The 112,014-nt window shown below is 73.7% G+C and carries 96 protein-coding genes and 2 pseudogenes (2 of these 98 running past the window's edge); 41 read left to right on the forward strand and 57 right to left on the reverse strand.

The window, feature by feature from the left end; translation table 11 throughout:
- Positions 1-295, reverse strand: partial view of a carboxylesterase/lipase family protein gene (locus tag ACFP1Z_RS22240; RefSeq protein ID WP_390318675.1) — the beginning only. The gene continues 1,337 nt to the left of window position 1, outside the view; the window shows 295 of its 1,632 coding nt (coding positions 1-295); its start codon is at positions 293-295; its stop codon lies beyond the left edge, outside the window.
- A 295-nt stretch (positions 296-590) separates the two neighbouring features.
- Between ACFP1Z_RS22240 and ACFP1Z_RS22245 the strand changes: the two genes are divergently transcribed.
- Entirely contained in the window at positions 591-1,118 is a 528-nt protein-coding gene (locus ACFP1Z_RS22245) for a hypothetical protein (protein WP_390318677.1), read from the forward strand.
- Positions 1,119-1,185: 67 nt separating this feature from the next.
- Here the strand turns inward: ACFP1Z_RS22245 and ACFP1Z_RS22250 are convergent, their stop codons facing one another.
- The 3 genes from ACFP1Z_RS22250 to ACFP1Z_RS22260 form a co-directional block, all read right to left on the reverse strand.
- On the reverse strand, positions 1,186-2,757 hold the full coding sequence (locus ACFP1Z_RS22250; RefSeq protein ID WP_390318679.1) for a N,N-dimethylformamidase beta subunit family domain-containing protein: 1,572 nt from the start codon (positions 2,755-2,757) through the stop codon (positions 1,186-1,188).
- A gap of 103 nt (positions 2,758-2,860) precedes the next feature.
- Positions 2,861-3,376, reverse strand: a complete 516-nt coding sequence (locus tag ACFP1Z_RS22255; protein WP_390318681.1) for a hypothetical protein — start codon at positions 3,374-3,376, stop codon at positions 2,861-2,863.
- 264 nt (positions 3,377-3,640) lie between these two features.
- Positions 3,641-4,519, reverse strand: a complete 879-nt coding sequence (locus ACFP1Z_RS22260) for an isocitrate lyase/PEP mutase family protein (protein WP_390318683.1) — start codon at positions 4,517-4,519, stop codon at positions 3,641-3,643.
- Positions 4,520-5,078: 559 nt separating this feature from the next.
- Here ACFP1Z_RS22260 and ACFP1Z_RS22265 point away from each other — a divergent pair.
- The gene (locus tag ACFP1Z_RS22265; protein WP_390318685.1) at positions 5,079-5,588 is read left to right on the forward strand and encodes an O-acetyl-ADP-ribose deacetylase; all 510 of its coding nucleotides are present in this window, start codon (positions 5,079-5,081) and stop codon (positions 5,586-5,588) included.
- An 82-nt stretch (positions 5,589-5,670) separates the two neighbouring features.
- Here ACFP1Z_RS22265 and ACFP1Z_RS22270 read toward each other — a convergent pair whose 3' ends face one another.
- Positions 5,671-7,341 carry a glycosyltransferase family 2 protein gene (locus tag ACFP1Z_RS22270; RefSeq protein ID WP_390318686.1) on the reverse strand — a complete coding sequence of 557 codons (1,671 nt, stop codon included), beginning with the start codon at positions 7,339-7,341 and terminating at the stop codon, positions 5,671-5,673.
- A gap of 841 nt (positions 7,342-8,182) precedes the next feature.
- On the opposite strand from ACFP1Z_RS22270, the gene ACFP1Z_RS22275 reads away from it, so the two are divergent.
- Complete coding sequence (locus ACFP1Z_RS22275) at positions 8,183-8,512, forward strand: putative quinol monooxygenase (RefSeq protein ID WP_390318688.1); 330 nt, start codon at positions 8,183-8,185, stop codon at positions 8,510-8,512.
- Between the two features lie 35 nt (positions 8,513-8,547).
- Here ACFP1Z_RS22275 and ACFP1Z_RS22280 read toward each other — a convergent pair whose 3' ends face one another.
- Positions 8,548-8,958: a MerR family transcriptional regulator gene (locus tag ACFP1Z_RS22280; protein WP_390318690.1), complete on the reverse strand. Its 411-nt coding sequence runs from the start codon at positions 8,956-8,958 to the stop codon at positions 8,548-8,550.
- A 173-nt stretch (positions 8,959-9,131) separates the two neighbouring features.
- On the opposite strand from ACFP1Z_RS22280, the gene ACFP1Z_RS22285 reads away from it, so the two are divergent.
- Entirely contained in the window at positions 9,132-9,818 is a 687-nt protein-coding gene (locus ACFP1Z_RS22285; RefSeq protein ID WP_390318691.1) for a L,D-transpeptidase family protein, read from the forward strand.
- A 77-nt stretch (positions 9,819-9,895) separates the two neighbouring features.
- On the opposite strand, the gene ACFP1Z_RS22290 is transcribed toward ACFP1Z_RS22285, so the two are convergent.
- The 3 genes from ACFP1Z_RS22290 to ACFP1Z_RS22300 form a co-directional block, all read right to left on the reverse strand.
- On the reverse strand, positions 9,896-10,657 hold the full coding sequence (locus ACFP1Z_RS22290; protein WP_390318693.1) for an SDR family NAD(P)-dependent oxidoreductase: 762 nt from the start codon (positions 10,655-10,657) through the stop codon (positions 9,896-9,898).
- A gap of 62 nt (positions 10,658-10,719) precedes the next feature.
- On the reverse strand, positions 10,720-12,414 hold the full coding sequence (locus ACFP1Z_RS22295; protein ID WP_390318696.1) for an FAD-binding oxidoreductase: 1,695 nt from the start codon (positions 12,412-12,414) through the stop codon (positions 10,720-10,722).
- A gap of 112 nt (positions 12,415-12,526) precedes the next feature.
- Positions 12,527-13,072 (reverse strand): cupin domain-containing protein, encoded by a 546-nt coding sequence (locus ACFP1Z_RS22300; protein WP_390318698.1) that lies wholly within the window; start codon positions 13,070-13,072, stop codon positions 12,527-12,529.
- A 312-nt stretch (positions 13,073-13,384) separates the two neighbouring features.
- On the opposite strand from ACFP1Z_RS22300, the gene ACFP1Z_RS22305 reads away from it, so the two are divergent.
- A complete protein-coding gene (locus ACFP1Z_RS22305) occupies positions 13,385-14,206 on the forward strand; it encodes a class I SAM-dependent methyltransferase (RefSeq protein WP_390318870.1) in 822 nt (273 codons plus the stop codon).
- A 27-nt stretch (positions 14,207-14,233) separates the two neighbouring features.
- On the opposite strand, the gene ACFP1Z_RS22310 is transcribed toward ACFP1Z_RS22305, so the two are convergent.
- From ACFP1Z_RS22310 to ACFP1Z_RS22320, 3 genes are read right to left on the reverse strand one after another with little or no spacing between them, the layout of a single operon-like run.
- Positions 14,234-16,024, reverse strand: a complete 1,791-nt coding sequence (locus tag ACFP1Z_RS22310) for a thiamine pyrophosphate-requiring protein (RefSeq protein ID WP_390318700.1) — start codon at positions 16,022-16,024, stop codon at positions 14,234-14,236.
- A gap of 48 nt (positions 16,025-16,072) precedes the next feature.
- Positions 16,073-17,029: a TIGR03557 family F420-dependent LLM class oxidoreductase gene (locus ACFP1Z_RS22315; RefSeq protein ID WP_390318702.1), complete on the reverse strand. Its 957-nt coding sequence runs from the start codon at positions 17,027-17,029 to the stop codon at positions 16,073-16,075.
- 22 nt (positions 17,030-17,051) lie between these two features.
- Complete coding sequence (locus ACFP1Z_RS22320; RefSeq protein WP_390318703.1) at positions 17,052-17,504, reverse strand: hypothetical protein; 453 nt, start codon at positions 17,502-17,504, stop codon at positions 17,052-17,054.
- 331 nt (positions 17,505-17,835) lie between these two features.
- Between ACFP1Z_RS22320 and ACFP1Z_RS22325 the strand changes: the two genes are divergently transcribed.
- Positions 17,836-18,798 carry a hypothetical protein gene (locus ACFP1Z_RS22325; protein WP_390318705.1) on the forward strand — a complete coding sequence of 321 codons (963 nt, stop codon included), beginning with the start codon at positions 17,836-17,838 and terminating at the stop codon, positions 18,796-18,798.
- Between the two features lie 34 nt (positions 18,799-18,832).
- Positions 18,833-19,147, forward strand: coding sequence for a putative quinol monooxygenase (locus ACFP1Z_RS22330; protein ID WP_390318707.1), 315 nt, complete (start codon positions 18,833-18,835; stop codon positions 19,145-19,147).
- A 34-nt stretch (positions 19,148-19,181) separates the two neighbouring features.
- Here ACFP1Z_RS22330 and ACFP1Z_RS22335 read toward each other — a convergent pair whose 3' ends face one another.
- From ACFP1Z_RS22335 to ACFP1Z_RS22355, 5 genes are all read right to left on the reverse strand, one after another.
- Positions 19,182-20,786: an LCP family protein gene (locus tag ACFP1Z_RS22335; RefSeq protein ID WP_390318708.1), complete on the reverse strand. Its 1,605-nt coding sequence runs from the start codon at positions 20,784-20,786 to the stop codon at positions 19,182-19,184.
- Positions 20,779-21,327 carry a DUF6542 domain-containing protein gene (locus ACFP1Z_RS22340; protein WP_390318709.1) on the reverse strand — a complete coding sequence of 183 codons (549 nt, stop codon included), beginning with the start codon at positions 21,325-21,327 and terminating at the stop codon, positions 20,779-20,781. The genes ACFP1Z_RS22335 and ACFP1Z_RS22340 overlap by 8 nt, the downstream gene beginning before the upstream one ends.
- Before the next feature lie 425 nt (positions 21,328-21,752).
- The gene (locus ACFP1Z_RS22345; protein WP_390318711.1) at positions 21,753-22,334 is read right to left on the reverse strand and encodes a TerD family protein; all 582 of its coding nucleotides are present in this window, start codon (positions 22,332-22,334) and stop codon (positions 21,753-21,755) included.
- Positions 22,335-22,373: 39 nt separating this feature from the next.
- A complete protein-coding gene (gene tatA, locus ACFP1Z_RS22350) occupies positions 22,374-22,673 on the reverse strand; it encodes a Sec-independent protein translocase subunit TatA (protein ID WP_390318713.1) in 300 nt (99 codons plus the stop codon).
- Between the two features lie 207 nt (positions 22,674-22,880).
- A complete protein-coding gene (locus ACFP1Z_RS22355; protein ID WP_390318714.1) occupies positions 22,881-23,156 on the reverse strand; it encodes a hypothetical protein in 276 nt (91 codons plus the stop codon).
- 153 nt (positions 23,157-23,309) lie between these two features.
- Between ACFP1Z_RS22355 and rodA the strand changes: the two genes are divergently transcribed.
- Positions 23,310-24,506 carry a rod shape-determining protein RodA gene (rodA, locus tag ACFP1Z_RS22360; protein ID WP_390318715.1) on the forward strand — a complete coding sequence of 399 codons (1,197 nt, stop codon included), beginning with the start codon at positions 23,310-23,312 and terminating at the stop codon, positions 24,504-24,506.
- A 181-nt stretch (positions 24,507-24,687) separates the two neighbouring features.
- Positions 24,688-25,692, forward strand: a pseudogene (locus ACFP1Z_RS22365) (chitinase); the annotation flags it as partial.
- Between the two features lie 19 nt (positions 25,693-25,711).
- On the opposite strand, the gene ACFP1Z_RS22370 reads toward ACFP1Z_RS22365, so the two are convergent.
- Positions 25,712-26,551, reverse strand: a complete 840-nt coding sequence (locus tag ACFP1Z_RS22370) for a DUF2127 domain-containing protein (RefSeq protein WP_390318716.1) — start codon at positions 26,549-26,551, stop codon at positions 25,712-25,714.
- A 178-nt stretch (positions 26,552-26,729) separates the two neighbouring features.
- Complete coding sequence (locus ACFP1Z_RS22375; RefSeq protein ID WP_390318717.1) at positions 26,730-27,248, reverse strand: hypothetical protein; 519 nt, start codon at positions 27,246-27,248, stop codon at positions 26,730-26,732.
- 165 nt (positions 27,249-27,413) lie between these two features.
- Here ACFP1Z_RS22375 and ACFP1Z_RS22380 point away from each other — a divergent pair, with 165 nt between their 5' ends.
- From ACFP1Z_RS22380 to ACFP1Z_RS22405, 6 genes are all read left to right on the forward strand, one after another.
- Entirely contained in the window at positions 27,414-28,157 is a 744-nt protein-coding gene (locus ACFP1Z_RS22380; RefSeq protein ID WP_390318718.1) for an HAD family hydrolase, read from the forward strand.
- Positions 28,154-30,538: a glycoside hydrolase family 65 protein gene (locus ACFP1Z_RS22385; RefSeq protein ID WP_390318719.1), complete on the forward strand. Its 2,385-nt coding sequence runs from the start codon at positions 28,154-28,156 to the stop codon at positions 30,536-30,538. The genes ACFP1Z_RS22380 and ACFP1Z_RS22385 overlap by 4 nt, the downstream gene beginning before the upstream one ends.
- Positions 30,539-30,767: 229 nt before the next feature.
- The gene (locus tag ACFP1Z_RS22390) at positions 30,768-31,967 is read left to right on the forward strand and encodes a MalY/PatB family protein (RefSeq protein WP_390318720.1); all 1,200 of its coding nucleotides are present in this window, start codon (positions 30,768-30,770) and stop codon (positions 31,965-31,967) included.
- A 72-nt stretch (positions 31,968-32,039) separates the two neighbouring features.
- Positions 32,040-32,291, forward strand: coding sequence for a DUF6372 family protein (locus ACFP1Z_RS22395; RefSeq protein ID WP_390318721.1), 252 nt, complete (start codon positions 32,040-32,042; stop codon positions 32,289-32,291).
- A 76-nt stretch (positions 32,292-32,367) separates the two neighbouring features.
- The gene (locus ACFP1Z_RS22400) at positions 32,368-32,616 is read left to right on the forward strand and encodes a helix-turn-helix transcriptional regulator (RefSeq protein WP_390318723.1); all 249 of its coding nucleotides are present in this window, start codon (positions 32,368-32,370) and stop codon (positions 32,614-32,616) included.
- A complete protein-coding gene (locus ACFP1Z_RS22405; RefSeq protein ID WP_390318726.1) occupies positions 32,613-33,158 on the forward strand; it encodes a hypothetical protein in 546 nt (181 codons plus the stop codon). The genes ACFP1Z_RS22400 and ACFP1Z_RS22405 overlap by 4 nt, the downstream gene beginning before the upstream one ends.
- 116 nt (positions 33,159-33,274) lie before the next feature.
- Here ACFP1Z_RS22405 and ACFP1Z_RS22410 read toward each other — a convergent pair whose 3' ends face one another.
- Positions 33,275-33,817, reverse strand: a complete 543-nt coding sequence (locus ACFP1Z_RS22410; protein ID WP_390318728.1) for a COG1361 family protein — start codon at positions 33,815-33,817, stop codon at positions 33,275-33,277.
- A gap of 368 nt (positions 33,818-34,185) precedes the next feature.
- Between ACFP1Z_RS22410 and ACFP1Z_RS22415 the strand changes: the two genes are divergently transcribed.
- The 3 genes from ACFP1Z_RS22415 to ACFP1Z_RS22425 all read left to right on the forward strand — a co-directional run bounded on the left by ACFP1Z_RS22415 (position 34,186) and on the right by ACFP1Z_RS22425 (position 36,875).
- On the forward strand, positions 34,186-35,271 hold the full coding sequence (locus ACFP1Z_RS22415) for an S-(hydroxymethyl)mycothiol dehydrogenase (RefSeq protein ID WP_390318730.1): 1,086 nt from the start codon (positions 34,186-34,188) through the stop codon (positions 35,269-35,271).
- Positions 35,272-35,420: 149 nt separating this feature from the next.
- On the forward strand, positions 35,421-35,807 hold the full coding sequence (locus ACFP1Z_RS22420) for a VOC family protein (RefSeq protein WP_390318872.1): 387 nt from the start codon (positions 35,421-35,423) through the stop codon (positions 35,805-35,807).
- Positions 35,808-36,002: 195 nt separating this feature from the next.
- Complete coding sequence (locus ACFP1Z_RS22425; RefSeq protein WP_390318732.1) at positions 36,003-36,875, forward strand: hypothetical protein; 873 nt, start codon at positions 36,003-36,005, stop codon at positions 36,873-36,875.
- A gap of 6 nt (positions 36,876-36,881) precedes the next feature.
- On the opposite strand, the gene ACFP1Z_RS22430 is transcribed toward ACFP1Z_RS22425, so the two are convergent.
- From ACFP1Z_RS22430 to ACFP1Z_RS22450, 5 genes are all read right to left on the reverse strand, one after another.
- The gene (locus ACFP1Z_RS22430) at positions 36,882-37,928 is read right to left on the reverse strand and encodes a cytochrome c oxidase assembly protein (RefSeq protein ID WP_390318875.1); all 1,047 of its coding nucleotides are present in this window, start codon (positions 37,926-37,928) and stop codon (positions 36,882-36,884) included.
- Positions 37,929-38,135: 207 nt separating this feature from the next.
- Positions 38,136-39,989: an asparagine synthase (glutamine-hydrolyzing) gene (asnB, locus tag ACFP1Z_RS22435; RefSeq protein WP_390318733.1), complete on the reverse strand. Its 1,854-nt coding sequence runs from the start codon at positions 39,987-39,989 to the stop codon at positions 38,136-38,138.
- A 120-nt stretch (positions 39,990-40,109) separates the two neighbouring features.
- Positions 40,110-41,606 (reverse strand): MFS transporter, encoded by a 1,497-nt coding sequence (locus ACFP1Z_RS22440; RefSeq protein WP_390318735.1) that lies wholly within the window; start codon positions 41,604-41,606, stop codon positions 40,110-40,112.
- 160 nt (positions 41,607-41,766) lie between these two features.
- Complete coding sequence (locus tag ACFP1Z_RS22445) at positions 41,767-42,258, reverse strand: hotdog fold thioesterase (protein ID WP_390318736.1); 492 nt, start codon at positions 42,256-42,258, stop codon at positions 41,767-41,769.
- Positions 42,255-44,000, reverse strand: coding sequence for a class I adenylate-forming enzyme family protein (locus ACFP1Z_RS22450; protein WP_390318738.1), 1,746 nt, complete (start codon positions 43,998-44,000; stop codon positions 42,255-42,257). The genes ACFP1Z_RS22445 and ACFP1Z_RS22450 overlap by 4 nt, the downstream gene beginning before the upstream one ends.
- A gap of 494 nt (positions 44,001-44,494) precedes the next feature.
- On the opposite strand from ACFP1Z_RS22450, the gene ACFP1Z_RS22455 reads away from it, so the two are divergent.
- The 8 genes from ACFP1Z_RS22455 (at position 44,495) to ACFP1Z_RS22490 (ending at position 54,942) form a co-directional block, all read left to right on the forward strand.
- Complete coding sequence (locus ACFP1Z_RS22455; protein WP_390318740.1) at positions 44,495-46,405, forward strand: AMP-binding protein; 1,911 nt, start codon at positions 44,495-44,497, stop codon at positions 46,403-46,405.
- Positions 46,402-47,535, forward strand: a complete 1,134-nt coding sequence (locus tag ACFP1Z_RS22460; protein WP_390318742.1) for a beta-ketoacyl synthase N-terminal-like domain-containing protein — start codon at positions 46,402-46,404, stop codon at positions 47,533-47,535. Before ACFP1Z_RS22455 ends, ACFP1Z_RS22460 begins: the two co-directional genes overlap by 4 nt.
- Positions 47,532-48,506 carry a beta-ketoacyl synthase N-terminal-like domain-containing protein gene (locus ACFP1Z_RS22465; RefSeq protein ID WP_390318744.1) on the forward strand — a complete coding sequence of 325 codons (975 nt, stop codon included), beginning with the start codon at positions 47,532-47,534 and terminating at the stop codon, positions 48,504-48,506. Before ACFP1Z_RS22460 ends, ACFP1Z_RS22465 begins: the two co-directional genes overlap by 4 nt.
- A gap of 87 nt (positions 48,507-48,593) precedes the next feature.
- Complete coding sequence (locus ACFP1Z_RS22470; RefSeq protein ID WP_390318746.1) at positions 48,594-48,860, forward strand: acyl carrier protein; 267 nt, start codon at positions 48,594-48,596, stop codon at positions 48,858-48,860.
- A complete protein-coding gene (fabG, locus tag ACFP1Z_RS22475; RefSeq protein ID WP_390318747.1) occupies positions 48,857-49,636 on the forward strand; it encodes a 3-oxoacyl-[acyl-carrier-protein] reductase in 780 nt (259 codons plus the stop codon). Before ACFP1Z_RS22470 ends, fabG begins: the two co-directional genes overlap by 4 nt.
- A gap of 755 nt (positions 49,637-50,391) precedes the next feature.
- Complete coding sequence (locus ACFP1Z_RS22480; protein WP_390318749.1) at positions 50,392-51,468, forward strand: S1 family peptidase; 1,077 nt, start codon at positions 50,392-50,394, stop codon at positions 51,466-51,468.
- Positions 51,469-51,764: 296 nt separating this feature from the next.
- Entirely contained in the window at positions 51,765-53,519 is a 1,755-nt protein-coding gene (locus tag ACFP1Z_RS22485) for an ABC transporter permease (RefSeq protein ID WP_390318751.1), read from the forward strand.
- A gap of 46 nt (positions 53,520-53,565) precedes the next feature.
- Positions 53,566-54,942, forward strand: a complete 1,377-nt coding sequence (locus ACFP1Z_RS22490) for an ABC transporter ATP-binding protein (RefSeq protein WP_390318754.1) — start codon at positions 53,566-53,568, stop codon at positions 54,940-54,942.
- Positions 54,943-55,009: 67 nt separating this feature from the next.
- Here the strand turns inward: ACFP1Z_RS22490 and ACFP1Z_RS22495 are convergent, their stop codons facing one another.
- Together ACFP1Z_RS22495 and ACFP1Z_RS22500 are read right to left on the reverse strand one after the other, a co-directional pair.
- Entirely contained in the window at positions 55,010-55,423 is a 414-nt protein-coding gene (locus ACFP1Z_RS22495; protein ID WP_390318756.1) for an ArsR/SmtB family transcription factor, read from the reverse strand.
- A 46-nt stretch (positions 55,424-55,469) separates the two neighbouring features.
- Positions 55,470-56,129: a rhomboid-like protein gene (locus ACFP1Z_RS22500; RefSeq protein WP_390318758.1), complete on the reverse strand. Its 660-nt coding sequence runs from the start codon at positions 56,127-56,129 to the stop codon at positions 55,470-55,472.
- A 361-nt stretch (positions 56,130-56,490) separates the two neighbouring features.
- Between ACFP1Z_RS22500 and ACFP1Z_RS22505 the strand changes: the two genes are divergently transcribed.
- Positions 56,491-57,573 carry a carboxylate-amine ligase gene (locus tag ACFP1Z_RS22505; RefSeq protein WP_390318760.1) on the forward strand — a complete coding sequence of 361 codons (1,083 nt, stop codon included), beginning with the start codon at positions 56,491-56,493 and terminating at the stop codon, positions 57,571-57,573.
- Between the two features lie 17 nt (positions 57,574-57,590).
- Here the strand turns inward: ACFP1Z_RS22505 and ACFP1Z_RS22510 are convergent, their stop codons facing one another.
- The gene (locus tag ACFP1Z_RS22510) at positions 57,591-58,862 is read right to left on the reverse strand and encodes a hypothetical protein (protein ID WP_390318761.1); all 1,272 of its coding nucleotides are present in this window, start codon (positions 58,860-58,862) and stop codon (positions 57,591-57,593) included.
- 291 nt (positions 58,863-59,153) lie between these two features.
- Here ACFP1Z_RS22510 and ACFP1Z_RS22515 point away from each other — a divergent pair, with 291 nt between their 5' ends.
- Both ACFP1Z_RS22515 and ACFP1Z_RS22520 read left to right on the forward strand, forming a co-directional pair.
- Entirely contained in the window at positions 59,154-59,966 is an 813-nt protein-coding gene (locus ACFP1Z_RS22515; RefSeq protein ID WP_390318763.1) for an MmyB family transcriptional regulator, read from the forward strand.
- 69 nt (positions 59,967-60,035) lie between these two features.
- A complete protein-coding gene (locus ACFP1Z_RS22520) occupies positions 60,036-61,535 on the forward strand; it encodes an FAD/NAD(P)-binding protein (RefSeq protein WP_390318765.1) in 1,500 nt (499 codons plus the stop codon).
- Between the two features lie 33 nt (positions 61,536-61,568).
- Here ACFP1Z_RS22520 and ACFP1Z_RS22525 read toward each other — a convergent pair whose 3' ends face one another.
- From ACFP1Z_RS22525 to ACFP1Z_RS22545, 5 genes are all read right to left on the reverse strand, one after another.
- Complete coding sequence (locus ACFP1Z_RS22525) at positions 61,569-62,621, reverse strand: cation diffusion facilitator family transporter (protein WP_390318767.1); 1,053 nt, start codon at positions 62,619-62,621, stop codon at positions 61,569-61,571.
- 194 nt (positions 62,622-62,815) lie between these two features.
- Positions 62,816-63,223, reverse strand: a complete 408-nt coding sequence (locus ACFP1Z_RS22530; protein WP_390318769.1) for a peptidase inhibitor family I36 protein — start codon at positions 63,221-63,223, stop codon at positions 62,816-62,818.
- 184 nt (positions 63,224-63,407) lie between these two features.
- Entirely contained in the window at positions 63,408-64,907 is a 1,500-nt protein-coding gene (locus tag ACFP1Z_RS22535; protein ID WP_390318771.1) for a glycoside hydrolase family 47 protein, read from the reverse strand.
- Between the two features lie 347 nt (positions 64,908-65,254).
- Positions 65,255-66,022: a polysaccharide deacetylase family protein gene (locus ACFP1Z_RS22540; RefSeq protein WP_390318773.1), complete on the reverse strand. Its 768-nt coding sequence runs from the start codon at positions 66,020-66,022 to the stop codon at positions 65,255-65,257.
- A gap of 102 nt (positions 66,023-66,124) precedes the next feature.
- Positions 66,125-69,184: an AfsR/SARP family transcriptional regulator gene (locus ACFP1Z_RS22545; protein ID WP_390318775.1), complete on the reverse strand. Its 3,060-nt coding sequence runs from the start codon at positions 69,182-69,184 to the stop codon at positions 66,125-66,127.
- A 101-nt stretch (positions 69,185-69,285) separates the two neighbouring features.
- Here ACFP1Z_RS22545 and ACFP1Z_RS22550 point away from each other — a divergent pair, with 101 nt between their 5' ends.
- A complete protein-coding gene (locus ACFP1Z_RS22550) occupies positions 69,286-69,684 on the forward strand; it encodes a YchJ family protein (RefSeq protein ID WP_390318777.1) in 399 nt (132 codons plus the stop codon).
- A gap of 70 nt (positions 69,685-69,754) precedes the next feature.
- On the opposite strand, the gene ACFP1Z_RS22555 is transcribed toward ACFP1Z_RS22550, so the two are convergent.
- The 8 genes from ACFP1Z_RS22555 to ACFP1Z_RS22590 all read right to left on the reverse strand — a co-directional run bounded on the left by ACFP1Z_RS22555 (position 69,755) and on the right by ACFP1Z_RS22590 (position 79,307).
- A complete protein-coding gene (locus tag ACFP1Z_RS22555) occupies positions 69,755-70,669 on the reverse strand; it encodes an endo alpha-1,4 polygalactosaminidase (RefSeq protein WP_390318779.1) in 915 nt (304 codons plus the stop codon).
- Positions 70,666-71,322, reverse strand: coding sequence for a spherulation-specific family 4 protein (locus ACFP1Z_RS22560; RefSeq protein ID WP_390318781.1), 657 nt, complete (start codon positions 71,320-71,322; stop codon positions 70,666-70,668). The genes ACFP1Z_RS22555 and ACFP1Z_RS22560 overlap by 4 nt, the downstream gene beginning before the upstream one ends.
- The gene (locus tag ACFP1Z_RS22565; protein WP_390318783.1) at positions 71,319-72,227 is read right to left on the reverse strand and encodes an NAD-dependent epimerase/dehydratase family protein; all 909 of its coding nucleotides are present in this window, start codon (positions 72,225-72,227) and stop codon (positions 71,319-71,321) included. The genes ACFP1Z_RS22560 and ACFP1Z_RS22565 overlap by 4 nt, the downstream gene beginning before the upstream one ends.
- A gap of 10 nt (positions 72,228-72,237) precedes the next feature.
- Positions 72,238-72,951 carry a nucleotidyltransferase family protein gene (locus ACFP1Z_RS22570; protein WP_390318785.1) on the reverse strand — a complete coding sequence of 238 codons (714 nt, stop codon included), beginning with the start codon at positions 72,949-72,951 and terminating at the stop codon, positions 72,238-72,240.
- 75 nt (positions 72,952-73,026) lie between these two features.
- Complete coding sequence (locus ACFP1Z_RS22575) at positions 73,027-74,028, reverse strand: SDR family NAD(P)-dependent oxidoreductase (protein ID WP_390318787.1); 1,002 nt, start codon at positions 74,026-74,028, stop codon at positions 73,027-73,029.
- 70 nt (positions 74,029-74,098) lie between these two features.
- A complete protein-coding gene (locus ACFP1Z_RS22580; protein WP_390318789.1) occupies positions 74,099-75,553 on the reverse strand; it encodes a hypothetical protein in 1,455 nt (484 codons plus the stop codon).
- Positions 75,550-77,073, reverse strand: a complete 1,524-nt coding sequence (pelF, locus tag ACFP1Z_RS22585) for a GT4 family glycosyltransferase PelF (protein ID WP_390318791.1) — start codon at positions 77,071-77,073, stop codon at positions 75,550-75,552. The genes ACFP1Z_RS22580 and pelF overlap by 4 nt, the downstream gene beginning before the upstream one ends.
- A 65-nt stretch (positions 77,074-77,138) precedes the next feature.
- Positions 77,139-79,307 (reverse strand): hypothetical protein, encoded by a 2,169-nt coding sequence (locus ACFP1Z_RS22590; RefSeq protein WP_390318792.1) that lies wholly within the window; start codon positions 79,305-79,307, stop codon positions 77,139-77,141.
- Between the two features lie 897 nt (positions 79,308-80,204).
- Between ACFP1Z_RS22590 and ACFP1Z_RS22595 the strand changes: the two genes are divergently transcribed.
- The 3 genes from ACFP1Z_RS22595 to ACFP1Z_RS22605 all read left to right on the forward strand — a co-directional run bounded on the left by ACFP1Z_RS22595 (position 80,205) and on the right by ACFP1Z_RS22605 (position 82,685).
- The gene (locus ACFP1Z_RS22595) at positions 80,205-81,326 is read left to right on the forward strand and encodes an alpha/beta hydrolase (RefSeq protein WP_390318794.1); all 1,122 of its coding nucleotides are present in this window, start codon (positions 80,205-80,207) and stop codon (positions 81,324-81,326) included.
- 237 nt (positions 81,327-81,563) lie between these two features.
- A complete protein-coding gene (locus ACFP1Z_RS22600) occupies positions 81,564-82,073 on the forward strand; it encodes a hypothetical protein (protein ID WP_390318795.1) in 510 nt (169 codons plus the stop codon).
- A 183-nt stretch (positions 82,074-82,256) separates the two neighbouring features.
- Complete coding sequence (locus tag ACFP1Z_RS22605; protein ID WP_390318796.1) at positions 82,257-82,685, forward strand: hypothetical protein; 429 nt, start codon at positions 82,257-82,259, stop codon at positions 82,683-82,685.
- Between the two features lie 103 nt (positions 82,686-82,788).
- Here the strand turns inward: ACFP1Z_RS22605 and ACFP1Z_RS22610 are convergent, their stop codons facing one another.
- The 3 genes from ACFP1Z_RS22610 to ACFP1Z_RS22620 form a co-directional block, all read right to left on the reverse strand.
- Positions 82,789-82,995, reverse strand: coding sequence for a DUF5302 domain-containing protein (locus ACFP1Z_RS22610; protein WP_390318797.1), 207 nt, complete (start codon positions 82,993-82,995; stop codon positions 82,789-82,791).
- A gap of 101 nt (positions 82,996-83,096) precedes the next feature.
- Positions 83,097-83,663 carry a hypothetical protein gene (locus ACFP1Z_RS22615; protein ID WP_390318799.1) on the reverse strand — a complete coding sequence of 189 codons (567 nt, stop codon included), beginning with the start codon at positions 83,661-83,663 and terminating at the stop codon, positions 83,097-83,099.
- A complete protein-coding gene (locus ACFP1Z_RS22620) occupies positions 83,660-85,087 on the reverse strand; it encodes a HEAT repeat domain-containing protein (RefSeq protein ID WP_390318800.1) in 1,428 nt (475 codons plus the stop codon). Before ACFP1Z_RS22620 ends, ACFP1Z_RS22615 begins: the two co-directional genes overlap by 4 nt.
- Before the next feature lie 366 nt (positions 85,088-85,453).
- Here ACFP1Z_RS22620 and ACFP1Z_RS22625 point away from each other — a divergent pair, with 366 nt between their 5' ends.
- Complete coding sequence (locus ACFP1Z_RS22625; RefSeq protein ID WP_390318802.1) at positions 85,454-86,941, forward strand: PP2C family protein-serine/threonine phosphatase; 1,488 nt, start codon at positions 85,454-85,456, stop codon at positions 86,939-86,941.
- Positions 86,942-86,947: 6 nt separating this feature from the next.
- On the opposite strand, the gene ACFP1Z_RS22630 is transcribed toward ACFP1Z_RS22625, so the two are convergent.
- Positions 86,948-88,450, reverse strand: a complete 1,503-nt coding sequence (locus ACFP1Z_RS22630) for a DNA-binding protein NsdB (RefSeq protein WP_390318803.1) — start codon at positions 88,448-88,450, stop codon at positions 86,948-86,950.
- A gap of 234 nt (positions 88,451-88,684) precedes the next feature.
- Between ACFP1Z_RS22630 and ACFP1Z_RS22635 the strand changes: the two genes are divergently transcribed.
- Together ACFP1Z_RS22635 and ACFP1Z_RS22640 are read left to right on the forward strand one after the other, a co-directional pair.
- Complete coding sequence (locus ACFP1Z_RS22635) at positions 88,685-89,794, forward strand: aminoglycoside phosphotransferase family protein (RefSeq protein WP_390318805.1); 1,110 nt, start codon at positions 88,685-88,687, stop codon at positions 89,792-89,794.
- 263 nt (positions 89,795-90,057) lie between these two features.
- Positions 90,058-92,097, forward strand: a complete 2,040-nt coding sequence (locus ACFP1Z_RS22640; RefSeq protein WP_390318806.1) for an N-acetylmuramoyl-L-alanine amidase — start codon at positions 90,058-90,060, stop codon at positions 92,095-92,097.
- Positions 92,098-92,189: 92 nt separating this feature from the next.
- On the opposite strand, the gene ACFP1Z_RS22645 is transcribed toward ACFP1Z_RS22640, so the two are convergent.
- The gene (locus ACFP1Z_RS22645) at positions 92,190-92,687 is read right to left on the reverse strand and encodes a hypothetical protein (RefSeq protein WP_390318808.1); all 498 of its coding nucleotides are present in this window, start codon (positions 92,685-92,687) and stop codon (positions 92,190-92,192) included.
- A gap of 217 nt (positions 92,688-92,904) precedes the next feature.
- On the opposite strand from ACFP1Z_RS22645, the gene ACFP1Z_RS22650 reads away from it, so the two are divergent.
- The 3 genes from ACFP1Z_RS22650 to ACFP1Z_RS22660 all read left to right on the forward strand — a co-directional run bounded on the left by ACFP1Z_RS22650 (position 92,905) and on the right by ACFP1Z_RS22660 (position 94,813).
- Entirely contained in the window at positions 92,905-93,351 is a 447-nt protein-coding gene (locus ACFP1Z_RS22650; RefSeq protein WP_390318810.1) for a rodlin, read from the forward strand.
- Between the two features lie 109 nt (positions 93,352-93,460).
- Positions 93,461-93,613: a putative leader peptide gene (locus tag ACFP1Z_RS22655; RefSeq protein WP_390318811.1), complete on the forward strand. Its 153-nt coding sequence runs from the start codon at positions 93,461-93,463 to the stop codon at positions 93,611-93,613.
- A 198-nt stretch (positions 93,614-93,811) separates the two neighbouring features.
- A complete protein-coding gene (locus ACFP1Z_RS22660; protein WP_390318813.1) occupies positions 93,812-94,813 on the forward strand; it encodes an isopenicillin N synthase family dioxygenase in 1,002 nt (333 codons plus the stop codon).
- A 7-nt stretch (positions 94,814-94,820) separates the two neighbouring features.
- Here the strand turns inward: ACFP1Z_RS22660 and ACFP1Z_RS22665 are convergent, their stop codons facing one another.
- The 5 genes from ACFP1Z_RS22665 to ACFP1Z_RS22685 form a co-directional block, all read right to left on the reverse strand.
- Positions 94,821-95,057 (reverse strand): DUF397 domain-containing protein, encoded by a 237-nt coding sequence (locus ACFP1Z_RS22665; protein ID WP_390318814.1) that lies wholly within the window; start codon positions 95,055-95,057, stop codon positions 94,821-94,823.
- A 98-nt stretch (positions 95,058-95,155) separates the two neighbouring features.
- Positions 95,156-96,349: a thiolase domain-containing protein gene (locus ACFP1Z_RS22670; RefSeq protein WP_390318815.1), complete on the reverse strand. Its 1,194-nt coding sequence runs from the start codon at positions 96,347-96,349 to the stop codon at positions 95,156-95,158.
- Positions 96,346-97,416 carry a lipid-transfer protein gene (locus tag ACFP1Z_RS22675; RefSeq protein WP_390318817.1) on the reverse strand — a complete coding sequence of 357 codons (1,071 nt, stop codon included), beginning with the start codon at positions 97,414-97,416 and terminating at the stop codon, positions 96,346-96,348. Before ACFP1Z_RS22675 ends, ACFP1Z_RS22670 begins: the two co-directional genes overlap by 4 nt.
- A complete protein-coding gene (locus ACFP1Z_RS22680; protein ID WP_390318877.1) occupies positions 97,413-98,363 on the reverse strand; it encodes a Zn-ribbon domain-containing OB-fold protein in 951 nt (316 codons plus the stop codon). The genes ACFP1Z_RS22675 and ACFP1Z_RS22680 overlap by 4 nt, the downstream gene beginning before the upstream one ends.
- Before the next feature lie 95 nt (positions 98,364-98,458).
- Positions 98,459-99,307, reverse strand: a complete 849-nt coding sequence (locus ACFP1Z_RS22685) for a crotonase/enoyl-CoA hydratase family protein (RefSeq protein WP_390318819.1) — start codon at positions 99,305-99,307, stop codon at positions 98,459-98,461.
- A 209-nt stretch (positions 99,308-99,516) separates the two neighbouring features.
- Between ACFP1Z_RS22685 and ACFP1Z_RS22690 the strand changes: the two genes are divergently transcribed.
- Positions 99,517-101,166, forward strand: a complete 1,650-nt coding sequence (locus ACFP1Z_RS22690; protein WP_390318821.1) for an acyl-CoA synthetase — start codon at positions 99,517-99,519, stop codon at positions 101,164-101,166.
- 207 nt (positions 101,167-101,373) lie between these two features.
- Positions 101,374-102,714 carry a phenylacetate--CoA ligase PaaK gene (gene paaK, locus ACFP1Z_RS22695; protein ID WP_390318823.1) on the forward strand — a complete coding sequence of 447 codons (1,341 nt, stop codon included), beginning with the start codon at positions 101,374-101,376 and terminating at the stop codon, positions 102,712-102,714.
- Positions 102,715-102,765: 51 nt separating this feature from the next.
- Here paaK and ACFP1Z_RS22700 read toward each other — a convergent pair whose 3' ends face one another.
- From ACFP1Z_RS22700 to ACFP1Z_RS22725, 6 genes and pseudogenes are all read right to left on the reverse strand, one after another.
- Complete coding sequence (locus ACFP1Z_RS22700) at positions 102,766-104,316, reverse strand: acyl-CoA synthetase (RefSeq protein WP_390318825.1); 1,551 nt, start codon at positions 104,314-104,316, stop codon at positions 102,766-102,768.
- A gap of 669 nt (positions 104,317-104,985) precedes the next feature.
- A pseudogene (locus ACFP1Z_RS22705) lies at positions 104,986-106,077 on the reverse strand (NAD(P)H-dependent flavin oxidoreductase); the annotation flags it as partial.
- A 65-nt stretch (positions 106,078-106,142) separates the two neighbouring features.
- Positions 106,143-108,371 carry a serine/threonine-protein kinase gene (locus ACFP1Z_RS22710; RefSeq protein WP_390318827.1) on the reverse strand — a complete coding sequence of 743 codons (2,229 nt, stop codon included), beginning with the start codon at positions 108,369-108,371 and terminating at the stop codon, positions 106,143-106,145.
- A gap of 137 nt (positions 108,372-108,508) precedes the next feature.
- Positions 108,509-109,696 carry an acyl-CoA dehydrogenase family protein gene (locus ACFP1Z_RS22715; protein WP_390318829.1) on the reverse strand — a complete coding sequence of 396 codons (1,188 nt, stop codon included), beginning with the start codon at positions 109,694-109,696 and terminating at the stop codon, positions 108,509-108,511.
- A 157-nt stretch (positions 109,697-109,853) separates the two neighbouring features.
- Positions 109,854-110,681 (reverse strand): phosphatase PAP2 family protein, encoded by an 828-nt coding sequence (locus ACFP1Z_RS22720; protein WP_390318831.1) that lies wholly within the window; start codon positions 110,679-110,681, stop codon positions 109,854-109,856.
- 250 nt (positions 110,682-110,931) lie between these two features.
- A protein-coding gene (locus ACFP1Z_RS22725; RefSeq protein ID WP_390318833.1) for a salicylate synthase crosses the window boundary here: on the reverse strand, positions 110,932-112,014 show its 3' portion. Its footprint extends 240 nt past the window's final position; 1,083 of the gene's 1,323 nt are visible here — the last part of the coding sequence; the start codon falls outside the window, past its right edge; it ends in the stop codon at positions 110,932-110,934.

A 112,014-nucleotide genomic window follows, 5' to 3' on the forward strand; every position in this document is an offset into this window, starting at 1 on the left:
TGCCGGCCTGCAGAACGCCGCCCCACGGGGCGGCCGGTGCGGGCGGGCGGAAGCGCCGGTCGCCGACGGGCGGTGCCGCGTACGGAAGGCCGAAGTAGGAGCACGTGCGCCCCTGCGCCGCCCCCTGCACCCGGCCCAGCGACGTCGCCGCCCGGCACTCGGCGCCCTCCCGGGCGGCAGCCGTCGGCGCACCGCTCACACCGCCGAGCACCAGCGCGGCCACGACTGCCGCGACAGCGCCGCGCAGCCCCCTGCGCCGTCTGATCCCTGAGAACACACCGATCCGTGCGAACACGCGGATTCCCCCCTCTTGGCATCCTGCCGACCCGCTCTTCGAACCCTTGGACCCAGGATCACGCCCTCGGCTGCCCCACCGCCATCACCCACGCGAGGGTTTTCGTCACTCTCCGTGTTGTCGCCGACGCCTCCGCCGCACCCCCGGCAAGGAATATCCGCATCCGGCCAAGGAGACGTGAAGGTCATCTGTTGTTCACCGCACGCTTCTACCCGCATAGACGACGAGGTGGTGTCATGCCATCAACAACCCGGCACATGCCGGGACTTCAACCCCCCACGTCCCAGGAGTCGCCATGCGACCGTTCATACGCAGCTCCGCGGCCTGTGCCGCGGCCCTCGCGCTCGCCGCCGGCGGGCTCGCCCTCACCACCGGCACCGCCCGCGCCGCGACAGCCTGTTCGCAGTCGCGCCTGCCGCTGCCCGACTCCTCCTGCCAGCCCGGGGCCTACAACCCGGACGTCACGCAGGACACGATCGGCTCAACGATCTGCACCCCCGGCTGGACCAAGACGGTGCGGCCTCCGGCGAGTTACACCAACGCGCTGAAGGTCCGGCAGATCCACGAGTACGGCTACAGCGACACCGACACCGCCGACTACGAGGAGGACCACCTCGTGCCGCTCGAACTCGGCGGTGCGCCCCGCGATCCGAAGAACCTGTGGCCCGAGCCGCGCTACGGCTCGCAGCCGGCCGAGGACAAGGACACCGTCGAGAACCGGCTCAAGCGGGCCGTCTGCGACGGTGACGCGAAGCTGGACGACGCCCGCAGCGCGATCGCCACGGACTGGACCACGGCCCTGGACAAGCTGGGCCTCGGCTGACCTCCCCGCCCGCCGCGCCGCCCTCGCGTCCGCGCAGCCCGTACGTCCGCGCGCGGCGGGCTCCGGCTCACCACAGGTCGCGCCGGGACTGGATGGGATCGCCGTCGTAGGGGTGGCAGGAGTCGAGGTTGTCCTCGGCCGGGTGCGCGCGTCCGGCCGGTCCGGCGGCAAAGGCGCGCAGGAGGTTCGCGGTGACGGTGCCCGTGAAGCGCGCGGTGACCGGCGGTATCCCGTGACTCCCGTCCCCGGTGAGGGACTCCACCCAGCGCATCGTCCCGGTGCTGAAGACCCCGGCCCCGCTCGCCGTGCTGTAGTACGCGGAGTCCGCGAAACTGCGCACGCCCCGGCACACGAGCGGGGAGTGGGCAATGACCTGTATGGGACGCGGTGTGGCGGGGGCGGAGGTGACGCGGTCGTACTCGGTGCCCACCAGATGCGCGAAGGCGGTGCCCCGGCCGGCGCCGGTGCCTGCCAGGAGCCAGTGGCCGGGGTCGGTGACCACGTAGTCCGCCGAGGCGGGGTTCGACTCGTACAGGGTGCCGGTCAGCGCGTTCTCCGGGGCCGCGGCCGGGGGTTCGCGCCAGTCCGTGGTCACGGCCGCGTCGTCCTTGCCGCGCATCGGGTCGTGTGCCCAGTCGGTCTTGTAGCAGACGACCAGGCGGCGGTCACCGGTGTCCGCGGGCTCCAGGCGGATACGGCGGAAGCAGGCGTTGGCGCCCAGGAACGCCACGTTGGTGCCCGCGTCGCGGGCGGCCGTGACGCGGGCGCGCATCGCGGGTGTCCAGTACTCGTCGTGGCCGAGGGAGACCACGCCGTGGGCCCCGTGCAACAGTTGCGGGTCGCTGTCGAGGTCCATGGAGGTGACGTAGGCCAGCGGCAGTCCCAGCCGTTCGGCGAGGGCCACGGCGGGCTGCTCGTAGGTCGTGAACAGCGGCGCGCCGTCGTCGTCGTACGGGCGGTCGCAGGTGACCGCGAGCGAGCGGCCCGCGTAGTCGCCCTTGCCGCCGGGGCCGTGGTAGAGGCTGTGGCCGCCCCAGGTGTTGTACGCCTGCCACGTCGCGACGGCGTGGACGAGCACGAGCCGGCCGCGCGTGCTCGCCGAGCGGACGACCAGGGGGACGTAGCGCTGCTCGCCGGAGTCGGCGGTGAGCCGGATCAGATACGCGCCCTCCGGCCAGCCCCGCGTGGGGACTTCGAGCGAGGGCCGCCACGCGGGCAGGACGGTGCGCGTGGCGCCGGCGGCGGACGGTACGGGCTGGACGGTGCCGGGCAGCCGCTGCGACGTCCACACGCGCCGGGCCTGCGCGCCGCCGTACCAGCCCATGCGGAAGGCCTCGGCGCGAAAGCCCGCGGCCGTGGTGGAGACGTGCAGGCGCAGGGTCTGTCCGGGCAGGACGCTCGCGCGGTCGGCGTACCCCTCGACGGCCCGGTCGGGCCCGCGCCTGCGCAGGCCCCAGTCGTGGTCGCCGGGCCGCCGGTTCTCGGCGGCGACGTCCAGCGCCCCCGCCGCGCCCGTACGGGCCTGCTCGTCGCGGCCCGGGACGCACCCCGCGGCGAGGGCTCCGGCACCCGCCGCCGCGGTCGCGCCGAGGAAGTCGCGGCGGTTCCACGACGGGCGGTTCGCTGACTGCCTGGACATGTCCGTCCCATTGGGCACGGACGCTCCCGGCGCCGCAACCGCTGCCCGGCCGGTCCGGATGCCGCTGCGGGGCGAGCGGCGCGGTGGATCCGGCCGTGCGGTCCTACGCCATCCGGACGAAGGAGGCGCAGCGGCAGGCGGGCCGCCGCCGTTGCTCGGCGGGACGTGCCGACGGCCTGGCGGTGGGCATGCGCGCCGAGAACCGGTCCGCCCAGGAGGGCTGCGCCATACGGTCCGCCGGTGTGCGCCGCAGGGACTTGGTCCACGCGCCCATCCCGCCCCGGGGGACGAGCCGGGCGTCGTCCCCCGGGGCGCAGCCCGCGCCGTCGGGGCGGCTTCCGGGATACGGTCCGGGGGACGCGTTCCAGGCGGCCCCGTCGGTACCGGGGAACGGCCGGGCGTCGTGGTCACGTTCCGGCTCGCCCGTCCGCGCGCCGTCGGTGGTGTGCTGCCCTGCCGGGCACAGCGGGGAGTGACCGGCCGCCTGGTCGGCGGGGTCGGTGGACGTCTGCTGGACGACGGGGGGTTGGGCTGCCGCCGCGCCGCCGGCGGTGGTGAGGGCGGTGGCCGGGAGCACGGCGGCAGCGGCCAGGGCGAGAGCGACCGACACGAGCTTCATGGGATGCCTTCCAGGAGTCGGGTGCACGCCCGCGACGCCCGTACGGGAGCTGCCGGTTCTCCCGTGCCGACGACGCGCGAGTCCATCCTGGGAGGAACAAGGCGATAAAGCACCATGAATGCTGGGAGATCCCGTAAATGGGCGAATCCCCCGAGAATTTCCGGCAATTGCGGTGGATCTATGCTGACGCCCGGCTCCCGCGAGCCCTGCCGGATCCGCGGATACGTTTCAGCAGGGCCCCGGGACGTGTCCGGCGTACGGACCTCAGCGGAGGGCCGCGGCGGTCTCCCGCGGCCGGGCCGAACGGCCGTGGTGGCGGCTGATGTTGCGCTCCAGGAGCGACAGGCACTCGGCGACGCCCACGCTGGAGGGGGTGTGCACGGGCAGCCTGCCGTCCTCCTCCTTGAGGGCGGCCAGCGCGGTGTCCATCGCGGTCTGGGCGGCGAACAGGCACGGTGTGCTGTAGATGGCCACGTCCACGCCGAGCGCGTCCAGTTCCGACAGCGACAGGCGCGGGGACTTGCCGCCGGCGATCTGGTTGAACAGCAGTGGTTTGTCGCCGATGACGTCGCGGACCTTGCGGATCCAGTCGACGCTGCGCACTCCGTCGACCAGCAGGACATCGGCGTCCGTGGCCGCGAGCGCCTTGGCGCGGCGCAGGATCTCGGCCTCCTCGGTGGCGTCGGTACGCGCCACGACCACCAGGTCGCGGCGCGAGGCGAGGACCATGTCGAGCTTGTCCAGGTATTCCTGGAGGGGCAGGATCCGCTTGCCGTCGACGTGGCCGCAGCGGCGGGGGCGCTGCTGGTCCTCCAGGATCACCCCGGAGGCGCCTGCCGCCTCCAGCTGCTGCACGGTGTGGCAGGCGGTCTCGGGGTCGACGTAGCCGTCGTCGATGTCGACGAGCAGGTGCTGTGCGGGGAAGGCCAGTCGCAGCCGCTGGACGAAGGCGACGATGTCGGGCCAGGCGATGAAGCCGATGTCCGGCAGGCCGTAGTGGGACGCGGCGAAGCCGAATCCCGAGACGAACAGGCCGTCGTAGTGCTGGGCCGCGACGGAGGCGGAGAACATGTCGAAGACACCTATGAGGGGTGTCGTGCCGTCCGCGGCGATGGCGCTGCGTAGCCGATCCGGGTGGTTCACAAGTACCCTCCGAAGAACTGGTTGCGTCGATGCCGCCGTACCGGCTCGCTACTGCCACAGCACATCGCCGGTACGGGAGGTTCACGGGCCGGGCGGCCCGGGGCACGAGGTGTCCCGGGCCCTTTCGTTGCTGGTTTCGGATGCTTGACTCGGTACTGCCGCGCGACCGAAGCCTGTCGAACACCGGCGACCGCTGTTCGCACTCGCAGTGAACACTGGACGACAGTCGCCTGAAACAGGCGTTGACCTTTGCTTCTTCCACGATCGTCGGCGCCAGGCGGCCGTACACGGAGGGGATTTGACCCTCCGGTGTCCGGCCACCGACCCCAAAACATAGTCAAGCAATGGTCATGCAGCAATATATGTCAGGTAAACATGGCTACTCGTGCGACGTTTTCGAGCCACTCGGATTCACCAACGCACACGGCGTCACTCCCCTCTATCCGCCGTCGGCGCACCAGTGCGGCTCCCGGACGACCACGGCCGCCCCTCCCGGAACGCGACTCAACTGCATAGGCCACGGAAGGACTTCCGGCCTTCCGTGCCCGACAATGACCCCATGACCACCATCACCCTCGTCCGTGGGGACATCACCCGGCAGCAGGTCGACGCCGTGGTCAACGCGGCGAACTCCTCCCTCCTCGGCGGCGGGGGTGTCGACGGCGCGATCCACCGCGCCGGAGGCCCCGAGATCCTGGCGGAGTGCCGGGCACTGCGCGCCTCGCACTGGGGCAAGGGGCTGCCCACCGGGCAGGCCGTGGCCACGACCGCGGGCCGGATGCCCGCGCGGTGGGTCATCCACACGGTCGGCCCGGTGTGGTCCGCCACGGAGGATCGGTCCGGCCTGCTCGCCTCCTGCCATCGCGAATCCCTGCGCGTCGCCGACGAGTTGGGCGCCCGTACCGTCGCCTTCCCCGCGATCTCCACCGGCGTCTACCGCTGGCCGCTCGACGACGCGGCACGCATCGCCATGGAAGCGGTCCGCACCACGGACACGGCCGTCACGGAGGTGCGCTTCGTCCTCTTCGGCGAGGACGCCTACACGGCCTTCGCCGCGCAGCAGCGCTGACGGCGAAGCGGCGGCGGTGCCGCTGTGCCGTCCTTCGCCGCACCGGTGCGCCGGCCCGTCCGACTTCGGACGGACGCCTGGGTCACGGCAGTTGCTCGCCTCCGCTGCGGCCGCGCTGCCCCAGGGGACGCGAGACCCCCTCCCCGGCCACCACGCCTCCGCCCAGCCACTCCAGGCCGTTGCCCACCGCCTCCCTCGCGCCGCTCGTCCGCCACCACTCCCGCATCCGTCCCATTCCCCACACGGTCACCGGGACCAGCGCCGTCACCAGCGCCACCGTGCCCCACACCCGCATCACCGCGACTCCGCGGCCCCACACCCACGACGCCGCCAGGCACCCGGCGAAGAGCAGGCACCACCCCAGGTGGCAGCGGAAGGTCCGCACGCCGTCGGGCGAGGCCGAGTCCCCCTTCGGGGTGACCACGAAACCGGGGCGCCGCCGCAGCAGCGCCTGCCCCAACGCCCGCGCGTACAGCGGGCCCGCCAGCGCCGACATCACCATCCCCACCACGCCCCACGACCCCAGGCGTTCGTGCGGCGAGACATTGTGCCGGCGGTTGACCACATACAGCGCCACCTGGAGGACGACCGCGTCGCCGTACCACATCAGCCACACCTGCCAGGGCACCGCCAGTCCGGCCCCGCCCAGGACGAGGAAGCACACGCACGCGACCCCGCCCAGCACCCAGGTCAGCGCGGCCATCGGATAGAAGGACATCAGCAGCAGGTAGTTCCACAGCCTTCCCGGGGACAGCGACCACACCACCCGGAAGAACTGCCCGAAGAGCGTCTCGAACGTCCCTCGCGACCACCGCAGTTGCTGCGAGAAGAAGTCCGTCCACGACGAGGGCCCCTCCCCCACCGCGAGCACGTCCGGCGTGTACACCGCGCGCCACCGGCGCCCCGTCAGGGGGTTGCGCCGCCGGTGGATCTCCAGCCCCGTCGCCAGGTCCTCGGTGATGGAGTCGTACAGCCCGCCCACCTGCCGCAGCACGCCCACCCGCACGCAGTTCGAGGTGCCCACGAGCATCGGCACCCCGTAGCGGTTCCCCGCCCGCTGCACCAGGGCGTGGAAGACGAACTGCTGCGACTCGGCCCCCCGGGCCACGCCGCCCACCGCGTTCCCGTACACCTGCGGCCCCACCACGAAGGCCACGTCGGGGTCCTGGAAATAGCCCAGCATCCGCTCCAGGAAGCACGGCAGGGGAACGTGGTCGGTGTCCACGCAGGCCACGAAGTCGTAGTCGTCGCCGTGCTCGTCGAGCCAGGCGTTGTAGTTCCCGTGCTTCGTCCGCGCCCGGAACCGCCCCGAGCCGCAGTTCCATCGCGCCACCCCCTTGCGCGAGAAGTGCCGTACCCCCAGCCGCGCGCACAGCGCCCGGGCCTCCGCGTCGTCGCCCTCGTCGAGCAGCCAGACGTCCACCACCCCGCCCTCGTACCCCACCCCCACCGCCCCCCGCAGCGTCGCCTCCACCATCGACAGGGGTTCCTTGCCCGGCACGAAGCTCGTGCACAGCGCCACCCGGCCGCCCGGCGCCGCCGCCACCGGCACCGGGTCGCACGCCGCCCACGACGCGTGCGCCACCGACACCACCCCCACCAGCCGGAACACCTCCACCAGCCCCACGCACACCAGCACCGCCCCGTCCACCCAGCCCACCCACCCGCCGCGCACCACCCAGTGCTCCGGCCAGAACAGCCAGGCCAGCAGCGCCGACGACACCAGCGGCGACAGACAGGCCAGCGCCCCCACCCCCCACCGCGCCCGCCCGCACCCGCTCCACAGCCGCCGGAAACCCACCCGGTACCGCCGCCCCGCCGGCACCCCGCCCAAGGCCCCCGCGAGCCGGCTGAAACCCTCGTAGTCGAAACGGGACGTGTCCGGCGCCGCCGCATCCGATGTTCCGTCACGCGCCTTTACCGGCAGGAGGGTTGAGGATGTCGTCGCCGCCTCTTGTTGGTCACCGCCGTCCGTCCCGGCCGGGCCCCCCACGTCCGTACCGCCCGCTACACGACACCCCGACAAGCGCACATCAACCTCACAGGGCAAATCTCTGCATCAGCCCTCCATAGGTAACAATCCGGACTACCGATCATCAGACGATCGCACCCAACACACCACCGCGATCACCCGTGCGGCCCGAAGCGAGGAGCGGCGTCAGCCGATCGGCGGACAAGCGGGCATCGGGTGCGCGGCGCGCGGGCGGCAGCGGCGGCGATCACGGCCGCCGGACCGTCCCACCTGCGCCTGCGGCGGGCGGGAGGCGCCCGGTGGTCCCGGTGGCCCGCCCGTCGTCCGGCGGCCGGGCCGTGGGCGGCCTGCCGGGGCCGCCGGGCCGGGCGCCGCCGACGGAGGTAGAAGAGGGCTGTGGGACCGAACCTCACACGAGGCCCGTACGCCGTCGCCCGTGCCCCCACCACGACCGGCCCGGGACGCGGCGGATTCCGGCAGGGGCGGAAAGGCGCGCGTACCGGCTTCGTCCGCCGCCCCCCGATCGACCACCGTGGACCGCGGCACGGGCCCGGGGCCCGCCGCCGCCGGCGCCGTTCAGCGCGGCTCCGGCTCCTCCACCGACACCGCAGGGAGACCTTCGATGATCTTCATCGTCGTCAAGATGACCGTCAAGCCGGAGCGCACCGAGGACTGGCTCGCGCTCGTCGACGACTTCACCCAGGCCACCCGCAACGAGCCGGGCAACCTCTTCTTCGAGTGGTCCAAGAGCGTCGACAACCCCCACCAGTTCGTGCTCGTCGAGGGTTTCGCCTCCCGCGAGGCGGGCGACGCCCACGTCAACTCGGCGCACTTCAAGGAGGCCATGGAGACGATGGCCGACGCCATCGCCACCACGCCGCAGATCATCAGCACCGAGGCGCCGGGCAACGGCTGGTCGGCGATGGCGGAGCTCACCCCCCGCCACGTCTAGTCCGCACCGCGGCGCGCGGGCGGACCGTCCGGCGGCTACGCGGCGTGTGCGGCGGGCACGGCGGGTACGGCCTCGTGGCGCTCCTCGGCGAGCAGGTGCGGGGCCGCGGTGATCACGTCGTCGAGGATGCCGCGGGAGGTCTCCAGCTCCGCGATCGCGGCGGTGATGCGCTCGCGTTCCCGGCGCAGTTCGGCCACCAGGTCGGGGCAGGTGGGCACGAGGCGGTCGCCGTCGGAGCGGACGCAGGGCAGCACCCGGGCGATCAGGGCCGTCGGCAGCCCGGCGGTGAGCAGACAGCGGATGCGGCGCACGGTCTCGACGTCGGCCTCGCTGTAGACGCGGTAGCCGCTGGACAGCCGTCGCGGGGCGAGCAGCCCTTGCTGCTCGTAGTAGCGCAGCAGCCTCTCGTGGACCCCGGTGCGCCGCACCATCTCCTTCATGCGCATGGTCGTGCCTCTCCCCCCGGCGGACTTCCGGCTCGGTGCCGTGCCGGAGTCTACCGGGCGCGATCACGGCCCTCCGGGGGCGGGACGACGCTTCGGGGCGTTCCTCCTGCAACCCCTGAGCAGGGTGACCGGTCTTACTCGTCATGGGTACGAGAGGGAGAAAGAAGCAGAGGATGCACAGCGTCGCAGCGCGCCGACTCGGCGTGTTCCTGGGGGCGTTGGGGCTGAGCGCGCCGCTGACGGTGGCCCTGGACGGTACGGCGCAGGCCGCCGCTTCGGGGTGCACGACGCGAACCGGGCCGTACCAGAAGGAAGTCGAGAGCTTCCTGGGCAGGCCGGCCGACGGACGTCAGTCCCCGGCCGACTGCGAGGCGATCCGGGCCTTCCAGCACCACCACCGCATCAGCCCGGAGATCGGCTACGCGGGCCCGGTCACCTGGGGCCTGATGAAGCGTGAGCTCCGGCGCGACCCGGACGCGGACGGCAAGTGCCCTGTGAACAAGGGGCGTATCGCGTGCGTGGACCTCACGCGGCAGCTGAGCTGGATCCAGGACGGCGGGAAGGTGGTCCACGGTCCGGTGCACGTGCGCACCGGGCGCGAGGGCTACGGGACACGGACCGGAGTCCGGAAGATCTACTGGCGTTCGCTGGACCACTTCTCGACGCTCTACAAGGTGCCGATGCCCTATGCCCAGTTCTTCGACGGCGGGCAGGCGTTCCACGCGATCGACGGCAGCGTCTGGTCGGCACCGGGCTCCCACGGCTGCGTGAACATGCGGCCCGAGGACGCGCGGGCGTACTGGTCCCTGCTCCGTGACGGCGACACCGTCTTCGTCTACGGCCGCAAGCCCGGCACCTGAGAGCGGTTCCGCGCGGTACGGGGTGCGCATCCGGCCGGCTCCGGATGCGCACCCGGATCGCTCGTCGCGACGACGGTTCAGGCGGTCATGCCTCCGTCGGCGACCAGGTCGTGGCCGACGACGAAGCTCGCCGCGTCCGAGGCCAGCCACAGTACGGCCGCGACGATCTCCTCGGTCTCGGCGACCCGGCCGATGGGCACCGTGGCCGCCAGCCGGCGGGCGCGGTCGTCCTCGTTCTCGCCCGGGCGGAAGGACATCGCGGTGTTGGAGGCCCCGGGGCTCACGGCGTTGATGCGGACGCCGTCCTTGATGTGGTCGAGGGCGGCGACCTTCGTCAGCGCGCTGACGGCGGCCTTGGAGGCGACGTAGGAGGCCATGCCGGGACGGCGTCCGTGGAAGCCGATGTTGGAGGAGGCGTTGACGATCACGCCTCCGCCGTGGGCGCGCATGTGGGCGATCTCGTGCTTCATGCACAGCATGACGCCGGTCAGGTTGACGCCCAACACGGTGTCCCAGGTGGTGGGTTCGAGGTCGGCCAGCGGTGTCGGACGGGGGAAGACGCCGGCGTTGTTGTGCGCGATGTGCAGTCCGCCGTGGCGGGCGACGACGGTGGCGACCATCCGCTCGACGTCCTCGGGGCGGGTGACGTCGGCCACCACCGCGTCGGCCTTGCCGCCTTCCGCCCCGATCAGGTGGACGGTCTCCTCCAGGGACCGCGGCTCGTTGCCGACGACCGCCACGGTGGCGCCGTGGCGCGCGAAGGCGAGGGCACTGGCCCGGCCGATCCCGGAGCCGGCGCCCGTGACGAGGGCGACCTTGCCCGCGAACTGTGGGCTCATCGAGTTCTCCTCCTTCTCACGCTGTATGTCCTCCATGTCCTTCCCGTGTCCGCTGCCGTCGGCTACTTCTCCGGCAGCCTGATCGACTGCGAGTGGCGGAAGAAGTCGCGTGGGTCGTAGGCGGCCTTGACGCGCTGCAGGCGTGGGTAGTTGTCCTTGTAGTAGAGCGTGTACCAGGGGACGCCGGACTTGTTCTGGTCCGGGTCGGTGATGTCGCTGTCGGGGTAGTTGATGTAGCAGCCGTCGGTGGCGGGGCCGGGTACCGGGTAGCCGCCGCCGGAGGCGAAGACGTCGGTGTAGACCTCGCGGGTCCAGGCCAGGTTGCGGTCGTCCTCGCGCCGGTCGGGCCAGAAGCTCTGGAAGAGGCCCTTGAAGAGGGAGTCGCGCTGGGCGGAGGCGGTGTCACCGGGGCGGACCGTGTTGATCCTGCCGCCGTAGGAGAGCAGCACGATCATCGAGTTGGGGTTGGCCAGGTCGGTGCGCGTCAGATGCTTGTACATGGCGGCGATCTGCGCGTCGTCGAAACCCTTGCGCAGGTAGGCGGACTTGTGGATGCCGCGCAGGGTGGGATTGGCGAGGGTGGGGTTGTTGGTGCCCAGGAAGCGCACGGAGGCGAGCCAGGGCATCCGCTGGGGGGTGAAGAAGTCGGGCATGGGGCCCTGTTCGCCCACGGGCGTGTCCAGGGGCCGGGCCTCGACGCCGATCCCCTTGGTGAGGTCGGCGAGGAAGGATTCGATGAGCCGCTCGGCGCCGGGCACGGTGCCGTCCATCTGGGTCAGCACGCCGACACTGTTGTTGGCGCGGTGGTTCATCATCAGGAAGCTGCACAGCCCGGCGTAGGGCGAGTCGGGGCTGCCGTTGCGCTCGTGCCAGGAGCCGAAGTTGGCGACGAGCCGCGCGTAGCCCTGCTTGTCGAGCTTGTCCCAGGGCAGTGAAATGGCGCTGATGTACACCTCTTTGGGCGGGCGCATCAGCTGCTGGGCCGGGTCGTTGCCGTGCGCGTCCGGCGAGCGCAGCCAATAGCGCGTGATCACACCGAAGTTGCCCCCGCCCCCGCCGGTGTGCGCCCACCACAGATCCCGGTGGGGGTCGTCGGGTTCGCGGGTGGCCACGACGGCCCGCGCGGTGCCGTTCTTGTCCACGACGACGACCTCGACGGCGTAGAGGTGGTCGCTGCTCAGCCCGTGCCGGCGCGAGAGCATGCCGTAGCCGCCGCCGCTGATGTGCCCGCCGACGCCCACGGAGTAGCACATGCCGCCGGGCAGGGCCACGCCCCAGCCCTTGTACAGGGATTCGTAGGCGTGCATGAGGGTGGCGCCGCCCTCCACGGCGAACGCCTTGCGCCGCTCGTCGTAGTACACGCGGTCCATGGTGGTCATGTCGATGACCGTCTGGACCTCGGGGTTGTAGACGAAGTCCGCGTAGCAGTGGCCGCCGCCGCGTACGGAGACCCGCTTCTTGTCGCGCACCGCCTCCTGCACCGTGTCCACGACCTGCTCGGTGGTGCGCACGAGCCGCACGGACTCGGGCCTGCCCACCCAGCGCGTGTTGTTGCCGACGGTCAGATCGGCGTAGCGCGGGTCGCCGGGCAGGACCACGACGGCGCGGCCGGCCGGACCGGAGCCGTCCCCGGACTCCGGCGGCCGTGAGCCGCCCCCCGTGCCGGCGGGGTCCGAGGGGTCGGCGGCGGCCGGTCCCGCGCCGAGGGCGGTCGCCACCACCGCGGCGCCCGCCAGGATGGATCGTCTTTTCAGCATGCCTGTTGCTTCTCCCCCATGAATGGTGCAATTCCGTGTGCTCGTACCGCTTCCAGCATGTGTCGTACGGCGTGCGTCGTGTGTCGTGCGTCAGCGATACGTCAGCCTGCGGTCAGTCCTGCCAGAGGATCCCGAGGCCGAGTTTCTCCGCGATTTCCTTCGTACGGTCCACCGACCAGCGGTTTCCCACGGGCGCGGCCTCGCCCAGCTCCACCGGGTAGCCGCCGTGCAGAAAGAACCTCTCGAATCCGCCGGGGCAGGTGAGCACATACAGTTCGGCCGAATCGCTCTCCACCTCGTAGGAGTGCGGAATTCCACGCGGCAGGAACAGCACGCTGCCGCCTTCGAGGAGTTCGGTCCGCTCACCGACGGTGGCCCGCACCCCACCACTCCTGATCATGAAGATCTCGTCTTCGAGCGTATGGATGTGGCTCGGCGACCGCTCCCCGAATTCCGCCGTGAAGTGTGTCATTCCCAGGGCGCCGCGGGTCTGTTCCGCGGTCAGTTTGACCGTTACCAGAGAGCCTTTTCCCCACAGCCGCTGTTCGCCGTCCGTCGGCCGCAGCACGGCCGGCAGTATGTCGTCGTCGGCCATGGGAAGTTTACGTCCGCGCGGCGCTGTCGTCATTTTCGCCTCCCCCTCGATGAAGCGCAGCACACCCCGACAGGATCCGAGGATCCCGCACCGGGGGCGGCTGTTGCAATGTCTTCGGGAAACTTCCGTCAACTGCCCAGCACAACACGGCGATGCCGATACGGAATCGGCCGCTCTGCCTGCGGAACCGGGCCGTCCGCGAACTGTTTTGAGTAAGTGATCGACTGCGGCCCGTCGCGAATTTCCCGGAAGGCGGGTGCGGAAAGCGGGGGCGCGGGTAGGAACGCCCGTATGACACAGGAAGATCAGCGAAAGGGCCGGGGCGGCACGCCCTCGACAGACGTCCCCTCGACAGATGTGCCCTCGACGGAGGAGATGCTGCACGCCAACGAACGCAACTGGGACGCCCGCACCCCCGTCCACGCGGCCAGCGCGTTCTACGGGCTGGACGGCTCCCGGTCCGCCGAGGACTGGTTCGCGCCCTTCGAATGGGACGATCTCGGACCGCTGCACGGGCGGGAGGTGCTGCATCTTCAGTGCCATCTGGGCACCGAGACCCAGGCGTTCGCCGCCCGCGGCGCGGCCCGCACCGTCGGCCTGGACTTCTCCGCCGCCGCCGTCGGCCGGGCGCGCCGGCTCGCGGCCGCGGCGGGCAGCGCCGTGGAGTTCGTACGGGCCGATGTGCACGACGCCGTGGCGGCGCTCGGCGGGCGGCGGTTCGACGTGGTGTACACCGGCAAGGGCGCGCTGTGCTATCTGCCGGACCTGCCGCGCTGGGCGGAGGTGGTGGGCGCGCTGCTGCGGCCGGGCGGCAGGCTGTACGTGGTGGAGTTCCACCCGCTGCTCAACGCGCTCGGCCCGGTGGCCCGGCCCGGCGAGGAGGAACTGCTGCTGCGCCACGACTACTTGGGCGGCCGTGGCCCGCTGCGCACCGACAATCCGTACACCTACACCGACGGCCCGCCGCTGCGGGGCGCGACGACGAGCTACGAGTGGCGGCACGGCCTCGGTGACGTGGTCGGCGCGGTGCTCGGCGCGGGCCTGCGTGTCGAACTCCTGCGGGAGACAGACCTGTTGCCGTGGCAGCGGCTGGGGTCGATGGTGCGCGCGGAGGGCGGCTGGTGGCGGCTGCCGGACGAGGCGCCCCGCGTCCCGCACCTGTTCGCTCTGCGCGCGGCGCGACCGGGGCAGCCCTGAAAACGGACCGGCCCGCCAACGGCCTGATCAGCGAGCGGGCCTGCCGGTGCCGCCCGGAAGGAACTCCTGCACCTTCGCCTTGAGTCCGTGCCGCTGTCCGGCCGCGCGGGCTCCGCCGCCTCCGGTCCCGGCGTCGGCCGGCCGGTCCGGGTCGGCGTACGGCGGGAGCGGTGTGACCGCCGGGTCGGTGAGGAACTCGACGACGGCGGGCCCCTCGGCGGCGAGCGCCTGCCGCCAGGCGCCCTCGACGTGCTCGGGTCTCTCCACCCGGATCCCGGTCAGGCCGATGGTGCGGCCGAAGGCCGCGTAGGAGACGTCGGGCAGTTCCTGCGAGGGCAGGAACTGCGGGGAGCCGCTCATCGCCCGCATCTCCCAGTTCACCTGGGCCAGGTCGTGGTTGTTCCACACCCCGACGACGAGCCGCGGATCGTCCCACTGCGTGTGGTACTTGGCGGCGGTGATGAGCTCGGCCATGCCGTTCATCTGCATCGCCCCGTCGCCGACGAGTGCCACGACCGGACGGTTGGGGTGCGCGAACTTCGCGCCGATCGCGTACGGTACCGCGCAGCCCATCGTGGCGAGCGTGCCCGACAGCGAGCCGCGCATGGTGCCACGCATGCGGATGTGGCGGGCGTACCAGGTGGCGACCGAGCCGGAGTCGGAGGTGAGGATCGCGTTGTCGGGCAGCAGCGGGGACAGCGCCCGGGCGACGTGCTCGGGGTTGATGGGGTCGGCGGGCTCGGCCGCCCGGCGGGCCATCGTCTCCTCCCAGCGCTCGGCGTCCGCCGCGATCCGCTCCTGCCAGTCGCGCCGCTCCTTGCGGTGCAGCAGGGGCAGCAGCCGTTGCAGGGTGGCGCGCGCGTCGCCGGTGAGGTTGACCTCGTACGGGTAGCGCATGCCGAGCATCTGCGGGTCGATGTCGATCTGCACGGCCCGCGCCTGGCCGAAGTCCGGCAGGAACCGGGTGTAGGGGAAGTTCGAGCCGATGGTCAGCAGGGTGTCGCAGTCGCGCATGAGCTCGTGGGCGGGGTGGGTGCCGAGCGCTCCCAGCACTCCGGTGACGTAGGGGAGTTCGTCGCCGACGGCGTCCTTGCCGAGCAGGGACTTGGCGATCCCGGCGCCCAGGACGTGGGCGAGTTCCTCGGTCTCGGCCCGGGCCCCGGCCGCTCCCTGGCCGACGAGGACCGCCACCCGCTCCCCGGCGTTGAGCACCTCCGCCGCCCTGGCCAGCGCCTCGTCGGAGGGCACCGCCTGCCAGCCGCTGCGGTCGATGCTGGAGGGGACCATCCGCGCCTCGTGCGTGGGCGGGGTGTAGGGCAGGTCCTGCACGTCGCCGGGCACGATCACGGCGGTGGGCGCGCGGCGCGCGTAGGCGATGCGTACCGCCCGGTCGAGGACGTTGGGCAGCTGCTCGGGGACGGTCACGGTCTGCAAATAGGCGGCGACGTCCTTGAACAGCGTGTGCAGGTCGACCTCCTGCTGGTACGAGCCGCCCATGGCCGACCGGTGGGTCTGGCCGACGATGGCGACCACGGGCACGTGGTCGAGGCAGGCGTCGTACAGGCCGTTGAGCAGGTGGATCGCGCCGGGGCCGGAGGTCGCGGCGCACACCCCGAGCCGGCCGCTGAACTTGGCGTAGCCGACGGCCTCGAACGCCGACATCTCCTCGTGCCGGGACTGGATGAACCTCGGCCGGTTGCCGGCCCGCTCCCAGGCGGCCAGCAGGGCGTTGATCCCGTCGCCGGGGTAGCCGAAGACCTGCTCGACGCCCCAGTCGCGCAGCCGGGCCAGGACGACGTCGGACACCTTCTGGCTCATGGTCGGCTCTCCGCCCTGTCGGGTCCTGTCGGGTCCTGTCGCGTCGGTTCACTCGGCGAGTTCGGGCAGCACCTTGGTGCGGTAGAAGTCGAAGAAGCCGCGCTGTTCGGGGCCGATCTGGCCGACGTGGACGCGGTCGAAGCCGGCGTCGGCGAAGGCGCGCAGGGCGGCGATGTGCTCGTCGGGGTCGGTGCCGCAGGTGACACCGGCCGCGACGCGGTCGGGCGGGACGAGCGCGGCCGTCTGCTCGACGTGCTCGGGGGTCGGCAGGACGCGCGGGAGCTCGTCCGGCAGCTGGTCGACCGCCCACAGCCGGTGGGCGACGCGCACGGCCTCGTCCCGGTCCGGGCCCCAGCACACGCGGACGCCGCCGAGCGCGAGCTTCGTGGCGCCGCCGCTGCGCCGGAACCGGGCGACCGCGTCGGCGTCGGGCACCATCGTCAGGAAGCCGTCGCCGATGCGGCCGGCGACCTCGGTCGCCGCCGGCCCGAACGCGGCGACGTCGATGGGCACGGGCTCGTCGGGGACGGTGTACAGCCGGGCGTCCTCGACGGTGTAGTGCTTGCCGTGGTGGCTGACCTGGCCGCCCTCGAAGAGCAGCCGCATCACCTGCACGGCCTCCTCCAGCATCTCCAGCCGGACGGACTCGTGCGGCCAGGGGTCGCCGAGGATGTGCTCGTCGATGGCCTTGCCGCTGCCCACCCCGAGCCGGAAGCCGCCGTCGAGGAGGACCGCGCAGGTGGCGGCGGCCTGCGCGGTGAGCACCGGGTTCAGCCGTACGGCCGGGCAGGTCACCGCGGTCTGCACGGGCAGTGAGGTGGCTTCGGAGATCGCTCCGATGACGGACCAGACGAACGGCGCCTGTCCCTGGGCGGGGGTCCAGGGGTGGAAGCGGTCGGAGATCCACAGCGAGGTGAAGCCGGCCTGTTCCGCCATTCTGGCCTGCTCGACGAGGTCGGCCGGGCGGTGCTCCTCGCAGGAGAGGAAGTATCCGAACTCTGTCATCGCGCGGCCGCCTCGGCGCGGTTCAGCGCAGGCTCACGGGCTGTTCCTCCGCCGGGGCGAGGGGATCCTCCGGTCCCGCCACTCCCGCGACGGCGGCGCGCAGGTGCGGGTCGGTGATGACGCTCGGGGGGTACAGGGCGCGGGTGACGGTGCCGGGTTCGGCGTAGGCGGCGACGAGCTGGCGGACGGTCGCCGGGTCGGCGTTGACGGGGGTGCGGCGGGGGTCGCTCTCGGGGTCCTCGCCGCTGTAGTCGGGGTCGGGGTCGGAGAGGGTGGACCACATGTCCTCGGCGGCGCTGATGAGTTGGTCGAGTTCGTCGCGCACGCCGTGCCACGCGCCCTCGCGCACGGCTTCGTCGATGCGGGAGACGGTGCCGAGGAGGCTGGCGTAGTCCTCGGCCAGCTGGTCCTCCTGGGGGGACGGCTGGAGTCTGTCGGCGACTGGCTCGGTGGTGTACACGGCACCTCCACGCAAGGGGAAAGGGTAGGGCTGGGGCCGGGACGTGACGAACCCCCGCCCGGGCATCGTCGCGCGCCCCGGGTGCGGCCGCCGCCGTTCTGCGTCAGCGTGCGGCGATATATCACTCGCACGGCCGAGCACGCGCGGCCGCGGCCGCCGCCGTGGACGCGGGGCCGCCCGCGTCGGTCCAGGCAGGCGGCGCGGCGGGCTGCCGGACGGCGTCAACTCCCGTCCGCCGCCGCCCGTGCCGGGTGGCGCAGCGCCGGGTGCGCGGGCCCGGGCCGGGCGGGAGACTCGGAGCGCGGCCGCACCCGGCCGCGGTGCCCCGCCGTGCGAAGGAGGGAGCGTGCCCCACGATCCGTACCGCGCGGCCGGCCCCGGCCGGCGGGCCTTCGCCCTCGGCGCGGCCGGACTGCTGACGGCCGCCTGCTCGGGCGGCGGTGGCCGTACGTCGCCCGCCGCGCCGTCCCCCTCCGGGCTGCCGCGTACGTCCGTGTGGCGGCCGGATCCCTCCGATGTGCGGCCCGCGGTGAAGGAGCGGGCCGTGCGGCTGGTCGAGGCGCTCGGCGCCTGGCGTCCGGGCGGGGGCGGTGCGGCGGGGGCCCGGGAGCGGGTGGCGGCGCTGGGGCTGGGGCCGGCGCTGGTGGCGCAGGCCGGGGGCCTGCTGCCGGGGGCGGAGGAGGCCGCGCTGCAGGTCGACATCGCGCAGTACGGGGGCATCCTGGCCGATGCCGCCAGCGTGCTGGTGGTGTGCCGGCAGTGGACGCGCGGTGCCGGCGGCCCGGTGGCGGCGGGCGGCACCACCGTGGACGTACGGCTCGAACGGGCCGCGCCCGACTGGTCGGTGAGCGCGCTGCGTCCGGCCGCGCCGGGTCCCGCCGCCGCCTCGCTGCCCGAGGACGCCCGCAAGGTGCTCGCCGATCCCCGGATCCGGCTGCCGGTGGCCGCCGCGGCGGACGTCCGCAGCGGGGCGGTGCACGCCGGTGTGCTGCGGGCGATGCTGCGGCTCGCGGAGCGCTACCGCATGGACGTCAGCGTCGTGCGGTCCGGGCATCCGCTCGACGTGTTCGGTACGGACCGGCCCAGTGACCATCCACGCGGGCGGGCCTTCGACGTGTGGCGGATCGACGGCGCGGCGGTCGTCGACCGGGCCACGCCGCGTCCGCTGATCGAGCGGTTCATACGGGACGCGGCGGCCGCGGGCTCGTACAACGTCGGCGGGCCGGTCCTCCTTGAGGGCGGGGCGGCGGGGCAGTTCTTCTCCGACGACACCCACCACGACCATGTGCACCTCGGCTTCACGGCCTGACGCGGGCACCGCCCGCCCTTGAACGGAGGACCCTGTGACCGTCGAGTACGTCCGTTACCGCATCACCGATCCCGAGCGGCGCGCCGCCTTCGAGAAGGCGTACGCGGCCGCCGTCACCCACCTCTACGCCGCCCCGCAGTGCGTGGGCTACGAGCTCTCGCGCGGAGTGGAGGATCCGCAGCGCTACGTGCTGCGGATCGAGTGGACCTCGGTGGCCGACCACGAGCACGGCTTCCGTGCCGGACCGCACTTCCCGCCCTTCCGTGACGGGACCGCGCCCTTCGCGGACGACATCGAGGAGATGCGGCACTACGAGAGGACCCTGGTGGTCCACAAGGGCCGGCTCTGACGGCGCGCGGTGGCCGCCGTCGGAGCCGGGAGGTTCAGTCGACGCAGGGCACGCCGCCCATCTTCACGGACGGGCCCTGGAAGTCCTCCGAGGAGGCCGGGGCGGGATCGCTCGGCTTGGCGCTGTCCGGGGTGCCGGGCTTGTCCGACGGCTTCGGCTCGGGCGCGGACTGCGTGTGGTAGCCCACGCCCAGGGTGACGAGCACGTGCCCGGCCGGGACGGCGGGGTCGGGGGCCGCGCTCACCCCGAACCGTGAGGCGATCTGCTGGGCGGCCGCCTGGGAACCGCTGCCGTAGCGGACCGAAGTGGTGTGCGAGGTGGGGGCGTTGGCGATCTGGCCCGCCGTGTAGCCCAGTGAGGCCAGCGCCTTGGACTCGGCGGCGGCGCCGCCCCGGGAGCCGGAGGCGTTGTGCACGTCGACCGTGGTCCCGGCGGCGTCCGGGGGGACGGCCGGGGCGGAGGAGGACGAGTCGCCGGAGGACTGCGGCGCGGAGTCGCCCTTCTGCTTCTGCCCGATCATCGACTGCACGAGGGAGCGCACCTTCTCCACGTCGACGAGGTTGACGTCCTCGCCCTTGCGCTTGGCGAACCCGGCGATCGGCAGGGTGTGGAACTCGGCCTTGCCGCCGGTGAGGTTGGGCGCCTGCTGGGCGAAGTCCAGGATGTTCCACCGGTTGTCGAGGACGATGTCCTTCTTGACGACGTCGAACAGGCCCTGGAGCTTGCCCAGGTCGCTCCACACCCCCTCGTCCTTGAGCTTGTGCGTGACGGAGGAGAGGAACGCCTGCTGGCGGTGGGTGCGGTCGAGGTCGCCGTTGGTCAGGCCGTGCCGCTGGCGTACGAAGGCCAGTGCCTGGCGGGCGTTGAGCTCCTGCGGACCGGCCGGGAAGTCGGCGCCGGAGTAGCGGTCCTTGACGGGCTTCCTCAGACAGACCTGGACGGGCTGGACGACCTTGGCGATGTCGTAGAAGCCGAGCAGGTTGACCTCGGCGAAGTGGTCGATGGGCACGCCGAGGAAGTTCTGCACCGTGGCCAGGGTGGCCTCGCGGCCCGCCTCGCGGCTGCGGTGCTCCAGTTCGGCGCCCTTGACGCCCTGGGCGGCCAGCTTGTCCTCGGCCTCCGCCTTGGCGATGCCGTACGCCTCCTTGATCTTGTGCTCGCCGCGGCCGCCCGCGATCTCGACGTAGTCGTCGCGCGGGATCGAGAAGGCGGTGACCTTGCCGCCGTCCGCCGGGATGTGCATCAGGATCAGGGTGTTGGTGTTGTAGCCGCCGATCTCGCTGGATCCGGCGTGCAGTTCCTGCTGGACGAACTCCTTGGGCAGGTCGTTGCCGTCCATGTCCTTGCGGGAATCGAGGCCGATCAGCAGGAGGTTGACCGAGTCGTCCAGTTTGGGGGGTGCGCCCTTGCGCAGGGCGTCGAGGGCGCTGGAGGTGATCAGCCCGTTGTTGACCCAGTGGTAGGCGAACCAGCCCACGCCGCTGGTGACCATCACGGCCGCGGAGGCGAGGCAGACCGCGATCCGGGCGACGGACGCGGCGCGGTCGGGGCGCCCGGAGCGCCGGGGGGCGGGCCGCCGTCCGGCGGGCCTGCGGCCGGCCGCGCCGCGGCCGGGGGTGTCGCGGTAGGCGTCACGCATGGCCGCCCCTCCCGCCCCGCCCGGCCACCGCGCGCAGCGTCACGACGACGAGCACCGCGACCTCGGCGGCGGCCATGGCGGGGAAGCTGTCGATGGCCCAGTGCACGCCCACGGCCATCGCGCTGCCCCGGCCGTGGGCGGAGGAGCCCGCCAGCAGCTGGGCGGCGACGGCGACGACGGCGATCGCCAGGGGGGGTGCGGCGAAGGCCCACCAGGTCCTGGTCCGGGGGCAGGCCAGGGCGGCCGTCAGGGCGGCGGCGGCCGCGGCGAGGGCGAAGATCCAGCCCAGTCCGTCGCCGCTGCTCTCGTCGGCCACGGCTCCGGCCACCAGCAGCACCGCCGCCGTGAGGATCCTGGCCCCGGAGTGCGGTACCCGCTCGCGTGCGGCGGCGCGCCGTGCCGGGGTCCGGTGGGTCTCGGCGGACGGGCGCCGACCGGCTCTCTGGCCCGGTACCCGGGCCGAAGCACGCGTCGCCGGCCGGGGCTGTGCGCCCCGTCCCCACGCCTGCTCCCCCAGGGTCTCGGTCCGCCGTCCACCCATGCGCGCTCCCCATCCGTCGGGGCGGCCGCGTGCCGCGACCACCGCCTGTTGCTCAGTTGCGCAATATAGCAAGTATTACCTGAGGCTCATCCTCGCCCACGCTGCCCCCTCTTCCGGCCGCCGGGAACTCCCGTGCAATACAGGCCCGTAGACGTTTCCCCACAGAAAGGGGAACGAGCGGCAGGCCGTGAGGATCCGGGGCGGCGGAAGCCGAACTCTCGAAATCCGTTTGCCCGTCGGCGCCCCGAGGGGCACGCGGGAAACAGCGACGGCCATGGGGCGCCGCACCGTCACCGGGTGAAGTGCCCGGTGACGTCGGGCGGTTGCGGGGACTCATGGCACGTGAGGATATTCACGCGCTTTTCACGGCCGCGCACCGCGGGAGGGGAAGCCGGCGGAGCGCACGCCCGTACCGTGCGCGCAGGTCAGCTGACGTTGACGCCGAAATCGAGGGCGATGCCGCGCAGTCCGGAGGCATAACCCTGGCCGACGGCACGGAACTTCCATTCGCCACCGCGCCGGTAGAGCTCCCCGAAAATCATGGCGGTCTCGGTCGAGGCGTCCTCGGTGAGGTCGTAGCGGGCCAGTTCCCGGCCGTCGGCCCGGTCGGCCACCCGGATATAGGCGTCGCGGACCTGCCCGAAGGTCTGCCCGCGGCTCTCGGCCTCGTAGATGGAGACCGGGAAGACGATCCTTGCGACCTCGGCGGGGACCTGCGTCAGGTCGACGTGGATCGTCTCGTCGTCGCCCGCCCCGGTGCCGCCGACGAGCTCGTCACCGGTGTGCTGGACGGAGCCGTCGGGGCTGGCGAGGTTGTTGAAGAAGACGAAGTGCCGGTCGGAGAGGACCTTGCCCGAGGCCCCGCACAGCAGGGCACTGGCGTCCAGGTCGTAGTCGGCGCCCGTGGTGGTGCGCGCCTGCCAGCCCAGGCCCACCGAGACGGCCGTGAGGCCGGGCGCCTCCTTGCTCAGCGAGACGTTGCCGCCCTTGGCCAGGGTCACACTCATCGCGTTGTCTCCGTCGAGGTCGTACGCGTCACAAGGGGGTCAGTGCGCGGCCGGGCCGCCGGGGGCGGTGCTGTTCTCCTGCGCCGGGCGGGAGGAGGCCGCATCACCGGGGGCCGCCTGGATGCGGTGCACCGCCGGCGTCTCACGGGCGGGCTCCTGGCCGGTCTGCGCCGTGCTCGCGCCCTCGTCCTTCATCGCCCGGGTCTCGCTCTTGAGGATCCGCAGGGACTTGCCCAGGGCACGGGCCGTGTCCGGCAGCCGCTTGGAGCCGAAGACCACGAGCACCACGAGCGCCAGGACGAGCAGGTGCCAGGGCTCCAAACCGTTTCGCAGCCACATCGCCGACACACCTCATTCCGCTTGGATTCGCCGCGACCGCTGCCCGGCGAGGTCAGTAGCCGCCACTATACTTGCCGGATTGCGCAATCATGCGATTGTTTACCGTCTATTCGCCGTCCGCTGCGCTTCAACGGCTCCGCACGGGATGAATACCGCGCCGCGAAGGCAGCGAACAGGAACGAAGAGGACGGCGCGATCCGATGCCGCTCAGGGGCTCACCGGGTCGTATCCGTAGCGCAGCGGCTCCCCCGGCTCACGCCGGTAGACGTACAGCGCCTGCACCAGTACACCATCCGGGGCATCCTCGGCGGGACACGGGCGCACCACCTGCAGCACCATCGGCTGGCCGGCCACCCGCACCCGCAGCCCGTCCTCGGGCCCCCCGGCGAGCACCGCCGTCTCCCACCCCGCCACCGCACCCTCCCGTACGCGTCGTGCGCGCCCCGCGCCCGGCGCCTGCGAGGCGGCGCGCACGGGCAGCATGCATCAGGACGAACGAAGTGGGGCGACGCAGTAGTCATTTCAGCTATTGCGCAACTGAATAACTGTAGTGTGCCACAGCGTGACCGTTCGGAGCACCAGACAGCGTGCGGGGCTTGCACGGTACCGTGCCCGCGAGCCCCGGTACGGGAGGGCATGACCGTGGAAACCTCGCTCGTGCGCACTCCGGCCCGCGGCCCCGCGAGGCGGGCGTTCGGCCGCTCCTCGCCGCTGTGGCGGCTGGACTGGGTGCTGCTGGGCGCCGCGCTGGCGCTCGGCGGCGTCGGAGGGCTGCTGACCTGGTCGGCCACCACTCAGCGGCAGGAGGCCGTGGGCGCCGACCCCAACCTCTATCTCAAGCGGCATCTGCTCAATCTGTGCATCGGCCTCGTGCTGTGCGTGGCGATGAGCGTCGTCGACTACCGCCGGCTGCGCGGATACGCCCCCTTCATCTACGGGGCCGCGCTGCTGCTGCTCACCACGGTGATGACGCCGCTGGCGAGCACCGTCAATGGCGCGCACTCCTGGATCGTCCTCGGGGGTGGTTTCTCCCTCCAGCCCTCGGAGTTCGTCAAGCCGGCGCTGGTGATCATGCTGGCGGCGCTGCTGGCCGAGGCGCGCGACACGCACACCGCGGCCACGCCCACGTCGCGTCAGATGATGGCGGTGCTCGGTCTGTTCGCCGTGCCCGCCCTGGTGATCATCGTCAGCCACGAGCTGGGCACGAGTCTGGTGCTGGGCGCCATCACCGCCGGGCTGCTGTTCGCCTCCGGGCTGCCGGGCCGTACGCTCGCGGTCCTCGCCGCCGTGGCGGCGGTGGCCGTGGCCGCGGTCTTCTCGCTGCACCTGCTCTCCACCTACCAGCTCAACCGCTTCGCCGCGTTCGCCGATCCCCGGCTCGACCCGTCGGGCATCGGCTACAACACGCACCAGGCGCGCATCGCGATCGGTTCGGGAGGGCTGCTGGGGCAGGGGCTGTTCCAGGGCTTTCAGACCAACGGGGGGTTCGTGCCCGAGCAGCAGACCGACTTCGTCTTCACGGTGGCCGGCGAGGAGCTGGGGTTCCTCGGCGCGGGCACGCTGATCGCGCTGCTGGGTGTGGTGCTGTGGCGGGCGCTGGGCATCGCCCGGCGCGCGGGCGACATGTTCGCGACGCTGCTGGCCATCGGGATCGTGTGCTGGCTGGCCTTCCAGTCGTTCGAGAACATCGGGATGACGCTCGGCATCATGCCGGTCGCGGGTATTCCGCTGCCGTTCGTCTCCTACGGGGGGTCGTCGATGTTCGCGGTGTGCATCGCGGTCGGCATGCTCCAGTCCATTCGGATCGACTCCCGCCGCCCGCGCAGCGGTTGACCGGCTGTCGGCCTTCCGGGCGGCGGCCCGCCCGGAAGGCAGGCGCGTGAGGGCTTGACGCAACTCTGGTCCAGTCCAAGCATGTTCAGCGCTCACTCACCCCTCACGCGTATCCGAGCCTCCGGGAGTTTCCGTGCGACGAACCGGGCTTTTCCGTGCCGCGCTGACCGCCTTCGCCACCATGGCCGCCTCCGCCGGGCTGACAGCCGGCGGGGCGGGCACGGCGCGGGCCGCCGCTCCGCTGCCCCCGAGGGTCTTCGCCCCCTACTTCGAGACCTACGGCAAGGACAGCCCGGCGGCGCTGGCCGCGCGGTCGGGCGCGAAGCACCTGTCCCTGGCCTTCGTGCAGACCGAGGCGAGGGGTTCCTGCACGCCGTACTGGAACGGCGACACGGGCAAGCCCGTCTCCCCGTCCGTCTTCGGCGAGGACATCGCCGCCATCAGGGCGGGCGGCGGGGACGTCATCCCCTCCCTCGGCGGGTACGCCGCGGACCACGGCGGCACCGAACTCGCCGACAGCTGCCCGGACGTCGACCGGCTCGCGGCGGCGTACGAGAACATCGTCACGACCTACGACGTGCCCCGCCTGGACATGGACATCGAGGACAACTCCCTGACCAACAGCGAGGGGGTCGACCGCCGCAACAAGGCGATGAAGAAGGTGCAGGACTGGGCGGCGAGCACCGGCCGCAGTCTGCAGTTCTCCTACACCCTGCCGACGACGCCGCACGGCCTGGCGGACTCCGGGCTCGCGGTCCTGCGCAACGCCGCGGGCAACGGCACCCGCGTCGACGTCGTCAACATCATGACGTTCGACTACTACGACGGTGCCACGCACGACATGGCCGCCGACACCGTCGGTGCCGCCGAGGGGCTGGTCTCCCAGCTGGCACAGCTGTATCCGGCGAAGTCACCGGCCGAGTTGTGGGCCATGACCGGGGTCACCGAGATGCCGGGACTCGACGACTACGGCCCGGCGGAGACCTTCACCACCCAGGACGCGGTCAAGGTCCGCGACTGGGCGCTCGGCCGGGGCATCAACACGCTGTCGTTCTGGGCGCTGCAGCGCGACAACGGCGGCTGCCCGGGCACCAAGGGCTCCGACACCTGCTCCGGCATCCCGCAGGACACCTGGTACTTCACGCACACCTTCGCGCCGTTCACGGGCGGGAACGCGTACGGACCCGCCGGGAGCTGACGGTTCATCAGCGGCCGGGGTGGACGCGTTCCAGCGCCTCCCAGCCGCTGTCGCGCTCCCGCTCGGCGGCCTCCGCCCGGCCGCCGCCGCGCAGCCCGAACAGCCGCTTGGCGACGAGCAGATAGACCACGACGGCCAGGTTGACGACCAGGGTGAGGATCTTCGTGACGGTGATGTGGCCGGTGAGCTCGTAGATCTCGGGGACGAGCAGGACCGCGGTGGCCACGAAGGTGAGGTACTCCGCCCAGCGCCTGGCCCGCCACAGTCCGACCGCCTCGACGCCTTCGAGCAGCGCGTACGCCGCGAGCACCAGGCCGATCACCCACAGCGTGGAGGTGTGCGCGGAGAACGCCTTCTCCAGCTCGCCGAGCAGTCCGCGCCCGGAGCGGCCGCTGGGTCCGCCGACGCCGTTCTGCAGCGCGTCGACGACCCGGTAGAAGGGATCGTGCAGACGGCGCCGCTCGCCCGCGAAGACGAGGACGGCGACGGCCAGGATGCCGAGGACCACGAAGTGCACCAGGCGGTCGAGGGCGATCAGGCGCAGCACGTAGCGGTCGCGCAGCGGCCGGCCGCGCAGCGGCAGCGCGATCTCCGCGCGGCCGGGCGGGAACTCGCGTCCCGCCGCCTCGGGCGGCGGCAGGACGAGCCAGGCGTCGCAGCGCAGACAGCGGTGCCAGCGCAGCCCGTCCCACTCCCTGACGACGAGGGCGTCGGCGGGACGGACGCGGCCGGCGTCGGTGCCGACGAGCCGGTGCCCGTGCAGGCCGCACTCGATCAGCTCGTACCACACCCGGCGCCGCCGGTGCCGCACGCCGGGCGCGGGCCGGGGACCCGACTCCTCGCTCATCCGCCCTCCTCGTCCGCCGCCGGGCCCGCCGGGGGCCCCGGCCGTGCGCCCGTGAACACACCGACGTTACTGTGCGTGACCCGGGTTCCGGCGGCTTCCCGGCGGAAAAACCCTTCGCTTGAGCGGTCGTTGAGACGTACTTGACCCTGGGCGCGGGGCGGGGGCGGCGGCCCGCGGTTCAGGCCTGCTGCTCCTGCGGGGTGTGCCAGGCACCGGTCACGGCCGCGACGACGACGGAGCCGATGACGATCAGCCGGTGGGTGGCCGCGTCCAGTTGCTGGCGCTGCGCCTCCGGCAGGTGCCACTCCTCCCACCAGCCGACCTGCTCCGCCGTCTGCGGGGCGGGCTGCTCGGCCTCCCAGGCCTCGCGCAGCTGCGCCGAGAGCGGCAGCACCGCGCGCGCCTGGTCGGCGTAGGCGGTCACCAGGGCCGTCATATGGCTGACGGGCAGATACGGCTGCCACTGCTGGAGCAGGCCGTCGGTGACGGCGGCCACGTCCTCCAGCCACAGCACGTGCTGGGTCACCCAGCCCTGGGGATCGGGGTTGCGGGGCATGCCCGGGAGCAGCCGCGGTTCCACGGCGTCCCGGTGGGCGAGGAAGGTCTGCCCGAGGGTCACTTCCTGGTCGTGGGGGATCCAGGTGCGTTCCCCGAGCGCGACGGCAGCGGCTTCGACGACATCAACGGCATGGGTCATTTGATCACTTTACGGGTCCTGCCGGGGAGGACGGGAACCGGCCGGTGCTCCGCTGCCCGCTCGCGGGCAGCGGTACGCCGGCGGGCCGGGCGCCGCGCGGGCGCATGCGGGTGTATTCCGCCGGTGCCGGGCGCGGGCGCGCCGGGGGCTGGGCATCATCACCCCGTGACGAGCCTCGGCCTTCCCGACTCCATCCGTGCCTGTCTGTTCGACCTCGACGGTGTGCTCACGCGGACGGCGACCGTCCACGCGGCCGCGTGGAAGGAGATGTTCGACGGCTTCCTGCGCTCGCGGGAGGGGCCCGGTTTCCGGCCCTTCGACCCGGTCGCCGACTACGACCGCTATGTGGACGGGCTGCCCCGGGCCGACGGGGTGCGTTCCTTCCTCGCCTCGCGGGGCATCGAGCTGCCCGAGGGCGAGCCCGGCGACCCGCCGGAGAAGGACACGGTGAACGGGCTCGGCACCCGCAAGAACGAGCTGGTGCTGCGCAGGATCCGGGAGCAGGGCGTCGAGGCGTACGAGGGCTCGGTGCGCTACGTACGGGCCGCTCGCGAGGCGGGGCTGCGCCGGGCCGTGGTCTCCTCCAGCGCGAACTGCCGTGACGTGCTCGTCGCGGCGGGGATCGAGGACCTCTTCGAGGTGCGGATCGACGGCGTGGTGGCCGCCGAGCGGAAGCTGCCGGGCAAGCCGCGTCCGGACACCTTCCTGGCCGCCGCCCACGACCTGGGGGTCGACGCGGGGAGTGCGGCCGTCTTCGAGGACGCGCTGGCCGGGATGGAGGCGGGCCGGGCGGGCTCCTTCGGGTACGTGGTGGGGGTCGACCGGGTGGGCCAGGCCGAGGAGTTGCGCGCGCACGGCGCCGATGTCGTGGTCACCGGTCTGGAGCGGCTGCTGGAGGGCACGGCGTGATCACGCATCCGGCGTACGCGGTCGAGCCGTGGCTGCTGCGCGAGACCGAGCTCAATCTGGACGTGCTGCCGCAGAGCGAGTCGGTCTTCGCGCTCGCCAACGGGCACATCGGCTGGCGCGGCAATCTCGACGAGGGGGAGCCGCACGGGCTGCCCGGCTCGTACCTCAACGGCGTCTACGAGCTGCGGCCGCTGCCCTACGCCGAGGCCGGCTACGGCTATCCGGAGTCCGGGCAGACCGTCATCGACGTCACCAACGGCAAGATCATCCGGCTGCTCGTGGACGACGAGCCCTTCGACCTGCGCCACGGGCGGCTGCTGAGCCACGAGCGGGTGCTGGACTTCCGCTCCGGGGTGCTGCACCGCAGTGTGGAGTGGACGTCGCCGGCGGGGCGCACGGTCAGGGTGCGCTCGACTCGGCTGGTGTCCTTCACCCAGCGGGCGGTCGCGGCGATCGCCTTCGAAGTGGAGCCGGTCGACGCCGATGTGCGGATCGTGCTGCAGTCGGAGCTGGTCGCCAACGAGCAGTTGCCGAGGGCGGGCGGGGATCCTCGGGTCGCGGCGGTGCTGCAGAACCCGCTGGTGTCCGAGGAGCACCTCTCGCAGGAGGAAAGGCTGCTGCTGGTGCACCGCACCGAGCGCAGCGGGCTGCGGGTCGCGGTGGGCGCGGACCACCGGGTCGAGGGTGGCCGGGGTACGCGGACATACACCAAGTCCAGCGCGGATGTCGGCCGCTTCACCGTCACCTCGGAGCTGGCGCCGGGAGAGCGGCTGCGGCTGGAGAAGACGGTCTGCTACGGGTGGTCGGCGGTGCGGTCGCTGCCGGCGATGCACGATCAGGTGGACGCGGGGCTGGCCTCGGCCGCGAGCAGCGGCTGGGAGGGGCTGTGCGCCGAACAGCGCCGTTTCCTGGACGACTTCTGGGACCGGGCCGATGTGGAGGTGGACGGCGACGCGGAGATCCAGCAGGCGGTGCGGTTCGCGCTCTTCCACGTGCTGCAGGCGGGGGCCCGCGCGGAGTGCCGGCCGATCGCGGCGAAGGGCCTGACGGGGCCGGGGTACGACGGGCACTGCTTCTGGGACACCGAGATGTACGTGCTGCCCGTGCTGACGTGCACGGCGCCGGCGGCGGCCGCGCAGGCGCTGCGCTGGCGGCACGCGACGCTGCCCGCCGCCGTGCAGCGCGCCGAGCAACTGGGGCTGAAGGGGGCGGCGTTCCCCTGGCGCACCCTCAACGGCGAGGAGTGCTCGGCCTATTGGCCGGCGGGCACGGCCGCCTTCCACATCAACGCCGACATCGCGCACGCCGTGACCAACTACCTCCAGACGACCGGGGACTCGGTCTTCGAGGAGGAGGTGGGCCTGGAGCTGCTGGTCCACACGGCCCGGCTGTGGCGCTCGCTGGGCCACCACGACCATCAGGGGCGGTTCCATATCGACGGGGTGACGGGCCCGGACGAGTACAGCGCGGTCGCGGACGACAACGTCTACACCAATCTGATGGCGCAGCGGAATCTGCGGGCGGCCGCGGGCGCCGCCGAGCGCCACCGGGAGCTGGCGGCCTCGTTCGGCGTGGACGACGAGGAGACCGCGGCGTGGCGGGACGCGGCGGAGCGGATGACGCTGCCGTACGACGCGACGCTGGGGGTGCACGAGCAGTCGGCGGGCTTCACCGGGCACCAGCTGTGGGACTTCGCGGGGACGCGGGCGGAGCAGTATCCGCTGTTGCTGCACTTCCCGTACTTCGACATCTACCGCAAGCAGGTGGTCAAGCAGGCGGACCTGGTGCTGGCCATGTCGGTGCGCGGCGATGTGTTCACCGACGAGGAGAAGGCCCGGAACTTCGCCTACTACGAGCCGTTGACGGTGCGGGACTCCTCGCTGTCGGCCTGCGTGCAGGCGGTGATGGCGGCGGAGGTGGGTCATCTGCGGCTGGCCTACGACTACTTGGGCGAGGCCGCGATGATGGACCTGTCGGACCTGGAGAGCAATACGCGCGACGGGCTGCACATCGCTTCCCTCGCGGGGACCTGGATCGCGCTCGTCAACGGGTTCGGCGGGATGCGGCACGGTGACCGCAGCGTGGCGTTCGCGCCCCGGCTGCCCGAGCAGCTGGGGCGGCTGGCCTTCACGGTGCAGGTGCGCAAGCGGCTGCTGCGGGTGGAGATCACGGCGGGGACGGTGACATACACCCTGCGGGAGGGCGAGACGTTCCGGCTGGAGCACTGCGGGGAGGAGCTGACACTGGAGCCGGGTTCCCCGGTGAGCCGGCCGGTGCCGGAGCTGCCCGAGCGTCCGGAGCCCACGCAGCCGGCGGGACGACGCCCGGCGCACCGCGGCTGGACGTCACAGCGCCCGGAGCCGGAGGGGACAGGGGACTGAGGTTCTGCCGACTGCGGTCGGCGCGGCCCGGGTTCGGGCCGATCCCGGAGGGGGCGGTGCCGCACAGCACGACGGGTCGCCGACCGGGGTTGGTGCGCGCCGGATTCGGGCCGGTCCCGGACGCTGCGGGGGGCGGGTGCAGCACGGTAGGCCAGCAACTGTGGTCCGTGTGCGCCGGGTTCGCGTTCCGGGCGCGGACGGGGCGGTGCGGGCGCAGCACAATGGGGCCATGGCCGATTTCCCGATGTCCCCCGCCGCGGAGGCCGGCGCGTCCGGCCCTGGAGGCAATCCGTTGCGTGCCCTGACCCTCGATCAGCTGCGGCGGCGCACGAGCAGCAAGTGGCGCGCGTACCCGCCGGACGTCCTGCCGCTGTGGGTGGCGGAGATGGACGTGCCGCTGCCCGGTCCGGTGGTGCGGGCGCTGACCGAGGCGATCGCGCTCGGTGACACGGGTTATGCGACGGGAGAGGAGTACACGCGGGCGCTGGGCGGTTTCGCGCGGCGCCGGTGGGGCTGGGACGGGGTCGTCCCCGGGCGCACGGCACTCGTACCGGACGTGATGCACGGCGTGGTGGAGATGCTGCGGCTGGTGACGGACCCGGGGGACGCGGTCGTGGTCAACCCGCCGGTGTATCCGCCGTTCTTCGGCGCTCTCCGGCACGCGGGGCGGCGGATCGTCGAGGCACCGCTGAACGCGGCGGGCCGGATCGATCCGACGGCCGTGGAGGGCGCGTTCGCGAAGGCGGTGGCGGGCGGGCGGCGGGCCGCCTGTCTGCTGTGCAGCCCGCACAATCCGACGGGGGCGGTGCACAGCCGTGCCGAGCTGGCGGCGGTGGCGGAGCCGGCGGCCGCGTACGGGGTGCGGATGGTCGTCGACGAGATCCACGCCCCGCTCGTGCGGCCCGGGACGCGGTTCGTGCCGTATCTGTCGGTGCCGGGCACGGAGGGCGCCTTCGCCCTGCTCTCGGCGTCCAAGGCGTGGCATCTGGCCGGGGCGAAGGCGGCGCTGGCCGTCGCCGGTGCCGGGGCGGCGGACGAACTGGCGCGGCTGCCCTCGATGGTGGGCGAGGGGGCGAGTCATCTGGGGGTGATCGCGCACGTCGCGGCGCTGCGGCACGGCGAGCCCTGGCTGGACGCGCTCCTCGCGGGGATCGACGGGAACAGGAGGCTGCTGGGCGAGCTGCTGGACCGGTATCTGCCGGACGTGCGGTACGTGCCGCCGGAGGGCACCTACCTGGCGTGGCTGGACTGCCGGGCACTGGGCCTGGGCGACGACCCGGCCGCTGTCTTCCTGGAGCGCGGCCGGGTCGCGCTCAGCAGCGGCATCCCTTTCGGTACGGGCGGGGCCGGGCACGTGCGGCTGAACCTGGCGGCCTCACCGGAGGTGATCACGGAGGCGGTGCGCAGGATGGCGAAGGCGGTGGGCTGACGCGGGCTCCCGGCGAGGCGAGGGCGCCGCGGCCCGCCCGCGCCGCCCGGCAGTCGGGCGTAAAATCACGGTATGCCCATTTTTGGGAGTCTACGGCACGTTCCGTCGCCGGCCGTCGCGTCGATGGAGCAGATCGAGCCGTGCCACTGCATGTGCGCGGTGGTCCACCACGGGGTGCACGTGTGCGGTGAAGAGGCCTACCCCGGGCTGGAGTTGTCGGTGCACCTGCCCGCGAGGGGCGAGGTCCGCTTCCCGGTCTGCGAGGCGTGCCACGAGGCGGCACCCGCCCGCTGGCACCGTCACGAGCACTCCGCGACGGCCTGAGACCGCTCACGGCCGCACTGTCCTCGAACTCCTTCAAGCGTTGCGCCACTGCTCTCCGATGTAGTACTTCTTATACATGAGCGAGCAGGTGCACAACAGACTGGCGATAGTGCGGGCAGAACGGAAGGTGTCCCGCAAGCGCCTGGCCGAGGCGGTCGGCGCGCACTACCAGACGATCGGCTACATCGAGCGCGGGGACTACAACCCGAGTCTCGATCTGGCCCTGCGGATCGCCAGGTTCTTCGGGCTCCCGGTCGAGGCGCTGTTCTCGCTGGAGCCGTTCCGGCCGCTCACGGACGAGGTGTACGGGAGGACGACGTCATGACCATCAAGCAGCTTGAGCGGGCCGGCCGCTACGACCGGCGCATGTTCGAGATCATGAACCAGGGGACCGCCCGGCCGCTGTACGCGACGCGCGGACGGCGCAGGGCACTGGTCGCCGTCCACGCCACCCTGACCGCGGCCGTATTGGCGGCCGAGATCTTCTGTATCGCGGACGACCGGCCGTGGCTGCTGCTCGCCGCCACCGTGGTCCTGGTGCCGCTGTGGTGCGTGGCGATGGGCGGGATCAACGCCGCCACGCGCGGGCTGCTGGAGCTGCGCGCCCGGGTGCTGGACGAGTGGCAGATCGCCCAGCGGCAGCGCGTGCTCGCCCGCGCGCACCGCATCAGCGTGGCGGCGCTGCTCGGCGGGGTCGTGGCCCTGCTCGTGGCGGGCCGGGTGCGGGGCGCGGCGGTCTCGCTGCCGCTGCTGCCGGTCGCGGTCGTCACGCTGGTGACGTTCTGGCTGATGCCGGCCTGGACGGCGTGTCTGATGGTGCGTGACGAGGTGCCGGACGAGGAGGAGTTCGAAGCGCAGGCGGCCTGAGGGGACATGCCGCTGCCCATGCCGTGACCCGGCCGGTGGAGTCACCGGCCGGGCCTGTCCTCGTGTCACGGGCTGTCAGCGGGCCCGGACGGAGGCCATGCGCACGGAACGGTGTGTCACTTGTGGGCGGCCGCTGCCGGGTTGCCGCCCGTACACGTGACGGCGGTGCCCACCGGGTAGACGCCGTCCTTCTTCTGCTGCCCGGCCTGGTACTCGTAGTAGAGGTACGAGTAGAAGTCGATGCGCCTGCTGGGGCCGCATGCCGAGTCGGCGGCGATCTGGTAGCTGAGCTTGACGGTGCGGGTGGCGCCGGGGGTGACCGGCACGTTGTAGCGCATCGATCCGCTCTGCTTGGCGGCCACGTCGCAGGCGGAGACGTCGCCGGTGCACGAGGTGAAGGCGTACTTCAGCCCGACGTCCTGCGAGGTGTCGTAGGACGGCTGGATCGACTGGTACACGAACTGCACGTTCGTGGACTCGGTGTTGGTGAAGGTCAGTGTGAGGTTGACGGTGGATCCCGGGGTCGCCGTCTGCTTGTCGACGGTGACGGTCATGGGGACGGGGGCAGCGGCGGAGGCGGGCTGGGCGAAGCCGAGGAGCCCGGCACCGAGGGCCAGCGTCGCGGAGAGAGCGGCCCGTCTGAGTGTTGTTCTGCGCATGGCGAGGGAGCGTAGAGGGCGGGTGCGGATCCTGGCTGCAACGCGGATCAAACTCCGGCCACCTGGAGGGGGCGTGCTGTGACCTGCGTCGCTGGTGTGGGCAGGGATGCGGCTCTGGCGCACGTGAAGGAATGGCCGGGAAGTTTCGGTGATGCTCCCGTGATGCCTCTGCGAAGAACGGAAGAAACGGGGCGAACGATGCGTTCCGGTACGGTGTCCGGCTTCCCGCACCCGTCCGACGGACCGTCATCCGGGGGCGGGGCGCGGCCCGTCGGGAAGCGGGATGAGATGTTGGACCTGTTCCCGGTCCCCGCCCACGCGGGGGCCGGGCCCGTCAGCGAGCCGTCCGGCAAGAAAGGCAGCACCCCATGGCGCAACAGGTACGCGGTGTCATCGCGCGAGGCAAGGGCGAGCCCGTCCGGGTCGAGACGGTCCTGGTGCCGGACCCCGGTCCGGGCGAGGCCGTGGTCAGGGTCCAGGCGTGCGGGGTGTGCCACACCGATCTGCACTACCGGGAGGGCGGCATCAGCGACGAGTTCCCCTTCCTGCTCGGGCACGAGGCCGCGGGCGTCGTGGAGTCGGTGGGCGCCGGGGTGAGCGAGGTGGCGCCGGGCGACTTCGTGATCCTCAACTGGCGTGCGGTGTGCGGCCAGTGCCGGGCCTGCCGGCGCGGCCGCCCCTGGTACTGCTTCGCCACGCACAACGCCCGGCAGAGGATGACCCTTCAGGACGGCACCGAGCTCTCCCCCGCGCTGGGCATCGGGGCCTTCGCGGAGAAGACGCTCGTGGCCGCCGGGCAGTGCACCAAGGTCGACCCCGCCGCCGCCCCGGCGGCGGCCGGTCTGCTGGGCTGCGGCGTGATGGCCGGGCTGGGCGCCGCCCTCAACACCGGCGCGGTGGGGCGCGGCGACACCGTCGCGGTCATCGGCTGCGGCGGCGTGGGCTGCGCGGCCGTCGCGGGCGCGCGTCTCGCCGGCGCCTCGAAGATCATCGCGGTGGACCTCGCGGCGTCCAAGCTCGACCGGGCACGCGCGCTGGGGGCCACGCACACCGTCGACTCGGGCGCCACGGACGCGGTCGAGGCGATCCGCGAGGCGACCGGGGGCTTCGGCGCGGACGTCGTGATCGACGCCGTCGGCCGGCCGGAGACCTACCGGCAGGCCTTCTACGCGCGCGACCTGGCCGGCACCGTGGTCCTGGTGGGCGTGCCCACCCCGGAGATGAAGCTGGAGCTGCCGCTGCTGGACGTCTTCGGGCGCGGTGGCGCGCTCAAGTCCTCCTGGTACGGCGACTGTCTGCCGTCCCGCGACTTCCCCCTGCTCATCGACCTGTATCTGCAGGGCCGGCTCGACCTGGACGCGTTCGTCAGCGAGACCGTCGCCCTGGACGGGGTCGAGGAGGCGTTCCACCGCATGGAGCGGGGCGAGGTCCTGCGGTCGGTGGTCCTGCTGTGACGGTGCGCCCCGGCCTGCCCGGTACCGCCGAACAGGCCCGTGACAGAAGGGACATGACGGCTTAAGATCGTTTACGGCGGTTTTCGTCGCCCACCATCCGGGTGCGGTGCGCCGGGGCCGCCGGAACTGCCCTGGGAGGCATGCACAGCATGGCAGTCGAGTTGAACCACACCATCGTCCACGCCCGGGACAAGCAGGCGTCCGCCGAATTCCTGGCGAACATCATGGGCCTTGAGGTCGGCCCCCCGATGGGTCCGTTCGTCCCCGTGCAGACGGCGAACGGGGTCACCCTGGACTTCGCCACCACCGACCAGGAGAAGATCACCCCGCAGCACTACGCCTTCCTCGTCTCCGAGGAGGACTTCGACGCGATCTTCGGCCGGGTCAAGGAAGCGGGGCTGGCGTACTGCGCGGACCCGTACGGCAAGCAGCCGGGCGAGATCAACCACAACCACGGCGGGCGCGGGGTGTACTTCCCGGATCCGGACGGGCACTACCTGGAGATCCTCACCAGCCCGTACGGCAGCGGTTCCTAGCCGCGCCCCGTTCCCTCACGGACGAGAGCCCCGGGCCGCACTGCGGCGGTCCGGGGCTCCTCGCGTGCCGCCGGGCGGCCGCCCGGCACGGCAAATGGCTGGATTCGCCGGTGGACTCCCTTGCTCCCGGGCCTTCGGAGGCAGTGATTGCTGCGAGGAGGCCGGGCGCCGCCCGGGGCGAGAGGAGCGCGTGCCATGACCCACCCGCCGGCCGGGCCCGGACGGGAACCGGGGACGACCCGGTTCGACGCGATCTACGACTGCCCGGACCCCCGGCCCTACTTCACGGCGCTGCGCCCCCTTGAGTACCGCACGCCCCACCACGCGCAGGGCCTGTTCCGCCGCCTGGCCGCCCGGCTGCGGACCCTGGACGGCAGGCCGCCCGTGGTGCTGGACGTGTGCTGCTCGTACGGCGTCAACGCCGCCCTGATCAACCACGAGGTGACGCTCGACGAGCTGTACGAGCGCTACACCGGGCCCGCCACCGCCGCCCTGAGCAGCGCGGAACTCGTCGCGGCGGACCGGCGGTGGTTCGCGGACCGGCGCCGCCCCGACGCGGTGCCGGTGACCGGGCTGGACGTGGCCGCCCGCGCCGTGGCTTACGCGCGTGCGGCCGGGCTGCTGGACGCGGCGTTCGCGGAGAACCTGGAGACCGGCGCGCCCGGCCCCGGCCTGCTGCGCGCGGCGCGGCGCGCCCGGCTGATCACCGTGACGGGCGGGACGAGCTTCCTGACGGCGCGGACGCTCGCGGCACTGGTCGCCGCCGCCGGGGAGCCGCCGTGGGTGGCCGCGTTCTGGCTGCGGACCCTGCCCTACGAGCCGATCGCGCGGGCGCTGGCCGCGCACGGGCTGCGCACGGAGACCGTCGCCGCGCGTACGTACCCGCAGCGCCGGTTCACGGACGCCGAGGAGCGCGACTGGGCGCTGGCCGCCGTGGCGGCGGCGGGCGCGGACCCGCGGGGCAGGGAGTCGGAGGGCTACTACCACGCGGCGCTGCACGTGTCGCGTCCCGCGCGGGACGTGGCGGCCGTCCCCCTGGCGGAGCTGCTGGAGGACGGCTCCGGCTGACCGTGCTCAGCCCTCGCCGCGGCTGCGCCGCCAGCGCTCCCCCACGACGCCCTGGTCGGTCTCCCACCAGGGCCGGGTCAGCTCGGGTGCGGGGCGGGCGGGTTCCTCCGCCGCCGCTTGCCGCTCCGTCTGAACGGGCGCGGGAACGGTGAGCAGTTCGTGGTCCAGGGCGCGGTCGAGCGCGGCGGTCCGGGCGCGGTCGGCCCGCAGCCAGGCGACGAACACGGCGATCAGGAAGGGCAGGCCGACGAGTTCGGCGATCGAGAGCATCAGCCCGCCGCCGAGCATCTGGTCCCGCTCGGGAGCGGGACCCCAGGCGCGGTCCTGGGCGGTGTACCAGTCGCCGGCGACGAGGGTGCCGCTGGTCATCACGACGATGCCGGGCACCGCGTCGACGAGCCCGTCGACGAAGACGAGCAGGGCCCGTACGGGGTGGCTGCACCAGCGGGGCAGCAGTTCCTCGCCGGTGAGCATCGGCAGGACGAACAGGCTGCCCGCCGCGAGGAGATGGAGGTACATCAGCCGGTGCACGGTGCCGTCGCGCAGCGCGGCCGGGAAGTAGGGGGTGAAGTAGACGCACAGCTCGGTCGCGAGCACGAGCACGGTGCTGACCAGGGGGTAGGTCAGGGCGCGGACCAGGGGGCCGCGCAGGGCGCGGGCGAGGCGGTCGGCGCCGCGGGCGGGCAGGGCGCGGCGGGCCAGGGCGAGCGGGTCGCCGAGGGCGAGGCCGAGGGGGGCGATGAGGTCGAGGAGGACGTTCTGCACGGCGGCGGGCCAGAACAGGACGCGGCAGTAGACCGCGAGGAAGGACAGGGTCGCGGCCGCGACGGCCCCGAGCCCGAGGAGCGCGAACGCGGCCGTACGGGCGGCGGACCAGCGCTCCCCGCGGCGGACGAGCCGCAGCACGCCCCACGCGTACAGTCCGCCGAGGACGAGCAGCAGGGCGATGCCGAACGGGTCGGCCTGCCAGGTGCCGAGCGCGCGGGCCGGGGTCAGCGGCGGGAGCGGGTCCGGGGAGGCGAGCGGGTGGGCCGTGACGAGGTGGTGCGTGATGAGGTGGTGCGTGTCTGCCACGGCGGACGAGCGTAGGCCCTGCCCGTAGTGGATCTACGGGCAGGGCCGGGGAGTTGGGGATTCCATGGCATTGACGGGCCTGGCGTCAAAGGAGGCCCGCGTACCGGCCAACGATGCCCCATGGGCAGGCAAAGTCGCGGGGGCGAGAGAGCGCCGCCGGACCCGGGTGGCCCGCGGCGCAAGAGGTCAGAACTCCAGGGCCACGTCGTGGGTGCGCAGCCAGTGGTCGAGGGCGAGGACGAGTTCGGTGCCGGTGCGGTAGCCGGGGGCGGGGCTCTCGGCGGTGGCGGCGGCGAGCGCGGAGCCGTCGAGCAGGGCGCGGACCGGCGCGTCGGGGCCCTCGGTGGCCCGCCTGAGGGCGGTGCGCAGACCGGCCAGGTAGGACGGATCGTGGGTGGTCGGGTAGGGGGCCTTGACGCGGTCGGCGATCTCGGCGGGGAGTACGTCGCGGGTGGCGGCGCGCAGCAGGGACTTCTCGCGGCCGTCGAAGGTCTTCATCGACCAGGGGGTGTTGAAGACGTACTCCACGAGACGGTGGTCGCAGAAGGGGACGCGCACTTCCAGGCCGACGGCCATGCTGGCGCGGTCCTTGCGGTCGAGCATCCACTGCACGAAGCGCGTCAGGTGCAGATAGCCGATCTCGCGCATGCGCCGCTCGACGGGCGGGGCGCCCTCGATGTGCGGGACCTCGGCGAGCGCGTCGCGGTAGCGCTGGGCGCGGTAGCCGCGCAGGTCGATCTTCTCCAGCAGGCCGCGGTCGAGCAGGGCCTCGGTGGGGCCGCTGCCGGGGCCGGAGATGCCGGAGCCGAAGGGCGGGGCGAGCCAGGGGAAGGTGTCGGCGGCCACGGAGTCGGGGTGGTGGAACCAGCGGTAGCCGCCGAAGACCTCGTCGGCGGACTCCCCCGACAGGGCCACCGTGCAGTGCTCGCGCACGGCCTTGAACAGCAGGTACAGGGAGGTGTCGCCGTCGCCGAGGTCGAAGGGCAGGTCGCGGGCGGTCATGACCGCCCTGCGGGCGGCGGGGTCGAGGAGCGCGTCGGGCGGCAGGGTGACGACGCGGTGGTCGGAGCCCGCGTGCCGGGCGAGGGCCTCGGCGAAGGGGGTGTCGGGGGTGCCGCGCCAGTCGTTCGCCTCGAAGTGCTCGGCGTGGCGGGCGAAGTCCAGGGCGAAGGACTTCACCGGCTCGGCGCCGGCGGCGGCGCGTTCGCGGGCGGCGAGGGCGGTGATGACGGAGGAGTCCAGACCGCCGGAGAGCAGGGTGCCGACGGGCACGTCGGCGACGAGCTGCCGGGCGATGATGTCCTCCAGCAGGTCCCGCACGTGCTCGATGGTGGTGTCGAGGTCGTCGGTGTGCTCGCGGGCCTCAAGGGCCCAGTAGCGGTGCAGCCGGCTGCCGCCCGCGCGCACGCGCAGGGTGTGGCCGGGGGGCAGCTCGCGCATGCCCTTGTAGACGGCGTGGCCGGGGGTCTTGGTGAAGCCGATGAGCTCGGCGAGGCCCTCGGCGTCGAGGGCGGGGCGCACGGCGGGGTTGGCGAGGATCGCCTTGGGCTCGGAGCCGAAGAGCACGCCGTCGGGGGTGGGGTAGTAGTAGAGCGGCTTGATGCCCATCCGGTCGCGCACCAGCAGCAGTTCCTCGGTACGGGCGTCCCACACGGCGAACGCGTACATGCCGTTGAGGCGCTCGGTGAACGCCTCGCCCCACTCCAGGTAGGCGTGCAGGACGACCTCGGTGTCGCTGTGGGTGCGGAAGACGTGGCCGAGGTCGGTCAGCTCGCGGCGCAGCTCGCGGAAGTTGAAGACCTCGCCGCTGTAGGTGAGGGCGGCGACGGTCCGGCCGCCGTGCTCGAAGGTCATCGGCTGCTTGCCGCCGTCGGGGTCGATGACGGCGAGCCGGCGGTGGCCGAGGGCGACGTACCGGTCCAGCCACAGGCCGTGGGCGTCCGGACCCCGGCAGGCCATCGTCTCCGTCATCGCGTCGGCGGTGGCCCGGGTGACGGGGCGGGCGGGATCGAAGGAGACCCAGCCGGCGATTCCACACATACGTGCTTCTCCGTTCGCTGTACCTGGTGGGGGATTTCGCTGTGCCTGGTGGGGGATGGGGAACGGGGTGCGGCCCTTCCGTGGGGGAGAGGCCGCACCCCGGGCGATGCGGTGCGTGGCTCAGACGTGCGCGGCGGCGGCCGTCGCGTCGCTCTGGTTCTGGCTCTGCTGCGCCGTTCCGGCGAACTTCTTGAAGGTCCAGGTCATCCACATCACGACGAGGACCATGACGGCGCTGACGACGGTGGACCAGCCCATGGCCTGGGCCCAGTCCGCGTCGGCGGGCTTGTTGCCGGCGACGGCGAAGAACACCGCGCCGATCACGGCGACACCGGCGGCGCTCGCGAACTGCTGCGAGGTGGTGAGGATGCCGGAGGCGATGCCCGCGTCCTGCGGGCGGACCCGCATCAGCGCGGCGCCGAACAGGGCCGGCAGGACCACGCCGTTGCCGGCGCCGATCAGGCACAGGCACAGCACGATGTACGGCAGGCCGGTGTCGGGCCCGGCCATCCACAGCCGGACCGCGAGCATCACCAGGCCGAGGATGATCACGCCGCTGCAGAAGGAGAGGGCGCCCATCCCCCACCGGTTGGTGAGCTTCCGGCCGATCATGGAGGTGGCGGTGAAGAGGATGCCCATCGGGGAGAACAGCAGGCCCGCCTGGAAGGGGCCCTGGTGCAGGCCGGACTGCAGCAGCAGGGTCAGGGTGAACATGAAGCTGCCGAAGTAGACCATGAACGCGATGCTCGCGATCACGCCGCCGCGGTAGGAGGGGGTGCGGAAGAGCGGGAAGACGAGCACGGGGTCGCCGCCGCCGCGGCCGATCCTCTTCTCCCACAGCACGGTCACGACCGCGACCGGCACGGCGACGGCCATGCTGACCCAGGTCCACACCGGCCAGTTGGAGGTGTGGCCCATGGTGAGCGGCACGAGCAGCAGCGCGAGCGCGAGAGCGACGCCGAAGGCGCCGACCGGGTCGAGCCCGACCTTGCGGGTGTGCGTCCTGGCGGGCAGCACGCGCATCGCGGCGGCCGCGATGACGATGCAGAACGGGACGTTGATGAAGAAGATGTTGCGCCAGCCCAGACCCGCGAAGTCGGCGGCGATGAGCGCGCCGCCGAGCACCTGGCCCGCGATGGAGCCCAGGCCCGCCGCGGCGCCGTACCAGGCCATGGCGCGCGGCTTCTTCTCGTCGGGGAACTCGGCGGTGATGGTCGCGAGGACCTGCGGCACCATCATCGAGCCCGCCAGTCCCTGGGCGAGCCGGGCGATCGTCAGCTGGGTGGGGTCCTGGGCCAGGCCGCACAGCAGCGAGGTGATGCCGAAGGCGATGGTGCCGATGACGAACAGCCGGCGGTAGCCGTACTTGTCGCCGAGCCGGCCGCCGGTGATCATGCCCGCCGCGTAGGCGAACGCGTAGCCGCCCACGACGAGTTCGAGGGCGGCCGGTCCCGCGTGGATGCCCTCCTCCAGCGACGGCGCGGCGACGTTCACCACGAAGAAGTCGAACTGGGCGAAGAACATGGCCGACAGCAGGACCCACAGGGTCGGTCCGGTGCGCAGGGACGGTTTTGTCGTGCCCGAGGCCACGGTGGGCGGGGCGAGTTGATCGGTCATGGGGCTCCTTTGCACCGGTGCGCGTACGGCGCGGCCGGTGCGGTGGCGGACCGGGCATCGGTCCGCGGGACGGACATGGACGGGGCGACCGGTCGCCGGGCGGGGCCGGCGGCCGGCGGTCCGGGTGCGCGCCCCGGTGCGGGCGGCGCACCCGGGCGCCTCATGTGCGCTTGCGCCTCGCGTGGATGGTGCAGGTGATGCGGGAGGTGCACAGTCGGCGTCCGCTCTCGTCGGAGACGACGACCTCGTAGGTCGCCGTCGTCCGGCCGAGATACAGCGCGGTCGCGACCCCGGTGACGGTCCCGCCGCGCGCGGCTTGGTGGTGGGTGGCGTTGATGTCGACGCCGACGGCGATATGGCCGTCGCCGGCGTGCAGGACGGCGCCGATGGAGCCGAGCGACTCGGCGAGCACGACGGAGGCGCCGCCGTGCAGCATCCGGTACAGCTGGGTGTTGCCGGCCACCGGCATGGTGGCCACCAGCCGCTCGGCGGAGGCTTCGAGGAAGGTGATGCCCATGCGTCCGGGGAGGGTGTCGGCGCCCACCTCGTTGATCCAGGCGACGGTGTCCTCGGGGATCCCGTCCGGCAACGCCCCGCTCGCGGTGGGGTGTTGCCCCGACGGTGCGGGGGTCCTCGGCGCTGTGGTGGTCATCGGGTGCCCGCCGACTGGGCGTGCGCCGCGTCTTCGCGGGTGTCCTCGCCGCGGAGGTCCTCGGCGCGGGCGACGGAGGCGGGGTCGGCGGGCGCGTAGGTGTGCACGGCGACGTACTTCTCGCGCAGCTGCCGCTTGAGGACCTTGCCGGTGGGGCCGAGGGGGATGTCGCCCGCCGAGGCGGCGATCTCCAGCATGGCCAGCCGGGGCTGGCCGATCCCGTCGAGGACGGCGTTGGCGCGCCGCAGCAGATCGGCCGCGTCGCCATGGCCGTCGTAGAGCCGTACGAGCGCGACGGGCACGGTCCGCTCGTGGTCGTGTCCGGCGACGACGGCGCAGTCCGCGATCTCCTTGAGGTTCAGCAGCAGTTCCTCCTCCATCAGGGCGGAGTAGCCGTCGCCGTCGTCGGTGCGGATCCGGTCCACGAGGCGGTCGACGTGGAAGAAGTCGCCGTCCTCGGTGCGGGAGACGAGGTCGCCGGAGAGCCAGTAGCCGCCGAGCATCGAGCGGTAGGTGGTGTCGGAGTCGTTCCAGTAGCCGCGGGCGATGGCGTCGCCGCGCACACCGAGCAGGCCGACCTCGTCGGGCCCGGCGTGGGTGCCGTCCTCGCGCAGCACGGCGACCTCGGTGATCGGGACGCGGCGGCCCAGGTGGCGGGCGCGGGGCGGGCTGTCGGGGGTGATCTCCCGGCGCAGCGCCGCCCAGCCGAGTTCGGAGGAGCCCAGTCCGTCGTCGATCATCGAGCCGGGGACGGTGCCGCCCTGCTCGGTGCGGGTGTGGCCGAGCTCCATGAGCCTGCGCAGGTGGGCGTCGTGGCCGCAGTCGCCGAGGTTGACCCACATCTGCACGGACGTGAAGTCGGCGGGGTCGGGGTTGCGGGTGGCCAGGTGGGCCAGGGCCTCGTTGAAGGCGATGACGACGGCCGGCCGGTAGGTGGCGCAGCCGCGGGCGAGGCCGGGCCCGCTGGGGTCGGACCAGGCGACGGTGGGCACGCCGCCGAGCAGCGAGTAGAAGGTGAAGGCGATGGCGCTGGAGTGGGACTGCGGATAGGCGGCGAGCACCAGGGAGGTCTCCTGCGCCGGCTGGTGGGTCAGCCGGTACAGGGCGCCCGTGACGGACTGCCGGTGGGTCCACACCACGGGCTTGGGGTTGCCGGTGGTGCCGGAGGAGTGGCAGATGACGACCGGGTCCTCGGGGCCGTGCCGGTACTCGGCGACGTGCGGCAGCTTCGCGTCGCCGAGGATACCCACGTCCTCGCGGGTCACCGTCCAGCGCACGACGGGCAGTTCGCGCTCGCGGCCGGCGAACAGCGACAGCCGGGGGGCGTCGGTGTAGATGCCGACGGGCGCGGTGCGGCGGATCAGGCCGAGGGCGAGCTCGGGCTTCATCCGGCCGTTGATGAGCACCGCGATGGCCCCGATGCGGGCGAGGGCGGCGAGTTGCAGATGGTTCTCGAAGGAGTCGGCGATGTAGATCGCGACGCGGTCGCGGGCGCGCACACCCCGGTCGTGGTACCAGGCGGCCCAGGCTTCGGCGAGGGCGTCGAGCTGCCGCAGGCTGAACTCGGACTGCTGCCAGCCCTCGGTGTTGAGCAGCGGTATGTCGGCGGCTATCAGGGGCTGGTCGGCGGCCGGGTTCAGCTCGGCGGCGACGCGCCAGGCGTTCCCGCCGCCGAGGCCGTCGAGTTCGACGAGGCGCCGGCGGGGCTCGTCGGTCAGCAGCGTGTGTGAGGAGAGCGGCATCATTCACCTGGCTTCGGTCTGGGTGCGCGGCCGCGGGGAGCTGTCGCGGCGCGCGGGCGACGAACATCGGCAAACTCGGGGCGAGCAAGGGGCTTTCGGCGGACAAAAGGACTGCCGGGGCCTCCCCTCCACGCTGCCGCGGGTTCTTTCGACAACCCGGCGGTCCGCCGGCGGGGCCCGCCGACATGCGAAGCTATACGGGGGGCCGGAGCCGGGGCCAGCTCGCGCGCGATACCCCGTCAAGTCGCCTGTGGACAAGCCCCGGCAGGGCCGGGGACGCGCCCTGGATGCGGAACGCCGGCAGCCAATTCCGTTTCCTTTACCGGTTTTTCGCGGCCGGCCGGTCCTTTGGCGCATGACCTGACGTACTCCCCCGTCGCCCCCTGGGCGGTGGAATGCGCTTCGCTACCGTCTTCAAAGTCCACCGGAGAGCCCAGGATTGGCGTCGCGACCGGTATCCCTCCCATGCCGATAAGGAGTACACAGTGCCACCTGTGCGGAAATCCGATGCCGGTGCACGGCTTCGGGAAATAGTGGCTTTCGTCCTTGAAATCGATGTGGAGGACGTTCGGTCCGATGCCTCCTTCCACCAGGAGCTCAAGGTCGACTCCCTGGAGAAGGTCGAGATCGCCGCGCGCATGGAGCAGACCTTCAAGGTCGCGTTCTCCGACGACGAGACGGCGGCGGTCGACAGCGTCGACGAGGCGCTCGCGCTGCTGCTGGCCAAGACGGCCGGCGCCGCCGGCGCGCCGCACCTCCCCCCGGAGCCCAGTGGCACGCCCGCCGCCGGCCCCTCCTCCCCGGCCGGTACGGACTCCTCGGCGGCGCCGCGCCCTTCCTCCCCCGCGGCGGCCGCGCCCGGACCCGATCTGCTGCGGCGCCTGCTCGGCGCGCACCTGGCGGCGGGGCGCGGCGGACGCACCGCCTACGTGGACCCGGACGCCGGTGAGATCTCCTACGGGCAGCTCCAGGAAGCGGCGCGCGGCTACGCGCAGGCACTGACCGAGCTGGGCATCGAGCCCGGCGCGCGCGGGCTGATCGTCGCGGAGGACTCGGTGGCCACCGCGGTGGCCGTGCTCGGCCTGTGGTGGCACGGGAGCGTCCCGGTGCCGGTCACGCCGATGCTCGGCGAGGCCGATCTGCGCTATGTCGCCGAGGACTGCGAGGCGGCCCTGGTCCACCTCGATCTCGCCCCGGCCGGTCAGCGGGCGCTCGAAGAGGCGTTCGCGGACCTCCCCCAGCTGACGGGTGATCAGGTCCGGGAGGCGCTGGCGACCGGCGCGGCCACGCCCGCCTACCGCGCCGACGGCCCGCCACCCGCGCCGGCCCCGCCCGCCGGGCGGGAGACGCTCATCCAGTACACCTCCGGCAGCACCGGCCGCCCCAAGGGCGTACGGCACGCGGCCGACGGCATCGCGGCCATGCTCGACGGCTTCGGCCGGGTGATGGGCCTCCGGCCCGAGGACCGGGTGCTCTCCACCGCCCGGATGTCCTTCGGCTACGGCTTCGGCAGCTCGGTGCTGTGCACGCTGGACGCCGGCGCGAGCGCGGTGCTGGTGCGCGGCGCCGTCGAACCGCACGCGATCAGCGCCGCGTTGCGCCGGCACCGGCCGACCGTGCTGTGCTCGGTGCCCCGCCTGTACGTGGGGCTCCTGGAGGCCTTCGCCCGCCACGACGGGGAAGCGGGCGAGCGTCCCTTCCCGTCGCTGCGGCTGTGCCTGACGGCCGGCGAGAACTGCCCGGCGGCACTGAGCCGGCGTATCGAGGAGGGCTTCGGCGTCACGGTCATGAACTGCCTGGGTGCCACCGAGGTCATGCACGTCGCCATCGCCACGCCGCCGGCGCGCTCGATGCACGGCCGCTCGGGCGTCGCGGTCCCGGGCGTGACCGTGACGGTCCGCGACGACGAGGGCGTGCCGGTGCCCGACGGCGCCGACGGCCGGCTGCACATCTCCGGCCCGCAGGTCTCGCTGGGCTATCTCAACCGGGCCGACGCGGACCGGGCGACCTTCGGCGCGGGCGGCGCGTACACCGGCGACGTCGTGCGCAAGCACCCCGACGGCAGCGTCGAGTACCTGTGCCGCGCCGACGACATCCTCAACCTGGGCGGCTACAAGGTGGTCCCGAGCGAGATCGAGGACGTGGTCCGCTCGACCGAGGGCGTACGGGACTGCGTGGTCCTCGGCAGCGCCGACGCCAACGGGCTGGAGCGTTCGGTCGCCTTCACCGTGATCGAGGAGGGCTTCGAGGCGGACGCGGTCCGCCGCGCCATCCGCGGCTCCGTACGCGCCCGGCTGGCGCCCTACAAACGCCCGAGCCGCTTCGAGTTCGTCGACGTCCTGCCGGCCACGGCCACCGGAAAGCTGGCCGCCTACAAGCTCCGCGAGCGGATGGGACAGTCATGACCTGGGACATCGTCGGGATGGGCGCCGTCGCCGGCAACGGCGGCAGCCCGCAGGAGATCTACGACGCGCTGTGCGCGGGCCGTGGCGCGCTCGCCGGGCTGCGGGTCTTCGACACCGGCAAGTACCGGGCGAAGTACGCGTACGAGATCGACGACCGGGCCGAGCCCGGCGTCGACGAGCCGGGCCGCGCCACCCGCTGGCTGACCCAGGCCGTCGGCCAGGCGCTGGCCGACGCCGGGCACGACGGCGACCTCACGGACGTGCCCGTCCTGGTGGGCACGACGCTGCAGGAGCAGCGCAGCGCCGAGCTGTGGTGGAAAGAGGGCGCCGAACTCTCCCCGGACGCCCTGCACTTCGGCACCGCCCTGCGCGAGACCTTCGGCGCCACACGCACGTACACCTTCGCCAACGCCTGCGCGGCGTCCCTGTACGCGCTGGCCATGGCCACCGACCTGATCGAGATGGGCATGGCCGACACCGTGGTGGTGGCCGGGACCGACGCGATCGGCGAGAGCGCCTTCGGCACCCTGGACCGGGTGCAGAACGACGTGCCCGACGCGCTGCGCCCCTTCGACGTCACCCACAAGGGCATGCTCATGGGCGAGGGCGCGGTGGCGGTCGTCGTGCGGAAGGCGGCGGCCGAAGGCCAGTACGTGCACGCCCGGCTGCGGGCCGTCGGCGTCAACTGCGACGCCCACCACCCCACGGCCCCCGACCCGGTCGGCATCACCCGCGTGGTGCGCGACGCCCACGCCCGCGCCGGGATCGGCCCCGAGGACATCGACCTGGTGATGCTGCACGGCAGCGGCACCCCGAAGAACGACTCCACCGAAGCGGCCGTGCTCGCGAAGATCTTCCCGCCGGGGACGGGCCCGCTGATGACCGCGATCAAGTCGATGACGGGCCACACCCTCGGCGGCTCCGGGCTGCTGAGCCTGGTGATCGCGGCGCTCGCCCTGCGGCACCGCCGGGTGCCGCCGGTGCTCGGGCTGACCGAGCCGGTCACGGAGGCGGCGGGACTGCGGCTCGTGCGGAGCGAGGCACAGTCGGCGGACCTCGGCCTCGCGCAGGTCGACGCGTTCGGCTTCGGCGGGATCAACGCCGCGGCGATTCTGGAGGCCACATCATGAGCAAGCCGACCACCACAGCGCGGCCCGGCCGCGACGTCGTCGTCACCGGAGTGGGGCTGGCCGTGCCCGGTCTGACGCTGGCCGACGAGCTGCTCGGCGGCAGCCGCGAGGGCGGGTTCGACCCGCACACGGGCCTGACGGGCCGCGAGATGCGGCACAAGGACCGGGCCTCCCGGCTCGCCCTGCGCTGCGTCGAACCGGCGCTGCGGGACGCGGGGCTGTACGCGCAGGACGCCTTCAGCGGCACCGGCGACGACACGGCCGTCCTGGTCAGCTCCAACTTCGGCATCCTGGACAGCGTCTGCGCGTTCACCGACATCATCGCCCGGGACACGGTCACGGGGCTGAGCCCGCTGGGGCTGCCGCAGACCTCCAGCAATGTCATCGCCGGCTCGGTGTCGATGCGGCACGGGCTGCGCGGCCCCAACATGACCCTGTGCAACGGGCCGACGAGCGGTCTCGACGCCCTGTTCTGGGCCCGCTCGCTGATCGCGGCCGGGCGCGCGGAGGCGGCCGTCGTCATCGGGGTGGAGCCCTCCGGCGACGCCGTGACCAAGATGCTGGGCGAGCCGGTCCTCGACGGCGGTGCCGCCCTCGTCCTGGAGACCCGCGAGGCCGCGCGGGCGCGCGGCGCCCGTGTCCGGGCGGCGGTGGCCGGTTACGCGCGCGGCGCGGACCGGCTGCGTACGGTCGCGGAAGCGGCCGGGAGCGTCACGGGCCCGCTGGGGCTGTGGCTCACCGCGCCGGGCGCGGAGGCCGAGCCCGCCGTCCTGCCCGGCGGCAGGCCGGCCGCGCGGACGCTGGACCTGACGGCCCGGTTCGGGGAGTGCTCGGGCGCGCTCGGGGTGCTGCAGTGCGCGGCCGCCGTGGCGCACCTCGACGCCCGCCCGGACGAGGCCGTGCTGGCCACCACCGGGCTGCCCGGCGACGACGCCGTCGCGGCCCTGCTGCTGACCGGGCCGGAGCACTGACCCGCCTTCCCCCCTGGCCGTCACCGGCCGTCCGCCGTCACCGCACAGCCCTGACAAACGCACAGCCCTGACAAAGGAGTTCCTGCCATGACCACGCCCCAGACCGCCCTCGACACCGAAGAGCTGCGTGCCGTCGTCGCCGGCGCGCTGGAACTGCCCGTCGAGGAGGTCACCGACGACGCCCGGTTCAAGGAGGACCTGGAGGTCGACTCGCTGATCTCGCTGGAGATCGCCGTACGGATCGAGGAGCGCTACGGCATCAAGATCGACGACGCCCAGCTCGCCGAGCTCGGCACGTTCCGGCTCGTGAGCGAACTGGTCCGCGGTCAGCTCGACGGTGGGGCCGCCGCGTGAGCGCAGCGACCGCTTCCGTGGGGGGCGGGCCGCAGGGGCCCGCCCCGGCGCGGCCGGTGGCGCTGGTGACCGGCGGCTCGCGCGGTATCGGGCGCGCGGTGGTCGCCCGGCTCGCCGCCGACGGCTTCGACGTCGCCTTCTGCTACCGCTCGCACTCCGGTGCCGCGGACGCCGCCGCCGAGGAGGCGCGGGCGGCCGGGGCCCGGGTGCACGCCCGGCAGGTCGACGTCGCCGACGCCGCGCAGGCCAAGGACTTCGTCGCCTCGGCGGCCGAGGAGCTCGGCCCGCTGTCGGCCGTGGTCACCTCGGCGGGCATCACCCGGGACCGGCCCCTGGCGCTGATGACCGAGCAGGAGTGGCGGGAGGTGCTGGAGACCAACCTCTCCGGCACGTACAACATCTGCCGCGCCGCGGTCTTCCCGATGATGAAGCAGCGCGGCGGGGCGGTGGTGACGCTCTCCTCCATCGCGGGGGTCAACGGCAATGCCACGCAGACGAACTACGCGGCGTCGAAGGCGGGCATCATCGGCTTCACCCTGTCGCTGGCCAAGGAGGTCGGCAGGTACGGGATCCGGGCCAATGTGGTCGCCCCCGGCCTGATCACGACCGACATGACGGCCGAACTCCCCGAGGCGGTCACCAAACAGCTCGTCGAGAGCATTCCCCTCGGCCGGGCCGGGACGCCCGAGGAGGTCGCGGACCTCGTCTCGTTCCTGGTCTCGGACCGCGCGGCGTACCTCACCGGGCAGGTCGTGGAGATCAACGGCGGTCTCTGAGGCCGCGCCACCTCCCCTCACCGGGGAGCACGACGTCCGCGCCGGGTGCTGCCGGACAGGGGCACCGGCAGCTGCGCGGGGCAGCCCGGCGCGGATCCCCTCGGGCGTGGCGGTGTTCGTCCGCCGGTGTCTGACGGCGCCGCCGCGTCCCCTTCGGCCCGCGTGCCGGTTGGCATCGACCGGCACGCGGGCCGTCGCCGTGGCCGGTCCCGGCCTGCCGCACCCGGGACAGTCGGCCAAAATCCCACAAGAAGAAGCCCAGTTGTCCACAGAATCGCAGAGAGTCCGAACGTCCGCGGCCCGGACCTCCCGCACCGCTGTTCCGGCCGCTCCGCAACCGCCGTCACCTGCGGGCCTCTTCGCTCCGGACCGCACCGTACCCCGACCGCTCGGGGGTACGCGGGGAGCGATTACCGGACAGGGGCCGCGGCCCGCTCTCCGCTCACCGGTCCCCGGACTCCGCTGCCGGTCACGGGCGTTGACCAGTGAGGACTTCCGGTGTCCCTGAGCGGTGAGGGACCCGGCCGCACGGCCGGAGTCGACCGATTGTCGCCCTTGAACGTCGACGCGCCCCGCCGGGATACTCACCGCACTTGACATGAACGCGCCTTATCGTCGGCGGCGCGGTCCCTCTGTCGAGTCCTGCTCGTCCGCGCGCGTCCACGCGCCGGTTCCCGGCCGTCCCCCGGCGGGACGGCCCGCCCCACGACACCTCCGTGCCCGGTCCCCGGGCACACCCCCCACAGGAGGCATGAGTGAATCGTTCAGGCACCTTCACGCGCCGTGCGGTGACCGCCGGCGCGGGCGTCGCCGCGCTGGCGGCCGCGACACTGATCCTGCCCAGCGCCCACGCGCAGCCCGCCCCCGGCCCGGCCGCGCTCTCGCCCGCGCAGGCGGCGCAGCTCGCGCAGCGCCTGACCGCCGACACGCAGGCGGCCACGGCCGGTTCGTACTACGAGCCCCAGGAGCGCAAGCTGGTCGTCGACGTCGTCGACCAGCGGGCCGCGGGCGCGGTACGGGCGGCGGGCGCCGAGGCCCGGCTCGTCGCGCACTCGTCCGACGAACTCGCCGCCGCCAGAGGCGTCCTGGAGGCGAAGGCCACGATCCCCGGCACCGCCTGGTCCGTCGACCCCAGAACGAACAAGGTCTCCGTGACCGCCGACAGCACGGTCACCGGCGAGAAGCTCCAGCGCCTCGAATCGGTGGTCGCCTCGCTCGGCGACAAGGCCGTCCTCAAGCACACCTCCGGGACGTTCAAGCCGTTCATCGCGGGCGGCGACGCGATCTGGGGCAGCGGAGTGCGCTGCTCGCTCGGCTTCAACGTCACCACCGGGGACGGGCAGCCGGGCTTCCTGACCGCCGGGCACTGCGGCAACGCCTCGCAGACCTGGTCCGACAGCCAGGGCGGCGGCCAGATCGCCACCACCACCAAGTCCGTCTTCCCCGGCCACGACTACGCGCTGGCGACCTACACCTCCAATACCGACCACCCCAGCGCGGTGGACCTCTACAACGGCAGCCAGCAGAACATCACGCGCGCCGCCGAGGCCACGGTCGGCGAACAGGTCCAGCGCAGCGGCAGCACCACCCAGGTCCACGACGGCAAGGTCACCGCGCTCAACGCCACCGTCAACTACGCGGAGGGCACGGTCAACGGCCTGATCGACACCACCGTGTGCGCCGAGCCCGGCGACAGCGGCGGCGCCCTGTTCGACAAGGACACCGCCCTCGGCCTGACCTCCGGCGGCAGCGGCGACTGCTCGGGCGGCGGGGAGACCTTCTTCCAGCCGGTGCCCGACGCCCTCAACGGCACGGGCGCGAAACTGCCCTGACCCGCCGGCACCCCGTGCGGCCCCCGCGACGCCCCTGCGGCGTGCGGGGGCCGCTCCATGCTGTTCACGGGTTGTCCATGGGTTTTTGATGGGTCTTGACGGAACCTTGACCACGTTTGCGTCCCGCCGCAAGTGAGGGCAGACTTCCGACGCCGGAGCACACGTTCTCTCCGTATTGCTCTCGGTATCGGGCGAACCGTCCGCCATCCGCCGTCGCCCTGCCGCCCGGCCCGTCGGCGCGCCTGCGACGAACGGGCGGTGAGGCGTGCCCACTTTTGTGGTCGGAGGTTCTTGTGATGTCGTTCCGGACGGACCCCGCCGCCGCGCGGGCGTCGATCCCCGCACGGGTGGCGGCCCGGGTGAACCGTACGACCTGGGTGGACGTCGCGGTCGCCGCGGCCGTCCTGGTCCTGCTGTACATCACGCTGCGCGTCGGGCAGGGCACCACGGTCCGCTTCTCCACCAGCCGCTCCCTGCACATCGACACCGATCCCGCCCGGCTGCCCTACGACGCGGCGCGCAGCCTGCTGCGGATGTTCCTCGCGCTGGCCGCCTCGACCGTCTTCACCTTCTGCTACGCCTGCGCCGCCGCCCGCAGCCGACGGCTGGAGCGCATCCTGATCCCCGCGCTGGACATCCTGCAGTCGGTGCCGGTGCTCGGCTTCCTGACCGTGGCGGTCACCGGCTTCATCGCCCTCTTCCCCGGCTCGATGCTGGGCCTGGAGTGCGCGTCGATCTTCGCGATCTTCACCTCGCAGGCCTGGAACATGGCCTTCGGCTTCTACTACTCCCTCACCTCGCTCCCCCGCGAACTCGACGAGCTCTCCCGCTCGTTCCGCTTCACGCGCTGGATGCGTTTCTGGAAGGTCGAGCTGCCCTCGGGGGCCATCGGGCTGGTCTGGAACGGCATGATGAGCTTCGGCGGCGGCTGGTTCTTCCTCGTCGCCTCCGAGGCCATCAGCGTCAACCGGCGCAACTACGCGCTGCCGGGCATCGGTTCGTACGCGGGCGCGGCCATCGCCGCCGGTGACCTGGGGAAGATCGGCCTGGCGATCCTGACCATGGCCGTCATGGTCATCGGGGTCAACTTCCTCTTCTGGCGCCCGCTGACGGCCCGGGCCGAGCGCTTCCGCAACGAGCAGTCCGAGGCCACCGAGGTCCAGCGCAGCTACGTGCTGGACTTCCTGCGCCGCTCCTCCTGGCCGCGGCTGCTGGGCCGGCTGCTGCGGCCCGTCGGGCACGCGCTGTCCCGGGCCGGGCGGATCCTCGGCGTCGACGACCGGCCGCTGCTCGTCGACCCGGTGCGCCGCCGCACCGGCGACCTCGTCTTCGCGGCCGTCGCCGGCGGACTGATCCTGTGGGGGCTGGTCGACCTCGCCGGCTATCTGCGGCACCACACCGGCTTCGGCGTCTTCGGCGAGCCGCTGCTGCTGGGGCTGGCCACCCTCGCCCGGGTCGTGGTCGTGGTCGTCGCCGCCACCGTGATCTGGGTGCCCGTCGGGGTGCGGATCGGCTTCTCCCCGCGGCTGACCCGGATCGCCCAGCCGCTCGTGCAGATCCTCGCGAGCTTCCCCGCCAACTTCCTCTTCCCGCTGGCCGTCTGGTTCTTCCTGAGGACCGGGCTGTCCCTGGACGTCGGCGGCGTCCTGCTGATGGCGCTGGGCGCCCAGTGGTACATCCTCTTCAACACCATCGCGGGAGCCATGTCCATCCCCAGCGATCTGCGGGAGGCCATGGACGACATGGGGGTGCGCGGGTGGCAGCGCTGGCAGCGGCTGATCCTGCCGGGCATCTTCCCCTCCTACGTCACCGGCGGCATCACCGCCTCCGGCGGCGCCTGGAACGCCTCGATCGTCTCCGAGGTGGTGCCCTTCGCCGGCACCACGCTGACCGCCACCGGGCTCGGCGCCTACATCGCCGAGTCCACCGCCCGCGGCGACTTCCCGCACCTGATCGCCGGTGTGGCCGTGATGAGCCTGTACGTCGTGGGCCTCAACCGGCTCTTCTGGCGCAGGCTCTACCGGCTCGCCGAGACCCGTTACGCCCCCTGACGAACGCCGTGACGCCGCCTGTCCGCCCGCAACAGCTGGAGCCCCCATGGTCCTTGGCCTCTTCCGCAACCGGCGTGCCGCGCACGCCCCCGCGCCCGGCGCGGACCGCCCGGCCGACGGGGACGTCCTGCTCACCGCCGACGGACTGACGAAGTCCTACGCGGGCGCCGACGGCGAACTGCCCGTCCTGACCGGCATCGACCTGAAGATCCGCGCCGGGGAGATCGTCGCCCTGCTCGGGCGCTCCGGCTCCGGCAAGTCCACCCTGCTGCGCTGCCTCGCGGGACTCATCCCGCCCAGCTCCGGCTCGGTGGGCTACCGGGGCAGGCGGCTGACCGGCGCCAACCCGGGCACCGCCATGGTCTTCCAGACCTTCGCGCTGCTGCCGTGGCTGACCGTGCAGCAGAACGTCGAGATCGGCCTGGAGGCGCGCGGGGTGCCGCCGGGCCGGCGGGCCGAGGCCGCGCTGCAGGCCATCGACCTCATCGGGCTGGACGGTTTCGAGAACGCCTATCCCAAGGAGCTCTCCGGCGGAATGCGGCAGCGCGTGGGCTTCGCCCGCGCCCTGGTCGTCGAGCCGGACGTGCTGATGATGGACGAGCCGTTCTCCGCCCTGGACGTGCTGACGGCCGAGAACCTGCGCGGCGAGCTGCTGGAGCTGTGGGAGTCGGGCCAGTTCCCCACCCGGGCCGTGGTGCTGGTGACCCACAACATCGAGGAGGCGGTGCTGATGGCCGACCGGATCGTGGTCCTCGGCTCCCGCCCCGGCACCGTCCGCGAGACCTTCGAGGTCGCCCTGGAGCGGCCCCGGGACCGGCAGTCCGCCGCCTTCGAGGAGCTCATCGACCGGGTCTACCGCACCATGACCGGCCGCCCCAAGGAGGGCCGGATCCCCGGCCGCGCCGGGCCGGTGGAGGCCGCGCGCCGCACCCCGGCCAACACCCCGCTGCCCACGGCCAGCGTCGACGGGCTCTCGGGACTCGCCGAGATGGTCGTCCACCGGGGCGGCCGCTGCGATCTGGCGGACCTCGCCGACGACCTCGGGCTGGAGATCGACGACGTGCTGCCGCTCGTCGACGCCCTGGACGTCCTGGGCTTCGGCGCCATCAGCGAGGACGACCTGGTGCTCAGCGAACGCGGCACCGCCTTCGCCAAGGCCGATGTGCAGGAGTCCAAGAGGATCTTCGCCGCCTCGGCGCTGGAGGTGCCGCTGGTCCGGCTGATCACCACGAGTCTGCGGCAGAGCCCCGAACAGACGCTGCGCGCGGGCTTCTTCCGGGATCTGCTCGCCCACCACTACACGAGCGAGCAGGTCGACCAGCAGCTGGAGACCGCGACCGACTGGGGCCGCTACGCCGAGCTGTACTCCTTCGACGCGGACCCGCAGGAGTACCGCCTCGACGAGGGCGGGGCCGCCGGCTGACGGCCTGTCCGGTGCATCCGGTCCGTTCGGTCCGATCGGTCCGATCGGCCTGATCGGCCTGATCGGTCTATTCGGTGACCGGGCGGCGGGCGGGAGCGGCCGCGTGGGCCCGGACCGGCGCGGTGCGCGCGACGGCCGCCGCTCCGGCACTCTCCTGCGGCGCGGGAGCGCCCGCGGCGGGGGCGGCCGCCGCGAGCGCGGCCTCCTCCAGCAGCCCGCGCACGTGCGGGCCGGCGGTGCGGTAGTAGATACGGGTGCCCTCGCGGCGGGAGACCACGAGCCCCGCGGTCCGCAGTTTGGCCAGGTGCTGGGAGACGGCGGCGACGTGGGCGCCCATCATCTCGGCGAGGCCGCCGACGGGGAGTTCACTGTGGCTCAGTGCCCACAGCAGCCGGTACCGGGTCGGGTCGGCCACGGCCTTCAGCAGGGCCACCGCCCGTTCGGCACCCGCCGCATCCCATGCCTCTCCTTGCGCTCCCATGCAGGCATGGTAACGGGCGGTAGGCGCCGGGGGCCTGGCACGGCGGTCACCGGCCGTGCCGTACGGGCGCACCGGTACGCTCCGTGGCGGGCGCGGCGTGCCGCAGGGAGCGCAGCCAGCGGGTGCGCGAGCCGAGCACGCCCAGGCCCAGGGCCACCAGGTGGCCCGCGTCGGCGAGTTCCTGGTCGACGGCGCAGGCGAGGACGAGCGCGAGGGTCAGCGCGGGCAGGGCCCAGGCACGCAGCCGCCGGCCGCCGAGGGCGAGCAGACAGGCGCCGGTGGCCACCAGTCCGTAGCTGATGCCGACGTCGCGGGCGCGGGGGACGGCCCCGGGCAGATGCGCCAGGTGCGCGAGCCACAGAGCGCCCTCGGTGAGCAGGGTGGCCACGAGGTGCCCGGCGAGGAAGACCCCGAAGCCGCGCGCGGTGCCCCAGCGCCACTCGGCCCGCCCGAGGACGGCGGCCACCGCCGCGATGCCGAGCAGGACGGGGACGCCGTCGACGACCAGGCCGCTGGTGAGCAGCGTCCACCACTTGCCGACTTCCAGGTGGTGGACGTTGCTGCTGTTGTGCCGGATGAAGCGGGCCTGTTCCGGGCCGGTCCGGCTCGCCAGCCAGCCGGCGGTGGCCAGCAGCAGGGCGACGTACACCGAGGTCGCCGGTATCCGCCGCAGCAGCTCCCGTGCCCGCTGTACCGGTCCGGTCACCGCGCCTCCCGCTCGTCCGTGCCCGTCACCAGGGCCCGCGGCGGGTGCCGGGGCCCGCTGCACCTTAACCCGAGGTGTGTCAAGGACCGGAAAAGAATGCGGGGCGGCACCGGGTTTCCGTGAACTTCTTCACGGTCGAACCAAAGAGGGAACCGGCGTGTGTATTCACCCCACACGAACCACTGAAATCCTTTTTCCGAAGGGAAGTTGGAGAATGCATTGCCGCCGTCCCCGTCCGTCGTGCGGCGGCCATGCGCGGTCAAGCGCGAGTTCCGGAAGCGCACAGGACGTCTTTGCGTCACAAAGGCGCGGCGGAGCGCGGGCCGGGGTTCGCCGCGGGAGGGCGGGGTAACCCTACGGCATGCTCACCCTTGGGATCGAGGAGGAGTATCTTCTGCTCGACCCGGCCACCGCGCTTCCGGTGCCCATGGCGGAGCAGGTCTGTGCGGCGGTGGACCTGGAGCCGGTCGTCCACGAGCGGGAGGTACAGGCCGAGCTCCTGCAGGCCCAGGTGGAGGTCGCCACGCCGGTCTGCGCGGACCTGGCGGAGGCGGGCCACCACCTGCAGCGGCTGCGGCACGCGGTCAGTTCCGCGGCCAAGAAGGCGGGGTGCCGGATCGCGGCGTGCGGCACGGCGCCGCGCACGGGGCTCGCGCCCGTCCCGGTCACCCGCAAACCGCGCTATCTGGCGATGCGTTCGCAGGCCGGCCGGCTCGTCGAGGAACAGCTCGTCAACGGTATGCACGTCCATGTCGCCATCCCCGACCGGGAGATGGGGGTGGCGGTGCTGAACCGGCTGCGGCCGTGGCTGCCGGTGCTGGTGGCCATGACGGCCAACTCCCCGCTGTGGAACGGCCAGGACACCGGCTTCGCCAGCTGGCGGACGGTGGTGTACAGCCGCTGGCCGGTGTGCGGCCCGCCGCCGTTCTTCGCCGATCTCGCCGACTACGAGCAGCGCATCCAGGCGCTGCTGGAAGCCGGGGCGATCGCCGACCGGGGGCAGCTGTACTGGCAGGCCCGGCTCTCCGACCGCTATCCGACGATCGAGGTGCGCTGCGCGGACGTCCAGCTGCGCGCGGACGACGCGGTGATGTTCGGGGGGATCGTCCGGGGGCTGGTGGCGACCGCCATCCACGACGAGAAGACGGGCGGGCGGGCCCCGCACGCGCGGCCGGAGCTGCTGAGCGCCGCGACCTGGCACGCGGCCCGGCACGGGCTGGAGGGCGAGCTCGTCGACCCCGACGGCAAGCGGCGCGGCGCCGAGGACGTCGTGCGCACCCTCCTCGGGCACGTCGCGCAGGCGCTGGAGGAGTCCGGGGACACGCGGCAGGTCGACTCGCTCGTGCGGCGGCTGCTGCGCCGGGGCAGCCCGGCGGACCGGCAGCGCCGGGTGCTGGCCGCGGACGGGCTGCGGGCCCTGACGGAGCTGATCACCGAGCCCTGAGGGGCCGGGGCGGCGGGTCAGCGGTGCGGGTCGCCCTCGATGCGTCCTGTCAACGCCGCTGCGGTGGGCTGGAGTTGCCGCAGCCGCGTGGGCAGCAGCAGCGCGGCGAGCGCGAGATAGACGAAGGTGAGGATCTGCCGCGCGTACTCCCCGGGCAGCGCGAACTGCACCGCGAAGAGCACGAAGAGGGCCGCCGCCCACCGGGGCGGGAAGTGGAGGCCGAGCAGGACGACCACGGCGAGCAGGGTCTGCGCGGCGGTCAGCGCGACCTCGTCGACCTGCCGGGTGACCAGGGGCAGCGCCGCCCCGCCGCCGCCGAGGGCGTGGGCCACGGGCAGCGAACCGACCAGCAGCGTCCACTGGTTGACCTTGCTGGACAGCAGCGCGCCGAGCCCGTCGCTGCCGCGCAGCCGCCACGCGAAGACCACCGCGACGATCAGTTCGGGGGCCTCCGAGGCGAGCGGGGCCAGCCACTGCACCAGCAGGAAGCGGTCGATGCCGAGCGCGGCGCCCGCCTCGACGAGGCCGCCCGCGAACGGCTCCGCGCTCGCGAAGATCACGGCGGCGGCCGCGGCGAACAGCACGGCGGTGAGCAGCCGGCGGCGTGCCCTCGGCAGCAGGGCGAGCCGCGCCGGGACCCCGGCCAGCTCCTCCATCTCCTCCGAACCGCACTTGCCGATGCGGTACAGATAGGCCCCGTACCAGGGGATGAGCACCACGGGCACGTACCAGCCGATCTCGCGGGTCAGGGGCATCACGAACGCGAAGACGGCGGCCGCGCCGAGATAGGCGACGTCGATGCGGCGGTGCGGTTCCAGTACGACTCCGCCGGTGGGCAGGGCGCGGCGGCGTGCCGCGAGGAATCCCGCCAGGGCGACCAGGGGCCAGCCGACGCCGACCAGGAGCCGGTTGGCGCCGGTCATGTTGGCGGCGGCGTAGGCGGCGTAGGAGGGATCGGATCCGGCCGCGTAGGCGAAGTACAGGTCCACGGCGTACTCGGGCAGCACGGCGATGAAGGCGAGGAGGGCGAGGGCGAGGGCCCCGGCCATGTCCGCGCGGGCGGTCTCGGCGGCCCACATCAGCAGCAGCGCCGAGCACAGCACGCCGAGGCCGAAGACGACGACGGCCCACACCGGCGCGAGGTGCGTGCCGCTCACGCGCACGACGACGGCGGGCAGGGCGCCCGCGCAGGCGGCCCCGATCCGTGCGGCGGCCGCCGCACGGGACGGCGGCCGCGCACCGTCGGCCGCCGGTGCGGCCCCTGTGCCGCCGCGTTCGTGCTCCCGCATGCCCGCTCCTCTCGCCGTGCCGCCGTACCGCCGATCTATCAGCAGTCGCGGGCGGCGCCGGCGGGACAGCCCGGGGCCGGGGCGTGTGGCGCCCGTTCGGCCGAGCGGGCCCGGCCCGGGTGCGGGCGGGGAGAAGAGGAGGGCAGGTCAGCGGCACCCCCGTGGCTGCTGACCCGCGTACCGATCATGCCGGAGGGATGCGATCATTTCTGCCGTCAGCTTTTCGCAGGAAAAATCGGCCGCATAATTCGTCTTCACAGACGGGGTCGTTCGTGATAGTGGGGGGACAACGTGGACAAGGGAGCCTTGCGAACGCTGCTGCGTTCGCGCCGGGCCCTGATCTCCCCGGAGGACCACGGCCTCGTGCGCCCCTCCCGGCAGGGCCGGCGCGCCCCGGGGCTGGCGCAGAGCCAGATCGACCTGCTGCTGCACCGCACGCAGGGCACGTACAACCGTCTGGAGACCGGCGCGTACCCCCATCCGCCGGAGGACCTGCTGCGGGACGTCGCGGTGCTGCTGGCCTTCACCGAGCAGGAGTGGACGGCGCTGTGGCGCTACGCCCTGCACCGCGATCCGCCCTATCCGCTGCATCCCGAGACCGGCACGGAGGTCACCCGGGCCTGGCAGGAGGTCGTCGACGGGCTGTCGCACATGGCCTACATCAACGACCACTCCTGGCGGGTCATCGCCCACAACCGGGCGTTCGCCGAGATGTTCCCCAGGGGCGAGGCGCCGCGGAACACGATGCGGTGGATGGTGCTGGACCCGGAGGCGCGCGAAGTGCTCCTGGAGTGGCGGGAGTTGTGGATGCCGATGGTGCTGCCGCAGCTGCGCGCGGCCGTGGCGGCCGTACCGCAGGACGCGACGCTCGCCGCGCTGGAGCGGGACGTGCTCGCCGACCCGGTGGTCGGGCCGCTGTACGAGGCGGGCGCGACGACCCGGGTCCACCCCGACGGCGACGAACGCCCGCTGCTGCACGCGCGGCTGGGGCCGGGCTGGGTGACCATGTGCAGTGCCGAGCCGCGCTCGTCGCGGCGCGCGAGCCTGATGGTGCTGGTGTTCCGGCCGGGCGAGCGGCACGCGCCGCTGCCGCGGGCGGGCTGAGGCGGCACGGCGGCGCGTCCGGCGGGCAGCGCTCTGGTCCGGGCCGCCGCGCGGCGGCAGCATGGAGCGATGCGTGATCCAGTGGATACGGCGGGGCCCGTGGGCCGTGCGCCGGGTGGTCCCGGCCGGGACGTGGTGATCGTCGGCGGCGGCACCGCCGGGACGAGCGTGCTGCTGCACCTGGTCCGCGAGCTGGCGGACCGGCCGCCGGGCCGGGTGCGTTCGGTGCGCGTGGTGGACCCGTGCCCGGCGGGCTGGGGGCTGGCCTTCGGGGAGCGCGATCCGCTGCTGCTGTGCAACAGCGCCGCCGACGTCAACTCCCTGCTCGCGGACCGGCCCGGCGATTTCGTCGACCACCTGCGCGGGCGGGGGTGGAGCGGGAGCGGCGAGGACTGTGTGCCCCGGGTGCGGATGGCCGAGTACTGCGCGGACCGTTTCCACCGCGCCTGCGAGCAGGCGGCCGCCCTGGGTGTGACGGTTCATCAGATACCGGCCGCAGCCCTGTCGGTGGGCACCGGGCCGGGCGGGCCGCGGGTGCGCCTGAGTACCGGTGAGGAGCTGCGGGCCGATGCCGTGGTGGTGGCCACGGGCGTGCGCCGCCCGCGCGTCCCGGACGGTTTCGCCCCCTTCGTCGCCCATCCCCGCTATCTGGACAGCCCGTATCCGGCCGCCCGGGTACGGCGTCGGCTGCGACCGGCCTCGCGGGTCCTGGTGCTCGGCAGCCGGCAGTCGGCCGTGGACGCGGCGCTGCTGCTGTGCCGGGACGGCCACCGGGTGACCCTCACCTCGCCGTCGGGGACGCTGCCCGCGGTGCGGGTCTCGCTGGGGGCGCCCGCGCGTTCCTTCCCGTCCCTGGAGCGCGTCGCCCGCCTCGATCCGGCGGACCCGTTGCTGGAGGAACGCCTGGTGCGCTCGGTGGTGGAGGCGGTGCGGCTGCTGAGCCCGCTCCCGCTGCGCCGGCAGGTCTCCCGCGCGGACGATCCGCTCACGCGGCTGCGGGAGGAGACGGCGCTGCTGGAGGCGGGGGCCTGCGCGTGGCCCGGGGCGATGGTGCCGCTGATCGAGGCGTTCATCGAGCTGGGGGCGGCGCTGGACGAGCGGCGCCGGGCCGCGGTGCTGGACCGCTTCGGCTGGTTCACCGGGCGGTATGTCACGGCGATGACGGTCGTCAACGCGCGGCGGCTGCTGGCGCACGCCGACACCGGGCTGCTGCGCGTGGCCCCGTCCTATCCGCGGTCCGTGGCCTTCGAGGGCGGCCGGTGGCGGGTGGCGGGTGCGGCTCCGGGCGACCACGGCGCGTACGACCACGTCGTGAACGCGACCGGCTTCCACCCGCCGACGCTGTGCCGCTCCGCGACGGGCGAGGCGCTGCTGCTGACGGACGGGCCCGGACCGCCCGGCGCCGCCTGCCGGCTGGGGGACGGTCTGCGGGTGCGCCGTGATGCGCGGTCCGCTCCCGAGCCGGTCTGGGTCGTGGGGGTCGGTACGCACGTACGGATCCCGTTCGCGAACCATCTGCGGTCCGTGGTGCGCCAGGCCCGCCGGGTCGCGGGGGAACTGGCGGGCTGAACCGGGGGCGGTCCGGGGGCGGTCGGCGGCGGGTCAGTGCTCGTGCGGACCGGGCCGGTGGACGGGGCCGTGCGCGTCCTCGCAGTGGCCCGCCGTGACGGGATGCCCGGCGCGCGCGGTGATCTGCAGCAGGTCCTCGTGCGTGTCGTCCTCGCCGAGGTGGTCGACCTGGAGGGTGGCGTGGGTGAGGCCGTACTCCTCGCGCAGCAGGGTCTGCAGGGCGCGGCGCACGGCGTGGCAGTCGCCGGCCGGGGCGACGAGCACGTGCGCGGAGAGCGCGGGCTGCCCGGAGGTGATCTGCCACACGTGCAGGTCGTGGATCTCGACGACCTGCGGGACGGCCGCCAGGCGGTCGCCCAGGGCGTCGGGGTCGAGGCCGGCCGGAGCGGCTTCCAGGAAGACCCGGCCGGAGGCGCGGATCAGCCCGGTGCCGGCCTTGAGCATCAGCGCGACCACGACGAGGGTGGCGATGGCGTCGGCGCGGGCGAAGCCGGTGACCAGGACGACGACGCCGGAGACCGCGGTGGCGACGAAGCCGTAGAGGTCGGTGAGGATGTGCTGGTAGGCGCCCTCGACGTTCAGGGAGCTGCGGTTGGCCTTCGCGATGCACCAGGCGGCGACGACATTGACGAGGATGCCGACGACGGCGGTGATCACGACGAGTCCGCCGGTGACCTCGGGCGGGCTGATCAGCCGCTGGACCGCCTCCCAGGCCAGCCAGAGCCCGAGCAGCAGCAGGGTGAGGCCGTTGGCCTGCGCGGAGAGGATCTCGGCGCGCTTGAGCCCGTAGGTGTAGCCGCCCCGGGCGGGGCGCGCGGCCAGCCGCATGGCGACCAGGGCCAGCACGATGGAGGCGGCGTCGGTGAGCATGTGCGCGGCGTCGGAGAGCAGTGCGAGGGAGCGGGCGACGACGCCGACGACGACCTCGGCGCCCATGTAGCCGACGATCAGGGTCAGGGCGATGGTCAGCCAGCGGCGGTCGGCGTCGGCGGCGACGCCGTGGCTGTGCCCGTGCGCGTCGTCCCCGTGCTCGTGACCGTGATCGTGCTCGCGACCGTGGTGACCGTGCCCGTGACTGGTGCCCACTTCCACTCCCTGTCCGTCGTGCCGCTGTTCGACGCAGGGCAGTGAACACCGGGCGGAGCGGTCTTGGCAAAGGCTGCAACGGTGCCGGTTACCAGTGTCATTAAGACGGCTGTGACCTGCGGTTCTCTCCCGGAGGAGGGTGGTGCGGGCCGGGGCCCGGCGGTCGCGCGGCCGCCGGGCCCCGGGCAGCCGGCTCAGGCCTTGCCGTGCCACTTCGCGGAGACCACCTGGTGCCCGAAGGAGTGGGGCAGCGTCTTCTCGCCGTGGTGCGGGGCGAGGGTCAGCGGGTGGCCCTTGAAGTCCTTCTTGTCCCAGACGGTCACCTCGGAGGCGCCGTTGTTGTAGAGCGAGGCGACGTGGCCGAACTGCGCATGCTTCGTCAGGTCCTTGAGATCCTTGCCCTGGGCCTCGACCGTGGCCGCCTTGCCGGTGTAGTCGGCCCCGCTGTACGCGCACAGGTGGCCGGAGGGGCAGTTCTTCGGCGCCGTGCCGTGGTGCGGGGCGGGGGCCGCCGCGGCGACGGCCGTTCCGGCGGCGGGGGCGAGGAGGGCGGCGGCCAGGCAGAGGGCGGCCGTGAGGTTCCGCTTGCGGTGAGTGTTCATGGCGACACTGCTAGCACGGCCGCCGGGCCCCCGGCGGCGCCGCGTCATTCCCCGGAGGGAATCCCGTCACCCGAAACGATCTCCCCGCGGGTCCGCGGTGGACGCCCGCGGTGGACGTCCGGGGCGGCGCGATCCGCTCGCGCCCGAAGGGAGTTGACGAGGCGTCAGGATCCTGGCCGCGTCACTACCGGCGGCGCAGTCCGCGCAGGATCTTCCCCTCGGTGCTGAGGTAGCCGTGCGCGTAGTCGAAGCGCGGGGCGGCCGCGAAGGTGAGGTAGAGCCACTTGAAGTTCTCGGCGAAGACGTACGCCGGGCAGCGGTCGCCCAGCGTCATGGGGCGCCGGGTGACGTCCGCGACGACGGTGTAGCCGCCGGGCACGCGGTGATGCCGCGTCAGGTTCTGGAAGTAGCGCCAGGCCGTGGTGCGGTAGTAGGGGTCGCCGGTCTGCCAGTACAGCTCGAAGGCGCAGTTGGCGTACTCGGGGCGCAGTTCGTTGCCGCGCGAGAGGATGTCGAGCCGCGTGTAGTCGATCGCCTCGGGGATCACACCGTACTTGTCCATCACGGCCGTCCACGAGCGGTAGTAGTCGGCGGCGAGCGCGTTGTCGCCGCCGACGGGCAGGACGGCGACGGCGAGGGAGGACTGGTGGCGGTCGAGGGGGACGCCGGTTCTGAAGTCGACGGTCCTGAACCAGACCCTGCCGTCGACGCGTTCGACGACCCGCTGCTTGAGCGCGTCGTCGACCAGCCGGAACCAGCGCAGGCAGTCCGGGTCGTGGAACATCTCCCAGCCACCCCACAGGTACTCGTAGAAGGAGTCCGCGGGCGGGTTGACCGAGACGTCCTTGGGGTCGGACCACAGTCCGGTCTCCACGTCGATGGTGGTGCCCAGCAGGTTCAGCGCGGAGCGGCGCTCGACGATCGCGCGCAGCGCGCGCTTGGCCACCCGGAAGTAGCGCCGGTCGCCGGTGAGTTCGGACAGCACGCCGAACTCCAGGATGTTGGTGCCGACCTCGGCCAGCGGCACGATCGTGCCGGAGACGGCGCCGGTGCGCAGGTTGACGAACCGGTAGGGCATGCCGGTGGGCGAGGAGAGGAAGGCGGGCAGCAGCCGGTCGGCGAGGTCGGCGCCGCGCTCCAGCAGGGCGCGGTCGCCGGTGGCGAGGTAGCCGGCCAGCAGCCCGCCGACGAGCCGGATGACGGCCTCGAAGACCTGGAACTCGGCGTCGATGTCGAAGTCCAGCCGGCTGGTGATCCACGAGACGCTGCGGGCGAGTTCGTCGTCGAGGCCCATCACGTAGTGGGTGTCGAGGGCCTCGACGATGGACAGTCCCACGGGGTGCCGGCTCGCGAAGAACTCGCGGTGACCGCGCGAGAGGGGCAGCAGCTCGTCGTGGCCCCAGGCGTGGGCCTTGTAGCCGCGCCAGGCGTGCAGGAACTCGGCACGGATCCGCTCGGCCTTCTGCCGGTCCGGCGGTCCGGCCGTGCGCCGGGCCGGCAGCGGGAAGGCGGCGGGCACGGCGGCGGGCACGGCGGCGGCAGCGGGTTCGCCCGTCGCCGCGTCCGGGTGGGCGGGGGCGGTGGCGCGGGGGCCGCCGCCGAGGGTGAGCCCGCCGGCGGCGGCCAGTGCCGTGACGACGCCGCGCCTGCTGGGGAACGCGGCGGGCAGCCCGTAGTTCAGCACGTGCGGTCCTCCTGGCGGGAGCGGAACGGGACAGCGTCCCCGGGCGCTCCCAGTGTGGAGCCCGCACCGCCACGGCCCGGCACCGCCACGGCGGGGTGCGCACGGATAGGGGCCGGGTGCCGGGAGCCGACGGGGCCGATCGGCCGAAGGCGGGGCGCGGCGGCGGGGAGTGACGGGGCGTCGGGAAGGCGCGGGTGATCCTCCCGCCCCTGGGCCCCTTCCGACGCCGCGTCAGGTGACGGTGCGTCGGACGACGGGGTGTGGCACCCGGCACGGCGGGTGCGCTCGCTGGTCCGGGCGGCACCGCCCCGTACCGCCGGCCCGCCGCCCGGCCGTGCCGGGTCCGCTCAGCACGGGAGGGGGTCGGCGATGGCCGGTGTCGTGGGCCCGGTGTTGCGGCAGAAGCGGTAGCCCTGGTCCCTGAGGTCGGCGACGATGCCGGGCAGCGCGTCGGGGAACCGGGTGAACAGGTGCCCGAGGATCACCCCGCCGGTCTTGGCCGACGCCGGGGCCTCGCGCACGCTCGCGCGCAGCGCCTCCGGGGAGCGGAAGACGCCGCCGGAGGTCTGCCAGTCGAGGGTGTCGACGGTCCAGGTGCAGATCCGCTGGCCCAGCCCCGCGGCGAGGCGCTCCTCGCGCGGGCCGAAGTCCCCGTAGGGCGGGCGCAGCAGGGAGCTGTGCACCCCGTCGTGGATCTCCTGCCGGGCGCGGGACTCGGACAGGCGGGGCAGATGCGGGTGGGAGTAGCTGTGGTTGCCGACCCAGTGGCCCTGCTTGCGGAGGTCCTCGGCGATGCGCGGCTGCTGCGCCGCGTACTGGCCGATGAGGAAGAAGGCGGCGCGGATGCCCTTGCCGCGCAGGTACTCCCCCACCCGCACGGCCCGTTCGGGGTCGTCGTAGGACCAGTCGTCCAGTGAGAGCAGCACGCGGCCGGATCTGTTGCCGCACCGCGCCTGGTCGTAGCCGGGCGCCCGCTCGTCGGTGGTGGGGGCGGCCGTCGCGGGGGCCGGGGCGAGCAGGGCCGTGAGGGCGGCGACGGCGGCGGTCAGGGCCCCGGCGCGGGACCGCCGGTGCGCCGGACGGCGGGCGGGGGCCGGCTGCCGGGATACGGGCATGGACGCACTCTCCTCCTGCGGTCGCGGTGCGCTCCGACGGTTCCCGATGATTCCCGAGCCGGTGCCGGGCCGCCACCCCAGGGGTGTGGGCCGGACGGGGTGTCAGGAGCCGTTCAGGAGCGCGGAGGTGGCCTCGGCGTCGGCGCGCAGCCCCAGTTCGCGGTAGAGGGCGCGGGCCCGCCGCAGGTGTCCGGTGGCCCGCGTGTCCTGCCCGGCGTGGCGCAGCGCCTGCCCGAGCACCTGGTGGCCCCGGGCCGTGAGCAGGTGTTCCTGGGCGAGGCGGGCGCCTTCCAGGGCACGGCGCGCGTGGTCGAGGGCGGCTTCCGTGCCGCCCGCGGCCAGCAGGGCCTCGGCGAGCCGGTAGTGGCTCTCGGTCTCGATGCGGCCGTGGCCGGAGGCCCGGGCCTGCTCCAGCACCCGGGTGTAGTGCCGGACGGCGTCGGTGTGCCGGCCGTCCTGGAAGAAGCTGTGGGCCTCGGTCATGAGCACCGTCATCAGCCACTCGCCGTCGGTCTCGCCGGTGAAGCGGGCGGCCAGCTCCCGGCACTCGGCGCCGATGCGGGCGAGGTCCGTGGCCCGCCCGGGGTCGCGTACCTCCACCTGGAGCAGGACGGTGCGGCGCCGGGCGCACAGTCTGCGGTCGCCGGTGGCCTCGGCGAGGGCGACCGAGCGCTCGGCGCAGGTGCGGGCGGCGGCGAAGTCACCGCGCTCCAGGTACAGCTCGGCGAGCATCGACAGCGCGAAGAGCACGGCGAGGAAGCGGCGGGAGCCGTCGGCGAGGGTGGGCGTCTCGCCGAAGAGTTCGAGGACCGTCAGCAGGTGGTCCCGGGAGCGGTCGGAGGAGGCGTGGTTGCGGTGGATGACGCCGGCCGCGAAGTGCGCGGTGCCGACGTGGTCGTCGCCGCACAGCCGCTGGGCGGCGGGGACGAGGTCGGCGGCGGCCCGCACCAGGGAGGCCAGGGGCACCGACTCCTCGAAGCAGGGCATGAGGGCGAGGATGTCGACGGCGAGCGCGACGGCGTCGGCGTCGTCGCAGGCCGCCGCCTGTTCGACGAGGGCGGTGAGCGCGGGCAGGGCGCCGCGCACCCAGGCGACGGCCGCGGGCCCCTCGCCCACGTCGGGTCCGGCCGAGCGGCGCGGGTGGCACTCGTTGGTGAGCGGTTTGCCCAGCGGCTGGCTGGCGAGGACGGCGCGGACGACTCCGGCGCACAGGAAGTCGACGGCGCGGACGACCGCGTCCAGGCGCTGTCGTCCGCCCAGTCCGGCGCGGGCCTTGGCGCGGGCGTAGACGCCGACCAGGTCGTGGTAGCGGTAGCGGCCCGGCGCGCGGGTCTCCAGCAGGGCCGCGTCGACGAGTGCCTCCAGGACGTCCTCGGCGTCGGGGCAGGGCAGCTCCAGCACGGCGGCCGCGGCCTCGATGTCCCATTCGGTGCGGTGCGGCAGCGACAGCAGCATGAAGGCGCGGGCGTGCGCGCGGTCGAGCTGCGCGAAGGACATCTCGAAGGCGGCCTCCACGGCGAGGTCGCCCGCGCGCAGCTCGCCGAGCAGCCGGGCCTCGTCGGACATCCGGGCGAGCAGCGCCTCGACGCTCCAGGCGGGGCGGGCGGCGAGCCGGGCGGCGGTGACCCGCAGGGCGAGCGGCAGCCTGCCGCAGACCTCGGCGAGCGCGGCGACGGCCCGCGGCTCCTGCTCGATGCGGTGCGCTCCGGCGATCCGGCCGATGAGCGCGACGGCGTCGTCGGGGCCGAGCCCGTCGAGCGGCAGGGTCGCGGTGGCGGGCATGGCCGTGAGGGCGCGGGCGGTGACGAGCACGGCGCACCGGCCGCTGCCGGGCAGCAGGGGCTGGACCTGGGCGACGCTCACGGCGTTGTCGAGGACGAGCAGGACGGCGCGGCCGGCGAGCGCGGAGCGGAAGAGGGCGGCGCGGTCGGCGGTACGGGCGGGGACGCGCGCGGGCGGCACGCCGAGGGCGGCGAGGAAGCCGCCGAGGACGTCCCCGGGGTCGACGGGGTCGCCGTCGGCGCCGCGCAGTTCGGCGTAGAGCTGGCCGTCGGGGAAGCGGCCGCGGACCGCGTGGGCGGTGCGCAGGGCCAGGGAGGTCTTGCCGACGCCGCCCATGCCGGTGATGACGGCCACGGCGGGCGAGCCGCCGTCGCCGCTGTCGACGGCGCTGCCGGAGGTGCTGTCGGCGGTGCCGGTGAGCGTGCGCGCGAGGGCGGCCGCCTGGTCGGCGCGGCCGGTGAAGTCGGCGGGCGGGGCGGGGAGTTGGGCGGGGACGGCCGGTGCGGCGGGTACGCCGGCGGGTGCCGGGGCGGTGGCCGGGGGCGCGGCCCCGCGGGCGGCGGGGCGGCCCGGCGAGGGGGTGGCGGCCCCGGCCTCGCCGGCGAGGATCGCGGCGTGGGCGGCCTTCAGGGCGGGGCCGGCGTCGACGCCGAGTTCCTCGTCGAGCACGCGGCGGGCGCGGTCGTAGGCGGCAAGAGCGTCGGCGGTACGGCCCGAGCGGTACAGGGCGAGCATCAGCGCGCGGTGCAGCCGCTCGCGGTAGGGGTGCAGGTCCAGGGCGCTCAGGATGCCGGGGACGGCGTCGGCGTGCCGGCCGCACTCCAGCAGCAGCTCCAGATAGTGCTCCAGCGCGCCGGCCTGCTGCTCGGTCAGGGCCTGGCGCTGGGCGTGGGCGTAGGGGCCGGTGAGCCCGGCGAGCGGCGGGCCCTGCCACAGGCCGAGCGCCTCCTCCAGGAGGGCGACGGCGCTCTCGGGGGTGCCGTCGGCGGCGGCGGTGCGGGCCTGTTCGGTCAGGCGGGTGAAGCGCAGGGCGTCGACGGAGTCCGGGGGCAGCCGCAGGAGGTAGCCGCCGGCGGCCGACTCGATGACCTCGGGCGCGGCCCCGCCGTCGGCCGCCCGGTGGGAGCGGTCGGGGGTGATGCGGGAGCGCAGCCGGTGCACGTAGTTGACGACGACGCGCCGGGCGGAGGGCGGCGGGTCGGACTCGTAGAGCCCGTCGACTATCTGGCTCGTCGTCACCAGGGTGCCGGCGCGCAGGGCCAGGGCCGCGAGGACGGCCTGCGGGCCGCGGGCGCCCGGGGAGAGCGCGCCGTGTGCGGGCGAGACGTACCGGACCGGCCCGAGCAACTGGATCCGGATCCCGGCGGCCGCTGCGCCCAAGAGTGAATTCTCCCGCTTTTCGACTGAAGAGTGGCGGGCTCGATCATAGGCGAGCGGCCCGGACGCGGACCAGGGGTGTGCCCGGCAGGCACAATTGCGGGGTGTCTCGATTCAACGTCAACGCCGGCGCCCCCTGTCCCTGCGGGCACGGCGGTCCGTACGGGGACTGCTGCGGCAGTCTGCACTCCGGGAAGCGCTCGGCCGCGACGGCCGAGCAGCTCATGCGCTCGCGGTTCAGCGCGTTCGCCCTCCAGGACGCGGCGTATCTGCTGCGCTCGTGGCATTCCAGTACGCGCCCGCCGGCCGTCGACTTCGATCCCACGGTGAAGTGGACGCGGCTGGAGATCCTCGCCACGACGGGCGGTTCGGCCTTCCACGACGAGGGCACGGTGGAGTTCCGTGCCCATTACGAGGTGGGACGGTATGCCGATGCCCAGCACGAGAACAGCCGTTTCGTGCGCGAGAGCGGGCAGTGGGTGTATCTGGACGCCGCTCCTTGAGGACGCCGTGCCGTGAAAGGGGCGGCCGGGCCGGCTCCCGGCCGCCCCGCCCGCCCCTGGCCGGGGGTGTTCAGCAGGGTTCGCGCCAGGCGTCGAGACCGAGTTTCTTGCGCATGGAGCTGAAGCCGAGCTGCCGCGTGCCCGCGCAGAAGTCCTCCTTCGGCAGTTCGTACTCGACGTGGAAGACCGGTTTGCCGTGCTCGGCAAAGGGCCGCAGCCGGTCGCATTCCTTGAACTGCGCGCACTGTTCGTTGACCGCGAAGTCGAAGTCCCCGACGAGCTGCGGGACTTGTTCGAGGTCGTTCTTCAGTCCGACGGCCAGGCCCCGCTCGTGGGCCTGCCGCGCGAGCATCCGGTTGAAGGCGAGCTGGTCCGCCGCCGTCAGCGGGAAGCCGGTGTTGTTGCGGAATCCCTCGGTGAGGTCGGGCTCCACGGCGTCGAAGCCCTTCTCCCGGCACATGTCCATGCGTTTGCCCATGAGGGGCGCGAGCACGTCCAGGCGGCGGATGTCGAGCCACTTCTCGCCTTTCCAGCCCTTGTTCTTCGCGCCGAGCAGCGACTCGGGGAACGCGTCGTGGTCGTCGCGGAAGTCCTCCCAGGCGCCCGCGTTGATGTAGCAGATCACCTTGCGGCCCCGGTCGTGCAGCCGCGCCACGGTGCGCGCGTCGTTCTCGAAGCCGTCGATGTCGTAGACGGGCGCGTCGACGGAGGTGTCGACCGCGCCGTCGAGCTGCCACTGCCAGGCCGTGCCGGGGCGGGGCCGCCAGTGGCCGTCCGCTCCGCTCCCGCCCGGGGTGCCCTGCGGGCTGCGGCCCGGGGTGGGGGCGGCGGAGGAGGAGGGCGGGGTGCCGGGCGCCGTACGGTCCGTACGGGTCTCGGAGCCGCCCTTGGCGGAGCCGCCCCCGGAGGAGCAGCCGGCCAGGGCGAGCAGTCCCGCCGCCGTGAGTGCGGCGAGCCGACGCCGGGTGCGGGCCTGCGCGGTCATGACGCCTCCCTCAAGGTCCAGGGCACGTGCCGCCAGGGGTTGGCCCCCCGGCCGGGCACCGCGCAGTGCACCCCGGCCCCGCGCCCGCCGGCCGTGCGGGCCACCGCCCGGGCGTGCTCGGGGGGCACGCCGTGGACGAGGTGGCAGAAGCGCTCCGGCGGGTGGGCGCGCGTCCACGGCGGGACCGTGACGTGCGTGTAACTCTCCCAGCTGCCCTCGAACGTCACGAGCAGATCGGCGAGTTCCGCGTAACCGGGGTCGGGGTGGGTGCCCGGGTTCAGTACGGCGGTGCGCGCGCCCAGTGCCCTGGCGACGATCAGCAGCCGCCGGTAGCGGGGCAGCAGCGCGGGGTGCGCGGCGGCCTGGTCGTAGAAGACGCCGTCCACGCCGTACCACCTGCGGTGGCGGCGGACGTCGGCGGCGACGGCACGCGGCGGGCGGCGGCCGTAGCCGGTGTCGACGTAGCCGAAGAGGGTCACGCCCGCGCCGCGCAGCCGCTCGGCTGCGGCGGTGAACGCGGGGTCGGGGCGCGGGCCGGGGCCGTCGGCGGCGTTGAGGACCACGCCGTGCAGACGGGGCGCGGCGGCGGCGAGGGCCTCCCAGGCCGCGGGGTCGACGCCGGGGTGGACGTAGAGCGGGACGAGCAGTTTCACCGGGCACGCTCCCCCGTCCGGGCCGCCGTCTCGGCCCACAGGTCGGCCAGGGAGTCGGCCAGCGGCACGCGCGGGGACCAGCCGAGGCTGCGGGCGGCGAGGGTGATGTCGGCCTGCGTCCAGGGGACGGCGGCGGAGCGCGGCGAGCCCGCGCCGCCCTCGTCGAGGACGCCCCGGAACCCGGCCGCCGCGATGAGCGCGCCGGCGACGTCGCGGACCGGGCGGGCCGTACCGCTGCCGATGTTCAGCAGGTCCGGCAGGCTGTCCGGGGCGGCGGCCACCGCGCGGGCGACGGCCTCGGCCACGTCGCGGACGTCGACGAAGTCCCGGTGGGCGGACAGGTCACCGACCTCGATCCGGCCCTCGGGCCCGGCCCGGAGCAGTTCGGCGGCGAGCCGGCCGGGCAGCGAGCCGGCCGGGGCCCCGGGGCCGACGGGGTTGAAGACCCGCAGGACGACGGCGTCCAGGCCCGATTCCCGCACGGCGAGGGTGCCGGCGAGCTTGGTGGCGCCGTAGAGGCCGAGCGGGCCGGCGGGGTCGGTCTCGCTGCGGGGGCGCCGGCCGTCGGCGGGCCCGTACTCGCCGGCCGAGCCGAGGTGGACCAGGCGGGCGGCGGGGGCGGCCGCGCGCAGCGCCTCGCACAGTACGGCGGGGCCGCGGGCGTTGAGGGCGGCGAGGGTCACCGGGCTGCCGCCGACCGCGCCGGCGCAGTTGACGACGGCGTCGGGCGCGGCCCGGCGCAGCCGGGCGGCCAGCTGCTCCGCGTCGTCGGTGACGAGGTCGGCGGGCAGGTCCGCGCCGGGGGGCCGGCCGGCCACGAGCACCCGCGCGCCCGGGAGGGTGCGCAGGCGTCGGGCGATGTGCCGGCCCAGGAAGCCGGTGGCTCCCAGGACGAGGATGCGCATGGGGTTACGGTCACGCTCCCTTGATGAGCATGTCGCGGTGCAGGGAGAACTCCCGGTTGGCCCGGTCGTAGTCGTCGGGGCGGCCGATGTCGAGCCAGTAGCCGTCGAACTCGTAGGCGTGCGGCGGGGTGTCGGCGCCCAGCATGTCGAGGACGAGTTCGTCGAAGCCGAGCGGCAGGCCGGGGGTGTAGCGCTCCAGGGCGGCGCGGGAGACGCCGTAGACGCCCATGGAGACGCGGTAGTCCAGGCTGGGTTTCTCGGCGAAGCCGACGACGCGGCCGGAGTCGGTGGTCAGCACCCCGAAGTCGATGCTGACCCGGCGGGCGTAGGTGGCGATGGTCAGCGGGGCCCCGGAGGCGATGTGGGTGCGGAGCACGTCGCCGAAATCGAGGTCGGTGAGGATGTCGCCGTTCATCGCGAGGAAGTGCTCGGGCAGCCTCTCGCGCATCGTCAGCAGCGGGCCCATGGTGCCCAGCGGGCTCTCCTCGGTGGTGTAGTCGACCTTCATGCCCCACTGGGAGCCGTCGCCGACGTAGGCGCGGATGATGTGGCCGAGGTGGCCGATGGCCAGGGTGCAGCTGGTGAAGCCCGCTCCGGACAGCTGGCGCATCACGATCTCCAGGATCGCGTGCTGGTCGCCGATGGGCACGAGCGGCTTGGGCAGGGCGGTGGTGTACGGGCGGAGCCGGACGCCCTTGCCTCCGGCGAGGATGACTGCGTGCATGAGGTGCTGTTCCTCTCTGCGTGGGGTGCGGCGCGGGATACCGGCGCGCGGGGGGCGCGGCGCGGTCCGGGCGCGTCAGACGTTGTAGATGCCGGCCTTGTAGCGGGCGAGGTTCAGCGGGTCGCGGAAGAAGTCGATGGTGCGGCGCAGCCCTTCCTCCAGGGTGTGGGCGGGTGCCCAGCCGGTGGCGGCCCGCAGCCGGCCCGCGTCGCAGACCAGCCGCATGACCTCGGAGTCGGCCGGGCGGACGCGCTCGGCGTCGGAGCGGACGTCGAGTTCGGCGTCCATGAGCTTGCCGATCAGGCCGACCAGTTCGCCGACGGAGATCTCCTCGCCCGTACCGGAGTTGAAGGTGCGGCCGACGACCGCCTCGGCGGGGGCGGTGCCGACGGCGAGGAAGGCGGCGACGGTGTCCTTGACGTAGCTGAAGTCACGGGTGGGCCGCAGGTCGCCGAGGGTGATCTCCCGGGAGCCGGCCGCCACTTGGCCGATGACGGTGGGGATGACGGCGCGCATGGACTGGCGGGGGCCGAAGGTGTTGAAGGGGCGCAGGGTGACCACGGGCAGTCCGAAGCTCGCGTGGTAGCTGTCGGCGAGCCGGTCGCCGCCGGCCTTGGACGCGGCGTACGGGGACTGGGTGTTGATGGGGTGGTCCTCGGATATCGGCACGGTCCGCGCGGTGCCGTAGGTCTCGCTGGTGGAGGTGTGGACCAGGCGCGGGACGCCCTGGGCGCGGACGGCCTCCAGCACGTTGAGGGTGCCGGTGACGTTGGTCTCCACGTAGCTGTGCGGGGCGCGGTAGGAGTACGGGATCGCGATGAGGGCGGCCAAGTGGTAGACGGTTCCGGCGCCTTGGACGAGGCCGCCGACGGAGCCGGGGTCGCGGACGTCGCCGAGGACGACCTCGACCTCGGCGAGCACGTCCTGGTCGAGGGTGTCGAGCCAGCCGTAGGAGGAGAAGGAGTTGTACTGCACCATGGCGCGGACCTTGTGGCCGGCGGCGACGAGCGCCTCCACCAGGTGCGAGCCGATGAATCCCTCCGCTCCGGTGACGGCGGCGAGTGCGGATGCGGTCATGTGCGGGTCCCCCTTGGTCGGAGCTTTCTGACGGGTTGTCGGAATCGGTCGGTGGTCGGGCAGGCGGCGGTCAGCGGTGCGTGGTCAGCCGGCCCAGCAGGGCGGTGGCGGCGGCGAGCAGGGCGGCGGCCGTGGTGGCGCACACCAGGAGCTGCACGGCGGTGGCCGTGGAGATCCGCAGGGCGAGGGCGGCGCTCTCGGCCCCGGCGGCGGCCAGGCACAGCAGGGCCGGGAGCCGTCCGAGCCCGAACGCCTGGAGCAGCAGCCCCGTCCACAGCACGGCTCCCAGGGCGAGCAGCGCGGCCAGGCGTGCCACGGTCAAGGGCGGTCCTCCGTGCCAGATCCGGCTGACCGTCAGGTCGAGGGCGAGCAGGACGGCCAGATAGCCGGCGAGGCAGCGGGCGAGCACCCCGGCCACCCGCAGCAGCAGCCCCGGGCGGGTGGTGGCGCGGGCGAGGGCCGCGAGGGAGCGTCCCCGGCAGCGGTAGAGGAGCCACTCGGCGGCGCCCATGCTCAGGGTCAGGGAGACGACGGCGGGCCCGGCCGCCCGCGCCCCGGTGCTCGCGCGCAGGACGTCGCCGAGCGCGGCGAGGGTCGTGAGCACCCCGCAGCCCAGGCCGAAGAGACCGTAGGGCAGCGAGGCGAGCGGCGAGAGCGCGCCCGCCCCGCCCGGCACCGGCTCCCCGCGGGCGCCCAGGAGTTCACGGACGGCGACGCCGGCCGCGCCGCACAGCGTGGCGAGCAGCAGCAGGACGCGCGCGGTGACCGGCAGCGGCAGTACGGGCAGCAGGGCCGCTCCCCCGGCGGTGGGCAGCAGGACGAGCAGCAGGAGCCTCTCCCGCCCCAGCACCAGCAGGCAGGTGGCGGCGGCGAGGTAGCCGGCCTGTCCGGCGGCGAAGGCCCGTACGGGCGCCGGGGCGGGCAGCGCGAGCGCGGCCGCGGTGGCCAGCAGCGCGCCCAGCGGCGCGCCCCGTGCGAGCACCCGCGCGGCGGCGGGGCGCCCGCCGCCGGCCAGGCGCAGATAGGCGCGGTGGGCGAGTCCCTGGTTGAAGGCCCAGGCGAGCAGGGCGGAGGCGACCAGCGCGGCGGTGCCCTGCGGCAGCCCGTAGTGGTCGCGGGCGCCGGTCATCATCGGCGCGCCGAGCGCGTAGCCGAAGCCGGGCAGGGTGAACACCAGGGAGCGCAGCGGGAATTGGGCGGGGTGGACCTTCCAGGGGTCGGGCCGGGGCGGGGGTTCGGGGTGGCTGCGGGGGACGCGGGCGTAGAGCTCGGCGGCGAGGTCGAAGGCGTCGGCCCGGCCGTAGCGTTCGGTGATCTGCTCGCCGGTGAGCCCGTCGGCCTCCAGGACGGCGGCGATCTCGTCGGGGTGCACGGCCGCGGCGCAGACCTCGGCGAGTTCCTCGGCGAGCGCGTCCAGGGGGTCGGCCGGGCCGGCCGGGCGGGGGTGCCCGCTGTGGCGGGCTGGGGTGGCGAGGCCGTGGACGGGCTCGGGCTCGTCGGGGACCAGGCGCAGTAATCCGCTCATCCCGCACCGCCCGCGGCGAGGGCCAGCGCGGGGGCCGGGCAGGCGTCGGAGCGGTGCGCGGCGCCGGGCCGGGGCGCGGCCGCGGCACACAGGTCGCGGTAGATGTCGCGGAAGGCGGTGATGGTCTGCCGGAGCGTGAACTGCTCGATCACCCGCAGGCGGGCGGCCTCGCCCATGCGGGCGCGCAGTCCGTCGTCGCGCAGCAGGGTGAGCGCGGCCTGTGCCATCGCGTGCGGGTCGCGGGGCGGGACGACCAGCCCGGCGTCGCCGACGGCCTCGCGGACCCCGCCCACGTCGGTGGAGACGGTGGCGCGGCCGCAGGACATGGCTTCGATGAGGGTGAAGGGGAAGCCCTCGCTGATGCTGGAGAGCATGACGACGTTGCCGGCGGCGTAGGCGTCGCGGATGTCCTCGACGCGGCCCTCGAAGACGACGCCGTCGCCGACGCCGAGCTCGGCGGCGAGGTTCTCGCAGGCGGTGCGGTAGCCCTCGCCGCCGCGCGGTGTGCCGCCGAACAGGCGCAGCCGCGCGGCGGGTATCTCCTCGCGGACGAGCGCGTACGCGCGGATGAGGGTCTCCAGCCCTTTGATCGGGTCGACGCGGCCGGCCCAGCTCAGGGTCGGGGCGGCGGGCTCGGGTCCGGCGGGCGGGAAGGCGGTGGGGTCGACGCCGTTGTAGACGGTGCGGATGCGTTCGGGCGGGGTGCCCCCGTGCTCCTCCCAGCGGCGGTTGTAGCGGTTGCCGGGGGTGACGAGGGCGGCGCGGCGGTAGGTCTCGGCGGCCAGCAGCCGGAACAGGGCGAGCATGAGCGCCTTGACCGGCCACCGGTAGGGCTCGGCGCGGAAGCCCAGATAGCGCTCGCGCAGATAGATGCCGTGCTCGGTGAGGAGGAAGGGGGTGCCGTGGCGCTGCTGGGCGAGCAGTCCGGGCACGGCCGCGAGGCCGCCGCTGACGGCGTGGGTGATGCCGGTGGCGGGGGGCCGTGCGGCGAGCGGGCGCAGCGCGTGCTCCAGCAGGTCGGTGGCGGTCAGCGCGTCGTGCAGGGTGGGGCGGGCCGCGGCGGTGTCCAGGCGCGGGCTGTTCCACACGCGTACGAGGGTGCGGGCCGCGGCCTCGGTGCGCAGCGCGGCGGAGAGGGTACCGGCGGTCGCGTACTCGGCGAGCCGGTAGAAGCCGGTGGGGAAGGTGTGCTCGCGCGCGGGGTCGAGGAGCGCGAGGAGGAACTGCTCGTACGTGCCGAGGAAGGCCCGCCGGGCCCGGCCGCGCGGGGCGCGGCCGGGCGGGGGCGGCCCCCACAGCGGGTGGCACTCCACGTCCCGGACGTGGGCGGGGAGCTCCCAGGCGAGGGGTTCCCGGCCGGTGCCGGTCACCGCGATGATCCGGAAGTCGACGTCGGGCATGCCCTGGACCAGCTGGTCGCACCACACGCTCACTCCCCCGTGGCTGTGCGGGTAGGTCCCTTCGGTGAGCAGGGTCACCGAAGGGGTGTCGGTTGCCGTTCGGGCGGACGGTCCGTGCATGAAAGTCGGTTCTCTCCCAGACGAGGCGCGGCTGTGGGACGGCCCGGCACCGGGCGGGTGGCGGGTCAGCGGCGGGTGGTGTCCCCGGGCCCCAGCGGCAGGGCGTGGCGCACGGCCTGCGGCACGGGCAGGGCGGGCGCCGGCGGCTGGGGGTGCGCGGCCGGACCGGTGGCCGGGTGCGCGGCGGGCGCGGCCGCGGTGGCGGGCAGGGTGAGGGTGATGCGGTCCTGGCCGGGGGCGGGCGCGGCCCAGCCGGAGCGTGCTCCGGCGTAGGCGGTGCCGAAGGCGGTGGCGCCCTGCTGCTGGGTGCCGGCGGGCACGGTGGCGGTGGCCTGGACGCCGGCGGGCGCGTCGATGGTGACGGTGGTGCCGACGCGGTAGGCGGTGACCTTGCCGGCGGCCAGGGCGGTGTTCCAGGCGGCCCGCCTGGACAGTTCGGCGCCGATGTCGCGCATGCGGAGGTTGACCAGCGGGGTGTTGTCGGCGAAGAGGCCCTGGTAGTCGGAGAGCACCTTCTCCAGGACGGTCAGGCCGATGCGCTCCTCGGCGAGGTTCGACTGGTGCATGAAGTGCGGCCGGGGGTCGTTGGCGAGGACGTGGCCGAGGGCGATACGGCTCTCCAGCGGGACGATGTAGGACGCGAAGCCGGTCTTCATGTCGAGGGGGGCCTTGAGGCAGGTGGTGGTCGTGGAGTGCTCGCAGATGCCGCTGCCGCCGTCGGCCTTCTTGGTGTAGAGCCAGTTGTACTCGTCGGTCTCCTCGGTGGCGCTGCCCGCGTTGTAGTAGACGTTCATGGGGTAGCGGGGCACGGTCAGCGCGGGGCCGACGGGGCGCTGGGCGCGTTCGCGGGAGGTGTCGCTGCCGATCCAGGCGACGCCGGACTTCGCGAGGACGGGTGCGAGGTTGGGATTGTCGTCGGGCTGCTGGGGGGTGGTGCGCAGTCCGGAGTGCTCTCCGGTGACGAGTTCGTCGCGGTCGAGGACGAGTCCTTGGCGGGCGGCCCAGTCGAGGTTCTTGCCGATCTCGCCGCTGATGGTGTCCGCGTCGACCCAGCGCACGGTGCCCTGGGCGTCGGTGGCGCACTTCCACGGGACGGTGGTGGTGTTCTGCCGGCAGCCGAGGAAGGCGTGCGTGTAGGTGTGGTTGATCCAGCGGAAGGACTTCTGGTCGGCGGTGAGCTGCTGCAGCAGCGGGTCGGGGGCGCCGCCGTGGGCCGCGCGGTACTCCTCGCTGCCGACGCCGTTGTAGGCGAAGTCGATGGGCAGGTTGTGGTCCTTGGACCACTGCCGGGCGTGGACGGCGTCGGCGGGGGTCATCCGGATCGGGGGGTGCTGGGGGTCGGGGTTGCCGGGGCAGTCGACGTCGCCGGGGGTGCACTTGAGCTTGGTGTCCCAGCGGTCGTCGGAGGCGAAGAGGTCGTCGACGTGGACCGCGAAGTAGTTGCGGGAGGCGCCCAGGTGCACGCCCTGGGTGAGCCATTCGACGATGCCGCGGGAGACCAGCCGGAACTGGGACTGGTACTGGTTGGCGACGAAGGTGACGACGAGTTCGCTGCGGCCGTCGTGGGTGTACTGGCCGATGAGCGAGCCGCGCCGGTCGCTGCCGGGGACGGGGGCGTCGAGGTAGCTGGTGTAGCTCGCGCCGGGCTGCTGCTGTGCCAGCGGGGTGGCGAGGTAGCCGTAGCTCTCGCTCACCTGGGGGTCGTTGTCCTCGAAGGGGACGTTCTTGCGGAGATAGCCGAACGGGCCGGTGCCGTCCGTGGTCACCTGGGCGGTCCTGCCGTCCAAAGTTCCGCTGTATTCGGGGGTGTTGAGGCCGACGGCGGGCCGGGCGTAGGTGTACGCGTCGACCTGGCGTATGCCGAATCGTTTCTCGTAGCCGGCGAGGGCGGCCATCTCCGGCGAGTCCGGGCCGAAGGGGTTGTCGTTCGGCAGCACGACGCCCTGGAACCTGGCGCGGGGTCTGCCGGTCGCGGGGTCGGTGGCGTCGGACAGGAACGCGTCGTCGATGCGCGGGCGCGCGGGGTCGGTGAGGTCGACCCTGGTGTACGGGGTGCCGGCCTCGTCGAGCTCGGCGCGCAGTGCCTCGGTGGCGGGGCCGCCGTCGTCGACGAGCAGCACCCGCAGATCGATCCTCGGTGCCGCGTCGGCGGCCTGGGCCGCGATCGTCGGTGTGGCCACGGCGAGCAGGGCGGCCGCGGTCCATGTCGCGGCAAGACGGGTCGTACGACCCATGACAACTCCCCCCAGGACGGCCGGGCGCGGGGCGCGCGCCGCCGTCCGGTGCACGGGTGCGGGCAGCACCGGATGGACGCCTCGCCCGCACGAACGGTTTCCAGGTCCCCAAGAACCACGAACAACAGGGCTCCGGGCCGGCCGGGCCTCCCCACCCGGCCGCCGCTTCCCTCCCTGGGCGCGGACCGGCGTCCGCGCTCCGGCCGCGCGGCCGGAGCCGAGGCCGCGCGGCGGCGTCGTCGGGCGTCGGGCACGTGGGTGCACGATCGCGAAAGGCTCACAACCTCTCGACCGCCCAGCCATATAGTGCGGCATGCGTGAAGGTCTCGCCCGGCTCACCGCCCAGTCGCCGCAGGGGAGTTCGTGGCGCGCTGGCCGGAATTCGCCGCACCGCCGCACGGCCGCCGGGGACGGGGGCGTCTGCCTCCGGCGCCTGCCATCCCGACGATGACCTGTGGCTACCCGGGCGCACAGGGTGACGGAGGCCGCCTCCGGCGCAGCACGCCCCAGGGGTATCGGCAGTCGCGGAGCGCGCTGAGATCGTCCTGATGACGGCTGTCCGACTTTCCCGCCTTGTCACGCTATATACACACAGAGCAACCATCCGCCGCCCCTGGCGGACGGCGGGCACAAGATCGACGGGAGGACGTCGGAAGCAACCGGAGGCAACTCCCTTCCCTCTTAGCAGAGTTGCCCTCCGCGCCGGGGCGCGGGCCAGGGAGATCGCGGGCGCGCGGGACGGGCCGGGCGCGGAGCAGACCTTCTACCACGGCACCGACACCGAACACAGCATTCCTCGACACTATAAGTCGAAATTTTCCACGAAATGAGTGAACCTTTACCCAGGACTTCTCCGTCTCACTCCCGGAGAAAGACGCTGCAAGAGGAGTGACCGCCGTGGGCCTGACGTCCCAGACGTTTCTGATAGTCCTCGTGCTCATCGCGACAGCGGTGAGCACCCTGGTGCTGTGGCTGTGGCCACGCGCCGGGAAGAAGGGACTGCTCGCGTGGGCCTCCCGGCTGGGCCTGCTGGCAGTGACCCAGCTCAGCATTCTCTCCGTCCTGCTGGTCGTGGCGAACAAGGAGTTCGGGTTCTACAACAACTGGAACGAGCTGCTCGGCAAGAACTCCAGCAAGCAGGAGCTCCAGCAGGGCCAGGAGGGCGGCAAGCGCGAGCCGCTGCTGAAGGTGCAGGGGCAGGAGTCCATCGGCCTGAAGGGTCCGAAGGAAAAGGCCGGACAGGTCGACCGGATCGAAATCCGGGGCGCCGTCAGCGGGTTGAGGATGGACGGCTACGCCTATCTGCCGCCGCAGTACTTCCAGAAGGAGCACGAGAAGGACAGGTTCCCGGTGGTCGTGACGATCACCGGGCAGCCGGGCGTCTCCAAGAACCTCATCACCCAGCTGAAGGTGCCGCAGGCCGCCTCCGACGCCATCATGAAGAAGGAGATCCGGCCGACGATCTACATCCTGGTACGCCCCTCGGTGGTCGCCGACCGTGACACCAACTGCACGGACGTCCCCGGCGGCCCGCAGGCGCTGACCTTCTTCAACCAGGATCTGCCGCTGGCCGTCTCCGAGGCGTACCGCGCGTCCGACACCCCGGGCAGCTGGGGCGCGGTCGGCAATTCCACCGGCGGTTACTGCGCGCTGAAACTCCCCATGACCAATCCGGCCCGCTACGGCGCGGGCGCCGGCCTGTCCGCCGACTACTTCGCCCGCCAGGACCGGGCCACCGGCGACCTGTACGACGGCAGCAAGAAGTACAAGAACGAGGCCGACCTGATCTGGCGCCTGGAGAACATGCCCCCGCCGCCGGTCTCGCTGCTGCTGTCGTCGAGCAAGCAGGGCGAGGAGAACTACGGCCCCACCCTGAAATTCGCGGAGAAGGCCAAGGCGCCGACGCGCGTGACCAAGCTCATCCGCGAGGAGGGCGGCCACAACTTCCAGACGTGGCGCGAGGAATACCCGGTCGTGCTGCGCTGGCTGGACAAGGAACTCGCCGCCGCCGGCAAGTAGGGCGCCGGGCAGGGCGACGCACCAGAGAATCAGGCGCCGTGGGGCGGCCGGTGAATTCACCGGCCGCCCCACGGCCTTGTCCGGACCGGTCCGCACCCGTCCCCCGGCCTGTGACGGTTCCGTCATATCGCGGGCATCGTTCCCACACACGCGTGCAGCAGGCTGGGAGCCGTCGTTCCCCGCGCACCACGGCCGCGGAGGACGAGTTCTTCGAGGAGACAGGTGAGGAGAACCGCCATGAAGAGGGCTCTGACCAGAACGGCGACGACCGTCCTGGTCGCTCTGGCCGCCGGAGCCGGCTCGCTGTACATCGCGGTCGCGGGCGACGGGGACGGCCTGACCGTCACGGCCGCGAGCCGCCTCGCCTCCGGCTATCTGCCCTACACGCTGATCGTGTTCCTGGTCGGCGCGACCGCCCCCTCCGCGCTGCACGCCGTGCTCCGCGCGGTCGCCTCCCAGCTGATCATGGTGTGGGGCTACTACACCTGGGGACCGATGGTCACCTTCACCACGACACCCGAGACCGCGATGCACTACGCCCAGAAGTGGACCCAGGTCGCCGTACTCGGCGTACCCGTCGCGGCGTTGGCGGCCTACGCGGTGGGCTGGTGCGTACGGCAGTCGCCGAGGGTCCCGGACACCGACCGCACCCCGCACTCGGCGTCCCAACAGCGCGACGTCACGGGCCCGTTGGCCACGGTGCACCCGCTGCGCCCCCGTGACACGGCAGGACAGCGCACCCGCTGACGCCCGCCGCCCCGGCTGCCGTCCACGCCGGGTACGGCCGTACGACCTCCATGCGCCCTGCTCAGCGGCCCACGCCGGGGCGGATAATGGGTGCCGCGCCGACACCCCGTCACCACGCCTCGTGGTGACGCGTCGGCGCGCCCGTACGACCAACAGACACCCAGAACGACATGGGGGCGTGGCATGACAGCTGACCTGAAGCACGACGAGCGGAGCGGCCGCCGGGCGGGAGCCGTCCCGCTCGCCGGACGGCTCGGGCGCCGGGCGCGCAGGGCGGCCGTCGTCGCGGCCCTGGCCCTGGCCGCCGCCCTGCTGGCGCCCGCCGGCCCGGCGACCGCCGAGGGGCGGCCGGCCGCCGTCACGGCGCTGCTCGCCGTGGACGACACCGCCCGCCCGCAGGCCGCCGGACAGCACGAGGCACCGGCCGTGGCCACAGCGCAGCAGCACGTCCGGCACGCGGCGGCCGACAAGCCCAAGAAGAAGAAGGGCTTCTTCCACAAGCTCGGCGTCGCGCTGATCGTGGTCCTCGTGCTCATCCTGCTGTTCGTGGTGGCCGTCATCGTCTTCCTGATCTGGCTGGTGCGCCGGATCTTCATGCGCCGGCGCTCCTGACTCCCCTGCGCGAGCGGGCCGTTGGCCCCCGCAGAATGCGCGAAGGGCGCCGTCGCACCGTCAGGACCCGGTGCGGCGGCGGCCGTTGTCCTCTCGAACGGGGTCAGCCGCTCTTGCGGCGGAACGAGCGGTGCCCGCCCGCCTTGCCGTGTGTGCCGTGGATCCTGGATCCGTCGCGGTCCCGACCGGTCGTGCCGGGGTCGGCCGAGCGGCCGCGCTTGCGCTCCAGGGCCTCGCGGAACTTCCGTTTCACGTCGTCCCCGGCGCTCCCGGCCTGCGGGGCGTGCTCCGGCTCTGTGCCGTCCGTCATCGAAACCTCCTGGTCGTACCGGTGGTCGCCACAGCTTCGCACGGCCGGCGGCCGAGGTGAACCGGGTTTTCCCCCGGCCGGGCGGCTTCCGCCGGCTTCCGTCAGCGGACGATCTGGTCCCCGTCGGGCACGTCCTCGACACTCACCGCGGCGGTGCGCACGCCCAGCCCCTCGGCGACCGCCCGCGCGATCCCCTCGGGGTCCGGACGGGTCGGGTACGGGACGCTCTCCCCGTCCCCGTAGGCCTCGATGGCCCTGGTGAAGTAGCCGGGGTACCAGGCGCCGACCGCGCCGCGCACCTCCACCCGGCGCACCGGCCGCGCTCCCACGCGGTCCCGCAGCGCGGCGAGGATCCCATCGGAGCGGTACGCGCCGGGCACCTGGAACAGACTGGCGTGTGCGCCCGCCTTGCCGCCGTCCCCCAGCCGCACCGTGACCGTCAGACAGCTGGTCACACCGGGGTAGACGATCGTGCCGCCGGGCCCCGTCTCGTCGACGCGGCCCTCGGTGATGGTGACCCGGGAGGCCGGGGCGTCGGCCGCCGCGCCCCGGGGCCGGTCGAGGGCCCGCGCGACGGGGTGCGCGACCACCGAGGCGGCCAGGGCCAGGGCAAGGGTCAGCAGGACGGGGACGGCGGGCCGACGCCGTCGTACGCGCGCGGCCGTCATACCAGCGGCACGTCCGTCCCGAAGCGGCTGCGCACCGCGGTCTGCACCTCGGCCTCCTCCGCCGGATCGGCGGCGAGGCGCCGCAGTCGCGCGACGACGCGGGCGTCGGCCGTCGTCGCGTGGCGGGCGGCGAGTTCGCGGGTGCTCTCCTCGCAGTCCCACAGGCACTCGACGGCGAAACCCGCCGCGAAGGAGGGGTCGGTGGCGGCGAGGGCCTGCGCGGTGCGGCCGCGCAGCTGGGAGGAGGCGGTCTCGCGGTAGACGTGGCGCAGTACGGGCGCGGCGCAGGTGATCCGCAGCCGTCCGGCGCCCTGCACGAGCTCCAGGAGCACCGGCGCGTCCGGTCCCTCGGCCCGCACGGTGCGGCGCAGCGCGGCGAGCACCAGCGCGGCGTCGTAGGCGCCGCCCCGGCAGGCGAGCATCCCGGCGGCGGCCGCGCCGAGGGCGTCGCCGCGGTGCACCCAGATCCGGGCCCGCTCCAGGGCCTCCGTGCAGCGCATGCGCTCGAAGGCGGTGACGGCGGCCTCGGCGACGAGGCCGCCCGGGTCGGCGGCGGCGGCCTCGACGAGGTCGAGGGCCTGCGGGTCGTGGTGCTCGGCGAGATAGCGCAGCGCGGTGGCGCGGGCCGCCTCCGGCCCGAAGGCGGCCGCCTCGATGATCTCCAGCCGGTCCTCGGGTCCCGCGACGGCGGTCAGACAGCGGGTGGCGGGGACGTGGCGCAGCTGGGTGGGGTGCAGGGCCAGGCCCTCCTGGGCCCAGTCGAGGACCTCGCGCACGCTCCAGCCCGGGCGGGGCCCGGTCGGGCGCAGCTGGCGCTGCCAGCGGTCGAAGGAGCCCTGTTCCCGCGCGGCGCGCACCCGGGCCGCGGTGGCCGGGGAGAGCTGTTCGTCGGCCCACAGCCGCCAGGGGCGGGGCTCGAAGGCGTCGCGCACGGCCGCGGCGAGGGCGGCGTCGCCCTCGGGGGTGCGGGGGAAGCGGGCCAGTACACGCGGGCCGAGGGCGGCGAGCGCCGCGTCGTCGTCGCGCAGGGCGAGCTCGTCGAGGGCCCAGGCCCAGTTCCCGCCTCCGGCCGCGTAGCGGCGCAGCAGCGCGAGGGCGTCGGCGCGCCCGTACGAGGCGAGGTGACCGAGCACGGCGAGGGCGAGCCCCGTGCGCTCCTCGGAGGTGTCGAGCAGGTCGTCGGGGTGGAACAGATGCTGTTCGATCTCGTCGAGTCCGCCGTGCAGCTCCAGATACAGGCGCGCGTAGTACAGGGAGCGGTTCTCGACCTGCCAGTCGCGGCGCGGGTCGCGCAGCACGCAGGTGTGCAGCGCGGCGAGCGCCTCCGCGCGCGGCGCCGCGAGGGCATGCAGCGTCCCGTCGCCGCGGCCTCGCTGGAGGAGGCCGAGCAGGGTGCCGCTGGGCGCTATGTCTGGATCGAACATGGGGTCAGCATCCGTGGCGGGGAGTCGGCTGGCAACGGGATTTCCTCACGGACGGCATTCTTGCCGCCGCCGGGCGGCGCTATGCCTGATGAGCAGGGGGGACTCGGGGTCTCCCGAGCGCCCGCAGCCTACCCGGAGCTGCGGATTCCGCCGAGCCGCGTCCGTTTTGCCCGTCTTCGGCCGCGGGTTGTCCGCCTCCGGCGTCCGTTGTATGCCGTCCTGCCCCTCGCATATGCCGTCGACACCACCGGATCGGGTGTTGCCAAACCACTTACGAGCCCTCGCTCCCTGTGCCACAGTCGTTACCGGCTTCACCCCCGGTTCCCGGGATTCCGCCGAGCCGCGCCGTAACGGAGAGCGATCACCATGCCGTCCCCCTGCCACGCGGACCGTTCCGCCGACCGGCCGTCCGAGCGCGGCGCGGTCGACGCGCTGATCTCGCAGGCGCGTCGGCTGCGCGGCGGCCTCGACGCCGTGCGCCGGGGCAGCGCCACGGCCCCGGAGGGGCCGGAGGATCCGCAGTTGCGCTGGCAGCGCGCCCTGTGCGAGCTGGCCGCGCACCACCTGGAGACCGTGGGCGCGCAACTGGGCCAGCTGCGCGAGGGGCTGCCGGAGACCGAGGGTCTTCCGGCGGAGGCCGCCCCGGGGGCCGCCGAGCAGGCCGCGCTCCGCCGGGACCGGGAGGAGCCGGCGGCGCGGGCCGGGCGGGCCGGCAGCGCCGAGTGGAACCTCCTCACCGACGGGGTCACCTGGTCCGAGGAGCTCTTCACGCTCTTCGGCCGCGCCCCCGAGGAGGGCGCCGTCACCCTCGACGAGCTGCCCTCCTGGCTCCTGGAGGAGGACCGGGGGCTGCTGACCGCGATGGTCACCGACGCCCTGGTGGAGGGCAAGGCGATCGACGGGGAGTTCCGTATCGTCCGCGCCGACGGCGGTGTGCGCACCGTGCACATGATGGGCGAGCCGGTCCTCGACGCCGACGGCACCACGGCCTCCCTGTGGGCCGTCCTGCGGGATGTCAGCGAGCTGCGCCGGTGCCGCCAGGCGGTGCGCGAGAGCCGTGACTCGCTGCAGCGCCGGAGGCACCTCGCGCGCACCGAGCACCGGCTCGCGGTCGAGGTGCAGGAGGCCGTGCTGCCGCCGTGGCGCGGCGCCCTGCGTTTCCCGCCGGGCGCGCGCGCCCCGGAGGCCGACGGCTCGCCGGGCACCCTCGACCTCGCCGCGCGCTATCTGCCGTCCTCCTCCAGCGCGCTCGTCGGCGGTGACTGGTTCGACGCGATGCAGTTGCCGGACGGGCGGACCGTGCTCAGTGTCGGAGGTCTGACCGGGCACGGGGCGGCCGCCACCTCCACCATGGCCATGCTGCTCGGCGCGTTGCGCGGCATGGCCGTCACCGGTGCCGAGCCGGGCCCCCTGATGGGCTGGCTCAACCACCTCCTGGACGCCTCCGCGCAGCCCGCGCTGGGCAGCGCCCTCTACGGCCGCTACGACCCGGCGGCCCGCACCCTGAGCTGGTCCCAGGCGGGCCACCCCGCCCCGCTGCTGTTCCGCGGCGGCCGGGGGCGTTCGCTGCGCCCCCCGGAGGGTGTGCTGCTGGGCGCGGTCCCCGACGCCGCGTACGCGCAGGCCGAGGAGCCCCTGGAGCCCGGCGACGTGCTGCTGCTGCACACCGAGGGTCTCGCCCCGCACGGCGCCTCGCCCGTCACCTCGTCGGTCACGGACCTGCTGCTGGATCTCGCGCCCCGGTTCACGGCGGCGCGGGACGCGCAGGAGTGCCTGCGGGCCGTACTGGAGGAGTTCGGCGGGACGGAGCGCGAGGACGACGCGTGCGTGCTGATCGCCCGCGTGCGTTCCTGACGCGCCTCACACGGCCGTCCCCCGCTCCTCCCCCGCCGGCCTGCCCGGCCTGGGGCCCTGGGGCAGCACCAGCTTGAGCTCCTGGCGCAGTTCGTCGACGACGGGCGAGCCCGCGTACTTCCCGGTGAGGCGGTACATCTCGCGCAGCCGGTCCCAGGTGCGGTGCGAGGAGGTCTCCCCGATCGTCACCAGGGCCAGCCGCGCGTAAGTGTCCGCCTGCTCCGGGTCGTTGCCCAGGAAGCAGGCGGAGGCCATCGAGATGTAGTCGAAGATCACCGAACGCTGGTGGCCCGAGGTCCGCAGGACGAGGGCCTCCTTGGCGTGCTGCTGGGCGATGGGCGCGGCCGAGGGGTCGTGCTCGGCGAGCGTGCGGTAGGCGAGCGCCTGCATGCCGTGCAGGTCCGCCTCGTCGAACATCTGCATCCAACTCGGCGGCGGCACATCGCCCTTGTCCGAGACGAACAGCTCCTCGGCCTCCCCCAGGGTCCGCCGCATGGCCTGTCCCCGGCCCATCGACGCCTGCGCCCACGCCTCGATGGTGCAGAGCATGGCGCGGGTGCGCGGCAGGGTCTCGCTGCCGGAGCCGGACTGGGCGAGCTTCATCAGGTCGAGCGCGTCGTCCGGGCGGCCGAGGTGGACCATCTGCCGGGCGGCCCGGGACAGCGCCTCGCCCGCGCGGGGCCGGTCACCGCCCTCGCGGGCGGCGTGGGCGGCGATGACGAAGTACTTCTGCGCGGTGGGTTCGAGGCCCACGTCGTGGGACATCCACCCGGCGAGCACCGCGAGGTTCGCGGCGACCCCCCACAGCCGGCGCTGGAGGTGCTCGGGGTGGCGGTAGGAGAGCATGCCGCCCACCTCGTTGAGCTGGCCGACGACCGCCTTGCGCTGCAGTCCGCCGCCCCGGGCGGCGTCCCAGCGGCGGAAGACGTCGACCGAGTGCTCCAGGGCGTCGATCTCGGTGGAGCCGACGGGTGCCGCGTCGTAGCGGTCGTAGGCCGCGTCGGCGTGCGCGGTCCGCTGACCCAGGGGGTCGTGGAAGCGCGGGGCGTCCTTCGCGAGAGCCGCGTCGTTGTGCAGCCAGTCGTGCATCGCGCTGCTGAGTGCTGAGCCTGCGGTGAGCGCGGCGCCCGCGCCCACCAAGCCGCGTCGGTTGAGCATGAGGTCCATTCCCGTGAATTCGGTGAGGACCGCGGCGGTCCGCTCGGGTGGCCAGGGCAGGACGTCCGTGGACTGGCCCCTGCCCGCGCGCCCCCGTCGGCCGAACCCGAGGTCCTCGATGGTCACGACACGGCCGAGTCGCTCGGTGAAGAGGGCTGCCAGCACCTTGGGCACGGGATCCCGGGGCGACTCCCCCATGTCGATCCAACGCCGCACCCGCGAGGTGTCGGTCGCCAGCTGCGGGTGGCCCATGACGGCCGCCTGCCGGTTGACCAGCCTCGCGAGCTCGCCCTTGGACCATCCGGCCAGTGCGAACAGGTCCGCCAGGCGGGTGTTGGGTTCCCTCGTCACGTCAAGCCCCCAGGTTCTCGGCTGACTTGACGGTAACGGCAGCGTCATGGGCCGGGCGAGTATTCGCCAGGGTTCGCCAGGGTGCGCCAGATGGTGTGCCACCCACGGCCGGGTGTCGGGTAGGAACGCGCCACCCCGGCCACCCGGAGCCGGACCGCATTCCCCAGGGTGCCCAGGGCCCGGGGACCGGGGAGCGCCGCAACTCGCCGGCACACGAAGGGATCTGTTCCGCACATGTATGCAGCCTCGTCCTCCGTGTCCGCGCCCCCCCGGCCGCTCCGTCCGCAGCACGCCGGCGGCGGGCCGTATCTCGACCCCTCCCACGCCGTGGGGGCTGCCTTCGGGGGCGGGCGGGCCCGGCGGTCCCCGGGGCCGGGCGGCGGGCAGGTCAGCGGGAGAATCGACCTGTCCGGCCCGCAGGGCGCGCAGCTGCGCGCGGTGATCGCGGCAGTGCACCGCATCTGCCCGGAGTTCAACCCGGTGCAGCTGCTGCGCGGCAGCGGGCGTTCCGTCCTGCTGGTGGGCTCCACCGGGCGGACCACGGCGGTGGCCAAGTGCTTACTGGACCACTCGCCGTCCTGGGCCGAGCGGTTCCACCAGGAAATAGCCACATACCGGGCGTTCGTCCGGCACCGCCCACCGGTGCGGGTGCCCCGGCTGATCGCTGCGGACCCCGAGAACTGCGCCCTGGTGATCGAGCGGATGCCGGGCCGCCCGGCGGCCGCTCAGCGGCATCCCACGGAGACCCCGCCGCGCGCGGACGTCCGGGCGGCACTGGGGGCGATCTGCCGGGTCAACCTGTGGCGCCCCCCGGCCGGCCTGTTCGACATGCCGCTCGACTACGGCCAGCGCATCGCCCGCTTCCACGAGTTGGGGCTGCTGACCGACCGCGACCTGGGGGACCTGCAGAAGCTGCTGCGCGGACTGGCCCATGTCCAGGGGCAGTTCTGCCACGGCGACGCCCAGTTGTCGAACCTGTTGCTGTCCCCGGCCGGCCCGGTGCTGGTCGACTGGGACCAGGCGGGCTGGTATCTGCCGGGGTACGACCTGGCGACGCTGTGGACCATGCTCGGCGACGCCCCGGTGGCACGCCGTCAGATCAGCCAGCACGCGCAGGCGGCGGGTCCGATCCACCGGGACGCGTTCCTGGTGAACCTGATGCTCGTCCTGACCCGGGAGATCCGCACGTACGAGACGGCCGTGCAGCGCGCCCTGCACGAGCCCGCGCCGGCGGCGCCCGGCGGAGCCGATTCCGGCGAGGAGCAACGACTGCTGCTGCGCCGGCTGCACGACGACTGCGCGCTCGCCAGGCGCGCGGTCCGCGCTGCGGTCGGCACCCGCTGACCGGCTCCCAGGCTCCGCCCCCGACACGCCGCGCCCTCCCGGCGCGGCGTGTCTCCGTTCACCGGTACGGTCGACCGGCCGTGGCGCGAGGTGGACGTCCGTGACGGGAAAAGCCCCGGCACGGGCGCCGGCCGCGTCGATCGCCCGCCGTTTCCGCGTGATTGACGGATCCTCGGCCGGGGGCTACCTCTGATACGTCTTGGTCCCGCACGCGCGCCCGACAGACACCGTGCGGCGCGCGGCACGGCCCCGAGGAGGCTGCCTTGCGAGGATCCGCTCCCCCACCGCCCGATGCCGTACGGCCCGGCCGCGCGCGCGGCCGCAGACTCGGGGCGGTCGGCGCGGTGGTGTCGGCCGCCCTGTTGGTCCCCCTGCCGCCGGCGGGCGCGGCAGGCGCCGGGCAGCAGCGGCCCGAGTCCCTGCAGCAGGCGTTCGCCCGCGCCGCCGAGGAGTACCGCGTGCCGCGGAGTGTGCTGCTGGGGGTGGCGTATCTGCAGTCGCGCTGGGACGCCCACGGCGGCGCCCCGAGCGTCGTCGGCGGGTACGGCCCGATGCATCTGACGGACGCGGCCGCCGCCCTGGCCGCCGCCCCGCACCACGGCGACGGCCGCGAGGATCCCCGCGGCGACGGCGCGCGTCCGCTGTTCTCCCCCGTGGCCCCGCTCTCCCCGGGCCTGGCCGGCGCAGGGGGCACGCCCTGGCGCTCCGCGCGCCCGGCGCTGCCCTCCCCCGTCCCGGAGCGGCTGCGCACCCTGGAGCGGGCCGCGCGGCTGACCGGGATCCCGGCGCGGGCCCTGCGCCAGGACCCCGCGGCGAATGTCCGGGGCGGGGCCGCGCTGCTGGCGGACGCGCAGCGGCGGCTGGGCCTGCCGCCGAGCGCCGATCCCGCCGACTGGTACGGCGCGGTGGCCGGCTATCCCGGGGCGTCGGACGCGGCGACGGCACGGACCTTCGCGCGGGACGTCTTCGAGGTGATCCGCTCCGGGCAGCGGCGCACCACGGACGCGGGCCAGCGCGTCGTCCTGCCCGCGAGCCCGCGTCTGGCCGCGCGCCCGGAGCAGGTGCGGCGGCTCGGGCTGCGCGCGCCCTCGGCCGCCGGGGTCGAGTGCCCCGCGTCGGTGGCGTGCGAGTCGATCCCGGCGCCGTACCGGAAGCTGGAGGGCACGGACTACGGCAACCACGACGTCGCGGACCGGCCGCGCTCGCAGAAGGTCCGCTTCATCGTCGTGCACGACACCGAGGGCTCGTGGGAGACGACGGTCCGGCTGATCCAGGACCCCCGGTATGTGTCGTGGAACTACACGGTGCGCTCGGCCGACGGGCACATCGCCCAGCACGTGCCCACCAAGGACGTCGCCTGGCACGCGGGCAACTGGTATGTGAACTCCGCCTCGGTGGGCATCGAGCACGAGGGCTTCCTCGCGGAGCCCGACGCCTGGTACACGGAGGAGATGTACCGCACGTCGGCGCGGCTGGTGCGGTATCTCGCGCAGAAGCTGGACGTCCCGCTGGACCGGCAGCACATCCTGGGCCACGACAATGTGCCCGGCACCCTGCCGTCGACGATCCCGGGGATGCACACCGACCCGGGCCCGTACTGGGACTGGGCGCACTACTTCGAGCTGCTGGACCGGCCCTTCCAGTCGGCCTCCCGTGCCTTCGGCGGCCTGGTGACGGTGCTGCCGGACTACGACGAGAACCGGCCGCCGTACACCGGCTGCAAGGAGCCGGGCGCGCCCTGCGACGGGCACGGTTCGGGCGCGGTGCGGCTGCGCACGGGTCCGGGCGAGCGGTATCCGCTGGTGAAGGACATCGGGCTGCGCCCCGACGGCGGCGAGTCGACGACGGACGTCAACGACACGGGGGCCAGGGCCTCCACGGGCCAGCAGTTCGCCGTGGCGGGGCGGGAGAACGGCTGGACCGCGATCTGGTACCTGGGGCAGAAGGCGTGGTTCGCGGATCCGTGGGAGCGCCCCGCCTCGGTGCCCGCGCGCGGCTCGGTCGTCACTCCCCGGCCGGGGCAGCGGCAGGTGCCGGTGTACGGCCGCGCCTACCCGGAGAAGGCGGCGTATCCGGCGGGTGTCCCGGTGCAGGAGGTGACGCCGCTGCCGTACCGGCTCCCGGCGGGCCAGCGGTACGCGCTCGGGCAGCGCGTGGTGGGCGAGTATCTGTGGGCGAAGACCTTCGATCCGGCGGGGCACCGGCTGGTGCGCGGCAAGGACGTCTACTACGAGATCCAGTTCGGGCACCGGGTCGCGTTCGTCAGGGCGGCGGACGTGGAGGTGCTGCCCCCGGGCCGGTAGCCGCGGAGTGCGGACGGCGAGGGCCCGGTACGGCGCCGCGTACCGGGCCCTCGCCGTGCCGGTTCCGTGCGTGGCGGGTGTCGTGCGTGCGGTCAGACCTGCTGGAACATCTCGGCCGGGAGCGGCTTGAGGAGCTGGTAGAGCTCGTCGGTGATGGGCCGGTCCCAGCTGGCGATGGTGACGAGCACGCCGTCGCTGCGGTCGAACTGGGTGCAGGAGATGCGGCTTTCGGAGCACTTGATGCGGCGCACGACGAGCAGGTTGTCCTCGTGCATGACCGGCATGTCCTCGGTGCCCACGACCGTGACGGGTTCCTCGTTGCCGAGAGCGGCGAGCAGCTGGGCCACCTCGAAGGGGACCTGGCCCTCGGCGAGCTCGCGGGCCTGGGAGCCCTCGGGCAGATTGCCGATGATCATCGCGGGGCCGCGCCCGCCGAAGAGGTCGTAGCGCAAGAAGACGCCCTGGCAGCTGCCGTCGGGCGCGGGCAGCAGACCGGCCCCGAGGTCTCCCGGCCAGTCCCCCGGGTCCATGGCGAGGACATCGAAGTCCGGCCCGGTGGGTGTGGCGCTGCGGCGGCGGAGGAACGACATGCCCTCATCGTACGTGGCCCGGGCGGCCCCATGGCCCGGGGGCGGGCACCGGGTGGGGCCGGGTACGGACCGTACGGCGCGGGCCCGTGCGCCGCCGCCCGCGGACCCCGTCCGGAGCGCCCTGGCAAATGAGTGAATGTCCGAAACTTCTTTCATGGGCCCGAGTTACTCAGGTCGTCTCCTCACGAGAGGCGCCCATCGATCGAAAGGCTCAGACGTGCTCAAGAAGGTTCTCGCCACAGCCGCGTTGACGGCATCCACGGTCGGCACTCTCGCCGCCCCCGCGCTGGCGGTCGGCAACGACACCGATGTCGCCAATGCCAATGGCGCGAAGACCGCTTACGGCGACACCATCACGGGTGGGCACGAGAGCCCGCAGATGACCGCGGTCCAGGGCAGCCTGAACAAGCTGTGCGTCGGTATCGGCAAGGTCGGTCTCCAGTCCGTCCTGGCGCTGATCAACGTCGGTCTGCAGGACATCCCGATCCTCACCTCGCAGCAGCAGCAGGAGTGCACGGACAACTCCACGATCGCGGACGGCGACGACCCGCTCTCGCACCTCATCGACGACATCCCGGTGGTGTCGGAGAACGGTTCCCGCAACAAGGACCTCGGCCACGGTCACCACGACCACTTCGAGCACTCCGAGCATTTCGAGCACTGACGGAATCCTCCGTCGGCCGGAGTCGGCTGATCGTCCCCCTGCCTCGGGTGCACGGGCCCCGGGGCAGGGGGATTTCCCTGTTCCCGGACGGCTGCCGAACGCCGTCCGCATGCTTTCCTCTCCCCGGCCCGGGCCGCGCGCTGCCGCTCCCGGGCCGGTTCCACGCCCGGTCGTATACGATGACCGGGTGACCATGCTCGTCAAACGCCGCCACGTGGACCTCCTCCGCGTCACGAGCATGTCCTGTCGCCGTCACGGCTGACCTTCTCCCCCGGACCGCCCGCCCCTGCGGGCCCTGATCCGGTTCTTTCCTCTTCTGCCCGCGCACTCACGCGCGGTATTCCTGCTCATCTCCGGTTCCGCCGGGCCCTGTTGCGCTGCCGTGCGCCCCAGTAGCGGCCGTACGGACCTGCGGCACGCCACCGTACGGAACCGGCCTTTCACACACCGTGGACCTCTTATGCACCACCAGCTTCCCGTCGTCGATCTCTCCGCCGCTTCCGCCGGCCCCGACGAGCGCCGCCGCTTCCACGAGGCGCTGCACTCGGCCGCGCGCGACGTGGGCTTCTTCCAGCTGACCGGGCACGGCATCACCGCCGGGGAGACGGCCGGCCTGATGCGCGTGCTGCGCGCGTTCTTCGCTCTGCCGGAGGCGGAGCGGCTGTCCGTCAGCAATCTCAACTCGCCGCATTTCAGGGGCTACACACGCATCGGCGACGAGCGGACCGGCGGCAGCCGGGACTGGCGGGACCAGCTCGACATCGGCGCCGAGCGCGCTGCGCGCGTGCCCGGCCCCGGCGAGCCGGACTACTGGTGGCTGGAGGGCCCCAACCAGTGGCCGGCCGCGCTGCCGGAGCTGCGGGCCGTGGCCCTGCGCTGGGTGGAGCGGCTCAGCGCGGTGGCCGGACAGGTGCTGCGCGAGCTGCTGGCGGCGATCGGCGCCCCGCCCGGTTTCTACGACGGGGCCTTCGCGGACCGGCCGCATCTGCACCTCAAGCTGGTGCGCTACCCGGGCAGCGCGCCCGACGGCGCGGGCCAGGGCGTGGGGGCGCACAAGGACTACGGCTTCCTGACGCTGCTGCTGCAGGACGAGGTCGGCGGGCTCCAAGTGCAGGGCGCCGACGGGTCGTTCGTGGACGTGCCGCCGCTGCCGGGCGCGTTCGTGGTCAATCTGGGCGAGCTGCTGGAGGTGGCCACGAACGGCTATCTCAAGGCGACCAACCACCGGGTGGTGAGCCCGCCCGGTGCCCGGGAGCGCTACTCCGTGCCGTTCTTCTACAACCCGCGGCTGGACGCGCGGATCGGCCCCGTGCCCTTCGCGCACGCGGACCGCGCCCCGGGCATCACCCGGGACGCGGCCAATCCGCTGTTCGCCGAGTACGGCCGCAACGAGATCAAGGGCTGGCTGCGGGCGCACCCGGAAGTGGCGCGCCGCCATCACGCGCGGCTGCTCGCCGCCTGAGCGCCGGCTACGTGAGGTCGAACTCGCCGTCGCGGGCGCCGCGGAGGAAGGCGCGCCACTCCTCGGGGTCGAAGGTCAGTGACGGTCCTTCCGGGTGGCGCCCGTTGCGCATGGCGATGAAGCCCTCGACGAAGGCGATCTGGACCTCGCCCCTGCCCTGACTGCTCGACAGCCAGGCGGCCTTGGCGAGGTCGAGCTCGGGGTCGGTGCCGCCGACCGGTCGTTCCGTCGTGCTCTCCGCCACGTTCGCCTCTCCTTACGCGCGCCGGCTGGGGGCACCACCCTAGCGAGAGCGTGTGCCGCCGGACAGGCCGCCGCACAGCGGTGGCCCGCCACCGTCCGTCAGGAATCGGGGGGTTGACTGCCCATCAGCCACATCGCGAAGAACTGCGCGGCGCCGCCGTAGGCGTGGCCGAGTGCCCTGCGGGCGCCGTCGACCTGGTGCGCGCCGGCCTGTCCGCGTACCTGGAGCGCGGCTTCGGCGAAGCGCAGGAGGCCGGAGGCGCCGATGGGGTTGGTGGACAGCACCCCGCCCGAGGGGTTGACGGGCAGGTCGCCGTCCAGGGCGGTGGCGCCGGAGGCCGTGAGCCGCCAGCCCTCGTCCCGGGGGGCGAAGCCGAGGTTCTCCAGCCACATCGGCTCGTACCAGCTGAAGGGGACGTACATCTCGACCGTGTCGATCTCGCGGCGCGGGTCGGTGACGCCCGCCTGGCGGTAGACGTCGGCGGCGCAGTCGCGGCCCGCGCGCGGGTCGGTGAAGTCCTTGCCGGGGAAGAGGGTGGGTTCGCTGCGCATGGCGCCGCCGTGCAGCCAGGCGGGCGGGTGCGGGGCGCGGGCGGCTCCGGCGCGGTCGGTCAGGACGAGCGCGCAGGCCCCGTCGGAGGAGGGGCAGGTCTCGGCGTAGCGGATCGGGTCCCACAGCATGGGCGAGGCGAGCACCTTCTCCAGGGTGAGGCCGTGTTCGTGCAGGTGCGCCCAGGGGTTCTTCAGGGCGTTGCGGCGGTCCTTGCAGGCGACGAGGGCGCCGATGTCGTCGGGGGCCTTGCTGCGGTGGATGTACGCCCGTACGTGCGGGGCGAAGAAGCCGCCGGCGCCGGCGAGGAGGGGCGGCTGGAAGGGGACGGGCAGGGAGAGGCCCCACATGGCGTTCGACTCCGACTGTTTCTCGAACGCCAGGGCAAGGACGGTGCGGTGGAGCCGGGCGGCGACGAGATCGGCGGCGACGAGGGCGGTGGAACCGCCGACGGAGCCGGCGGTGTGCACGCGCAGCAGGGGTTTGCCGACGGCTCCGAGGGCGTCGGCGAGGGCGAGTTCGGGCATCATGACGCCCTCGAAGAAGTCGGGTGCCTTGCCGAGGACGACGGCGTCGAGGTCGGACCAGGTCGACTGCGCGTCGTCCAGGGCGCGTCGGGCGGCCTCGCGGACGAGTCCGGCGAGGGAGACGTCGCGGCGGGCGGCGGCGTGTTTGGTCTGGCCGATGCCGACGACGGCGACGGGTTCGCGGTGCGTGCCGGCTGCCGGTACGGGGGGTGTCATCGCTCCTCCCCCTCCAGGACGGCGACGAGGTTGTGCTGGAGGCAGGGCCCGGAGGTCGCGTGGGCCAGGGCGCGGCGGGACTCGCCGCGGTGGATGCGGGCGGCCGCCTCTCCGATGCGGATGAGTCCGGCGGCCATGAGCGGGTGGGCGGCGAGGGCGCCGCCGGAGGGGTTGACGGCCACGTCGTCGCCCAGGCGCAGTTCCTTGCGCAGGACGACTTCCTGCGCGGTGAAGGGGGCGTGGAGTTCGGCCGTGTCGCAGGGGGCGTCGAAGGCGCCCGCGCGCTCGGCGGCCAGGGCGGTGGAGGGCGAGCGGGTGAGGTCGCGCACGCCGAGGGAGTGCGGTTCGACGCGGTGGTCGATGCCGCGGATCCAGGCGGGTCTGCCGCGGGTGCGGCGGGCGGTGTCCCCGGCGGCGAGGACGACGGCGGCGGCGCCGTCGCCGACGGGCGGGCAGTCGCCGGTGCGCAGGGGATGGACGAGGGGTGCGCCCATGGGGACGGGGCCGCGCAGTTGGGCGTGCGGATTGCCCAGGGCCGCGGTGCGGTTGCGGTCGGCGATCGCGGCCAGCGCGCCGGGGTCGGTCTCGCCCGCGTCGATGAGGGCGCGGGCCTGGAGGGCGGCGAGGGCGACGGGGTCGGGCCACAGGGGGGCCAGGACGTAGGGGTCGAGCTGCCGGGTGAGGACCTCGCGGGGGTCGCCGGGCGAGGACTTGCCCCAGGCGTAGACGAGGGCGGTGTCGGCGGCGCCGGTGAGGATCTTCACCCAGGCCTCGTACAGCGCCCAGGCGCCGTCCGCCTCGACGTGGGACTCGGCGATCGGCGGCCAGGCGCCGACGCCGTCGAGGGCGAGGGTGAAGGAGAAGGGGCGGCCGGCGAGGTAGTCGCTGGAGCCGGAGCAGGTGAAGTCGGCTTCTCCGGGCCGGAGTCCGGCCTGGTCGAGTGCTTCGCGCAGGACGGGCAGCAGGAGTTCCGTCTCGGAGACCTCGGGGGTGCCGCGGCGGTGGTCGCTCTGCGCGAAGGCGACGACGGCGACGTCGCGGGCCGGGGCTCTACCGGGAGGAGTCATCGCGGCACCGCCGTGCGGGAGTCGGGACAGGCGTCGGGTTCGCCGGTGGGCCGGTAGTGGTCGGGGTACGGGCTCGCGCCCGTCCATACGGCCTCGACGCGCAGTCCCATGCGCACCTGCTCGCAGGGGATGCCGGCGACGCGTCCGTGCAGGGCGAGGTCGGCGCCGTCGAGGGCGATGTGCGCGTAGACGTAGGGCACCTCGACGGGGAGGTCCTTGGCCTTGATGCGGACGACGCAGAAGGTGGTGACGGTGCCGCGGGGGCCGACCTCGACCTGTTCGTCCGTGGCGGTGCCGCAGGTGGGGCAGGCGCCTCGGGGCGGGACGCACACCGTGCGGCAGCGGGGGCAGCGCTCGCCGAGGATGCGGTGCTCGGCGAGGGCGCGCAGGTAGCGGGTCTGGGCCCGGCCGGGGGTGCAGGTGTAGTCGAGGCGGGCGGGGGTGGTGATGGTGGTGACGGGGTCGGTGAACCGGCCGTGGTGCGGCCGGGGTTGCCCGTGGTGGGAGTCCGGTCCGGGGTCCTGTGCGGGGTCCTGTGCGCAGGGTTCGAAGCAGGCGATGTCGGTGATGGCGCCGGTGCGTGCCGCGGCCCAGCGGATCCGTACGCGCATGCCGGTGCGGACGGCGTCGGGGCCGGGGGCGTCGAGGGCGTGGAGCAGGGCGGTGTCGGCTCCGTCGAGGCGGACGAGGACCCAGGCGAAGGGGGTGGACAGGGGCTGGCGGGGGCGTGGTGCGGGGTTCCAGGCCCAGGTGGTGACGGTACCGGCGGGGCCGGTCGCGACGAGGTCGCGCAGTTCTTCGGAGGTGACCGGGTCGTACTCGGCGGGCGGTACGAGGACGCGGCCGTCGGCGGCGCGCACGCCGAGGACGGTGCGTTCGCGCAGGCCCGTCAGGAAGGCGCTCAGCACGGGGCCGAGGGAGCGGGTGAAGGGGAACTCCACGGTCATGGGGGCGGTGAGCGGGGCGGTGCTCTCGTCCGGCACGGCGGTCTCCTCCGGTGCTCGTCCGGGGCTCGTGGCGGGGCTGCGTGGCGGGGCGCCGGTCAGGCGCGCCGGAAGACGGCGGGGCGCTTCTCTGCGAAGGCGCGGGTGCCCTCGCGGGCGTCGGCGGTGGCGAGGACGGGCAGGCCGCGTTCGAGTTCGAGGGCGAGGCCGTCGGCCTCGCTCAGGCGCTCGGCGTCGTGGACGCAGGCCTTGACGGCCTCGACGGCCAGCGGCCCGTTGGCGTTGACGAGTGCGGCCGTCTCCAGGGCCCGGCGCAGGGCGGTGCCGTCGGGGACGACGTGGCCGACGAGTCCGATGCGGGCGGCCTCGGCGGCGGTGTACGGGCGTCCGGTGAGCAGCATTTCGAGGGCGTGGGTGCGGGGGATCTGGCGGGGCAGCCGGACGGTGGAGCCGCCGACCGGGAAGAGGCCGCGCCGGACCTCGAACAGGCCGAAGGTGGCGCTCTCGGCGGCGATGCGGATGTCGGTGCCCTGCAGGATCTCGGTGCCGCCGGCGACGCAGGGGCCCTCGACGGCGGCGATGACGGGTTTGCGGGGGCGGTGCGTGCGCAGCATGGCCTTCCAGGGCAGGTCGGGGTCGGCCGCGAGCCGGGCGCGGTCGGCCCGGTCCGTGCCGCGGTCCGCGCCGCGGTCCGCGTCCGTTCCCTGCGCGCCGCTGCGGGCGAGGACCTTGAGGTCCATGCCGGAGCAGAAGGCGCCGCCGGCCCCGGTCAGAACGACCGAGCGGACGGCGTCGTCGCGGTCGGCCTCCAGCCAGGCGTCGTGGAGGGCGACCAGCATCGGCAGGGACAGGGCGTTGCGCGCCTCGGGCCGGTCGAGGGTGAGGACCAGGGTCGCGCCGTGGCGTTCGGTCCTCAGGTGGCGCGCCGGTTGGGGGTTGTCGCCCATGTGCTCCTCCGTCCACGGGTCGTTATGCAGGGTGCAGGAGGCGGCGGCACGGTTCAAGGGCCGTCCGGCAGTTTTCTGACTACGCGTCAGATTCTGTGAGCCTCTCCCCTTCCGCCCGGTGCCGCCCGGCGCTCTAATGACCGCTCCGGCCCCGCGCGTCCCCGGCGGTGCGCGGGCCGGGCGGCGCGGCGACAGGGAGGGAGATGGCGATGGAGTACAACCTGGCCGACCTCTTCGAGTCGGTCGTCGACACGGTGCCGGACCGGGAGGCCCTGGTCGATACCGGCCTCCCCGGCGGCGGGGCCGAGCGCCGACTGACGTACGCCGGACTGGACGCGGCGGCCAACCGGCTGGCCCACCATCTGCGGGAGCGCGGGATCGCCCCGGGTGAGCACGTGGGGCTGCACCTGTACAACGGCGTGGAGTATCTGCAGAGCCTGTGGGCCTGCCTGAAGATCCGGGCCGTTCCGGTCAACGTCAACTACCGCTATGTCGAGGACGAGTTGGCGTATCTGTACCGGGACACCTCTCTCGTGGGCCTGGTCTTCGACGCCGCCTTCTCCGCGCGGGTGGCCGGCGCGCTGCCGCGCTGCGGCGGCCTGCGGCATCTGGTACGGGTCGGTGTCCCGCCCGCCGGCGCGCCCGGACTCCCGGCCGCCGTCGTGGACTTCACCGAGGCCGAGGCGTGGGGGTCCCCGGGACGCGGCTTCGGTCCGCGCTCCGGGGACGACCGGATCGTGATCTGCACGGGGGGCACCACGGGCATGCCCAAGGCCGTGCTGTGGCGTCAGGAGGACCTGTTCTTCTCGGGTCTGGGCGGTGGCGCGCCGACCGGTGAACCGGTGCGCCGGCCCGAGGAACTGGCCGAGCGGGTGGCGGCCGGCGGCGAGGGGCTGGTCTTCTTCCCCACCGCGCCGCTGATGCACGGTACGTCCATGCTCACGGCCCTGATCGCCTTCGGCTTCGGGCAGAAGGTGGTGCTGCACCGGACCTACGATCCGGAGGCGGTGCTGCGTACGGTGGCGCGGGAGCGGGTGACGAGCGTGTCGCTGGTCGGGGACGCGATGCTGCGGCCGCTGGTGGACGCGCTGGCCGGACCGTCGAAGGGCACCGACTGCTCGTCGCTGCTCAGCGTCAGCAGTTCGGGGGCGGTGCTCTCGCGGGCCGTGCGCGAGGAGTTCGCGGCGCTGCTGCCGCATGTGGCGCTGATGGACAACTTCGGCTCCTCCGAGTCGGGTTTCACCGGCACCGCGACCGGCGGGTCCGGGGAAGGGCTCCGGCTGCGCGTCAACGACCGTACGGCCGTACTGGATCCGGTGACCCGCGCGCCCGTGGCGCCCGGCACGGTGGGCCGGCTCGCGCAGCGCGGGCACGTGCCGCTCGGCTACCACAACGACGCGCGCAGAACGGCCGAGACCTTCTTCCGGGTGCGCGGGGAACGCTGGGTGCTGCTGGGCGACATGGCGACCGTGGACGAGCACGGTGCGGTCACCGTGCTGGGGCGGGGCTCTCAGTGCATCAACACCGGTGGCGAGAAGGTGTATCCCGAGGAGGTCGAAGGGGTGCTCAAGGCCCACCCGGATGTCTACGACGCGCTCGTCGCGGGGGTTCCGGACGAGCGCTGGGGACAGCGGGTCGCGGCGGTGGTGCAGCCGAGGGCGGGCGCGGGTCCGCTCACGCTCGACGGGTTGCAGACGCACTGCCGGGCACACCTGGCGGGGTACAAGATCCCGCGCAGTGTGGTGTTCACCGAGCGGATCCAGCGCTCCCCCAGCGGCAAGGCGGACTACCGCTGGGCGCGCGCCGTGGCGGAGCGGGGGGCGCGGGACGCGGGGCATGCGGGGCACGCCGGGGCGTGATCCGGGGGCCGGTGCGGGGTGCGGGGAGGGAGGCGTCGCGCCGTGGACGGACTCGGTGCACCGAACATCAACTCGACGGCGCGAAGACCACTCTCGTACGCGCCTCCTCCCCCGCCGAGCGCCTTGACGCCCGGTCCCGGCGCCTGGTTGCCTGGACATACGCAAACGACCGAATGATCGGTCGGTGACTGGGGGGCGGTGAGCGTGATGGCGGAATGCGCGGGGGTGCCGGACGCCGCGGAGCGGATGTCCGGGCCCGGGCTCGCGGAGCTGCAACTGGAGCGGCTGCGGGGCGTGTTGCGCAGGGTGTACGACCGGGTGCCGTTCTACAGACGGGCGTTCGCGGCGGCCGGGGTGCGGCCCGAGGACTGCCGGACGCTCGCCGACCTCGCCCGCTTCCCGTTCACCACCAAAGCGGATCTGCGCGCGCAGTATCCGTGGGGGATGCTGGCCGTGCCCGAGCGGGAGCTGCGCCGCGTGCACGCCTCCAGCGGCACGACGGGCGCCCCGACCGTCGTCGGCTACACCGCGCGCGATCTGGACGTCTGGGCGGAGGTCGTCGCCCGGTCGCTGCGCGCGGCGGGCGTGCGTCCCGGGCACCGCGTCCATGTGGCCTACGGGTACGGGCTGTTCACCGGCGGACTGGGCGCGCATTACGGGGCGGAGCGGCTGGGCTGCACGGTGATCCCCGCCTCCGGGGGCATGACCGCGCGCCAGGTCCGGCTGATCGTGGATCTGCGTCCCGAGGCCGTGATGGTGACGCCGTCCTACATGCTCACGATGCTCGACGAGTTCGAGCGCCAGGGCATCGACCCCCGTTCGACGTCGCTGAAGGTCGGTGTCTTCGGCGCGGAGCCGTGGTCGGAGGGGATGCGCCGCGAGATCGAGGAGCGCTTCGGCATCGACGCCGTCGACATCTACGGGCTGTCGGAGCTGATCGGGCCGGGGGTGGCGCAGGAGTGCGCGGAGAGCAAGGGCGGGCTGCACATCTGGGAGGACCACTTCTACCCGGAGATCGTCGATCCGGTCACCGGCGAGGTGCTGCCGGAGGGCGAGCGCGGCGAGCTGGTGCTCACCTCGCTCACCAAGGAGGCGATGCCGCTGGTGCGTTACCGCACCCGGGACCTGACGCGGCTGCTGCCGGGCACGGACCGTGTCTTCCGCCGGATCGAGCGGATCACGGGCCGCAGCGACGACCTGGTCATCGTCAGGGGCGTCAATGTCCACCCGGCGCAGTTCGAGGAGCTCGTGCTGGCGGTGCCGGGCATCTCGCCCCACTTCCGGCTGCGGCTGACCCGTGAGGGCCGGATGGACCATCTCACCGTGCGGGCGGAGGCCCGGCCGGAGGCGACCGCCGGGCAGCGCGCGGCGGCCGTCGGGGAGATCGGCCGGCGGGTCAAGGAGGAGATGGGCGTGACCGCGGGCGTGGAGATCGTCGAACCGGGCTCGCTGGAGCGGTCGGTGGGCAAGCTCGGACGTGTCGTCGACGAGCGCGGGGAAGGCGCCGGGCGCGGGAAGGACGCCGGGCGCGGGGAACACCCGCCGTGAGCCGCGCCGAGCCCGGCGGGTGCCCGCTGCCGCCCGGGGCCGTGTCCGCCGTCACAGGACGCGCGGCCGGTCGCGCCAATACGGTTCACGCAGCCGTCGTTTGTACAGCTTGCCGTTGGGGTCGCGGGGCAGCTCGGTGGTGAACTCCACTGTTCTGGGGCGTTTGTAGCCGGCGAGGTGTTCGGCGCAGTGGGCGAGGAGGGTGGTGGCCAGCGTCCGGCCGGGGGCGTGACCGGGGGCCGGTTCCACGACGGCCTTGACCTCTTCTCCCCAGTCGTCGTGCGGGACTCCGAAGACGGCGGCGTCGGCGACGGCGGGGTGGGCCAGCAGCACGGCCTCGATCTCCGCGGGGTAGATGTTGACGCCGCCGGAGATGATCAGGTCGATCTTGCGGTCGCGCAGATAGAGATAGCCGTCCTCGTCGAGGAGTCCGAGGTCTCCGACGGTGAAGAAGTCGCCGATGCGGTTGCGGCGGGTCTTGGTCTCGTCCTTGTGGTAGCTGAAGCCTCCGGTGGTCATCCGCAGGTAGACGGTGCCGAGTCGGCCCGGCGGGAGCCGTCGGCCGTCGTCGTCGAAGATGGCTGTCTCACTGATGGGCCAGGCCCTGCCCACCGTGCCGGGGCGCTCCAGCCATTCCTCGGCGGTGACGAAGGTGCCGCCGCCCTCGCTGGCCGCGTAGTACTCCTCGACGCACGGCCCCCACCAGTCGATCATGGCGCGTTTGATGTGCTCGGGGCAGGGGGCGGCGCCGTGGATCGCGTGCCGCAGGGAGCTCACGTCGTAGGCGCGGCGGACGGGTTCGGGCAGGGCCAGGAGCCGCTGGAACTGGGTGGGAACCATGTGGGTGTGGGTGCAGCGGTGGGTCTGGATCAGGCGCAGCATCTCCTCGGGCGTCCACTTGTCCATCATCACCAGCCGGTGGCCGATGTGCAGGGAGGAGGCGGCGAACTGCAGGACGGCGGTGTGGTAGAGCGGTGAGCACACGAGGTGGGTGTGGTTCCCGAACGGTCCGATGCCGAAGATGCCGAGGAATCCGCCGAGATGGCACTCCTCGGGCGGCCGCCCGGGCAGGGGGCGGCGGACGCCGCGGGGGCGGCCGGTGGTGCCGGAGGTGTAGTTCATGGCCCAGCCGAGGGTGCGGCCGGCCGGCGGGGTCTCCGGCCGGCCGTCGAGCAGGAGGGAGTAGGGGCGGAATCCGGTGATGCCGCCGACGGCGTAGCGGCGTTCGGGGGGCAGGGCGGCCTCGTCGGCGGCGGCGCTCGCGGCGGCGGCGAACCGTTCGTGGGCGAGGAGCACCTTGGCGTCGGAGTCGGTGAGGATCCAGGCGGTCTCGGCGGCGAGGAGGTGGTGGTTGACGGGGACGAGGTACAACCCGGCCTGGGTGGCGGCGAGATGGGCGGTCAGGAGCTCGACGCCGTTGGGCAGGACGGCGGCGAAGGCGTCACCGGTGCGCAGTCCGGCGGCACGCAGCCCGTGCACGAGCCGGTTGGCGGCGGCGTGCAGCCGGCCGGCGGTCCAGGTACGGCCGTCGGGTGCGACGAGCACGCTGCGGCCGGGATCGGCGGCGGCCTGCGCCCAGAAGCCGTTGGGGGTTGCGGTCATGGTGTGCGCCTCCGGGGTCGGGGCCGGCGGGCCGCCGGCAGTGCCGGTGCCCGCGACGCGGGGCGGGGCGGCGACGCGCCTCGCAGGGCGGCGGGGTGACGGGGTGGCCGGCTCGAACCGGACAGCGCGCCGGGCCGCACCGCCCGGGGGAAACGGCGGGGACGACGGCGTCCGACGCGGAGACCGGCCTGTGCCCGGCGGCCCGGCGCCGGCCGGGGGCGGCAACAGCCACGGACCGCGACAGCCCGCCCGCCACGCACCACCCCGGCACGGCCGGGACGCTCCTGACCGGCGCGGACACCGGCCCGTTCCCGACCGCACGGCGCCGACCGGGGGCCGCGGCGGAGCCGGCGCAGCCGGACAGCACATGCGCGCCGACCGCCCGGAGGGGCCGCGAGGACGACCGCGTCCGACGCGGACACCGGCCTGCGACCAGCCGCACGGCGCCGGCCAGGGGCCGCGGCAGGAACAGCACGGGCGGACAGCACACCCGCCGCGCACCGCCCGGCGAGGACCGCTGGGGCGGCCGCCTGGCGCCGGCACCGGCCCCTTCCCGCCGTGCGGTGCCGAGCAGTTGGCGCAGCCGGGTCAGCACGGGCCGGGCTGGCGGGGTCGGGCGGCCGGGGTGGTGGAGTCGGCGGGGGCGGCGGGGGGCGGTGGGGTGTCCGCAGCGATGCGGTCGAGGCGGGTGACGGCGCGTGCGAAGCCGGTGGTCAGTTCGTCGAGGACGGCGCGTACGGGGCGCACGGAGTCCATGCTGCCGACGATCTGGCCGACGGGGGTGCCCAGCAGCGGGGTCACCTCGTACTTCTGGATGCGGGTGAGGGCCTCGGCGACGAGGAGGCCCTGCAGGGGCATGGGCAGGGTGCCGGGTCCCGCGGGGTCGTCCCAGGCCTCGGTCCAGGCGGTGCGCAGCTGGCGGGCCGGTTTGCCGGTCAGGGCGCGGGAGCGCACGGTGTCGCCGGAGCCCGCGGCGAGGAGTTTGGCGGTGAGCGCGCGGGAGGCGAGGCCGGCTTCCTCGGTGGTGAGCCAGAGCGAGCCGAGCCAGACGCCCTGCGCGCCGAGGGCGAGGGCGGCGGCGGCCTGTTCGCCGCTGCCGATGCCGCCGGCGGCGAGCACGGGCAACGGGGCGACGGCGCGGACGACTTCGGGGGTGAGGACCATGGTGGCGATCTCGCCGGTGTGGCCGCCGGCCTCGTAGCCCTGGGCGACGACGATGTCGACTCCGGCGGCGGCGTGCCGGGCCGCGTGCCGGGCGCTGCCGGCGAGCGCGGCGACGGGGACGCCGAGCCGGTGGGCGCGGCGGACGACGTCCTCGGGCGGCGGGCCCAGAGCGCCGGCGAGCAGCGCGAGGGGATGCTCGAAGGCGACGTCGAGCTGGGCGCGGGCGACGCCCTCCATCCAGCCCGTGATGCGCCAGCCGGAGCGTTCGCCGGGCGGGAGTTCGGGGACGCCGAAGCCGGCGAGGGTCTCCTCGACGAATCGGCGGTGTCCTTCGGGGATCATCGCTTCGACGTCGGCCTCGCTGACGCCCTCGACCTTGCGCGCGGGCATGACGACGTCGAGTCCGTACGGTCTGCCGCCGCTGTCCCGGTCCAGCTGTTCCAGGTCGCGGGCGAGTTCCCGCGGGTCGGTGTAGCGGACGGCGCCGAGCACGCCGAGTCCGCCGGCGCGGCTGATGGCGGCGGCGACGGCGGGGAAGGGGGTGAAGCCGAAGACGGCGTGCTCGATGCCCAGTTGCCGGCTCAGCTCCGTCTGCATGGGCGGCAGGATGCCTCAGGGCGGGCGACGAGGGAATACGACGGCCGCCATTTTCTGACGCAGCGTCAGTTGGGGGTGCCCCGGTCCGCCCGCCGGCCGGGCGGCGGCCCGCCGCGGCCCGCGCTGGTGCGGCTCAGGGCCGCGACCTGCCGGTGCAGTTCGACGGCCTCGGTGGAGCGGCCGAGCTGTTGCAGGCACAGGGCCTCGTCGTTGCGGCTGGCGAGCGCGTCGGGGTGGTCGGCGCCGAGCACGCGTTGCCGGGCCTGGGCGACCTCGCGGTAGACGGGCAGGGCCTCGGCGCAGCGGCCCAGCCAGTCGAGGGCGACGGCCACTTCGCGCCGGCTGACGAGGGTGTCGGGGTGGTCGGCGCCCAGCACCCTGGCGCGCCGTTCGTGGACGTCGCGGGCCTCGGCGAGGGCGTCCTCCCAGCGGCCGAGGCGGCCGTGGTTGACGCCGAGGCAGTGCCGGGCGCGCAGGGTGTCGGGGTGGTCGGCGCCCTGGGCCTGGGTGCGTTCGTCGGCCAGCTCGCGGAAGAGCGTGAAGGCCTCGGCGCTGCGGCCCAGCCGGCCGAGGCAGATGCCGGCCTCGTAGCGGGCGGCGAGGGTGTCGGGGTGCTCGGCGCCCAGGGTGCGCTGCCGGGCGACGGCCACGTCGCGGTAGACGGCGAGGGCGTCGTGCCAGCGGCCCAGCTGGCCGAGGGCGTAGCCGACCTCGCAGCGGGTGACGAGGGTGTCGGGGTGCTGGGGTCCCAGGACCCGGGCGCGGGCGGCCGCGACCTCGCGGGCCATGCGGAAGGAGTCCTCCAGCCGCCCGAGCCGGCCCAGGTTGAAGGCGACGTTGTGGCGGCAGCGCAGGGTCTCGGGGTGGTCGGCGCCCATGGCGCGTTCGCGGGCGGCGAGCACGGCGGCGTACTCGCGGTGGGCCTCGGAGTGCCGGCCGAGCTGCCCGAGCACGTACGCGTGCTCCTGGCGCGCGGCGAGCGTGTCGGGGTGCTCGGCGCCGAGGGCGCGCTCGCAGTCGGCGGCGACCGCGGCGAGTACCTGCCCGGCCTCGGTCCACCGCCCGGCGCGGGCGAGCGCCGCTCCTTCGCGGTGCCGCTCGCCGAGCGCGGCGGAGGGCGGCCCGACAGGCGGCTCGGGGGGTGTGTGGCCGGACTCGAACGGTCCGGTGCCGCGGGCGGGTTCACCGGGGTCCGCGCCGCCGCGGCCGTCCGCCACGGTCGCCTCGCCGCCGGGATCCACGTGCCGCCCGCCGCTCCCGGGACGCTCCTCCTCGGGCCCCGTTCCGGTGCCGGGCGCGCCCTGCCCCGTCCACACCCCGGTGAGGCCCTCGCCCGGGTCGTGCGACGCGGGCGGCCGTGGGCCCGGGCCCAGGGCCCTGGTGCCGGTGGTCAGGGCGCGGGCCCAGCCGGGCAGCCTCGCGGGGCCGGGCTCCGGGGGTTCGCCGGAGGGCAGGCGCAGGACGCGGGCGTGCAGGTCGGCGGCGTCGGGCGGGCGGTCGTCGGGGTCCTTCGCGAGCAGGTCGAGGACGATCCGTTCCAGCGGCGCGGGGAGTTCGGGGCGCAGCTCGCGCGGCGGCCGGGGCGGGGTGTCGCGGTGGCCGACGAGGACGGCCCAGGCGTCGTCCATGTCGAACGGCGGCGCGCCGGTGGCCAGTTCGTAGAGCACGCAGCCGAGGGAGTACAGGTCGCTGCGGTGGTCCACGGAGCCGCCGCCGATCTGCTCGGGCGACATGTAGTGCGGGGTGCCCATGGCGACCCCGGTCCCGGTGAGGCGGGCGGTGAAGCCGATGTCGTGGGCGAGGCGGGCGATGCCGAAGTCGCAGATCTTCACGGTGCCGTCGGTGAGCCGCATGACGTTGGCGGGTTTGAGGTCGCGGTGGACGACGCCCTGCCGGTGGGTGTAGTCGAGGGCGGCGGCGACCTGCTCGGCGATCTGCGTGATCTCGGCGACGGGCAGCGGGTGTTGCTTGTTGTCGGTCAGCAGCTCGCTGAGGTTGCGCCCGTCGAGCAGCTCCATGACCAGGTACAGCACGCCCTCGGACTCGCCGAAGTCGTGGACGACGGTGATGCCGCGGTGCTGCAGGGCGGCCGCGACGCGTGCCTCGCGCCGGAACCGCTCGCGCAGCACGCGCACGTAGGACGGCTCGTGCCGGGGGCCCAGCGGATTGAGGCACTTGACGGCCACGTGCCGGCCGAGCGACTCGTCGCAGGCGCGCCACACTTCTCCCATGCCGCCGCGCCCGATCCGTTCGAGCAGCCGGTACCGGCCCTGGATCAGCCTGGTGTCGCCCATGCCGCGCCGCCGCCCCCGTCGATCGCCCGTCCCGCCCCCGGCCCTTCAAGTATGACGGCCGCCCCGCCCGCCTTGTAGACGAAGGGCGGGGGCGGCGCGGGCCGCACGGCGCGCGCCGGACCGGGGCCCCGGGTTCCTCACCGGCGCACCCGCGGCATTCCCAGCCCGATCCAGGAGATGATCTCCCGTTGGATCTCGTTGTTGCCGCCGCCGAAGGTGAAGACGACGGCACTGCGGTAGTGCCGCTCCAGTGCCCCGTGCAGGGCGGCACCCGCCGATCCCTCCTTCAACGGGCCTGCCGCGGCGAGGACTTCCATCAGCCAGGCGTAGGCGTCGCGGCAGGCCTCGGAGCCGTGGACCTTGACGGCGGAGGCGTCCTGCGGGGTGAGGGTCTGCCGCTGGATGGCGTCCACCATCTGCCAGTTGAGCAGGCGCATGGCCTCCAGCCGGACGTGGGTGCGGGCGAGCAGGCCGCGTACCCAGCCCAGGTCGGCGACCCTGCGGCCGTCGTCGAGCCGGGTGCCGGCCGCCCAGGCGCGGACCTCGCGCAGGGCCGCGAGGGCGGTGGAGCCGTGGGCGGCGAGGGTGACGCGCTCGTGGTTGAGCTGTGTGGTGATGAGCTTCCAGCCGGCGTTCTCCTCGCCGACCCGGTGGCTCACGGGCACCCGTACGTTCTCGTAGTAACCGGCTGTCGTGCCATGGGAGGTGAGGGTGGTGATGGGGGTGCACGAGTAGCCGGGAGCGCTGGTGGGGACGAGGAGGATGCTGATGCCCTGGTGCGGGGGGACGCCCTCCTCGACGGGCCGGGTGCGCACGGCGAGCCAGATCCAGTCGGCGGTGTCCCCGTTGGTGGTCCAGATCTTCTGCCCGTTGACGACGTAGTGGTCGCCGTCGCGCTCGGCGCGGGTGCGCAGCGCGGCGAGGTCGGTGCCGGCGCCGGGTTCGCTGTAGCCGATGGCGACGTCGATCTCGCCGGAGAGGATGCGGGGCAGGAAGTACGCCTTCTGTCCGGCGGTGCCGTGGCGCATGAGGGTGGGGCCGACGGTGCCCAGGGCCATGAGCGGCAGCGGTACGCCGGCCTGGGTGGCCTCGTCGAAGAAGATGAACTGTTCCACGGGGGTCAGCCCGCTGCCGCCGTACTCCTCGGGCCAGCCCGCGCCGAGCTTCCCGTCGGCGCCGAGGCGGCGGATCGTGGCCCGGTAGAAGCGCTTCTGCTCGGCGGCGTCGAAGTGCCGGGTGTGGGCCCCGGGGGGCACCAGCCGCGCGAAGTACTCCCGTAACGCGGTCCGGAAGCGCTGCTGTTGCGGGGTGTACGCGAGGTCCATCGCCCCTCCAGGGTCGTACGAGCCGTGGAGCCGCCGTGACGGCGCACACGGTAGAACGCGTTGCAGAAATCCGGAAGGGCGCCGGGGCGCCGCACACGGCGGCGGGCCGGTCGCCCCGCGACCGGCCCGCCGTCTCCTGCGTGAGTGCGCGCTGTGCTCAGCGTCCCGCGTGCCTGCGGTGCCGTCCGCCCTGCGGTCCCGCCGCCCGTCGGCGGCCGCCCTGCTGCCCGTAGGGGCTGTGCGCGCCGTGGGCGCCGTACGTGCCGTTCGCGCCGGGCTCGGTGTGCCCGCCCCGGGCGGCCTCCAGGGCCGCCTGCTCGCGCTCCAGCCCGAAGCGGTCCAGCAGCGGCACCCGGTGCAGGCGCGGCAGCAGCCAGGCGTGCCAGATCCCGGTGAGGAAGAGGATCGCGGAGCCGGCCACGAGCACGGAGCCGAGGGTGTCGGTCGGGTAGTGCGCGCCGATGTACATGCGGGAGAAGGCGACCAGGCAGACCGCGAGGACTCCGCACACCGCGACCTTCGTCCTGTGACGGCTGTCACGGAAGAGGAAGTACGCGGCGACGGCCACCGCGACGGTGAAGGCGGTGTGTCCGCTGGGGAAGCTGTTGGAGCCGATCTCCGGGTCGAGCGAGAACTGCCGCGGCGGCCGGTTCCGGGCGACGATCGCCTTCGCGATCTGGGTGCTGTTCCAGCCGACGGCGACGACGAGGAAGGTCGCGACCGCCCGCGTCGGGGTGCGGCGTACGAACAGCAGCCAGCCGGTCCACACCGCGAGGATCACGACCCCGGCGACGGGCGAGGCGAGATAGCTGACGCCGAGCATCACGTCGTTCAGCCAGCCGGTGCGGGTGCCGGTCTGGATGGTGCGGTCGAGGTCCAGGTCGTGCGGCTGGATCAGCTGCGTGTGCGCGGCGACCAGACCGAGCGCGATCGCGACCGCGAACAGCAGGACGGAGTTGCGCAACCAGTGGCGCACATACGGCATGGGTGAGGCGTCCTTTGTATCGGTAGGGCGGTACCGGCACGGCAGTACACGCGACGGTGACGTATGCGTGCCGCACGATCGGCACGGCTCTACCGCAAAGCTACACGCGCCCGGAGGGGGCCTTGATCCGGCCACTGCCCGCGGACGGCCCCGACGGCCACGACGGGCACGGGATCAACACCCTGGGTGACGACAGGACTTCGGAGCGTCGGCACGGGTGCCCGCCCGGGCCGGGCGGGCACCCGTGTCCTCATCCCCGGGCCACCAGGGTGCGGGCGACGCTCGCGAGCTTCTCGCAGGTCTCCTCCAGCTCACGGCCCGGGCGGGAGTGCTCCACGACGCCCGCCCCGGCCCGCAGCCAGGTCCGCCCGTCCTGCGCGAAGACGCTGCGCAGCACGAGGGCGGCGTCCATCGAGCCGTCCGCGCCGACGGTGAGCACGGTGCCCGCGTAGGGGCCGCGCCGGGGTTCGTGGGCGCGGATCCGCTCGTACGCGGCGTGCTTGGGCACCCCGGAGGCGGTGACGGCGGGGAAGACGGCCGCGAAGGCGTCCCAGGGGCTGCCGCCCTCGGGCAGCCGGCCGGCCACCTTGGAGGCGAGATGCTGGACGGTGCCGCGTTCCTTGACGGTCATGTACTCCTGGATGACGACGGTGTCGGGCTTGCAGGGGCCGGCGAGCTCGTCGACGGCGACCTTGACGGAGATGGCGTGCTCGTGCAGCTCCTTGGGATCGGACAGCAGGTCCTCGCGCCGGGCCCGGTCGGCCCCGGCGTCGCCGGTCAGGGCGCGGGTGCCGGCCAGTGGCTGGCTGGCGACGCGGCCGTCGGCGGTGACCTCCACCACGGTCTCGGGGCTGAAGCCGGTGACCCTGAGGCCGGCCAGGTCCAGCAGGAAGGAGCGGGCCGGGGTGTTGGCGCGGCGTCCGGCCACATAGGTGGCGACGAAGTCGATCTCCTCGTCGACGGGCACGTACCGGGAGAGGACGACCTTCTGCAGCCGGCCGTCGCGGATGTCGCCGACGGCGGCGTCGACGGCCTGCTCGTAGTGCGCGGCGCCGTGCGCGAGGCCGGGGGCGAGCAGCCGTCCGGAGCCGGCGGGTTCGGGGGCCGGTTCGGCGACCAGGGCGGCGACGGCGCGCAGTTCGTCCGGATCGAGGCTGCGGACAACAGCGCCGTCCGCGGTGAAGCGGACCTCGGTGCGGGGCACGACGAGGTGGGCGAGCACGGTCTCCTCGCCGTCGTCGGCGGTCCCGCCGCCCGAGACGGCGTAGGCGAGTTCGAAGGCGCACCAGCCGTAGGCGCGCCAGTCGGCGATGTCCAGGCCGTCGAGGAAGGC

The sequence above is a fragment of the Streptomyces gamaensis genome, from assembly GCF_042656465.1.
GTDB lineage: Bacteria > Actinomycetota > Actinomycetes > Streptomycetales > Streptomycetaceae > Streptomyces > Streptomyces gamaensis.

Excerpts from the sequence above, each read along its gene's own strand:
- tatA (WP_390318713.1), bottom strand. The coding sequence starts at position 22,673 with ATGTGGCTGCGAAACGGTTTGGAGCCCTGGCACCTGCTCGTCCTGGCG.
- ACFP1Z_RS22460 (WP_390318742.1), top strand. The coding sequence starts at position 46,402 with ATGACCTGGGACATCGTCGGGATGGGCGCCGTCGCCGGCAACGGCGGC.
- ACFP1Z_RS22565 (WP_390318783.1), bottom strand. The coding sequence starts at position 72,227 with ATGCGCATCCTCGTCCTGGGAGCCACCGGCTTCCTGGGCCGGCACATC.
- ACFP1Z_RS22570 (WP_390318785.1), bottom strand. The coding sequence starts at position 72,951 with ATGCACGCAGTCATCCTCGCCGGAGGCAAGGGCGTCCGGCTCCGCCCG.
- ACFP1Z_RS22345 (WP_390318711.1), bottom strand. The coding sequence starts at position 22,334 with ATGAGTGTGACCCTGGCCAAGGGCGGCAACGTCTCGCTGAGCAAGGAG.
- ACFP1Z_RS22375 (WP_390318717.1), bottom strand. The coding sequence starts at position 27,248 with ATGACCCATGCCGTTGATGTCGTCGAAGCCGCTGCCGTCGCGCTCGGG.
- ACFP1Z_RS22520 (WP_390318765.1), top strand. The coding sequence starts at position 60,036 with ATGCGTGATCCAGTGGATACGGCGGGGCCCGTGGGCCGTGCGCCGGGT.
- ACFP1Z_RS22495 (WP_390318756.1), bottom strand. The coding sequence starts at position 55,423 with ATGGGAGCGCAAGGAGAGGCATGGGATGCGGCGGGTGCCGAACGGGCG.
- ACFP1Z_RS22275 (WP_390318688.1), top strand. The coding sequence starts at position 8,183 with ATGATCTTCATCGTCGTCAAGATGACCGTCAAGCCGGAGCGCACCGAG.
- ACFP1Z_RS22635 (WP_390318805.1), top strand. The coding sequence starts at position 88,685 with ATGTATGCAGCCTCGTCCTCCGTGTCCGCGCCCCCCCGGCCGCTCCGT.
- ACFP1Z_RS22600 (WP_390318795.1), top strand. The coding sequence starts at position 81,564 with ATGAAGAGGGCTCTGACCAGAACGGCGACGACCGTCCTGGTCGCTCTG.
- ACFP1Z_RS22400 (WP_390318723.1), top strand. The coding sequence starts at position 32,368 with ATGAGCGAGCAGGTGCACAACAGACTGGCGATAGTGCGGGCAGAACGG.
- ACFP1Z_RS22310 (WP_390318700.1), bottom strand. The coding sequence starts at position 16,024 with ATGAGCCAGAAGGTGTCCGACGTCGTCCTGGCCCGGCTGCGCGACTGG.
- ACFP1Z_RS22575 (WP_390318787.1), bottom strand. The coding sequence starts at position 74,028 with ATGACCGCATCCGCACTCGCCGCCGTCACCGGAGCGGAGGGATTCATC.
- ACFP1Z_RS22465 (WP_390318744.1), top strand. The coding sequence starts at position 47,532 with ATGAGCAAGCCGACCACCACAGCGCGGCCCGGCCGCGACGTCGTCGTC.
- ACFP1Z_RS22420 (WP_390318872.1), top strand. The coding sequence starts at position 35,421 with ATGGCAGTCGAGTTGAACCACACCATCGTCCACGCCCGGGACAAGCAG.
- ACFP1Z_RS22670 (WP_390318815.1), bottom strand. The coding sequence starts at position 96,349 with ATGACACCCCCCGTACCGGCAGCCGGCACGCACCGCGAACCCGTCGCC.
- ACFP1Z_RS22605 (WP_390318796.1), top strand. The coding sequence starts at position 82,257 with ATGACAGCTGACCTGAAGCACGACGAGCGGAGCGGCCGCCGGGCGGGA.
- ACFP1Z_RS22485 (WP_390318751.1), top strand. The coding sequence starts at position 51,765 with ATGTCGTTCCGGACGGACCCCGCCGCCGCGCGGGCGTCGATCCCCGCA.
- ACFP1Z_RS22610 (WP_390318797.1), bottom strand. The coding sequence starts at position 82,995 with ATGACGGACGGCACAGAGCCGGAGCACGCCCCGCAGGCCGGGAGCGCC.
- ACFP1Z_RS22540 (WP_390318773.1), bottom strand. The coding sequence starts at position 66,022 with ATGCCCGTATCCCGGCAGCCGGCCCCCGCCCGCCGTCCGGCGCACCGG.
- ACFP1Z_RS22340 (WP_390318709.1), bottom strand. The coding sequence starts at position 21,327 with ATGGGTGGACGGCGGACCGAGACCCTGGGGGAGCAGGCGTGGGGACGG.
- ACFP1Z_RS22690 (WP_390318821.1), top strand. The coding sequence starts at position 99,517 with ATGGAGTACAACCTGGCCGACCTCTTCGAGTCGGTCGTCGACACGGTG.
- ACFP1Z_RS22265 (WP_390318685.1), top strand. The coding sequence starts at position 5,079 with ATGACCACCATCACCCTCGTCCGTGGGGACATCACCCGGCAGCAGGTC.
- ACFP1Z_RS22715 (WP_390318829.1), bottom strand. The coding sequence starts at position 109,696 with ATGGACCTCGCGTACACCCCGCAACAGCAGCGCTTCCGGACCGCGTTA.
- ACFP1Z_RS22685 (WP_390318819.1), bottom strand. The coding sequence starts at position 99,307 with ATGGGCGACAACCCCCAACCGGCGCGCCACCTGAGGACCGAACGCCAC.
- ACFP1Z_RS22675 (WP_390318817.1), bottom strand. The coding sequence starts at position 97,416 with ATGACTCCTCCCGGTAGAGCCCCGGCCCGCGACGTCGCCGTCGTCGCC.
- ACFP1Z_RS22450 (WP_390318738.1), bottom strand. The coding sequence starts at position 44,000 with ATGCCGCTCTCCTCACACACGCTGCTGACCGACGAGCCCCGCCGGCGC.
- ACFP1Z_RS22425 (WP_390318732.1), top strand. The coding sequence starts at position 36,003 with ATGACCCACCCGCCGGCCGGGCCCGGACGGGAACCGGGGACGACCCGG.
- ACFP1Z_RS22700 (WP_390318825.1), bottom strand. The coding sequence starts at position 104,316 with ATGACCGCAACCCCCAACGGCTTCTGGGCGCAGGCCGCCGCCGATCCC.
- asnB (WP_390318733.1), bottom strand. The coding sequence starts at position 39,989 with ATGTGTGGAATCGCCGGCTGGGTCTCCTTCGATCCCGCCCGCCCCGTC.
- ACFP1Z_RS22710 (WP_390318827.1), bottom strand. The coding sequence starts at position 108,371 with ATGGGCGACACCAGGCTGATCCAGGGCCGGTACCGGCTGCTCGAACGG.
- ACFP1Z_RS22245 (WP_390318677.1), top strand. The coding sequence starts at position 591 with ATGCGACCGTTCATACGCAGCTCCGCGGCCTGTGCCGCGGCCCTCGCG.
- ACFP1Z_RS22625 (WP_390318802.1), top strand. The coding sequence starts at position 85,454 with ATGCCGTCCCCCTGCCACGCGGACCGTTCCGCCGACCGGCCGTCCGAG.
- ACFP1Z_RS22440 (WP_390318735.1), bottom strand. The coding sequence starts at position 41,606 with ATGACCGATCAACTCGCCCCGCCCACCGTGGCCTCGGGCACGACAAAA.
- ACFP1Z_RS22410 (WP_390318728.1), bottom strand. The coding sequence starts at position 33,817 with ATGCGCAGAACAACACTCAGACGGGCCGCTCTCTCCGCGACGCTGGCC.
- ACFP1Z_RS22510 (WP_390318761.1), bottom strand. The coding sequence starts at position 58,862 with ATGCGGGAGCACGAACGCGGCGGCACAGGGGCCGCACCGGCGGCCGAC.
- paaK (WP_390318823.1), top strand. The coding sequence starts at position 101,374 with ATGGCGGAATGCGCGGGGGTGCCGGACGCCGCGGAGCGGATGTCCGGG.
- ACFP1Z_RS22615 (WP_390318799.1), bottom strand. The coding sequence starts at position 83,663 with ATGACGGCCGCGCGCGTACGACGGCGTCGGCCCGCCGTCCCCGTCCTG.
- ACFP1Z_RS22490 (WP_390318754.1), top strand. The coding sequence starts at position 53,566 with ATGGTCCTTGGCCTCTTCCGCAACCGGCGTGCCGCGCACGCCCCCGCG.
- ACFP1Z_RS22395 (WP_390318721.1), top strand. The coding sequence starts at position 32,040 with ATGCCCATTTTTGGGAGTCTACGGCACGTTCCGTCGCCGGCCGTCGCG.
- ACFP1Z_RS22645 (WP_390318808.1), bottom strand. The coding sequence starts at position 92,687 with ATGTCGTTCCTCCGCCGCCGCAGCGCCACACCCACCGGGCCGGACTTC.
- ACFP1Z_RS22505 (WP_390318760.1), top strand. The coding sequence starts at position 56,491 with ATGCTCACCCTTGGGATCGAGGAGGAGTATCTTCTGCTCGACCCGGCC.
- ACFP1Z_RS22295 (WP_390318696.1), bottom strand. The coding sequence starts at position 12,414 with ATGCTGAAAAGACGATCCATCCTGGCGGGCGCCGCGGTGGTGGCGACC.
- ACFP1Z_RS22530 (WP_390318769.1), bottom strand. The coding sequence starts at position 63,223 with ATGAACACTCACCGCAAGCGGAACCTCACGGCCGCCCTCTGCCTGGCC.
- ACFP1Z_RS22305 (WP_390318870.1), top strand. The coding sequence starts at position 13,385 with ATGCTGCACGCCAACGAACGCAACTGGGACGCCCGCACCCCCGTCCAC.
- ACFP1Z_RS22355 (WP_390318714.1), bottom strand. The coding sequence starts at position 23,156 with ATGCTGCCCGTGCGCGCCGCCTCGCAGGCGCCGGGCGCGGGGCGCGCA.
- ACFP1Z_RS22405 (WP_390318726.1), top strand. The coding sequence starts at position 32,613 with ATGACCATCAAGCAGCTTGAGCGGGCCGGCCGCTACGACCGGCGCATG.
- ACFP1Z_RS22315 (WP_390318702.1), bottom strand. The coding sequence starts at position 17,029 with ATGACAGAGTTCGGATACTTCCTCTCCTGCGAGGAGCACCGCCCGGCC.
- ACFP1Z_RS22620 (WP_390318800.1), bottom strand. The coding sequence starts at position 85,087 with ATGTTCGATCCAGACATAGCGCCCAGCGGCACCCTGCTCGGCCTCCTC.
- ACFP1Z_RS22370 (WP_390318716.1), bottom strand. The coding sequence starts at position 26,551 with ATGAGCGAGGAGTCGGGTCCCCGGCCCGCGCCCGGCGTGCGGCACCGG.
- ACFP1Z_RS22285 (WP_390318691.1), top strand. The coding sequence starts at position 9,132 with ATGCACAGCGTCGCAGCGCGCCGACTCGGCGTGTTCCTGGGGGCGTTG.
- ACFP1Z_RS22280 (WP_390318690.1), bottom strand. The coding sequence starts at position 8,958 with ATGCGCATGAAGGAGATGGTGCGGCGCACCGGGGTCCACGAGAGGCTG.
- ACFP1Z_RS22255 (WP_390318681.1), bottom strand. The coding sequence starts at position 3,376 with ATGAAGCTCGTGTCGGTCGCTCTCGCCCTGGCCGCTGCCGCCGTGCTC.
- ACFP1Z_RS22470 (WP_390318746.1), top strand. The coding sequence starts at position 48,594 with ATGACCACGCCCCAGACCGCCCTCGACACCGAAGAGCTGCGTGCCGTC.
- ACFP1Z_RS22250 (WP_390318679.1), bottom strand. The coding sequence starts at position 2,757 with ATGTCCAGGCAGTCAGCGAACCGCCCGTCGTGGAACCGCCGCGACTTC.
- ACFP1Z_RS22655 (WP_390318811.1), top strand. The coding sequence starts at position 93,461 with ATGCTTTCCTCTCCCCGGCCCGGGCCGCGCGCTGCCGCTCCCGGGCCG.
- pelF (WP_390318791.1), bottom strand. The coding sequence starts at position 77,073 with ATGCACGGACCGTCCGCCCGAACGGCAACCGACACCCCTTCGGTGACC.
- ACFP1Z_RS22445 (WP_390318736.1), bottom strand. The coding sequence starts at position 42,258 with ATGACCACCACAGCGCCGAGGACCCCCGCACCGTCGGGGCAACACCCC.
- rodA (WP_390318715.1), top strand. The coding sequence starts at position 23,310 with ATGACCGTGGAAACCTCGCTCGTGCGCACTCCGGCCCGCGGCCCCGCG.
- ACFP1Z_RS22720 (WP_390318831.1), bottom strand. The coding sequence starts at position 110,681 with ATGCCGTATGTGCGCCACTGGTTGCGCAACTCCGTCCTGCTGTTCGCG.
- ACFP1Z_RS22390 (WP_390318720.1), top strand. The coding sequence starts at position 30,768 with ATGGCCGATTTCCCGATGTCCCCCGCCGCGGAGGCCGGCGCGTCCGGC.
- ACFP1Z_RS22680 (WP_390318877.1), bottom strand. The coding sequence starts at position 98,363 with ATGACCGTGGAGTTCCCCTTCACCCGCTCCCTCGGCCCCGTGCTGAGC.
- ACFP1Z_RS22590 (WP_390318792.1), bottom strand. The coding sequence starts at position 79,307 with ATGGGTCGTACGACCCGTCTTGCCGCGACATGGACCGCGGCCGCCCTG.
- ACFP1Z_RS22415 (WP_390318730.1), top strand. The coding sequence starts at position 34,186 with ATGGCGCAACAGGTACGCGGTGTCATCGCGCGAGGCAAGGGCGAGCCC.
- ACFP1Z_RS22335 (WP_390318708.1), bottom strand. The coding sequence starts at position 20,786 with ATGCGTGACGCCTACCGCGACACCCCCGGCCGCGGCGCGGCCGGCCGC.
- ACFP1Z_RS22555 (WP_390318779.1), bottom strand. The coding sequence starts at position 70,669 with ATGACCGCGCAGGCCCGCACCCGGCGTCGGCTCGCCGCACTCACGGCG.
- ACFP1Z_RS22580 (WP_390318789.1), bottom strand. The coding sequence starts at position 75,553 with ATGAGCGGATTACTGCGCCTGGTCCCCGACGAGCCCGAGCCCGTCCAC.
- ACFP1Z_RS22290 (WP_390318693.1), bottom strand. The coding sequence starts at position 10,657 with ATGAGCCCACAGTTCGCGGGCAAGGTCGCCCTCGTCACGGGCGCCGGC.
- ACFP1Z_RS22660 (WP_390318813.1), top strand. The coding sequence starts at position 93,812 with ATGCACCACCAGCTTCCCGTCGTCGATCTCTCCGCCGCTTCCGCCGGC.